This is a genomic window from Sanguibacter keddieii DSM 10542 (assembly GCF_000024925.1).
GTDB classification, from domain to species: Bacteria; Actinomycetota; Actinomycetes; order Actinomycetales; family Cellulomonadaceae; genus Sanguibacter; species Sanguibacter keddieii.
Genome location: NC_013521.1, coordinates 113,437 through 226,660, shown reverse-complemented (window position 1 = coordinate 226,660; position 113,224 = coordinate 113,437). Strand labels below are relative to the sequence as shown.

Annotated in this window: 104 protein-coding genes and 2 tRNA genes (2 of these 106 running past the window's edge); 54 read left to right on the top strand and 52 right to left on the bottom strand. The window is 72.0% G+C overall.

Annotated features, from left to right (window positions below):
* Positions 1 to 1,528, bottom strand: partial view of a glycoside hydrolase family 65 protein gene (locus tag SKED_RS01050; protein ID WP_012865255.1) — the 5' portion only. Its footprint begins 950 nt before the window's first position; only the first 1,528 of its 2,478 coding nucleotides appear in the window; the start codon lies at positions 1,526 to 1,528; its stop codon lies beyond the left edge, outside the window.
* A complete protein-coding gene (locus SKED_RS01045; protein WP_012865254.1) occupies positions 1,525 to 2,265 on the bottom strand; it encodes an HAD family hydrolase in 741 nt (246 codons plus the stop codon). Before SKED_RS01045 ends, SKED_RS01050 begins: the two co-directional genes overlap by 4 nt.
* A 233-nt stretch (positions 2,266 to 2,498) precedes the next feature.
* Here SKED_RS01045 and SKED_RS01040 point away from each other — a divergent pair, with 233 nt between their 5' ends.
* The 9 genes from SKED_RS01040 to SKED_RS00995 all read left to right on the top strand — a co-directional run bounded on the left by SKED_RS01040 (position 2,499) and on the right by SKED_RS00995 (position 12,011).
* Positions 2,499 to 2,927, top strand: a complete 429-nt coding sequence (locus SKED_RS01040; protein ID WP_012865253.1) for a hypothetical protein — start codon at positions 2,499 to 2,501, stop codon at positions 2,925 to 2,927.
* Between the two features lie 651 nt (positions 2,928 to 3,578).
* Positions 3,579 to 4,160: a flavin reductase family protein gene (locus SKED_RS01030; RefSeq protein WP_012865251.1), complete on the top strand. Its 582-nt coding sequence runs from the start codon at positions 3,579 to 3,581 to the stop codon at positions 4,158 to 4,160.
* The gene (locus SKED_RS01025; RefSeq protein ID WP_012865250.1) at positions 4,157 to 5,092 is read left to right on the top strand and encodes an ABC transporter ATP-binding protein; all 936 of its coding nucleotides are present in this window, start codon (positions 4,157 to 4,159) and stop codon (positions 5,090 to 5,092) included. Before SKED_RS01030 ends, SKED_RS01025 begins: the two co-directional genes overlap by 4 nt.
* 9 nt (positions 5,093 to 5,101) lie before the next feature.
* Positions 5,102 to 6,028 carry an ABC transporter permease gene (locus SKED_RS01020; protein ID WP_012865249.1) on the top strand — a complete coding sequence of 309 codons (927 nt, stop codon included), beginning with the start codon at positions 5,102 to 5,104 and terminating at the stop codon, positions 6,026 to 6,028.
* 201 nt (positions 6,029 to 6,229) lie between these two features.
* Complete coding sequence (locus SKED_RS01015) at positions 6,230 to 7,360, top strand: ABC transporter substrate-binding protein (RefSeq protein WP_012865248.1); 1,131 nt, start codon at positions 6,230 to 6,232, stop codon at positions 7,358 to 7,360.
* 112 nt (positions 7,361 to 7,472) lie between these two features.
* Positions 7,473 to 8,567, top strand: coding sequence for an LLM class flavin-dependent oxidoreductase (locus SKED_RS01010; RefSeq protein WP_012865247.1), 1,095 nt, complete (start codon positions 7,473 to 7,475; stop codon positions 8,565 to 8,567).
* Positions 8,564 to 9,340 carry a cysteine hydrolase family protein gene (locus SKED_RS01005; RefSeq protein WP_012865246.1) on the top strand — a complete coding sequence of 259 codons (777 nt, stop codon included), beginning with the start codon at positions 8,564 to 8,566 and terminating at the stop codon, positions 9,338 to 9,340. The genes SKED_RS01010 and SKED_RS01005 overlap by 4 nt, the downstream gene beginning before the upstream one ends.
* Positions 9,340 to 10,674: an NtaA/DmoA family FMN-dependent monooxygenase gene (locus SKED_RS01000; protein WP_012865245.1), complete on the top strand. Its 1,335-nt coding sequence runs from the start codon at positions 9,340 to 9,342 to the stop codon at positions 10,672 to 10,674. The genes SKED_RS01005 and SKED_RS01000 overlap by 1 nt, the downstream gene beginning before the upstream one ends.
* Positions 10,671 to 12,011, top strand: a complete 1,341-nt coding sequence (locus SKED_RS00995; RefSeq protein ID WP_012865244.1) for an MFS transporter — start codon at positions 10,671 to 10,673, stop codon at positions 12,009 to 12,011. Before SKED_RS01000 ends, SKED_RS00995 begins: the two co-directional genes overlap by 4 nt.
* An 8-nt stretch (positions 12,012 to 12,019) precedes the next feature.
* Here the strand turns inward: SKED_RS00995 and SKED_RS00990 are convergent, their stop codons facing one another.
* The 7 genes from SKED_RS00990 to SKED_RS00960 all read right to left on the bottom strand — a co-directional run bounded on the left by SKED_RS00990 (position 12,020) and on the right by SKED_RS00960 (position 18,250).
* A complete protein-coding gene (locus SKED_RS00990) occupies positions 12,020 to 12,583 on the bottom strand; it encodes a hypothetical protein (RefSeq protein WP_143755608.1) in 564 nt (187 codons plus the stop codon).
* Positions 12,584 to 12,591: 8 nt separating this feature from the next.
* Positions 12,592 to 13,089 carry a hypothetical protein gene (locus SKED_RS00985; RefSeq protein ID WP_012865242.1) on the bottom strand — a complete coding sequence of 166 codons (498 nt, stop codon included), beginning with the start codon at positions 13,087 to 13,089 and terminating at the stop codon, positions 12,592 to 12,594.
* A gap of 102 nt (positions 13,090 to 13,191) precedes the next feature.
* Positions 13,192 to 13,686 (bottom strand): hypothetical protein, encoded by a 495-nt coding sequence (locus SKED_RS00980; RefSeq protein WP_012865241.1) that lies wholly within the window; start codon positions 13,684 to 13,686, stop codon positions 13,192 to 13,194.
* Between the two features lie 377 nt (positions 13,687 to 14,063).
* Positions 14,064 to 14,152: transfer RNA gene (locus SKED_RS00975), tRNA-Ser, on the bottom strand.
* A gap of 128 nt (positions 14,153 to 14,280) precedes the next feature.
* Positions 14,281 to 15,543 carry a threonine/serine exporter family protein gene (locus SKED_RS00970; protein ID WP_012865240.1) on the bottom strand — a complete coding sequence of 421 codons (1,263 nt, stop codon included), beginning with the start codon at positions 15,541 to 15,543 and terminating at the stop codon, positions 14,281 to 14,283.
* 103 nt (positions 15,544 to 15,646) lie between these two features.
* On the bottom strand, positions 15,647 to 16,267 hold the full coding sequence (locus tag SKED_RS00965) for a hypothetical protein (protein WP_012865239.1): 621 nt from the start codon (positions 16,265 to 16,267) through the stop codon (positions 15,647 to 15,649).
* A gap of 246 nt (positions 16,268 to 16,513) precedes the next feature.
* Positions 16,514 to 18,250 (bottom strand): DUF4832 domain-containing protein, encoded by a 1,737-nt coding sequence (locus tag SKED_RS00960; RefSeq protein ID WP_012865238.1) that lies wholly within the window; start codon positions 18,248 to 18,250, stop codon positions 16,514 to 16,516.
* A gap of 308 nt (positions 18,251 to 18,558) precedes the next feature.
* Here SKED_RS00960 and SKED_RS00955 point away from each other — a divergent pair, with 308 nt between their 5' ends.
* The 6 genes from SKED_RS00955 (at position 18,559) to SKED_RS00930 (ending at position 24,316) form a co-directional block, all read left to right on the top strand.
* Positions 18,559 to 19,434 carry an SIS domain-containing protein gene (locus SKED_RS00955; RefSeq protein WP_012865237.1) on the top strand — a complete coding sequence of 292 codons (876 nt, stop codon included), beginning with the start codon at positions 18,559 to 18,561 and terminating at the stop codon, positions 19,432 to 19,434.
* A 9-nt stretch (positions 19,435 to 19,443) separates the two neighbouring features.
* Positions 19,444 to 20,412: an ROK family protein gene (locus tag SKED_RS00950; RefSeq protein WP_012865236.1), complete on the top strand. Its 969-nt coding sequence runs from the start codon at positions 19,444 to 19,446 to the stop codon at positions 20,410 to 20,412.
* Positions 20,409 to 21,377, top strand: coding sequence for a 1-phosphofructokinase family hexose kinase (locus SKED_RS00945; RefSeq protein ID WP_012865235.1), 969 nt, complete (start codon positions 20,409 to 20,411; stop codon positions 21,375 to 21,377). Before SKED_RS00950 ends, SKED_RS00945 begins: the two co-directional genes overlap by 4 nt.
* 77 nt (positions 21,378 to 21,454) lie before the next feature.
* Entirely contained in the window at positions 21,455 to 22,321 is an 867-nt protein-coding gene (locus SKED_RS00940) for a class II fructose-bisphosphate aldolase (protein WP_012865234.1), read from the top strand.
* Entirely contained in the window at positions 22,318 to 23,529 is a 1,212-nt protein-coding gene (locus SKED_RS00935; protein WP_012865233.1) for an N-acetylglucosamine-6-phosphate deacetylase, read from the top strand. The genes SKED_RS00940 and SKED_RS00935 overlap by 4 nt, the downstream gene beginning before the upstream one ends.
* A gap of 1 nt (position 23,530) precedes the next feature.
* Positions 23,531 to 24,316, top strand: a complete 786-nt coding sequence (locus tag SKED_RS00930; RefSeq protein ID WP_012865232.1) for a DeoR/GlpR family DNA-binding transcription regulator — start codon at positions 23,531 to 23,533, stop codon at positions 24,314 to 24,316.
* A gap of 156 nt (positions 24,317 to 24,472) precedes the next feature.
* Here the strand turns inward: SKED_RS00930 and SKED_RS00925 are convergent, their stop codons facing one another.
* The 4 genes from SKED_RS00925 to SKED_RS00910 form a co-directional block, all read right to left on the bottom strand.
* Entirely contained in the window at positions 24,473 to 25,990 is a 1,518-nt protein-coding gene (locus tag SKED_RS00925; protein ID WP_012865231.1) for a glycoside hydrolase family 36 protein, read from the bottom strand.
* A gap of 162 nt (positions 25,991 to 26,152) precedes the next feature.
* On the bottom strand, positions 26,153 to 27,481 hold the full coding sequence (locus SKED_RS00920; RefSeq protein WP_012865230.1) for an ABC transporter substrate-binding protein: 1,329 nt from the start codon (positions 27,479 to 27,481) through the stop codon (positions 26,153 to 26,155).
* A gap of 54 nt (positions 27,482 to 27,535) precedes the next feature.
* Positions 27,536 to 28,480, bottom strand: a complete 945-nt coding sequence (locus tag SKED_RS00915) for a carbohydrate ABC transporter permease (protein ID WP_012865229.1) — start codon at positions 28,478 to 28,480, stop codon at positions 27,536 to 27,538.
* Entirely contained in the window at positions 28,477 to 29,433 is a 957-nt protein-coding gene (locus SKED_RS00910; protein WP_012865228.1) for a carbohydrate ABC transporter permease, read from the bottom strand. The genes SKED_RS00915 and SKED_RS00910 overlap by 4 nt, the downstream gene beginning before the upstream one ends.
* A gap of 156 nt (positions 29,434 to 29,589) precedes the next feature.
* Between SKED_RS00910 and SKED_RS00905 the strand changes: the two genes are divergently transcribed.
* Positions 29,590 to 30,771, top strand: a complete 1,182-nt coding sequence (locus tag SKED_RS00905) for an ROK family transcriptional regulator (protein ID WP_012865227.1) — start codon at positions 29,590 to 29,592, stop codon at positions 30,769 to 30,771.
* Positions 30,772 to 30,830: 59 nt separating this feature from the next.
* On the opposite strand, the gene SKED_RS00900 is transcribed toward SKED_RS00905, so the two are convergent.
* Positions 30,831 to 31,922 (bottom strand): amidohydrolase family protein, encoded by a 1,092-nt coding sequence (locus SKED_RS00900; protein WP_012865226.1) that lies wholly within the window; start codon positions 31,920 to 31,922, stop codon positions 30,831 to 30,833.
* A 91-nt stretch (positions 31,923 to 32,013) separates the two neighbouring features.
* Between SKED_RS00900 and melA the strand changes: the two genes are divergently transcribed.
* Positions 32,014 to 33,321 (top strand): alpha-glucosidase/alpha-galactosidase, encoded by a 1,308-nt coding sequence (gene melA / locus SKED_RS00895; protein WP_012865225.1) that lies wholly within the window; start codon positions 32,014 to 32,016, stop codon positions 33,319 to 33,321.
* A 75-nt stretch (positions 33,322 to 33,396) separates the two neighbouring features.
* Here the strand turns inward: melA and SKED_RS00890 are convergent.
* From SKED_RS00890 to SKED_RS00870, 5 genes are all read right to left on the bottom strand, one after another.
* Positions 33,397 to 33,483: transfer RNA gene (locus tag SKED_RS00890), tRNA-Ser, on the bottom strand.
* A 204-nt stretch (positions 33,484 to 33,687) separates the two neighbouring features.
* Positions 33,688 to 34,299: a GTP-binding protein gene (locus SKED_RS00885; protein ID WP_042437655.1), complete on the bottom strand. Its 612-nt coding sequence runs from the start codon at positions 34,297 to 34,299 to the stop codon at positions 33,688 to 33,690.
* A complete protein-coding gene (locus tag SKED_RS00880; protein ID WP_012865223.1) occupies positions 34,280 to 34,690 on the bottom strand; it encodes a DUF742 domain-containing protein in 411 nt (136 codons plus the stop codon). The genes SKED_RS00885 and SKED_RS00880 overlap by 20 nt, the downstream gene beginning before the upstream one ends.
* Positions 34,691 to 34,697: 7 nt before the next feature.
* Positions 34,698 to 35,147: a roadblock/LC7 domain-containing protein gene (locus SKED_RS00875; RefSeq protein ID WP_012865222.1), complete on the bottom strand. Its 450-nt coding sequence runs from the start codon at positions 35,145 to 35,147 to the stop codon at positions 34,698 to 34,700.
* Between the two features lie 37 nt (positions 35,148 to 35,184).
* Positions 35,185 to 39,129, bottom strand: a complete 3,945-nt coding sequence (locus tag SKED_RS00870) for an ATP-binding protein (RefSeq protein WP_169310122.1) — start codon at positions 39,127 to 39,129, stop codon at positions 35,185 to 35,187.
* Positions 39,130 to 39,321: 192 nt separating this feature from the next.
* Here SKED_RS00870 and SKED_RS00865 point away from each other — a divergent pair, with 192 nt between their 5' ends.
* Together SKED_RS00865 and SKED_RS00860 are read left to right on the top strand one after the other, a co-directional pair.
* On the top strand, positions 39,322 to 40,320 hold the full coding sequence (locus SKED_RS00865; protein ID WP_012865220.1) for an NAD(P)H-quinone oxidoreductase: 999 nt from the start codon (positions 39,322 to 39,324) through the stop codon (positions 40,318 to 40,320).
* Between the two features lie 107 nt (positions 40,321 to 40,427).
* Positions 40,428 to 40,925, top strand: a complete 498-nt coding sequence (locus tag SKED_RS00860; protein ID WP_012865219.1) for a proteasome activator — start codon at positions 40,428 to 40,430, stop codon at positions 40,923 to 40,925.
* 63 nt (positions 40,926 to 40,988) lie between these two features.
* Here SKED_RS00860 and SKED_RS00855 read toward each other — a convergent pair whose 3' ends face one another.
* From SKED_RS00855 to serS, 6 genes are all read right to left on the bottom strand, one after another.
* On the bottom strand, positions 40,989 to 41,936 hold the full coding sequence (locus tag SKED_RS00855; RefSeq protein WP_012865218.1) for a carbohydrate ABC transporter permease: 948 nt from the start codon (positions 41,934 to 41,936) through the stop codon (positions 40,989 to 40,991).
* Positions 41,933 to 42,922, bottom strand: a complete 990-nt coding sequence (locus tag SKED_RS00850) for a carbohydrate ABC transporter permease (protein WP_012865217.1) — start codon at positions 42,920 to 42,922, stop codon at positions 41,933 to 41,935. The genes SKED_RS00855 and SKED_RS00850 overlap by 4 nt, the downstream gene beginning before the upstream one ends.
* Positions 42,923 to 43,032: 110 nt before the next feature.
* Positions 43,033 to 44,406 (bottom strand): ABC transporter substrate-binding protein, encoded by a 1,374-nt coding sequence (locus SKED_RS00845; RefSeq protein ID WP_012865216.1) that lies wholly within the window; start codon positions 44,404 to 44,406, stop codon positions 43,033 to 43,035.
* A gap of 153 nt (positions 44,407 to 44,559) precedes the next feature.
* Positions 44,560 to 45,627: a LacI family DNA-binding transcriptional regulator gene (locus SKED_RS00840; RefSeq protein WP_012865215.1), complete on the bottom strand. Its 1,068-nt coding sequence runs from the start codon at positions 45,625 to 45,627 to the stop codon at positions 44,560 to 44,562.
* On the bottom strand, positions 45,624 to 46,559 hold the full coding sequence (locus tag SKED_RS00835; protein ID WP_012865214.1) for an HAD family hydrolase: 936 nt from the start codon (positions 46,557 to 46,559) through the stop codon (positions 45,624 to 45,626). The genes SKED_RS00840 and SKED_RS00835 overlap by 4 nt, the downstream gene beginning before the upstream one ends.
* On the bottom strand, positions 46,556 to 47,839 hold the full coding sequence (gene serS, locus SKED_RS00830) for a serine--tRNA ligase (RefSeq protein WP_042437649.1): 1,284 nt from the start codon (positions 47,837 to 47,839) through the stop codon (positions 46,556 to 46,558). The genes SKED_RS00835 and serS overlap by 4 nt, the downstream gene beginning before the upstream one ends.
* A 208-nt stretch (positions 47,840 to 48,047) precedes the next feature.
* On the opposite strand from serS, the gene SKED_RS00825 reads away from it, so the two are divergent.
* Complete coding sequence (locus SKED_RS00825) at positions 48,048 to 48,401, top strand: DUF2200 domain-containing protein (RefSeq protein ID WP_012865212.1); 354 nt, start codon at positions 48,048 to 48,050, stop codon at positions 48,399 to 48,401.
* A gap of 163 nt (positions 48,402 to 48,564) precedes the next feature.
* Here the strand turns inward: SKED_RS00825 and SKED_RS00820 are convergent, their stop codons facing one another.
* Together SKED_RS00820 and SKED_RS00815 are read right to left on the bottom strand one after the other, a co-directional pair.
* Positions 48,565 to 50,100, bottom strand: a complete 1,536-nt coding sequence (locus SKED_RS00820; RefSeq protein WP_143755607.1) for a sensor histidine kinase — start codon at positions 50,098 to 50,100, stop codon at positions 48,565 to 48,567.
* 8 nt (positions 50,101 to 50,108) lie between these two features.
* Positions 50,109 to 50,762 carry a response regulator transcription factor gene (locus tag SKED_RS00815; protein WP_012865210.1) on the bottom strand — a complete coding sequence of 218 codons (654 nt, stop codon included), beginning with the start codon at positions 50,760 to 50,762 and terminating at the stop codon, positions 50,109 to 50,111.
* A gap of 94 nt (positions 50,763 to 50,856) precedes the next feature.
* Between SKED_RS00815 and SKED_RS00810 the strand changes: the two genes are divergently transcribed.
* From SKED_RS00810 to SKED_RS00790, 5 genes are all read left to right on the top strand, one after another.
* Positions 50,857 to 52,095: a LolA family protein gene (locus tag SKED_RS00810; RefSeq protein ID WP_042437647.1), complete on the top strand. Its 1,239-nt coding sequence runs from the start codon at positions 50,857 to 50,859 to the stop codon at positions 52,093 to 52,095.
* Between the two features lie 74 nt (positions 52,096 to 52,169).
* Positions 52,170 to 53,159, top strand: coding sequence for an ABC transporter ATP-binding protein (locus tag SKED_RS00805; protein WP_012865208.1), 990 nt, complete (start codon positions 52,170 to 52,172; stop codon positions 53,157 to 53,159).
* On the top strand, positions 53,146 to 54,051 hold the full coding sequence (locus SKED_RS00800) for an ABC transporter permease (RefSeq protein ID WP_012865207.1): 906 nt from the start codon (positions 53,146 to 53,148) through the stop codon (positions 54,049 to 54,051). Before SKED_RS00805 ends, SKED_RS00800 begins: the two co-directional genes overlap by 14 nt.
* Positions 54,052 to 54,133: 82 nt before the next feature.
* On the top strand, positions 54,134 to 55,279 hold the full coding sequence (locus tag SKED_RS00795) for a diacylglycerol/lipid kinase family protein (protein WP_012865206.1): 1,146 nt from the start codon (positions 54,134 to 54,136) through the stop codon (positions 55,277 to 55,279).
* 83 nt (positions 55,280 to 55,362) lie between these two features.
* Complete coding sequence (locus tag SKED_RS00790; protein WP_012865205.1) at positions 55,363 to 57,765, top strand: hypothetical protein; 2,403 nt, start codon at positions 55,363 to 55,365, stop codon at positions 57,763 to 57,765.
* A gap of 15 nt (positions 57,766 to 57,780) precedes the next feature.
* Here SKED_RS00790 and SKED_RS00785 read toward each other — a convergent pair whose 3' ends face one another.
* The 3 genes from SKED_RS00785 to SKED_RS20205 form a co-directional block, all read right to left on the bottom strand.
* Complete coding sequence (locus SKED_RS00785; RefSeq protein ID WP_012865204.1) at positions 57,781 to 58,638, bottom strand: glycosyltransferase family 2 protein; 858 nt, start codon at positions 58,636 to 58,638, stop codon at positions 57,781 to 57,783.
* Positions 58,639 to 58,693: 55 nt separating this feature from the next.
* Positions 58,694 to 59,521 carry a DUF5926 family protein gene (locus SKED_RS00780; protein ID WP_012865203.1) on the bottom strand — a complete coding sequence of 276 codons (828 nt, stop codon included), beginning with the start codon at positions 59,519 to 59,521 and terminating at the stop codon, positions 58,694 to 58,696.
* A 78-nt stretch (positions 59,522 to 59,599) separates the two neighbouring features.
* Positions 59,600 to 60,370, bottom strand: coding sequence for a sensor domain-containing protein (locus SKED_RS20205; RefSeq protein WP_012865202.1), 771 nt, complete (start codon positions 60,368 to 60,370; stop codon positions 59,600 to 59,602).
* Between the two features lie 184 nt (positions 60,371 to 60,554).
* Here SKED_RS20205 and SKED_RS00765 point away from each other — a divergent pair, with 184 nt between their 5' ends.
* The 11 genes from SKED_RS00765 to SKED_RS00715 all read left to right on the top strand — a co-directional run bounded on the left by SKED_RS00765 (position 60,555) and on the right by SKED_RS00715 (position 71,603).
* Positions 60,555 to 60,812 (top strand): hypothetical protein, encoded by a 258-nt coding sequence (locus SKED_RS00765; protein ID WP_217167926.1) that lies wholly within the window; start codon positions 60,555 to 60,557, stop codon positions 60,810 to 60,812.
* On the top strand, positions 60,809 to 61,096 hold the full coding sequence (locus SKED_RS00760; protein ID WP_012865200.1) for a cation:proton antiporter: 288 nt from the start codon (positions 60,809 to 60,811) through the stop codon (positions 61,094 to 61,096). The genes SKED_RS00765 and SKED_RS00760 overlap by 4 nt, the downstream gene beginning before the upstream one ends.
* Positions 61,093 to 62,097, top strand: a complete 1,005-nt coding sequence (locus SKED_RS00755) for a Na(+)/H(+) antiporter subunit B (protein WP_012865199.1) — start codon at positions 61,093 to 61,095, stop codon at positions 62,095 to 62,097. Before SKED_RS00760 ends, SKED_RS00755 begins: the two co-directional genes overlap by 4 nt.
* On the top strand, positions 62,094 to 62,375 hold the full coding sequence (locus SKED_RS00750) for an NADH-quinone oxidoreductase subunit K (protein WP_012865198.1): 282 nt from the start codon (positions 62,094 to 62,096) through the stop codon (positions 62,373 to 62,375). The genes SKED_RS00755 and SKED_RS00750 overlap by 4 nt, the downstream gene beginning before the upstream one ends.
* Positions 62,368 to 63,849: a complex I subunit 5 family protein gene (locus tag SKED_RS00745; protein ID WP_012865197.1), complete on the top strand. Its 1,482-nt coding sequence runs from the start codon at positions 62,368 to 62,370 to the stop codon at positions 63,847 to 63,849. Before SKED_RS00750 ends, SKED_RS00745 begins: the two co-directional genes overlap by 8 nt.
* Entirely contained in the window at positions 63,846 to 65,363 is a 1,518-nt protein-coding gene (locus tag SKED_RS00740; protein ID WP_012865196.1) for a proton-conducting transporter transmembrane domain-containing protein, read from the top strand. Before SKED_RS00745 ends, SKED_RS00740 begins: the two co-directional genes overlap by 4 nt.
* A complete protein-coding gene (locus SKED_RS00735) occupies positions 65,360 to 67,123 on the top strand; it encodes a complex I subunit 5 family protein (RefSeq protein ID WP_012865195.1) in 1,764 nt (587 codons plus the stop codon). Before SKED_RS00740 ends, SKED_RS00735 begins: the two co-directional genes overlap by 4 nt.
* 23 nt (positions 67,124 to 67,146) lie before the next feature.
* Complete coding sequence (locus SKED_RS00730) at positions 67,147 to 67,629, top strand: Na+/H+ antiporter subunit E (RefSeq protein WP_012865194.1); 483 nt, start codon at positions 67,147 to 67,149, stop codon at positions 67,627 to 67,629.
* A 205-nt stretch (positions 67,630 to 67,834) separates the two neighbouring features.
* A complete protein-coding gene (pgm, locus tag SKED_RS00725) occupies positions 67,835 to 69,505 on the top strand; it encodes a phosphoglucomutase (alpha-D-glucose-1,6-bisphosphate-dependent) (protein ID WP_012865193.1) in 1,671 nt (556 codons plus the stop codon).
* Between the two features lie 214 nt (positions 69,506 to 69,719).
* Positions 69,720 to 70,493: a hypothetical protein gene (locus SKED_RS00720; RefSeq protein WP_012865192.1), complete on the top strand. Its 774-nt coding sequence runs from the start codon at positions 69,720 to 69,722 to the stop codon at positions 70,491 to 70,493.
* Positions 70,494 to 70,820: 327 nt separating this feature from the next.
* On the top strand, positions 70,821 to 71,603 hold the full coding sequence (locus SKED_RS00715; protein WP_012865191.1) for a hypothetical protein: 783 nt from the start codon (positions 70,821 to 70,823) through the stop codon (positions 71,601 to 71,603).
* A gap of 112 nt (positions 71,604 to 71,715) precedes the next feature.
* Here SKED_RS00715 and SKED_RS00710 read toward each other — a convergent pair whose 3' ends face one another.
* Both SKED_RS00710 and SKED_RS00705 read right to left on the bottom strand, forming a co-directional pair.
* A complete protein-coding gene (locus tag SKED_RS00710) occupies positions 71,716 to 72,036 on the bottom strand; it encodes a GNAT family N-acetyltransferase (RefSeq protein WP_042438273.1) in 321 nt (106 codons plus the stop codon).
* Between the two features lie 112 nt (positions 72,037 to 72,148).
* Positions 72,149 to 72,925 carry a hypothetical protein gene (locus SKED_RS00705; RefSeq protein ID WP_012865189.1) on the bottom strand — a complete coding sequence of 259 codons (777 nt, stop codon included), beginning with the start codon at positions 72,923 to 72,925 and terminating at the stop codon, positions 72,149 to 72,151.
* A gap of 211 nt (positions 72,926 to 73,136) precedes the next feature.
* Here SKED_RS00705 and SKED_RS00700 point away from each other — a divergent pair, with 211 nt between their 5' ends.
* Both SKED_RS00700 and SKED_RS00695 read left to right on the top strand, forming a co-directional pair.
* Complete coding sequence (locus tag SKED_RS00700) at positions 73,137 to 74,582, top strand: glycosyltransferase family 2 protein (protein WP_012865188.1); 1,446 nt, start codon at positions 73,137 to 73,139, stop codon at positions 74,580 to 74,582.
* A complete protein-coding gene (locus SKED_RS00695; RefSeq protein WP_012865187.1) occupies positions 74,579 to 74,995 on the top strand; it encodes a hypothetical protein in 417 nt (138 codons plus the stop codon). Before SKED_RS00700 ends, SKED_RS00695 begins: the two co-directional genes overlap by 4 nt.
* Before the next feature lie 49 nt (positions 74,996 to 75,044).
* On the opposite strand, the gene SKED_RS00690 is transcribed toward SKED_RS00695, so the two are convergent.
* Both SKED_RS00690 and SKED_RS00685 read right to left on the bottom strand, forming a co-directional pair.
* Positions 75,045 to 76,007, bottom strand: a complete 963-nt coding sequence (locus SKED_RS00690) for a response regulator transcription factor (RefSeq protein WP_012865186.1) — start codon at positions 76,005 to 76,007, stop codon at positions 75,045 to 75,047.
* 72 nt (positions 76,008 to 76,079) lie between these two features.
* Positions 76,080 to 77,399 (bottom strand): glycoside hydrolase family 6 protein, encoded by a 1,320-nt coding sequence (locus SKED_RS00685; RefSeq protein ID WP_012865185.1) that lies wholly within the window; start codon positions 77,397 to 77,399, stop codon positions 76,080 to 76,082.
* A 178-nt stretch (positions 77,400 to 77,577) separates the two neighbouring features.
* On the opposite strand from SKED_RS00685, the gene SKED_RS00680 reads away from it, so the two are divergent.
* Positions 77,578 to 78,840, top strand: coding sequence for an MFS transporter (locus SKED_RS00680; RefSeq protein ID WP_012865184.1), 1,263 nt, complete (start codon positions 77,578 to 77,580; stop codon positions 78,838 to 78,840).
* Positions 78,841 to 78,915: 75 nt separating this feature from the next.
* Here the strand turns inward: SKED_RS00680 and SKED_RS00675 are convergent, their stop codons facing one another.
* On the bottom strand, positions 78,916 to 79,743 hold the full coding sequence (locus SKED_RS00675) for a putative protein N(5)-glutamine methyltransferase (protein ID WP_012865183.1): 828 nt from the start codon (positions 79,741 to 79,743) through the stop codon (positions 78,916 to 78,918).
* Between the two features lie 168 nt (positions 79,744 to 79,911).
* Here SKED_RS00675 and SKED_RS00670 point away from each other — a divergent pair, with 168 nt between their 5' ends.
* Positions 79,912 to 81,687, top strand: coding sequence for a pyruvate dehydrogenase (locus SKED_RS00670; RefSeq protein WP_012865182.1), 1,776 nt, complete (start codon positions 79,912 to 79,914; stop codon positions 81,685 to 81,687).
* A 136-nt stretch (positions 81,688 to 81,823) separates the two neighbouring features.
* Positions 81,824 to 82,891: a phosphotransferase family protein gene (locus SKED_RS00665; RefSeq protein WP_012865181.1), complete on the top strand. Its 1,068-nt coding sequence runs from the start codon at positions 81,824 to 81,826 to the stop codon at positions 82,889 to 82,891.
* A 17-nt stretch (positions 82,892 to 82,908) separates the two neighbouring features.
* On the opposite strand, the gene SKED_RS00660 is transcribed toward SKED_RS00665, so the two are convergent.
* Positions 82,909 to 83,355 (bottom strand): DoxX family protein, encoded by a 447-nt coding sequence (locus SKED_RS00660; RefSeq protein ID WP_012865180.1) that lies wholly within the window; start codon positions 83,353 to 83,355, stop codon positions 82,909 to 82,911.
* Between the two features lie 201 nt (positions 83,356 to 83,556).
* Here SKED_RS00660 and SKED_RS00655 point away from each other — a divergent pair, with 201 nt between their 5' ends.
* The gene (locus SKED_RS00655; protein WP_012865179.1) at positions 83,557 to 84,057 is read left to right on the top strand and encodes an NfeD family protein; all 501 of its coding nucleotides are present in this window, start codon (positions 83,557 to 83,559) and stop codon (positions 84,055 to 84,057) included.
* Positions 84,058 to 84,180: 123 nt separating this feature from the next.
* Positions 84,181 to 85,653, top strand: coding sequence for a flotillin family protein (locus tag SKED_RS00650; protein ID WP_012865178.1), 1,473 nt, complete (start codon positions 84,181 to 84,183; stop codon positions 85,651 to 85,653).
* Positions 85,654 to 85,766: 113 nt separating this feature from the next.
* Here the strand turns inward: SKED_RS00650 and SKED_RS00645 are convergent, their stop codons facing one another.
* Positions 85,767 to 86,672, bottom strand: a complete 906-nt coding sequence (locus SKED_RS00645; RefSeq protein WP_012865177.1) for an EamA family transporter — start codon at positions 86,670 to 86,672, stop codon at positions 85,767 to 85,769.
* Positions 86,673 to 86,903: 231 nt separating this feature from the next.
* Here SKED_RS00645 and SKED_RS00640 point away from each other — a divergent pair, with 231 nt between their 5' ends.
* Positions 86,904 to 87,230 (top strand): DivIVA domain-containing protein, encoded by a 327-nt coding sequence (locus tag SKED_RS00640; RefSeq protein WP_169310121.1) that lies wholly within the window; start codon positions 86,904 to 86,906, stop codon positions 87,228 to 87,230.
* Positions 87,231 to 87,311: 81 nt separating this feature from the next.
* Here SKED_RS00640 and SKED_RS00635 read toward each other — a convergent pair whose 3' ends face one another.
* On the bottom strand, positions 87,312 to 87,935 hold the full coding sequence (locus SKED_RS00635; RefSeq protein WP_012865175.1) for a superoxide dismutase: 624 nt from the start codon (positions 87,933 to 87,935) through the stop codon (positions 87,312 to 87,314).
* 150 nt (positions 87,936 to 88,085) lie between these two features.
* Here SKED_RS00635 and SKED_RS00630 point away from each other — a divergent pair, with 150 nt between their 5' ends.
* Positions 88,086 to 89,561: an FAD-dependent oxidoreductase gene (locus tag SKED_RS00630; RefSeq protein WP_012865174.1), complete on the top strand. Its 1,476-nt coding sequence runs from the start codon at positions 88,086 to 88,088 to the stop codon at positions 89,559 to 89,561.
* On the opposite strand, the gene SKED_RS00625 is transcribed toward SKED_RS00630, so the two are convergent.
* Complete coding sequence (locus SKED_RS00625; RefSeq protein ID WP_012865173.1) at positions 89,522 to 90,619, bottom strand: VIT1/CCC1 transporter family protein; 1,098 nt, start codon at positions 90,617 to 90,619, stop codon at positions 89,522 to 89,524. The genes SKED_RS00630 and SKED_RS00625 overlap by 40 nt on opposite strands.
* A gap of 250 nt (positions 90,620 to 90,869) precedes the next feature.
* Between SKED_RS00625 and SKED_RS00620 the strand changes: the two genes are divergently transcribed.
* Entirely contained in the window at positions 90,870 to 91,475 is a 606-nt protein-coding gene (locus SKED_RS00620) for a class I SAM-dependent methyltransferase (RefSeq protein ID WP_012865172.1), read from the top strand.
* 77 nt (positions 91,476 to 91,552) lie between these two features.
* Here the strand turns inward: SKED_RS00620 and SKED_RS20200 are convergent, their stop codons facing one another.
* The 6 genes from SKED_RS20200 to SKED_RS00595 all read right to left on the bottom strand — a co-directional run bounded on the left by SKED_RS20200 (position 91,553) and on the right by SKED_RS00595 (position 98,894).
* Complete coding sequence (locus tag SKED_RS20200) at positions 91,553 to 91,705, bottom strand: methionine/alanine import family NSS transporter small subunit (RefSeq protein ID WP_012865171.1); 153 nt, start codon at positions 91,703 to 91,705, stop codon at positions 91,553 to 91,555.
* The gene (locus SKED_RS00615) at positions 91,702 to 93,264 is read right to left on the bottom strand and encodes a sodium-dependent transporter (protein ID WP_012865170.1); all 1,563 of its coding nucleotides are present in this window, start codon (positions 93,262 to 93,264) and stop codon (positions 91,702 to 91,704) included. Before SKED_RS00615 ends, SKED_RS20200 begins: the two co-directional genes overlap by 4 nt.
* Before the next feature lie 172 nt (positions 93,265 to 93,436).
* Positions 93,437 to 94,024, bottom strand: a complete 588-nt coding sequence (locus SKED_RS00610; protein WP_012865169.1) for a CG0192-related protein — start codon at positions 94,022 to 94,024, stop codon at positions 93,437 to 93,439.
* A gap of 54 nt (positions 94,025 to 94,078) precedes the next feature.
* Positions 94,079 to 97,222, bottom strand: coding sequence for an AAA family ATPase (locus SKED_RS00605; protein WP_012865168.1), 3,144 nt, complete (start codon positions 97,220 to 97,222; stop codon positions 94,079 to 94,081).
* Between the two features lies 1 nt (position 97,223).
* Complete coding sequence (locus SKED_RS00600) at positions 97,224 to 98,408, bottom strand: exonuclease SbcCD subunit D (protein ID WP_012865167.1); 1,185 nt, start codon at positions 98,406 to 98,408, stop codon at positions 97,224 to 97,226.
* 111 nt (positions 98,409 to 98,519) lie between these two features.
* The gene (locus SKED_RS00595) at positions 98,520 to 98,894 is read right to left on the bottom strand and encodes an STAS domain-containing protein (RefSeq protein ID WP_012865166.1); all 375 of its coding nucleotides are present in this window, start codon (positions 98,892 to 98,894) and stop codon (positions 98,520 to 98,522) included.
* A gap of 272 nt (positions 98,895 to 99,166) precedes the next feature.
* Between SKED_RS00595 and SKED_RS00590 the strand changes: the two genes are divergently transcribed.
* The gene (locus tag SKED_RS00590) at positions 99,167 to 99,643 is read left to right on the top strand and encodes a hypothetical protein (protein ID WP_042437640.1); all 477 of its coding nucleotides are present in this window, start codon (positions 99,167 to 99,169) and stop codon (positions 99,641 to 99,643) included.
* Here SKED_RS00590 and SKED_RS18760 read toward each other — a convergent pair.
* Both SKED_RS18760 and SKED_RS00580 read right to left on the bottom strand, forming a co-directional pair.
* The gene (locus tag SKED_RS18760) at positions 99,632 to 100,180 is read right to left on the bottom strand and encodes a barstar family protein (RefSeq protein ID WP_012865164.1); all 549 of its coding nucleotides are present in this window, start codon (positions 100,178 to 100,180) and stop codon (positions 99,632 to 99,634) included. The two genes, SKED_RS00590 and SKED_RS18760, sit on opposite strands and share 12 nt — an antisense overlap.
* A gap of 46 nt (positions 100,181 to 100,226) precedes the next feature.
* Positions 100,227 to 101,249 (bottom strand): acetylxylan esterase, encoded by a 1,023-nt coding sequence (locus tag SKED_RS00580; protein ID WP_012865163.1) that lies wholly within the window; start codon positions 101,247 to 101,249, stop codon positions 100,227 to 100,229.
* Positions 101,250 to 101,495: 246 nt separating this feature from the next.
* On the opposite strand from SKED_RS00580, the gene SKED_RS20195 reads away from it, so the two are divergent.
* Positions 101,496 to 101,645: a hypothetical protein gene (locus SKED_RS20195; RefSeq protein ID WP_012865162.1), complete on the top strand. Its 150-nt coding sequence runs from the start codon at positions 101,496 to 101,498 to the stop codon at positions 101,643 to 101,645.
* A 142-nt stretch (positions 101,646 to 101,787) separates the two neighbouring features.
* Here SKED_RS20195 and SKED_RS00575 read toward each other — a convergent pair whose 3' ends face one another.
* Positions 101,788 to 102,498 carry an NUDIX domain-containing protein gene (locus tag SKED_RS00575; RefSeq protein ID WP_012865161.1) on the bottom strand — a complete coding sequence of 237 codons (711 nt, stop codon included), beginning with the start codon at positions 102,496 to 102,498 and terminating at the stop codon, positions 101,788 to 101,790.
* Between the two features lie 48 nt (positions 102,499 to 102,546).
* Here SKED_RS00575 and SKED_RS00570 point away from each other — a divergent pair, with 48 nt between their 5' ends.
* Positions 102,547 to 103,305, top strand: coding sequence for a DeoR/GlpR family DNA-binding transcription regulator (locus SKED_RS00570; protein ID WP_012865160.1), 759 nt, complete (start codon positions 102,547 to 102,549; stop codon positions 103,303 to 103,305).
* Positions 103,306 to 103,341: 36 nt separating this feature from the next.
* Here the strand turns inward: SKED_RS00570 and SKED_RS00565 are convergent, their stop codons facing one another.
* The gene (locus tag SKED_RS00565; RefSeq protein WP_012865159.1) at positions 103,342 to 105,093 is read right to left on the bottom strand and encodes an ABC-F family ATP-binding cassette domain-containing protein; all 1,752 of its coding nucleotides are present in this window, start codon (positions 105,091 to 105,093) and stop codon (positions 103,342 to 103,344) included.
* 281 nt (positions 105,094 to 105,374) lie between these two features.
* Here SKED_RS00565 and SKED_RS00560 point away from each other — a divergent pair, with 281 nt between their 5' ends.
* From SKED_RS00560 to SKED_RS00545, 4 genes are all read left to right on the top strand, one after another.
* Positions 105,375 to 105,740, top strand: a complete 366-nt coding sequence (locus SKED_RS00560) for a hypothetical protein (RefSeq protein WP_012865158.1) — start codon at positions 105,375 to 105,377, stop codon at positions 105,738 to 105,740.
* Positions 105,741 to 105,817: 77 nt separating this feature from the next.
* Positions 105,818 to 106,393, top strand: a complete 576-nt coding sequence (locus SKED_RS00555; protein WP_012865157.1) for a GTP-binding protein — start codon at positions 105,818 to 105,820, stop codon at positions 106,391 to 106,393.
* Positions 106,390 to 106,776: a roadblock/LC7 domain-containing protein gene (locus tag SKED_RS00550; protein WP_012865156.1), complete on the top strand. Its 387-nt coding sequence runs from the start codon at positions 106,390 to 106,392 to the stop codon at positions 106,774 to 106,776. The genes SKED_RS00555 and SKED_RS00550 overlap by 4 nt, the downstream gene beginning before the upstream one ends.
* Before the next feature lie 114 nt (positions 106,777 to 106,890).
* Positions 106,891 to 107,370, top strand: a complete 480-nt coding sequence (locus tag SKED_RS00545) for a hypothetical protein (RefSeq protein ID WP_143755605.1) — start codon at positions 106,891 to 106,893, stop codon at positions 107,368 to 107,370.
* 58 nt (positions 107,371 to 107,428) lie between these two features.
* On the opposite strand, the gene SKED_RS00540 is transcribed toward SKED_RS00545, so the two are convergent.
* Positions 107,429 to 107,890 carry an aminoacyl-tRNA deacylase gene (locus SKED_RS00540; RefSeq protein WP_012865154.1) on the bottom strand — a complete coding sequence of 154 codons (462 nt, stop codon included), beginning with the start codon at positions 107,888 to 107,890 and terminating at the stop codon, positions 107,429 to 107,431.
* A gap of 492 nt (positions 107,891 to 108,382) precedes the next feature.
* Here SKED_RS00540 and SKED_RS00535 point away from each other — a divergent pair, with 492 nt between their 5' ends.
* On the top strand, positions 108,383 to 111,538 hold the full coding sequence (locus tag SKED_RS00535) for an RHS repeat-associated core domain-containing protein (RefSeq protein WP_245534626.1): 3,156 nt from the start codon (positions 108,383 to 108,385) through the stop codon (positions 111,536 to 111,538).
* Between the two features lie 481 nt (positions 111,539 to 112,019).
* On the opposite strand, the gene SKED_RS18750 is transcribed toward SKED_RS00535, so the two are convergent.
* Both SKED_RS18750 and SKED_RS18745 read right to left on the bottom strand, forming a co-directional pair.
* On the bottom strand, positions 112,020 to 112,637 hold the full coding sequence (locus tag SKED_RS18750; protein ID WP_052293853.1) for a hypothetical protein: 618 nt from the start codon (positions 112,635 to 112,637) through the stop codon (positions 112,020 to 112,022).
* Between the two features lie 487 nt (positions 112,638 to 113,124).
* On the bottom strand, positions 113,125 to 113,224 hold the 3' end of the coding sequence (locus SKED_RS18745; protein ID WP_052293852.1) for a hypothetical protein. 194 nt of this gene lie beyond the right edge of the window; 100 of the gene's 294 nt are visible here — the last part of the coding sequence; its start codon lies beyond the right edge, outside the window; its stop codon occupies positions 113,125 to 113,127.

Below are 113,224 nucleotides of genomic sequence, written 5' to 3'. Positions count from 1 at the left end.
CCGGGCCGGTGACGCCGTGGATGTGGAACTCGTCGTCGCCGTTGACCCGCCAGAACCCGAGGTCGGCCCACATGCGCGCGGTCTCGACGAGGATGTCGACGCCCTCGCGCTCCAAGAACTCGCGGTCCCCGGTGGCCAGCACGTACTGCACCAGCGCATAGCTGATGTCGGCGTCGATGTGGTACTGCGCGGTCCCGGCCGCGTAGTACGCCGAGGCCTCCTCGCCGTTGATGGTGCGCCACGGGAAGAGCGCGCCCAGCTGCGACACCTGGCCCGCACGCTTCCGTGCGGCGTCGAGCATCTGGTAGCGGAAGCGCAGGGCGTTCCGCGCGTACCGGGGGCTCGTGTAGGTGAGGAACGGCAGGACGTAGATCTCGGTGTCCCAGAAGTAGTGGCCACCGTAGCCGGAGCCGGTGAGTCCCTTGGCGGGGACCCCGCTGCCCTCGGCGCGGGCGCTCGCCTGCGCCAGCTGGAACAGGTTCCAGCGCACGGCCTGCTGGATCTCCGGCTGGCCGGGGATCTCGACGTCGGACCGCGCCCAGAAGTCGTCGAGCCAGGCGCGCTGGGCCCGGAAGGTGCCCTCGAGCCCGTCGCGCCCGGCGCGGTCGAGGGTGCGGCGGCACCGGTCGACGAGCTCGCGCGCGGGGACGCCGCGGGACGTGTGGTACGCCACGGTCTTGGTGAGGTGGATCGGCTGGCCGGGCTGCGCGTCGACGCGGAACACGTGCTTGGCCACGTCACCCTCGACGAGGGTGCGCAGCTCGACGGGGTTGTCGGTGACCATCTGGTGGTCGGCGGCGACGGCGAGCGTCATGCCCGAGTTGGTCACCGAGTACGAGAGCACGAGGCGCTCGTCGTCGGCCCACTGCGTCTGCGGCTGGAGCACGCGGCCGGTGAACTGGTTGGCCTTGCGCGGGTCGAAGCCCTCACCCATCGCGGCGGCACGCACGTGGTACTCGTCCTCGCCGTCCTGCCGGTTGAGGATCTGCGAGGAGATCGCGACGGGCGCGGCCTCGTCGAGCATCGTGACCTCGAAGGTCATCACGGCGAGGTGGCGCTCCGCGAAGGACACCATGCGCTGCGAGCGGATCTGCACCCGCTTGCCGCCGGGCGTGGTCCACACGATGTCGCGGCGCAGCACGCCGTCGCGCATGTCGAGGGACCGCTCGTAGTCGACGAGCTCGGCGACGGGCAGCAGCAGCGGCTCGTCGTCCACGTAGAGGCGGATCACCTTGGCGTCGGGGGCGTTGACGATCGTCTGGCCGACCTGCGCGAGACCGAAGGCCTCCTCCGCGTGCCGGATCGGCCACGTCTCGTGGAAGCCGTTGACGAAGGTCCCGTGCGTGTGGGACTCGCGCCCCTCCTCGACGTTGCCGCGCAGGCCGAGGTAGCCGTTGGCGACCGAGAACAGCGTCTCGGTGACGCCGAGGTCCTCGGTCGAGAAGCGCTTCTCGACGAGGCGCCACTCGTCGGCCGGGAACCGGCTGCGGTCGACGTGCTGCTTCTCGTCGGTGGTGCGGTGGCTCACCGGTCTCCCCCGTCCGCGGGCAGGGTGGTGGTCAGGACGGACGCGTCGAGCTCACCGAGGTCGGCGACCACGAGGTCGGCACCGGCGGCGAGGAGCGCGTCGCGGCCCACGCCGCGGTCGACGCCGAGCACCAGCCCGAAGTCTCCGGCGCGCCCGGAGCGCACGCCCGAGAGCGCGTCCTCGACGACGACGGCCTCGGCGGCGGTCACGCCGAGCAGCTCGGCGGCGCGCAGGTACGTGTCAGGGGCCGGCTTGCCCGGCAGCCCGTCGCGCTCGGCGACGGCTCCGTCGACGACCACCTCGAAGCGGTGCGCCAGGCCGGCGGCCTCGAGCACCGACGGGGCGTTGCGCGACGACGAGACGACGGCGACGTGCGCCCCGGCCGCGGTGACGGCGTCGAGGAAGCGGACAGAGCCCGGGTACGGCTCGATGCCCTCCTCCACGAACATGGCGTTGACGATGTCGTTCTTCTCGTTGCCGAGGGCGCAGACGGTCGACTCGCCAGGGGCGTCGTCGGTCGAGCCCCAGGGGAGCTCGACGCCGCGGGAGGCCAGCATCGTCTGGACCCCGTCGAAGCGCGGCTTGCCGTCGATGTGCGCGAAGTAGTCGGCGTCGGTGTACGGCTCGAGCCCACGGGCGGTGCAGAACGGCGCGAACAGCCGTTCCCACGCGCGCATGTGGAGCTCGGCGGTCGGTGTCAGGACACCGTCGAGGTCGAAGAGCACAGCACGGAGCATGGAGGCGGATCCTTCGGGTCGGACCGGGCGGGGCAGGGGTGCGCCAGGGGAGACGCAGGCAGGTCGTGCGGGAGGTACGGGTTCAGGGGGTGAGGCAGGAGGGCAGGGGCGTCGGTGGTACCGCCCCCGGCGCGTCCAGCCTACCGACCGCGAGGCCTGCGAAGCGCGGTCGGAGGCCACGACTTCGCGCGGCGCGTAACGCCGCCGGAACACACGGGTCGTAGGCTCGCGCCATGCCGACGACCGCCCTCCCGCCCCACGACGCCGCGCTCCTCGACGCGCTGGCCACCCACCTCGGGGTACGTCTCGCACCGCGCGACTTCACGCTCCCCGCCGGTGTCCGCGTGGGCGTCGACGGGGCCGGTGTCGGGAGCGCCGACAGCCACGGCGTGGCGGGCGCGGTCCTCGTCCAGGTGACCTATGCCGCAGGGCCGGTCAAGTCGGCCCAGCGCAACAAGGTCCTCGCCGACGCCTTCAAGCTCGCCTGGCTGCGCACCCAGGTCCCGACGGCCCGCACGGTGGTCGTCGTCAACGAGCCCTTCGAACGGCTCTTCGTCACCGGCGCCTGGCTGCCGGCCGCCCTCGCCCAGCAGGGCGTCGAGGTCGCCCTGGTGCGCACCGACCCGACGGCAGGGGCGCAGGTCGCCCGCATGCTCGCCTGAGGGCCGACGGACCTCGACCTTGTCGCACGGTCGTAACAATCGGCGTCTGATCCGGAAACACACGGCCCGTAGCGTCGCTCCTGTCAACGATCCCCGCGGGCCGTCGACCATCACGCTTCCGCCCGCTCTCCGACGCTCCTCACCACGACCGGTGAGGTACCGACAAGGAGGGCCCATGGGCCAGTCTTCTGCCTACGCACTCGTAGGGAACCCCCAGCAGGGCTCGCGCACCGCGAGCGCCCGGACGAGACTCACGGCCGCGACGGCCCTGCCGGAGCAGCACCCCGTGCACGTCGCCTCGTCCGCGACACAGGACCCCTCGGTGCGGGACCCCATAGCCCGGTGGTGCCAGCGGCACCAGTGGCTCGCGCTCCCGACGCTCGCCGGCTCGCCCGCCGGAGTCTCCGGCTGAGCCCACCCGCCGGACCGCGCTGGGCACGCACGCCCAGCAGCGCCGAGCGCAGACCGCCACCTGCGGTCGTCTCATGACGGCACCCGCCGTCCGCACCAGAGCACCGTCGCCCTCACCGACCGCGTCGTCCCCGCAGCCGCCCGCATCCCGGGCACCTGCAGGCACACGTGCCGTCGACCTCCGCGACGGCGCTCCCCTCGTCGTCCCCGCACGCACCCCTCGTCGAAGGAGCCCCGCGCATGACCGCCTCGCCCGTCACCCTCACCTCTGTCGGCACGACCGCCACCTCGGTCGGCACCGCCTCAGCTGACACTCCCTCTGCCCCGCCCGTCACCGACATCGCCGCGAACCCCGCCGCCTTCCGCGAGGGCCTCGCGCAGATGGTCACCTCCGTGAGCGTCGTGACCGCGGAGGTCGACGGGGCCCGCTACGGCTTCACGGCCAACTCGGTCACCTCGGTGTCGATGAGCCCCGCCCTGGTGCTCGTCTGCCTCGCGGACACCGCCGAGTGCCACGACGCGTTCCTCGTGGCGGAGACCGCGTCGATCAACATCCTGGCGACCGACCAGGCGCACCTGTCCAAGGTGTTCGCCACCCGGGGCGCCGACAAGTTCGCGGCCGCGGACTTCCCCGCAGGCCCGACCGGCGCCCCGGTGCTGGCCGGCGCGACGGTCGCCCTCGAGGGCCGGGTGCACGAGCGCTGGACGGCGGGCGACCACACGGTGATCCTGCTCGAGGTCGAGCACGTGCACCTCGGTGAGCGCGAGCCGCTCACGTACCAGGGCCGGATGTTCCGCGAGCTCGCCCAGGTGGCGTCGTGAGCGCCGAGGCGGTCTCGTCCGACGCCCTCGCCGGTGCGGCGCTCGCGCCGCACGTCGTCGCCGACCCGGACCACATCGTCGTCCGCGGGCTGCACAAGACCTACCCGGGGACGAGCGTCGCCGCCCTCTCGGACGTCGAGCTGGTCGTGCCGCGCGGCACCTTCGTGAGCCTCATCGGGCCGAGCGGCTGCGGCAAGTCGACGCTGCTGCGGGCCGTCGCGGGGCTCGAGGGCTTCGACGACGGGTCGATCACGATCTTCGGCGCGACACCGGAGGAGGCCTGCGCGGCCAAGTCGGTCGGCCTCGTGCCGCAGGCTCCCGCCCTCCTGCCGTGGCTCACGGTCCGGCAGAACGTGGAGCTCCCGCACAAGGTGAACCGCCGTGCGGACCGCCGCCGTGCTGAGCGGGAACGCAAGCACCCCGCCCTGTCTGCAGTGTCGGCACCGGGCGCCTCGTCCGGGCTCGACGCCTTCGCGGACGTCGACTCGCTGCTCGACATGGTCAACCTCACCGACGCGGCCGACAAGCACCCGGGTGCGCTGTCGGGCGGCATGCAGCAGCGCGTCGCGATCGCCCGCGCCTTCGGGCTGCGGCCGGAGATCCTGCTCATGGACGAGCCCTTCTCGGCGCTCGACGAGTTCACCCGCGAGGCCCTGCGCCTCCAGCTGCTCACGCTGTGGCAGCGGATGCGCACGACGGTCCTGTTCGTCACCCACTCGGTCCGCGAGGCCGTGACGCTGTCCGACCAGGTCGTCGTGATGTCGGCCCGCCCCGGGCAGGTGCACGAGGTCATCGACGTCGACCTCCCGCGGCCCCGCGGCGCCGACGTCCTGCTCAGCCCGCAGCTGCACACCATCGAGGACCGCGTCCGCGCGAGCCTCCAGAGCGCGTGGGAGGCCGGGGCCGCCCCGGTCGACCTCGTGGCGGGCTGAGGAGCACCCATGACGACGATCCCGACCCGGAGGCCCACCATGGCTGTCCCCAGCACCACGAGCACGGCCCCGACGGACACGACGGAGACAGCCGCCTCGGCCTCCTCCGCCCCGGCGCCGTCCACGGCCGCGCCGACGACCTCGGCACGACGCCGGTCGCGCCTCCCCCGCGGACTGCGTCCGTCGACCTGGCTCCCCACGACGGTCTCGGTCGTCGTCGTGGCGCTCGCGTGGTCGTGGGTCGCGGCGGAGAACAAGTACCTGCTGCCGCCGCTGTCCGCGGTCGGCGAGCTGCTCGTCGAGGACTCCGCGCTGTTCGCCTCGAACGCGTGGGCGACGCTGCAGATCGCGATCGTCGGCCTGGGCATCGGTTTTGGCGCCGCCTTCGTCCTCGCGGTCGTCATGAGCGAGATCGGGGTGCTGCGGCGGGCCATCATGCCGCTGGCGATCGTGCTCAACGTGACGCCCGTCGTCGCGCTCGCCCCGGCGCTCGTCGTCGCCTTCGGCTTCGGCATGACACCGAAGGTGATCGTCACCGCGATCATCACGTTCTTCCCGGTGCTCATCAACGTGACGACGGGCCTGCGGTCGGTGCCTGTGCCGGTGCTGCACGTCTTCTCGACGCTGCACGCCTCGCGCCTCGAGGTGCTGCTGCGGCTGCGGATGCCGAGCGCCCTGCCCTTCACGCTCGCCGCGCTGCGCGTCGTGCTCCCGCTGTCGATCGTCGGGGCCGTGGTCGCCGAGTTCGTCGCCCCGGGATCGTCGTCCGGCCTCGGCACGATGATCAAGACCTCGGCCGCCAACTCCCAGCTCGCCCAGCTGTACGCGGCGATCGCCTGGCTGGCCGCGATGGGCGTCGTGATGCTCCTGCTCATCACCGTGGTCGAGAAGCGCCTGCTCTTCTGGCACGAGTCTCAGCAGGGCGCGACCAGCTGAGGAGCGCAGCGGCGCTCTCCACCGTCGCCCCGCTCCTGCCTCGTGCTCTCCCCTCCCGCTGCACCTGCACCTGCAGCCCCCAGCCCTCGGGTCCGTCCCTGACCCCGAGCCCGTAGTCCCCGCTGTCTGCAGTCCCGCTGTCCGCAGTCCCCGCAGTACGTGCACCCCCCTCTCCTCGGCTCTTCTGCGAAAGGCACCACCATGGCTCCCCGATACCGCCGTCAGCTCCGCACCCTCCGGCCCGCGCTCGCCGCGACCGTGGGCGCAACCCTGCTGCTCTCCCTCGCCGCCTGCTCGGGCGACGCCGAGGGCTCCGACGACACCGCCCCGTCCGGCTCGGCCGCCGCCGAGGGCAGCGCGATCTCCGCCGAGCGCTGCGCCGAGAACGAGGCCGCAGGGACCATCACCTACATCACCGGCTACCAGTACCAGTCGTCCGCAGGCATCCTCGAGGCGCTCGCCGCCGACTCCCTCGGCTACTTCGACGCCCTGTGCCTCGACGTCGAGATCCAGCCGGGCACCGGCGACACGGCCGCGAACGCCCAGCTCGTGGCAGCCGGCACCGCGCAGGTGACCTCCCTCGGCAACGACGCGGAGGCCCTCAAGGCCGTCGCGGGCGGCATCGACGTCACCGGCATCGCGACCTGGGGTCACGTGCCGATCGCGACCCTCATGACCGGCACCGACATCACCGACCTCACCCAGCTCGAGGGCACGATCCTCGGCCACAAGGGCTCCCTGCCCGCACCGCTGCGCGCCATGCTCGTCGAGGAGGGCGTGGACCTCGACGCGATCGAGCAGGTCGAGGTCGGCTACGACCCGACGGTCCTGCCGCGCGGCCAGGTGCAGTCCCTCACCGGCTACAAGTCGAACGAGCCGCTGCTGCTCGCCGCCATGGGCGAGGAGGTCACCGAGTGGAACCCCGAGGACTACGGCATCTCCGGGTCCTTCGGCACCATCGTCGCCAACCCCGCCTTCGCCGCCGAGCACCCGACCGCGGTCGAGGACTACCTGCGGGCGACCTCCAAGGCCTTCGAGTACTGCGAGACCAACGGCGCCGAGTGCGTCGGCTTCGCCGCCGACGTCGCGGAGTCCGGCTACGACGAGGAGCACAACCTCAAGATCTGGGAGACGGAGTCGGCGCTCGTCACGGAGTCCACGCCCGAGGGCAGCCCGCTCGGCTTCCACGACGACGCGCTCACCACCTCCGAGGGCGAGGCGCTCGTCGCCTCGGGCGAGCTCGACGAGCTCCCGACCGTGAGCGACGTCTTCGACCCGTCCTTCCTCACGGCGATCTACGACGGCACCGAGCTCGTCTGGCCCGCTCCCTGACCGAGCGCCTCTGACACAACGCGCCTCACCACTCCCGGGGCGTCCGGCCCCCGCACGGGCGCCCCGGGTCCCGCACCTGCCGCACGACCACACCGCACCACGAAGGACCATCATGACGACGACCGACGCCACCACCAGCACCTCGGGCCCCGAGCTCGGCATCTTCCTGCCGATCGGCAACGGCGGCTGGATCATGTCCGAGACCGCACCCCACCCGCAGGCCACCTACGAGTACAACCGGAAGGCCGCGATCCTCGCGGAGGAGGCCGGCCTCGACTTCATCATGTCGATGGGCAAGTGGCGCGGCTACGGCGGCACCACAGACCACTGGGGCCGCACCCTCGAGTCCGTGTCGATGATGTCGGGCCTCGCGGAGGCCACGAGCCGCGTGAAGATCTGGGCGACCATCCACACCAACCTGTTCAACCCCGCGATCGCCGCGAAGATGTACACGACCATGCAGCAGATCAGCGGCGGTCGCGCCGGCATGAACATCGTGGTCGGTGCGTACGCGCAGGAGTTCTCGCAGATGGGCCTGTGGGACGAGTCCCTCGACCACGCCGCCCGCTACCGGTACACCGAGGAGTGGACGAGCGTCCTCGAGCGTCTGTGGTCCGAGGACTCCGTGACCCACCACGGGGAGTTCTTCGACCTCGAGGACTGCCAGTCCCGCCCGCACCCCGTGGTGCGCCCGACGCTCATCAGCGCGGGCCGCTCCCCGGCCGGCGTCGACTTCCAGGCCCGGCACTGCGACGGGTCCTTCCTCACCGCCGACGACCTGCCCGGCCTGCGCAAGGTCTCCGACCAGGTCAAGGAGGCGGCTGCCGCGAACGGCCGCTCGATCAAGACGTACTCGATGTGCACGGTGGTGCTCGGCGAGACGGACGCCGAGGCGGAGGCGAAGCGCCGCGAGTACGGGCGCGGCGCCGACATCGACGCCATCGTCAACATGAAGACGTCGTGGGGCCTGCCGCTCGACAAGGCGATGTCCATGACGGCCGCAGCCCCCGAGGACGAGGCCTTCCAGACCGCCGTGGTGCACGGCTCCCCCGAGACCGTGTCCGAGCGCATCTCCGAGCTCGTCGAGGAGACCGGCATCGACGGGCTCATGATGATCTTCCCCGACTACCACGCCGACCTCCCCGTCTTCGGCGAGACCGTCCTGCCCCTGCTGCGCCCGGCAGCCGTGCTCGAGGGCGTCGCGTGACGACCCTGACGGGCGTCGACGGCACCGTCCGCCCGCTGCCCGGTCCGCTCGCCGAGGCCGCGCTGGTCGTCGTCGACGTCCAGCGGTCCTTCGCCGACCCCGCCTACCTTCCGTGGCTCGACGAGGCCGGTCTCGCCGCGGTCGACGCCGCGGTGACCCGCACCGCGTGGCTCGTGGACCAGGCCCGCGCGACCGGGGTGCCGGTCGTGTGGGTCGCTCTCGAGCAGCTCCCCGACGAGCCGTGGGGTACCTCGCTGTGGCTGCGCGGGCTCGACGCGGCGGCCTGGCCCGAGGCCGAGGAACCCTGCGTCGTCGGCACGCCGGGCGCCGAGTGGTTCGGGGTCGCCCCGCTCCCCGGCGAGACGGTCGTGCCCAAGCGCCGCTACTCCGGGTTCCTCGGGACAGGCCTCGAGGCCCACCTCCGCGGGTCCGGAGTGACCTGGGTGGTCGCCGCCGGCCTCACCAGCGAGTGCTGCGTCGACGGGACCGTCCGCGACGCATTCCAGCTGGGCTTCCGCGCCGTCATGACCTCCGACGCGACCGCCGCCTACGACGCCCAGACCCACGCCCACGCGCTCACCGTCCTCGCCGAGAACGCCGCGGTCGTCGCGACGTCCGCAGCCGTCGCGGCCGCCTGGGCCCACGCCGCAGCAGCCCCCGCACCACAGCCCGTCGCACCGTCCACCGCTCAGCCCACCGCACCGCCGTCCGCCACAGCACCGTCGCCCTCGACAGTGGCCGTCGCCGAGCCGATCCCCGCCGGGAGGCCCTGATGACCACCATGAAGCTCGCCTTCGACATCTCGTTCACGCACACCGAGGGCAAGTGGGCCGCGCCCGGCTCCTGGGTCGGCGCCGACTACCCGGACGTCGGCCTGTTCACCGAGCTGGCCGTCGCGGCTGAGCGCGGCGGCATCGACATGCTGTTCTTCGGCGACGGCACCGGGATCCCGGACACCTGGGAACAGTCGATGGACGCCGCGATCCGCTACGGCATCCAGTGGCCCCGCCAGGACATGAGCCCCTTCATCGCGGCGATGGCCCAGGCCACGCAGCACATCGGCTTCGGCCTGACCTACTCCTCGACGTACATGCACCCCTTCTACACGGCCCGGCTGCTCAACTCCCTGGACCACGTGACGAAGGGCCGGCTGGCCTTCAACGTCGTCGCCTCGGGGCGTGTGGCCGACGCCGCGAACTACGGCTTCGACGGGCTCATGGACCACGACCAGCGCTACGAGCGCATGGAGGAGTTCGTGTCCGTCTGCAAGGCGCTGTGGGACTCCGTCGAGCCCGACGCGATCCTCCGCGACCGCAGCACCGGGCAGTTCGCCGACCCGTCCAAGGTGCACCGCGTGGACCACCACGGCGAGTTCTTCGACGTCGCCGGCCCGCTGCCCTCCGTGCCGAGCCCGCAGGGCCACCCCGTGCTCGTGCAGGCCGGCGCGTCCCCGCGCGGCATCGCCGCGAGCGCATCCTTCGCCGACGTCGTCTTCGGCCTCGGCGGGCACCTGCCCTCGCAGGTGAAGCACAGGGCCGCTCTCGACGACGCCCTGACGGCTGCCGGGCGCCGGCCCGAGGACGTCGGCATCCTCTGGGCCACGCAGGTGGTGCTCGGGCGGACGGCCGCCGAGGCTGCCGCCCGCAAGGAGGAGATGGCGTCGATGCTCATGGACGACGACGCCGTCGGGGCATACCTGTCGTACAACTCGGGCTTCGACTTCTCCGTGCTGCCCGAGAAGTTCACGCTCGCGGAGGTCGCCGAGCAGATCGCGGCCGCGCAGGCCACCCAGTCCGGGTTCGTGCAGCGGCTCATCGCGCGCCGCGGCGACGACGGCGTGCTCACGCGGACCGAGTTCTTCGAGGAGGGCTGGAAGTACGCGACCGGCTACGAGCAGACCATCGCCGGGACCGCCGAGCAGGTGGCCGACGAGCTCGAGGAGCAGTTCCTCGCGACCGGCTCCAACGGCGGGTTCATGATCTGCAACCCGCAGTCCATGCCGTCGTCGCTCTACGAGGTCACCGACCTGCTCGTCCCGGAGCTGCGCCGCCGCGGGCTCGTCAGCGAAAGGTACGCGGGCACGACGCTGCGCGAGAACCTGCTGTGAGCGGCCGGGGTGCGGCAGCGGTCGCCGAGGAGGCGCGACCCGCGCGGCCTGCGCGGAAGCCGCTGCCGGCCCGGCTGCGGCGGCAGATCGTCATCGCGTGCTGCCTCGTGGCCAGCGCGCAGATCACCTGGGGTGCGATCGTCCCCGCCCTCCCCCGCTACGGCGACATGTTCTCGGTGTCGTCGTTCCTGCTCGGCGCGATCGTCGCGGCCTTCGGCGTCGGGCGGCTGCTCGTCAACATCCCCGCCGGGCTGCTGGCCGACAGGTTCGGGCCGCGGCGCCTGCTGCTGGGAGCGCTCGTCGGCCTGGTGGTCGTGACCGTGCTGACGGCCTTCGCACCGACGCTGCCCGTGCTGCTCGTGGCGCGGTTCTTCGCGGGGGTGCTCGGCGGGTCGGTGGTCACCATCGGTCTGGCCGTCGTGACCGCGCGGGCTCCCGCCGACGCCCGCGGGACGGTGCTCGCCACGGCGCAGGCCGTGCAGCTGGCGGGCGGGGCCATGGGGCCGGTGGTCGGCGGGCTGGTGCTGGACAGGTGGGGGCTGCACGCCGTGTTCTTCGCGGCGGCGGTGCCGGCGGTGGCCTGCCTCGTGTGGACGCTGCTGCAGCCCGACCAGGAGTTCTGGGGGAAGGCGGCGCCGGCTCCGGGTCTGGCTCCGGTGGAGGCCGACGCCGAGTTCGTGACTTCAGAGCGAGTTCGTGCCTCCCACGTACCGAACTCGCTCGAAACTCACGAACTCGACGGCTCGGCTGCCGGAGCAGGTGCGCGGCGGCGGGTCGCGACGGACCTGGCGGCGTTCGTGGGGCTCAACGTCGTCGGCTTCGCGGTGTTCGTCATCCGGTTCGGGGGCGAGCAGTCCCTCGTGCCGATCCTCGGCGACCGCGTCGGCATGAGCTCGACCCAGCTGGGCCTGTCGATCGGCGTCATCACCCTCGTCTCGCTCGGGCTGCTGCCCCTGCTCGCGCGTCTGCTCGACGCGGGCTGGCGACGACGGCTCCTCGTCCCCGGCATGCTCGTCGCCGCGGTGGCGATCGCCCTGTACCCCGTGGCCGACACCCCGCTGCTCTTCGGCGCGGTCGTCGTGACCGCCGGCGTCGGGGCAGCGGTCGGCGGCATCGTCCCCGGCGTCGTCCTCGCCGACGTCGCCGCACCGGGCCGCCAGGGCGCCGCGATGGGCATCTTCCGCTCGACCGGCGACCTCGGTGCCGTCGTCGGCCCGCTCGCCCTCGGCCTGGCCCTGGACCACTGGGGGGCGGGAGCCGCGAGCCTCACGCTGGCCGCGGTCGCCGCGGTGTCGGCGGTCGCCTACCTGGTGCTGGTGCGAAGGACGAGGCCGTAGACCGGGGCTCAGCCGGGCACGACGGTGTAGAGCAACCGGACGGTCGCCCCCTGGCAGGCGTCCTGGTTCTCCGCTGTCGAGCGGAAGCCGATCGACGCGCCCTCGAAGGTGGCCGACGCGCCACCCTGGAGCGTCTGGTCGACACGCATGCGGGGGTCGAGGACGGTGTAGTCCTCGGCGTCGCACGCCCCGGCCCCGGTCGGGACCACCGAGAGGATCTCGACGTCGACCGCGGCGACCACCGTCGCGTCGGTGCTCACGTTCACGAGCAGCCCCGCGATCGCGGCAGGTGCGACGCCCGGCGCCAACCCGTCCATCGTCGAGGTCTGCGTGACGGTCAGGCGACCGTCGGCGCCCTCCTGCACGCACCCCGCGTCAGCGGCCTGGGCGGGTGCCGCGGCGAGCCCGGGTCCGACGGTCACCACGAGGGCGAGCACCAGCACGAGGGCGCCGAGCGCACCCCGACGGTGCCGCGAGCGGGCGGCCGTCCCGAGGACACCGAGGAGCACGCAGCACAGCGCCACACCGAGGACCACCGCGAGCGGGGTGTCCAGGCCGGTGGCAGGCAGCATGTCGCACCTCATGGGGTCTCCTCGACGATCGGGCTGGTGACCACGACGGCGGGGCTCGCCGTGCTGGAGGAGGTCCACGTGGCGCGGACCGCGACGACCACGTAGGTGTAGGTCCCGTCGGTCGGGACGGAGTCGGTGCAGCTCGTGCCTGCGACGAGGGCACCCGGGCCCGAGCCGCAGGCGGCCTCGACCGAGACACCGTCGTCCCGCAGCACGAGGAAGCCGTCGGCGGTAGCCCCGTCCGCACCGGGCTCCCAGGTGACGGCGACGTCAGGGCCGCTCGTCGTGGGGACCGAGGCGCCCGTCGGGGTCGCGAGGACCGCCGTCGTGGCTGCGGCGGAACCGGTGGTCGAGGCTGTCCAGAAGGCCGCAGCCGGCCCGGCGGCAGCGGCCGGGAGGAGCGCGACGCCGACGAGCGCCGCAGCCGCGACGGCCACGGCAGGACGGACCCGGCGCCGCGACCCGTGGACCGGGGCTCGGAGCGTCGTCGATGTGGGGCTGTGCACGAGGTGTGCCGTCCTGTCAGGTCGGGAGCGGGGCGTCGTCGGCCGACGCGTGCCGTACCCGGGACCCGAGGGATGTGAGCCGCCTCGGGGCCCGGGAGCCGATCACGGGATCGGGGCGGCGCTCACCTCGAAGTAGAGCGGCACGGCCTGGCCCTGGCAGTCGTCCTGGTTCACGCCGGTGTTCGCCAGCGTGATCGTCGCGACGCCCTCGACGGAGCCCCCCGCAGGGACCTCGCCCGCAGGGACCGGGGTGGAGATGGTCGCCGTGTAGTCGGCGGCCTCGCAGGCACCTGCCGGCACCCACGCCACCCCGTCGGCGTCGGCGGTGGTCACCGTGACGGCCTCGAGCAGCTGAGAGCCGGTCCCGGGGTTGGTCACCGTGAAGTCGACGGTCTGACCGGCGCTCCCGGGGGAGATCTCGCCGACCGCCGGGTCGCTGGCGATGGTGAAGGCCACGGCGGTCCCGGTCGTCGCCTCCCCGGTGCCCGAGCCGGACGCGGTCCAGTAGGCGTACGCGACGCCTCCACCGGCGGCGACGAGCACCGCCGTCAGGACCAGTGCTGTGCGCTTCTTCGCAGGACGTCGGATCTCGGCCACGAGGGCCTCCCCTGATTGGACGTGCAGTCGGCGTGCGGCCACGGGACCGGTCGAGAGCTGGTGACCGGCGGGGCCGACCTCAGTCGAGGCCGCCTCTGCGAAAGTAGCACCGACCGTGAGCCTCTGGGCGAATCGAGCAGATCGGCTTCTCCGGACGAACGGAACGATCATCCTGGGGCGGGCACCTCGGGTCGATCGGGACGCGTCGCGGCGCTGGTCACGGGCCTGGAGCTCTCTCGGAGCCCTGTGCACCACACCTCGAGATCTCACCCGGTCCCACGGCGGCGCAGACGACAGAACCCCCGTCGAGCGGTGCTCGCGGGGGTTCTCCTCGGCGCTTCTGCGAAGCTCACGACTGTGGGACTCAAGATCTGGGGCGGAGACGGAGGGATTCGAACCCTCGAACGGGTTGCCCCGTTACCACCTTAGCAGGGTGGCGCACTAGACCTGGCTATGCGACGTCTCCTCACCGAGTCACCTCGGCGCAGTGCCCGCTGAGCACGTGATCCTCTGCGGGCTGTGCCAGGCTACCTGGCCGAGGCGCCCGGGAGCAAAACGTCGGCGGGTGAGCCAGGTACCCTCTCCGCGGCGCCCTCACCGTGGTGCCCTCCCCCAGCTCGTGTCCGTGACCGTCCGTGCCACGGTCAGCCCGATCGCGAGGGCGATCACCACGAAGGACGCCTGGACCCCGAAGGCCAGCGCGTCGACCGTCTGCCCGGCGTTGAGGAAGTACACGGCCCGGTAGGCCGACGCCCCCGGCACCATGATGACGACCGCCGGCACGCAGAGCGTGAGCCGCGGGACGCGCATCCGCGGGGCCACGACGTTCGCGGCGACGCCGACCACCAGTCCTGCGGCCGCGGCTGCTCCCTGGGCGATGACGCCGGCGTCGAGGAGCTCGAGCCGGATGACGTTCGCGACCATCCCGATGCCGGCGGCCGCGAGGACCACCCGCCACGGACTGTTGAACAGGACGGCGAAGCCGAGCACCCCGAGGGCGCTCGCGACCAGGCGCAGCGCGAGCATCTGGCCGTCGCCGAGGTCGAGCGGGCCGGTGGGGTTCGGCGTGAGACCCATGACCGCCGAGACACCCCACACGCTCAGGGCGGCCGACATCATGATGGTCAGCGCGTAGGTGAGCCGCGAGACGCCCGCCGTGAAGTCCAGGCGCGAGAGGTCGAGCGCCGCCGTGATGAGCGGGAAGCCCGGCACGAGGAACAGCACCGCCGAGACGTACCCGCTCTCGTGGATCGAGTCGACGGCTCCCGCGACGAACAGCAGGTTGACGATCCCCAGGTACACGACGCTCGCCACGGCCGCGGCGACCATCGTCACGCCCAGCTGGTTGAAGCCGCGGTGGATCATGAGACGCCGCGTGAGCTGCCCGAGCGCCGCCCCGACCAGGACCACGAGGACCTCGACCAGACCGCCGTTGTTGAGGAACGCGAAGGCTGCGCAGGCGACGCCGGTGAAGAAGGCGTTCGCGGCCGCCCCGTAGCGCAGGGGGGTCTGCTCGATCTCGTCGAGCCGTGCGTCGACGTCCTCCGCGCTCACCCCCGGCTCGAGGGAGGAGCACAGCCGCTCGAGCTGGACCATGCGGTTCGCGTTCACCCCGATGGTCGGGCTGCGCGTCACCTCGGTCCGGAAGATCGGACCACGCCGCGACGTCGCGACGATCTCGTTGACCGTCACCTGCGCCTCGACGCCGTCGAGCCCGAGCGCCCGGCCCACCTGAGCCATCGCGATGCGCACCCGGTAGCTGCCCCCGCCCGACGCGAGCAGCATCCGGCCGACACGCAGCACGACACCGGACTGCCGGATGAGTCCGACAGGTTCGAGCTCGTCTTCTAGGGGCACCGGAGGAGTCACGGTGTCATCATCCCGCGTCAGCCGCCGACGGTGCGGGACGTGGGTCCCGTCTCGACCGGTGGGTGGCGGGGGTCACGCCACCGCGCGGGGGTCAGCCCGCCCCACCAACCGGCTGTGCGTCTTCGTGCACCCGGACCACCTCGGCGGCAAGCCCCTCGACGACGACCGGGCCTGGCGTCAGCGTGCGCACCGTGGCCAGGCTCAGGCTGCGGCACCCCGTCGCCTCGACCCTGCTGCGCGAGACGACGTAGAACTCCCACTGCCTCGTGTCGAGCACGTCGAAGACGTCGTGCGAGGTGGCTGTCTGCACGGCGAAGACGTACACGTCGGCGTTGTACCCACGCTCCCCGACGTACGTCCCGACGGACTCGTCCAGCATCCGAGCACTGAGCCCGCTGAAGACGATCCGGGAGAGCCGCTGCTGCGACCACGACTGCAGGTACGCGCCGCACTTGACCTCGAGCCGCACCCCATCGGGTGTGACGACGTCGTACGGGTCCCACTCGACCCGCCCAAGAGCCGTCGCGCCGACCGCCTTGCTCACGATGAACTCGGCCATGACCCCTCGCAGCGTGTTCGTCCGCAGCTCGGACATGCCCCAGCGCCAGAAGTCGAGGACCGTCGTCTCGTCGAGACCGACCACCGGCTCGTCCCCGACCAGAGGCCGCGCTGGCGGGACCGGCCCGATCGGACCGCGTGGAAGTTCCGTCACAGCCCGAGCCTACGGGCATGCTCGATACCGGCTAGGCGCTACTCGAAGGTCCACTCTTAAGAGTTCCGGACCAGGCCCATCCACTTAAGAGTAGGTTCGGAGTGAGCAGGTCAGAAGTGCAGGACATCGCCCAGCTCCGAGGTGGGCAGAGCAAGAGCAGAGCCTGCGACTCGCCACCACCTAACGAAACTCTGCTCCGGGCGGGTGACCCAGAGGTGGGCTACCCCTGGGTCACCCACCTCTGGCTCATCGGCCGGACAGCGTCCGGCGTCGCAGCACGAGCACAGCGCCGCCGAGCGCGACAGCACCTGCCGCGGCCAGACCGAGGCTCGTCGAGGACGCCCCGGTGGCGGCGAGGTCACCGCTCTGCGACGCGCGCGGTCCGGCAGCCGCCGGGACGACCGCAGCACCCGACACCACCGGGACCTGGGCCTGCGGTGCGGGGTCGGCCGGCACGACAGGCTCCGGCGCGACGGGCGCCGCGACCGCGGGCACGGCGCCGAGCGAGAGGTAGCCCTCGGCGTCCGCGTCCTGGGTCTCGTTCGCGAAGCGCAGCGGCAGGCCGCCGTCCATGACGTTCGGGACGGCGAAGGCGACCGTCGCCCCGGTGAGGTCGACGTCACCGGCGGTGAGCGTCGCGGAGACGGTCGAGGTCTGCCCCGGCTGGAGGCCCGGCAGGTTCGCCGCGACGGGCGCCTCGGCGAGCACGGCCCCCTGGGCGTCGAGGACGACCATGGAGGCGGGCCAGTCGTAGTAGAACGGTGCGACACCGCGGTTCGTGAGGTCGAGCGCCACGTCGACGGTGGTCCCGTCGCTCGTCACCGTGGCCTGCGTCGCCGTCAGGTCGTACCCGAGCGAGGCGGCCGCTGCGACCGCACTCTCGCGGGTCGCCCCGGTGTACCCGGTCGACCAGGCCTGGTGGTTCATCATCCAGCTGATGTGCGTCTGGGTGACCGAGTCGGCGAAGTTGTAGTCGCGGCCCTGGGGGATCTCGGCGGCTGCGTCCGGGCAGGAGAGCGGGTCGTCGAAGAGGCAGTTCTGCAGCGGCGGGTAGAGCTCGCCGCCGATCGGCGCCTGCTGCCAGGCGTCCTGCATACCCTCCTCGATCACCTTGGTGAGGAAGTGCCAGTCGGTCGTGGGGAGGGTGGCGTAGGCGAAGGAGTCGTCGTGCAGCCCGAAGCCGTGGCCCTTGACCGCCTGCGACGGGTAGCGGGCCAGCAGCCAGGTGTCGTCGAGCGCGGCGTCCCAGGCCTCCCAGATCGTCTCGCGGGTCGCCTGGCTCGGCATCCAGTCCTCGCCGGTGGGGTTCTCGTCGGAGACGACGCCGTCGACCGGGTAGGTGTGGTCCTCGCCCCAGAACCCGATGAGCCCGGCGGTGACGTAGCCGACGCGCGGGTCGCCGTCGTACTCCTGACCGAAGGCGGTGACGAAGTCGACGATCATGTCGACGACGCGCGGGTCGTCGTAGTCGGGCGAGAAGCTGCGGCCGTCGTTGTCGAAGAAGTCGTACGCGCGGTCCTGGCTGATGCCGTCGGGGCCGAGCAGGTAGTCCGGGACACCGGAGTCCTGGCCGGGGTAGTCGAGGTAGAACCGGAAGACCGACTGGTGACCACGCTCGGCGATCGCGTCGAGTCGTGACTCGACGGCGGTCCAGTCGTAGGTGCCGTCCCCGGTCACGACGGAGTCGACGGGCAGGTAGAACCACTCCATCGAGTGCGGGAAGTCAGGGTCCGCGAACCCGGAGGACTGCCCCGGCTCGGGCGCGAAGGGCAGGAACCCCTTGAGCGGGTTGGTGGCGAGGGCGGGGGTCGCCGCGAGCTCGTAGGTCGCCGTCGCCGTGCCCGTCGCACCCGCTGTGCCGGGCGCGGGCGCCGGGCCCGTGGCGGCGACGGCCGAGGTGCCGAGCAGGCCGAGGGCGACGGTCAGAGCGGCTGCTGCCGCGCCTCGTGCCCGGTGTCGTGTCGCTGGTCTGTCGATGGTCATCTGCACTGTCCTCCAGGGTCGGCCGGCCCGTTCGACCGTGCTGCGACGCGCCTGTGCGTCGCAGTCTGACAGGTGCGCGGGCCGACGGTGCTCCAGACGGCTGTCGGTGCTGCCGTCGCGTCCATCACAGCAGCAGGAGCATGGTTATGCAAGACCCTTCACATAAATGCATGTGTTCGCTGTCACATCTGTGCAGCATCCCGATGTCGCGAGCAGGAGTGATTGATTCTGACGCGTTGACGGGTATCGTGATCACTAACGCGCACCGACGAGGGTGCACCCGCTCTGACAGAACAGTGAGGCGCCCCATGACGGCGACGTACGTGCACGACGAGATCGCTTCGCAGCCAGAGAACTGGCGACGGGCCGCCGGGCTGCTGCCCGAGGTCGCCGACCGCCTCCCGCAGCGCGGTGAGCGCATCGCCGTCGTCGGCTGCGGCACCAGCTGGTTCGTCGCCCAGGCCTACGCGGTCCTGCGCGAAGAGGCCGGGCACGGCACCACCGACGCCTTCGCCGGGTCGGAGTACCCGGTGCTGCGGACCTACGACCGCGTGCTCGCGATCTCCCGCTCCGGCACCACGACCGAGATCCGTGAGCTCCTCGGACAGGTCACGCACGTCCCGACCGTGCTCGTGACAGCCGTCGAGGACTCGCCCTGCGCCGAGGCCGCCGACGTGACCGTCGGCCTGGCCTTCGCCGACGAGCAGTCCGTCGTGCAGACCCGCTTCGCCACGACCGCGCTCGCCCTCCTGCGAGCGCACCTCGGCCAGGACGTCGAGGCCGCAGCGGTCGACGCCGAGAAGGCCCTCGAGGTCGACGTCGAGCAGCTCGTCGACCTCGAGCAGGTCACCTTCCTCGGGCGCGGCTGGACCGTCGGCCTGGCCAACGAGGCCGCCCTCAAGACGCGCGAGGCCGGCCAGTTCTGGGCCGAGAGCTACCCCGCCATGGACTACCGGCACGGCCCCATCGCGATCGCCGAGCCCGGACGCGCCGTCTGGACCTTCGGCGAGGTGCCGGAGGGGCTGCCCGACGACATCGCCGCCACCGGCGCGCTCCACGTGCACCACGACCTCGACCCGCTGGCCGCGCTCGTCGTCGCCCAGCGCTTCGCGGTCGCCGTGGCCGAGCACCGTGGCCTCGACCCCGACCGGCCGCGCTCCCTCACGCGCGCCGTGATCCTGTAAGGAGCAGCCATGACCCAGCGAGACGCTCTCCCCAGCCTCGGCGACGGCCTCCCCGTCGTCGCCATCGACGTCGGCGGCACGACCATGAAGGTCTCCGGCGTCGGCCCGACGGGCGCCATGACCGCCCCGCGCCGTGTCCCCAGCCCGCCGCCGGGCCCCGGCAGCGCCGACGAGGTCGTGCGCATCGCCACCGACCTCGTCCGCGAGGAGTCGGAGCGGCTCGGCGTCAGCCCGGCCGGTCTCGGCATCGCGCTGCCCGGTGTCGTCGTCGAGGACCAGGCGCTCGGGGTGTACTCCGAGAACCTCGAGTGGCACGACGTCGACTTCCGGGCGGCCTTCGCCCAGACTCTCGACATCCCGGTCGCCGTCGCCCACGACGTCCGGGCTGCCGGCGCCGCAGAGACGCGCCTCGGTGCGGCTCAGGGTGCCTCGACGGCCCTGGTGCTCGCGATCGGCACCGGCATCGCCACCTCGGTCCAGGTCGACGGCCGGCTGCACGTCGGCCGCGGCTACGCCGGCGAGATCGGTCACGCCGTCGTCGAGCCCGGCGGCGAGCCCTGCGTCTGCGGGAACCGGGGGTGCCTGGAGGCGACGGCCTCGGCCGGTGCCATCCGCCGCCGCTACGAGCGTGACGCCGGGACGCAGGTCGACGGCGCGAAGGAGGTCCTCGCGCTCGCCGCAGCCGGCGACCCCGTCGCGGTCGCCGTGCGCGACTCGGCCTTCGACGCGCTCGCCCTCGGGCTCTCGCACGCGGTCACCCTGCTCGTCCCGGACGTGGTGGTCATCGCCGGCGGTCTCTCGGAGGCCGGCGACGCGCTGCTCGTCCCGCTCGCCGAGCGGCTCGAGCGCCTGGTGCGGTACGGACCCGTCCCGCCGCTCGTGCGGGCCCACCTCGGCGAGGACGCCGGGCTGGTCGGCGCGGCCCTCGCGGCCCGCGACGCCCTCGCCCCGACGGGCGCTGCGCAGACCTCGCGATGATCCTCACCCTCACGCCGAACCCCGCGGTCGACGTCACGCTCGTCACCGAGCACGTCGACCGCGGGGCGAGCCGGTCCATTGAGACCGCGCTGCGCCGGGCCGGGGGCAAGGGCGTGAACGTCTCCCGGGTCCTGGCCCAGCAGGGCGTACCGACCCACGCGGTGCTGCCCGTCGGGCGCGACGACGAGGCCTGGTTCCGTGCCGACCTCGCCACCGTCCCGCACACGCTCGTCGTGTGCGAGGCCCCCACCCGGCACTCGTACGCGATCGTCGAGACCGGTGAGGACACCACCTCGATGCTCAACGAGTCCGGCTCCGCCCGCGGCGCCCGCGAGTGGGACGACCTGCTCACCGCGCTCCACGGTCCGGTGCGCCGGGCCGACGTCCTCGTCGCGTCCGGGTCGCTGCCGCCCGGGGCGCCGACCGGCACGCTCCAGGCGCTGACCGTCCTCGGCCGCGCCGCCGGGGTCCCGGTGGTGCTCGACGTCGCCGGCGCCCACCTGCTCGCAGCCGCCGACGCCGGAGCGGACGTCCTCAAGCCGAACCGGGACGAGCTCGTCGCCGCGCTCGGCGAGGTCGACCCGCTCGACGGCGCCCGCGCGCTGCAGCGTCGAGGGGCCCGGCTCGTCGTCGTCTCGCTCGGCGCAGACGGGATGCTGCTCGTCCCGGTGCACGGCGACCCCGTCCACGCGCGCCTCCCCGCCCCGCTGCACGGCAACCCGACGGGTGCTGGCGACGCAGCCGTGGCCGCCGTCGCGAGCCTGGTCCGAGGGAGGGACGTGGCCTCCCTCGACCACGAGGACCTCACCGCCGTCGCGCGACGCGCTGTCGCCTGGTCCGCCGCGGCGGTCCTCAGCCCGTGGGCCGGCTCGCTCGGCGGCGACCCTGCCGCGCTCGAGCACGACGTCGTGCTCGGCGCGCGACCGGCGACCAGCGGTCCGCCGGACGCACGCCCGGTCCCCTGACCCCTCTCCTCCTCTGCTCTCTGCTCTTCTCCTGCCTGCTCATCGCTCCCCGTCCATCCTTCGACGAACGGATCCCCATGCCTCTCGTGACCACCCGGTACCTCGTGAGCGAGGCCGCCCGCCTCGGGCACGGCGTCGGTGCCCTCAACGTGCTCCACCTCGAGACCGCCGAGGCGCTGGTGCGCGCCGCGGAGCGCGCCGGCCGACCCGTGATCCTCCAGGTCTCGCAGAACTGCGTCTCCTTCCACGGCGGTCACCTCGAGCCGCTGACCCGCGCCGCGGCCACGCTCGCCGAGAGCTCCGACGTCCCCGTCTCGCTGCACCTGGACCACGCCGAGGACGAGGCGCTCGCCCTCGCCGCCGTCGACCTCGGGTACTCCTCGGTCATGTACGACGGCGCAGCCCTCCCGTGGGAGGACAACATCGCCGCCACGCGCCGCGTCGTCGCGCACGCCCGGACCAGAGACGTGTTCGTCGAGGCAGAGCTCGGGGAGATCGGCGGCAAGGACGGCGCGCACGCCCCGGGTGTCCGGACCGACCCGGCCGAGGCCGCCGAGTTCGTGGCGACCACCGGAGTCGACGCGCTCGCCGTCGCCGTCGGGTCGTCGCACGCCATGACGACCCGAGAGGCGGTGCTCGACCTCGACCTCGTCGCGCGGCTCCGGGACGCCGTGCCCGTGCCCCTCGTGCTGCACGGCTCGTCGGGGGTCGACGACCGCACCATGCAGGAGGCCATCCGCGCCGGCATCGTCAAGGTCAACGTCTCGACGCACCTCAACAGCACGTTCACCGCGGCGGTCCGAGAGTTCCTCGGCGCCAACCCGGCCGTCGTGGACTCTCGCAAGTACATCGGCCCGGGGCGCGAGGCGATGATCGCCGAGGCCGCCCGGCTCCTGCGCCTCTTCTCGCTCGAGCTCGACGAGGGCGCACCCGTCGGCCGATGACCACCACGCTCGTGCACTCCGTGCTCCTCGTCAGCCACGGCACCGAGACACCCGACGCGTGGGTCCTGCTCGACGGTCCGCAGGTCGCGGCCGTCGGTCAGGGGACCACCTGGAGAGCACGGGTCGACGTCGACGGGAGCGCCGACGGTCCGACCCCGGCACCTCCCGGCACCACCGTCGTCGACGGGACCGGGAAGGTCCTGGTGCCCGGGTTCGTCGACGTGCACGGTCACGGAGCCCTCGGCGTGGGGTACGAGCAGCCCGCCGGTCCGACGGAGGTGCTCCGCGCGGTCGAGCACCACCGGTCGCACGGCAGCACGCACCAGGTGCTGTCCCTCGCCACGGCACCGCTCGACGCGCTGGCCGACCGCCTGGCGCTCGTCGCCGAGCTCACCCGGACCCCCGGCAGCGGTGTGCTGGGCTCTCACCTCGAGGGCCCCTGGCTCGCGCTGTCGCACTGCGGCGCCCACGACACCCGCCTGCTGCGGACGCCGTCGGCGGCCGACGTGGCCCGTCTCCTCGCGGTCGCGGACGGCACGCTCGTCCAGGTGACCCTCGCCCCCGAGCTCCCCGGGGCCACCGAGGCCATCAGGGCCCTCGTCGACGCACGGGTCGTGCCCGCGGTGGGTCACACCGGCGCAGACCTCGAGACGACGCAGCGCGCCTTCGACGCGGGCGCGCGGGTCCTCACCCACGCCCTCAACGGGATGCCTGGGCTGCACCACCGCGCGCCGGGCCCGGTGGCGGCCGCGCTGGCCGACGACCGGGTGACGCTCGAGGTGGTGAACGACGGCGTCCACGTCCACCCGGCGATGGTGGCGCTCCTCGCCGCTCAAGCCCCGGGCCGCGTCGCGCTGGTGACGGACGCCGGAGCGGCCACCGGGCAGGGCGACGGCACGTACCGTCTGGGGTCGATGGACGTCCGCGTCGCCGGCGGCGTGGCACGGCTCGTGGAGGGCGGCTCGCTGGCCGGTTCGACGCTCACGCTCGACGCCGCGCTCCGCCGGGCGGTGCAGGACGTCGGGCTCCCCCTCGGGCAGGCCGTCGGTGCCGTGACCGACGTCCCGGCCCGCGCCGTCGGACGGCCTGACCTGGGGGTCCTCCGGGTCGGCTCGCGGTCCGACGCCGTGCTGCTCGACGCGCGGCTGCGCGTCGACACCGTGTGGTTCAATGGGCGATCCCTGCCCGGTGCCCCGAACGAGGAGTGAGATGGAGCGCGAGGAACGTCTGTCCCGGCTCGTCGACCACATCGTCGCCAACGGCTCGGTCCACGTGGAGGAGGTCGTCGAGACCTTCCAGGTCTCCCCCGCCACCGCCCGGCGCGACCTCGACACCCTGGCGGAGCAGCAGCTGGTCAGCCGCACGCGTGGCGGGGCGACGGTCAACAGCATCTCCGGCGACCTGCCCATGCGGTACCGCACGGTGCGCCGCTCGCAGGAGAAGAACTCCATCGGCGCAGCGGTCGCCGCGATGGTCACGCCGGGTGAGGTCATCGCCTTCAACGGTGGGACCACCACCACCGTCGCCGCCTACGAGGTCGGTGTCGCGACCTCGGGCGACGAGCGGTTCTCCGGCTCGGTCACGACCGTGGTGACGAACGCCGTGAACATCGCGAACGACCTCATCGTCCGCCAGAACCTGCGCATCGTCGTGACGGGCGGCGTCGCCCGCGCACGGTCGTACGAGCTCGTCGGTCCCCTCGCGTCGCTCATGCTGCCGGAGATCAACATCGACACGTTGTTCCTCGGGGTGAGCGCGGTCGACCTGGAGCACGGCCTCTTCACGCACCACGAGGGCGAGGCGGCCGTGAACGCGGCCCTCGTGTCGCTCGCACGGCGCACCTACGTCGTCGCGGACTCGGACAAGTTCTCGGCGACGGCCTTCGCCCGCATCTGCGGGCTGGACGACGTCCAGGGCGTCATCACCGACTCCGGCACCGACGAGAGCACCCTCGACGTGCTCCGCGGCCGTGGCCTGGACGTCGTCGTCGGCTGACACGACCGTGCCTGAGCACGCGGCGTGGACGGCCCGGTCGTCGGGCCTGCCACCTGGTGTCGTCCGACCTCTACGTGGTGTCGTCGGACCTACCTCGTGGCGGGCCGGGAGAGGCGCGTGCACCCCACCCGGCCGCCGGTCACCGCGAGGCAGGGCTCACAGCGGGTAGAAGCTGTCCGAGTCGTCGAACACCGGGCCGAAGTCGACCTCGCGGTCCTCGATGCGGAACCTGTACCGTCCTACCTGCTCGGTCGCCGGCGACGTGGTGAGGAACGTGCGCAGCTCGTCGTGGTCCTCGGCGTCGATCCACGCGGGCGGGTCGGACACCGCGGGGAAGCCCGAGAGCGTCGCGCAGTCCTTGAGCCACTGCATCTGCTGGTCGCTCAGCAGGTTCCTGCGGTGCCGGAAGTACACGACGTCCGGGTCCAGGCCGACGAGGCCGCGCATCCACAGGCGGCTCACCGCGTTGGAGAGGGCGTTGTGGGCGGTGGCGTCCGACGGGTCGTCCGTCGCGTAGTTGTCCCACATGGGCGCGACGTCCGGGCCGGTCCGCACGGCGTTGAGCACGCCCAACGACGAGAAGATGGGCGCCCCGGAGCCCAGGAGGTAGGTGTCGGGACCGACCGCGGCGCGGATCGTCTCGATCGCCGTGCGGTACGCCTGCTCGCGGTCGACGTCCTGGGACCGCACGCCATCGACGGTCCCGGCGTTGATGAAGTCGAGCTTGAGGTAGCTGAAGCCCCAGTCGTGGACCGCGCGGCTCACGGTGTCGACGAGGAAGCCCTGGGCGTCGGGACGCGTGAAGTCGAAGGTGTAGTAGTGGCTGCCCCAGTTGGTGCCGGCGTGGACCAGGGAGCCCGACGCGTCCCGCAGCAGCATCTGCGGGTTCTTCTGCACCACCTCGGCGTCCGGGAGCGTGATGAACGGCGCGATCCACAGCCCTGCCCGCATGCCGTGGTCGCTGATGAGGCTGACGGTGTCCTTCATGCCGGCGGAGAACTTGTCGTTCGGGTGCCAGTCGCCGACCAGGCGCTCCCAGCCGTCGTCCACCTGCACGGTGTCGAAGCCGAGGCCCGGGAGCTGGGGCACGACCTCGTCGAGGTCCGCGCGCGAGATGGTCTCGTAGTAGGAGTACCAGGAGGACCAGACGGCGCCGGGTGCCTGCGAGAGGCTGCCGTGGCGCTCGACGAGGAGGTCGCGGTACCGCGCGAAGACGGCGAGCTCGTCGCCCTCGAGGAGCACCCAGGACGCCGACCTGCCGGTCTCGGTCCAGGCGCTGACGAGGTCGGTGTCGGCGTGCAGGCGCGGGGTCTCGCCGTCGAGGCAGCCGAGCAGCAGGGTGCCCTGCTCGGACGCCACGGCGATCATCCAGGACGAGTGGTGCCGGGCGGGGTCGTCCCAGCGGGTGTCGTCGGCTGTCTGGCGGCGGACGGGGTTGGCGACGCGCAGGGGCGCGTCGGCGATCGCGCGCCACCCGGACGGAGACCAGGAGTTGTGCCCGTTGCGGTACACGTCGCCCTCGGTGCGGCCGTGCAGGAACGCCGCCCGGGAGGCGGTGAAGAAGGTCTCGGTCGGGGCGTCCGCACCGGTCGGTGCGCTCGCCCAGGTCGGGCTGCCGCCCACCTCACCCCCGTGGAGGGTGAGAGGGAGACGGGGAGGGCTCTGGATCGACATGGCAAGGTCCTTCGCACGACGACGGGAGCGGTGGGGTGCACCGCTCCCGTCGCCTGGGTCGGGACGAGGCTGGGCTCGTCCTGCTGGGTGGTGGTCGTTCTGCTGGTCAGCTGCTGACCGGCGGCCGGTCAGCGGCCCGGTCGTCGCCGGACGGGGACGGCGTCACTCGTAGTAGGACTCGACCGTGGCGGCCGCGGTGTCGAGCGCGGTCTGGGCGTCGGTCCCCTGAGCGATCGACTGCATGGCGTCCTGCACGGCCGTGTTGACCTCGGCGGAGCGCTCGATGACGGGCACGAGGAAGGTGTCGCCGGCGTCGGCGACCGACACGAAGGCGGTCGAGTCGTAGCCGAGGGCCTCGCGAGCCTCGAGGGCGACCTGGGTCGCCGAGGACAGTGCCGGGAAGATCAGGCCGGCCTCGCCGACGCTGTCCTGGCACTCGGCCGAGGCGAGGTACTCGACGAACTGGTAGGCCTCGTCGGGGTGGGACGTCCCGGCCCAGACGGAGTCCGCGAGCCCGTTGGTCGACGCGAAGCGTCCCGCCGGTCCGGTGGGGACCGCCGCGAACGCGAACTCCGTCGGGGCAGCCTCACCCAGGTAGGAGGACGCCATCCACGAGCCCTGGATCGTCGAGGCGGCGTTCTCGTTCTCCATCACGGCCTGGGTGCCGAGCGTCGACGTCGAGTCGAAGCTCGGGGCGTAGCCGTCCTCGATGAGGGACTGCAGCCAGGTGGCGGTCTCGACGAGGGACGCGTCGGCGTAGTCGGGTGCCGAGGTGCCGTCCCCGAAGGTGAAGCCGTTGGCGTGGGCGAAGACTCCCCACCCGTTCTGGCCGATGGCTCCGTCGGCCCACTCCGGGTAGTACCCGTAGCGGACGACGTCGCTGCTGTCGAAGGCCGGGTCGCGACCGTCGCGGCCGGCGGAGTCGACGCTCGTCGCGGCCACGAACTCGCCGAAGGTGCCGCCGTCGGTCGGGTTCCAGGTGAGCGCGGCCATGTCCTCCGGCGTGAAGCCGGCCTCCTCGGCCGCCGCCACGTTGTAGAGCAGGCCCACGGTGTCCCAGTCCTTGGGGAGCCCGTAGCGGGCGTCGCCCTCGGCCCAGCGGTCGGCGAGGTCCGGGGTGTAGTCCGCGAAGTCGATGTCGGAGGCGTCGACGTACTCGGAGAGGTCGAGCAGCTGCTGGTTGTCCACGAACTCCTTGTAGTAGGAGATCTGGTTGACGAAGATGTCGGGCGCGGTGCCGGCCGTGATCTGCGTGTTGAGGTTCTGCCAGTACTGCGCCCAGCCCGTCTGGGTGATCTCGACGGTGATGTTCGGGTTCTCCTCGGTGAACGCCGCGGCGCAGGCCTGGTAGAGCGGTGCCTGCTGGTCGTCCCACATCCAGTACTGGAGGGTGACGTCACCCCCGTCGGCAGAGCTGCCGCCGGAAGAGCAGGCGCTGAGGGTCAGCGCCGATGCTGCCCCGATCGCCACGAGTGCTGCGAGCTTCTTCATGGTCGTGCCTTTCTGTCTGACTGCCGTGGGGCAGGGAGGAACGGCTCGGGCGGGCTACTTGCCGCCGGAGAAGTTGAGGGACTGCACGAGCTGCCGTCCGAGGAAGATGAGGATGAGGAGCACCGGGATGACCGACAGGGTCGAGCCGGCCATGAGGCCGGTCCAGTCGGGCCGGGTGTTCGGCGACTGCTGCTGGAACACGCTGAGCCCGACGGTGAGCACCCGGGTGCTCTCGGAGTTCCCGGCGACCAGCGGCCACAGGTACTCCTTCCACATCCCGACGAAGGTGATGAGGATCATCGTGGCGATGGGGCCTCGGCTCATGGGGAGCGCGAAGCGCCAGAACCTGCCGAGCGGTCCGACGCCGTCGAGCATCGCGGCCTCCTCGACGGAGCGCGGCAGCGAGAGGAAGAACTGCCGCAGGAAGAAGATCGCGAAGGGTGTGACGAGCAGCGACGGGGCCACGAGGGCGAGCATCGTGTTGAGCAGGCCGAGCTCGCGCATGAGGGCGAAGTTCGGCAGCAGGGTGAAGATCCCCGGGATCATGAGCCCGGCGATGATCAGGACGAAGAGTCCGTCGCGCCCACGGAAGGTGAGGCGGGCGAAGGCGTAGGCCGCCGCGGCGCAGGACAGCGTCTGGGTGAGGGCCACCGACCCGGCGAAGATGAACGAGTTCATCGTGTAGCGCAGGAAGTTGATGCTGGCGCCGGTGCCGCCTGCGGCGATCGCCTCCTCGGTGGTGGTCAGGCCGAGCACACGCCGGAAGTTGACCAGCGTCGGGTCGGTCGGGAACAGCCTGTCCGAGTCGGCGATGAGGTCCGCCGTCGGGGTGAGCGACGTCCGCACCATCCAGTAGAACGGGAACACGGTCGCCACGACGACGAGCCCGAGGACCAGCCAGGCGCCGAGCCTGCCGGGCGCGAGACGGCGGGGGACGAACCGGGACCGCTGGCGGACGGGTGTGCTGACGGCGGCGGGGGCCGCGGTGGTGGTGGTCATGCGAGGTCCGATCGGTTGGCGCGCATGATGCGCAGCTGCACGTAGGTCAGGGCGCCCAGGAGCACCACGAGCAGGATCGACACCGCGGAGGCATAGCCCATGCGGTGGAACGAGAAGGCCAACTGGTAGATGTAGTAGTAGATGACCCGGACCTCGGGGATCGGGTTGTTGCCGTACCCGACCTGGACGAGGTCGAACACCTGGAACGACCCGATGAACGAGACCACGAGCACGAGGGCGATCACCGGTCGGATGAGCGGCAGCGTGATCCCGAAGAACATCCGGGTCTCGGACGCACCGTCGATCGAGCCGGCCTCGTAGAGCTCGGCGGGGACCTGGAGCATCCCGGCGTACAGCAGGAGCGCGGTGTACCCGAGGCCGGACCAGACCGAGATCATGACGATGATCCACAGCGCGGCCTTCGGGTTGTAGAAGGTCACGCCCCCGATGCCGACGGAGTCGAGCAGGTTCTTGAGGTAGCCGACGTTGGCGTCGAGCAGCCAGCCCCAGATGAGCGCGATGGCCACGTTGGGCACCAGCCACGGCAGCAGCAGGACCGACCGCAGCCAGGTCTTGAGGTTGAGCCGCTGCATGAGCGCGGCGAGCACGAGGGCCAGCACCATCACGAGGACGATGTTCGCGATCGCGAAGACGGCGGTGATGCGCAGCGAGCTCCACACCTGGGGGTCGGAGGCGATCTGCCGGAAGTTCTCCAGGCCGATGAACTCGGGCTCCCGGAGGAGGTTGAAGTCCGTCATGGAGTAGTAGGTGCCGCGGATCGTCGGGTAGATCCAGAACACCGCGAACCCGAAGAGCGCCGGGAGGAGGAGGATGGCCGCCGCCCAGGCCTCCTTGCGGTCCCGGATCGGCTTCTTCACGGCGCGGCCTGACGGCCCGTCGTCGCTGTCTCTGCGTCGACCGGGATCGGCCGACGTCTCGAGCAGTCTCGTCACTGAGAACCTCCTGGGCTGTGTGGTGCCCCTGCACTGGTCTGATGGTTAGGCTAGGAACTTGCTAGAACCCTGTCAAGGGCTTTACGTAACCTGGGTCACGTGTGCCACTTCCGTTTGTGGTACTGGTAGTCCACGAGTCGAAGGAGCGGTACACACATGGCGACGATCCAGGTCAGGGAGTACAACCTCGAGCGCACGCTGGGTGCGATCAGGTCGAGCGGTCCGTCGACCACGTCCGAGCTCACCCGCGCCACGGGCCTCTCGCGCCCGAGCATCAACTCCCTCGTCTCCGAGCTCGTCAGGCTCGGCTGGGTCGACGTGGTCGAGCCCGTGCTCGACGGGCAGGGTGGCCGTCCGCCCCAGCGCTTCGCCTTCAGGAGCAGGGCAGGGCTGCTGGTGGGTCTGGACATCGGCGTGCACAGGATCTCCGTGCTGCTGGCCGACCTCGACGGGGGCGTGCTCGTCGAGCACCAGGTCGCCGTCGACCCGGCGCTCGCCCCGCCCGAGCGGCTCGAGGCGATCGACCGGACCCTCGGCGAGGCCCTCGCCGAGCACGGCGCGAGCCCGCACGACGTGTGGGCCGTCGGCGCGGCGGTGACCGGGCCGGTCGACGCGACAGGGCGCACCTCGCTCTTCAGCCCGCTGCCAGGCTGGACCGACGTCGACCTGGTCGGCCACCTGGCCACGACCTTCCCGTGCCCGGTGCGCGTCGAGAACGACGTCAAGCTGGCCCTGCTCGCCGAGCACGCGTGGGGAGCGGCCCAGGGCGCCGACGACGTCGTCTACATCCTCGCGGGCCTGCGGACCGGGGCCGCGGCCTTCGTCAACGGCGTGCTGGTCAAGGGCCACGCCGGTGCCGCCGGAGAGATCGGCCGGCTCCCGGTGGTCCGCTGGAAGAAGGCGATCGGGATCCTGCGCGGGGACCACGCCGGAGACGACGACCTCGACGTCGACGCCACGGCGGCCGCGACCACCTTCGAGACCGCGCGCCGCGGCGACCCCGGCGCGCGACGGCTCGTCCGTGAGTACGCCCGAGCGGTCGCGACGGGTGCGTCCGCCCTCGTGCTGACCCTCGACCCCGAGGTCGTCGTGCTCGGCGGCGGCAGCACACCCTGGGCCGAGCTGTGGGTGCCGGAGTTCTCGGCCATGGTCGGCCGCAGCGTCATCCGCATGCCCGACGTGCGCGTGTCGACCCTGGGTGGCGACCACGTGGCGCGGGGTGCGGTCCGGCTGGCGATGAGCGAGGTCGAGTCCTCCCACCTGACGGGCGAGATCCGACCGGCGAGAGCGCGGGCGTCCGACGCCGACGAGAGCCTCGCGCAGCCTGTCACGACCTGACGCGACCCCGACCGCGGAGAGCGGTGCCGCCGAGACGGCGCGCGCACCCCCGGGGCCGGTCACTCGCCGAGACCCAGTATGCGACGCGCGTTGGTGCTGTAGAGCGAGGTCAGCAGGTCGACCGGGAGGTCGGCGCCGGAGACCGTCCACCGCCCCTGCGGAGGGATGCTCGCGCCGGGTGCGTAGGGGAAGCTCTCGTCGTCGCTCTCGAGGAACCTGAAGTACGTCTCGAGACCGGCGCGCTCGAGGGGGAAGATGTCCGTGCCGAAGAGCACCCTGTCGGGGAACTCCTCGAGCAGGCGACGGAACCGCCGCGGCTGGCGCCCCAGCTCGGCGACGCGGCCCGCGGTGTCGACGAAGAAGTTCGGCAGCTCGCGCAGCAGCCTCGACACGTGGTCCAGGTCTTCCGCGACGCAGCCCACGTGGGCGCCGATGTACGTGGTGCCCGGCGTCGCGCGCACGAGCGCCTCGAGAGCTCCGAGGAGACCGTGGAACGAGGGGTACACCGCCCGGTCCGCGAAGGACCAGTCAGGCTGGCCGGCGAGCTCGTCGAACCTCTCGTTGTGCGCGTCGAGAGGATCGAAGAAGGCGACCGGGTCGGCCACGTGGATGAGCACCGGGAGGCCGAGCTCGCCGGCGACCGTGAGCACCTCCACCACCCGCGGGTCGTCAGGCTGCACGAGCGCGCCCGAGGCGTCGCGGACCGACAGCCCGAGGCTCTTCCACACCTTGACCCCGCGAGCCCCCCGCGCGGCCGAGTCACGCAGCTGCGCGACGAGCCGCTCGACCCCGTCGGGCTCGCTGAGCAGCGGCCACTCCACCTGGCAGAAGGTGACGAACCTGCCGGGGTGGGCACGGTCGTAGCGCGCGAGGTTGGCGTCGAGGGCCTCGCCCCACAACCCGTCGAGGTTGACCACGGTCGTGAGGTTCACCTCGTCCATGAGGGAGAGCAGGGCGTCCACGTCGGGGGTGCACCAGTCGTCGGTGAGCCAGCGACCCAGGTGGTTGTGGATGTCGACCGCCGGGACGGCCGCGCGGGCCACGTGGGTCTCGGGCACCCGCAGCTGTTGTCGGGGCGTCCACTCGGCGAGGCGCAGGTCTGGCACGGGTGGTGTGCTCGGGTTCACGCCCAGGGCGTCGTGAAGCGGCATCGTCGAGGCCTCCGGTGGCTGAAGTTGATCGATTGGGTCGGGTTCCAATCAGATTCTTGCACGCCATCGGATGTTGCGCCATGATCGACCCATGGTTCACATCGCGTTCGTCGGCGCTGGCAGCGTCGTGTTCACCCGTCAGCTCGTGAGCGACATCCTCCGGTTCCCCGAGCTCTCCGGCGCCCACCTGTCCCTCCACGACATCGACCCCGACCGGCTCGCCGTCGCCGAGGCGTCGACGCGGCGCGTCGCAGCCCAGCTCGGTGCTGACGCCCAGGTCACCGCGTCGACCGACCGCCGCACGGCGATCGCCGGCGCTGACTTCGTCGTCAACATGATCCAGGTGGGTGGGGTCGACGCGACCCTGCGCGACCTCGAGATCCCGGCCCGGCACGGGCTGCTCCAGACCATCGGCGACACCACCGGCGTCGGCGGGATCTTCCGCGCGCTGCGCACCTTCCCTGTCATCGAGGCGCTCACCACCGACATGCGCGAGCTGTGCCCCGAGGCCTGGCTGCTCAACTACACCAACCCGATGGCCATGAACGTCTGGTGGGCCTCCGTCGTGGCCCCGGACATCAAGACCGTCGGTCTGTGCCACAGCGTCTACTGGACCGCGCACGACCTCGCCGCCCTCGTCGGGGTCCCCGTCGAGGAGACCCGGTTCCGTGCCGCCGGCATCAACCACCAGGCCTGGCTGCTCGAGTGGGAGCACGAGGGCCAGAGCCTCTACCCGCGGCTCGCCGAGAAGATCGCAGGCGACCCCGAGCTGCAGCGCCGCGTCCGCGTCGAGATGTTCCGCCGGATCGGCTACTACCCCACCGAGACCAGCGAGCACTCCTCGGAGTACCTCCCGTGGTTCCTGCGCTCCCCCGAGCAGATCGAGCAGTACCGCCTCACCCCGCTCGAGTACGCCGACATCAGCCGCGCCAACCTCGCCCAGCTCGACGAGACCCGTCGCATCCTCGCCGCCGACGAGGACTTCCCCCTCGAGGAGGGCGCCAGCGAGTACGCGCCCGTCATCATCCACTCGATCGTCACGGGCACGCCGCGCGAGGTGCACGTCAACGTGCCGAACGCCGGGCTGATCGACAACCTGCCCCAGGGCGCGGTCGTCGAGGTCCCCGCCACCGTCGACGCCTCGGGGGTGCACCCCGTCCCGATGGGTGCGCTCCCGGTGCAGTGCGCGGCGATCAACCAGCCGTACGCCTCCGTCGGCGCCCTGACCGTCGAGGCAGCGCGGCGAGGCGACCCTGTGCTGGTGCGGCAGGCAGCGCTGGTCGACCCGAACACGTCGTCGGTGCTCACACCTGCGCAGATCTGGGCCCTCTGCGACGAGCTCGTCGCCGCCCACGGCGACCTCCTGCCCCCCGCGCTGCGCGTGCAGGTCGGCAGCTGACCCCGCTCCACCCCCGGCACGACGACGGCCCCCGGCCCAGGAGCGAGTCCTGGACCGGGGGCCATCGTCGTGCTGCGGAGGCGGAGGGATTTGAACCCACGGTCGACTCGCGCCGACTCCAGTTTTCAAGACTGGTGCATTAGGCCGCTCTGCCACACCTCCTCGCGTCCTGGCTCGACCTCCCCGGAGGGTGGCAGGCCGTGCGACGCAGGGCACATTCTGTCACGAGACCCGCCCGAGGCCGAACTCCTGCGCCGGCCCAGCGCCCCGGACGCACCGCCGCCCGGCCTCGCGGACGTGGGGGGGACGTCGGGCGAGGCCGGGCGGTCAAGGAGCCTGACGAGGCTCCCTGGTCTGGGTGTCAGCTCACGCAGCCCGGATCTGCTGCATGGCGTGCTGCACGAGCGCGATGAGCGACTGCTTGGTCGCCGCACGCGAACGGGCGTCCGTGTAGAGCATCGGCACGTGCGCGGGGATCTGCAGGGCCTCGCGGACGTCCTCGAGGCGGTGCTTGGCCACACCGTCGAAGCAGTTGACTCCGACCACGAACGGGATCCCGCGGGACTCGAAGTAGTCGACGGCCGGGAAGCACTGCTCCAGGCGGTCGGTGTCGACGAGCACCACGGCGCCGATCGCACCACGGACCAGGTCGTCCCACATGAACAGGAAGCGGTCCTGGCCCGGCGTGCCGAACAGGTACAGCCATAGCGAGCCCGGGAGCTCGATGCGCCCGAAGTCCATCGCGACGGTCGTGGTGGTCTTGCGGTCGGTCTGACCGCCCGCGTCGTCCACGCCGACCGAGTGCTCGGTCATCGCGGCCTCGGTGTTGAGCGGCTCGATGTCCGAGATCGACCCGATGAACGTCGTCTTGCCGACCGCGAACCCGCCGGCCACCACGATCTTGACGACCGTGGGGGCACCGACGGGCTTGCTCACAGCGGTGGCCTCGGTCGGTCCGCTAGAGGGCTGAAATACCATTGAGAACACTCTCCAACACACTCAGGGACAGGGCGGGGTTCTGGCCGTGGCCGGTGTGAACATTGACTGGCGTAGACGTGTGGATGGTCAGGTAGCCGTCCTCTGCGAGGTCGGCGATGAGGATCCGGACCACGCCGAGCGGCATGCGCAGGAGCGCAGACACCTCGGCGATCGACACGTAGTTGCTGGCTGCGTGGCTGAGGATCGCTCGCTTCTCAGGAGGCAGGCCACGGCTGTCGACCGCACCCGGGAGCACCTCGATGAGGGTCTCCAGGGGGAGGTTCGACGTCGCGGACCGCACTCGCCCGCCGGTCACCGCGTACGGGCGCACCGTCGCGGCCTCGAAGTGCTCGCCGTCCATGGAGTGCGAGCCGGAGCGTCTGGTCATCATGGCTACCTCATCCGATGGGGGCTCGGACGGCTCCGTCGACAGGCAGGCTGCTGCGCATCTCGGTGATGAGCTGCGGCGTCAGCGTCGCCTCAGTCCGAGAGACCAGCATCGCCATCTCGTAGCCGATCAGACCGACGTCGCACGTCGAGTCCGCGACAGCCGCGAGGACAGAGCCGTTGGACACGTTCATGAGGAACAGGAAGCCGTTGTCCATCTCGATGATGGACTGGCGGACCGCGCCTCCGTTGAGCTGGCGGGATGCCCCGCGGGTCAGGCTCGACATGCCGGACACGATCGCGGCGAGCTGGTCGCCGCTGGTCCGGTCGAGGTTGTCGGACATGGCCATGAGCAGGCCGTCGGCCGACACGACCAGGGTGTGACGGGTGCCAGGGACAGTCCTGACGAAGTTGTCCAGCAACCAACCGAAGTTCGTCGCCTCGGTGCTGAGAGCGCTCACGCTTCCTCCTTCTCGATGCCTCAGTGGCGATAGACCATCAACGCGGCTGGGGCGCCGAGTCTGGGACGTACTGCGTGCTGAGGTCCACGGCGGGTGCCGCGGCCTCCTCGGTGTGACCTTCGCCCTCGGGTGCCTGACGTCCACGCGAGGTGGCCGACTGGAACGCCGAGAGCCGGGAGCGAAGCTCGGCCGCGTCGCGGCTGATCTTCTGGGACGCGAGGTCGTCGGTGGATTCCGCGACCTCGCCACGGGTACGGCGGGTCAGCCCGCCGCCCTGTGAGGTTTCGACCGCCGCAGGGCGGTAGGAGGACAGCTGGCTCAGCTCGGCCAGCGCCTGCTCCTGGATGTTCGACCGCATGGCGAGCATCGAGGACATGTCCGAGCTGATCTGCCCCGGGGGCGTCCAGCTGTCGGTGGTGCCCGCGATCTTGCCGAGCTCGGCGAGCGCGGTGTCGGGCACGGGGGCAGGGTTCCAGGAGCCGCTCGCCAGGTCTGGCAGCGTGTTGCGCGACGGCGCCGGAGCCCACGCCGACTGGTCCGTCGCGGCTGGGACCGCGAGGACCGGCTCGGGGCTGAAGGCGACCGGCGCGGGCGCCGGGCTCCCTGCACCCGGGCTGAAGACCGCGGGGGTGCGCGGGGTCAGCGCCACGGGCTCTGCGGCGCGCTGCGGCGCAGCGGGCAGGGCCTCGTCGGTCTCGTCGTCGCGCTTCTTCTTGCGGCCGAAGAGGCCGCGTCGCACAGGCGCCTCACGCTGACGGGTCGACCGGCGGGTCGGCGCGTCGGAGAGCACGTCGGCGAAGCTCGGCAGCGGCGCCTCGAAGGCACCCGGGACCGAGGCCTGAGCCACGGGCGCGGGAGCGGCGGGCTGGGCCGCCACGGGCTCGGGCGCCGTCTCGACCGGCGTCGGAGCCGGCGCGGTGGCGTCGACCCGGTCCGACAGAGACCCGACGGGCTCGAAGGACTCCTCGGGGACGAAGGCCGGCTCGGGCGCGAACGCCTGCTCCGGTGCGAACGTCGGCTCCGGTGCGAACGTCGGCTCGGGCTCGAAGACCGGCTGCGGCTCGGCGAGCGCACGCCGCGCCCCGCGGGTCGCGAGCGGCGGGGCCGCCTCGGGCTCCGGCTCGGGCTCGGGCACACCTGCCGCGGACTGCGCCTCGTAGGCGCCCAGGGGCTCGTAGGCGGTCACGGGGGCCCAGGTCGACGACGCGTCGTCGTCCACGGCCTGGGGGCGGACCGGCTCCGGCGCCGAGGCGAACCTGGCCGCCGGCGCGGGCTCGGGCAGCGCAGAGGACTCGGCCCACTGCTGGTCGTCCTGGAGCTGCGGCGCCGCCCACTGCGGCTGAGGCGCCTGCTCCGCGGGCTGCGGCTCGACGACGGGCTGCTCGACGGGGGCGGGGTAGAGGTCGGCCGAGGCCGGCGCCCACTCCTCCTCGTCGGGCTCGAGCGAGGGGACCACGACGGTGCCGCGCGAGGGCAGCTCCGGCTCGGCCGGCTTCGCCACCCCGAGGCTCTCGAGGGCGGAGGTGGCCCACGACTGCGGCTGCTCGTCGTCGGCGAGCCCGGGGACGGCCAGCGGGGCGCCACGCTCGGCGGCGACCGCGTCGAGGGCGGAGGCCCCGTCCTCGAGGGCGTTGAGGGTGCGGAAGCGCGAGAACATCGCGCTGCGACGACCGCCGTCGAGCAGCGGTGCGTCCTGGACGGGCTCGAGGGACGGAGCGCCGGCGGCACCGGCAGACTCCCCACGGGCACGGCTGGGCAAGCTCGGCGGCAGGGCCTCGGCGAGGGTCTGCTCGGGCGCCCAGTCGACGTCCGTCACCGCGGTCAGCTCGACCTCCGGGTCGGCGGCCTCGAGCGCCGGGAGCACGATGGAGTCGTCGGCGGGCGGCAGGTTGGCCGGCGCGGCGGCGACCGGGGCGTCCGGGAGCGCGGCCGAGGCAGGGATCGACGCGCGGCGACGGGGCATGCCCATGCTCGTCGCGCCGTCGGTCAGCGCCTCGAGGTCCACGGGCTCGGCCGTCACGGCCTCGGGTGCCGTCCAGTCCTGGGTGGCCTGCTGCGTCGCGGGGACCAGCGGGTCGGTCGGCAGCTGGAGCGGGACGTCGGACTCGTCCACGAACAGGGAGAGCGGCAGCGACACCGTCACCACGGTGCCGGCGCTGCCGTCGACGGGCAGACCGAACACCACGTGCGCACCGAGCTTGTCGGCGAGACGACCGACCACGAACAGACCGAGGCGCTGGACGCCGATGACGTCGGAGGGCGAGCGCGAGGCGACCTTCTCGTTGGCGCTCGCGATGTCGTCGGCGCTCATCCCGAGCCCGTGGTCGCGCACCTCGATGGTGACGTAGTGGCTCGTGCGGGTCGTGGTGACCTCGACCGCGGTGTTGGGCTCCGAGAACATCGTCGCGTTCTCGAGGAGCTCGGCGACGAGGTGCGCCGCGTTGAGCGCCGTGTGCCCGAGCATGAGCGGGTCGGACTGGAGGTTGAGGTGGATGCGGTCGTACAGCTCGATCTCGGACGACGCGGTGCGGACCACGTCGGATACGGGCATCGGCTGGCGCACGCGGCGGCCCGAGTCGATCCCGGCGAGCACCAGGAGCGACTCGGAGTTGCGGCGCATCCGGGTCGCGAGGTGGTCGAGCCGGAACAGGTTCGCGAGGATGTTCGGGTCTTCCTCGGACCGCTCGAGGTCGTCGAGGAACGCGAGCTGGCGGTTGAGCAGCACGTGGTCGCGGCGGGCCACGTTGACGAACATCTCGGCGATGGACCCGCGCAGCGCGGCCTGCTCGCGGGCGACCTCGACGGTCGTGTGGTTGACGTCGTTGAAGGCCGCGGCCAGCTGGCCGACCTCGTCGTCGGACTCGACGACGATCTCGGGGAGCTCGAAGTCCGGCATCGCACCGGGCACGGCGGTCTGCTCGACGAGCCGCGGCAGCTGGTCGCGGACCTCGCCGGCGGTCTTGGTGAGGTGCTTGAGCGGCCCGGTGATGCGTCGGGCGATGAGCAGCGCGACCACGACGGAGGCGAGGACGGTGAGCATCGCGATGATCACGGTCGCGATCGCGGTGCTGCGGGCGGAGGCCGTCGAGTCCGACGCTGCTTCGGCCATCCGCACGCTCAAGGTCTCGTTGAGCGGCGCGATGCGGTTGACCTCGGTCTCGACCGCACCGGGCCAGCGGGCCGCGAGGTCCGGCCGGACCGAGGAGAAGTCACCGGTCGCGAGCAGACGGCGCAGACCGGTGTACTCCACGTTGGCGCGAGGGAGGATGAGGTCGGTGTCGTCGAGGAACGCCACGGCCTCGGTCGCCCGGGCTCGTGCGGCGTTGGTGTCCGCGACGATCGTGGTGAGCGCGTACACGCGGTTGATGGCCAGCTTGTCGCGCGAGGCGTCGATGAGCGCCTGCTGCATGAGCGGCAGCTCGGCACCGAGCTGGTCGAGGGCGTCGAGCGAGGTGACGTAGGCGTCGACGTCCGCGGCGAGCTGTCGGTCGGTGAGGCCTGCGGAGAGGGCGGACAGGCCGGCGGGCAGGCGCTTGATGAGCGCGGTGTACCGCGTCGAGAGGTCGTCCGGCCCGACGGTGCCGCGCTTCTGCTCGTCGCGGATGACCACCAGGTCGAGGTTGTTCGAGGCGAGCGCACCGTCGAGCGCGGTCCGGACCCGGGGGTCGATCGCGCTGACGTCGACGGCCCGGAAGGCCGTGGCGAGAGAGGCGAGCGCCTCGTCGGTGACCTTGCGGACGGCGACGATCTCGGCCGTCGTCTGACCCCGCGCGGTGGTGACCGACACGGTGCGCTCCTCGGAGAGCGCTGCGCTGGCGGCCTCGATCGCGGGACCGAGGTCGACCGCGTCCTCCGCCTGGCTGGCGACCTTCGCGTCGTCGAAGGCGGCCACGGAGAACAGACCGGCGGCGAAGAACAGCACGATCACAGGCACGGCAAGGGTGGCGAGGATCTTCCCTCGGACGCTCAACCTACGGAGCATCTGTACCCCTCCTCTTCCTTCTCTCGTGCGGTCTTCGGCTCGGTCGGTGCAGACCGAGCACCGCCGGGGCGACACTGACCGCAACCAGACCATCGGCTGCACCCCGCGACACCTTGAGGAGAACCGCGGACTTTAACCCGAGCGGTCCCCCGCCCCCGGGCCGGGAGCCCCGCGCGGTCGTACGCTGGACCGATGCACGCGGTCACGATCACAGCGCCAGGCGGTCCCGAGCAGCTCACCTGGCAGGAGGTCCCGACGCCCGTCCCCGCACCCGACGAGGTGCTCGTCCGGGTCGCCGCGGCCGGGGTGAACCGTGCCGACCTCATGCAGCGCCAGGGGCACTACCCGCCGCCGCCGGGCGCGCCGGAGTGGCCCGGGCTCGAGGTGTCGGGCGTCATCGAGGCCCTCGGGTCCGAGGTCGCCGGGTGGCAGGTCGGCCAGCGCGTCGCGGCGCTCGTCGACGGCGGCGGCTACGCGACCCACGCGGCCGTGCCCGCGACCCAGCTCTTCACGGTGCCCTCCGGCATGGGCCTGGTCGAGGCGGCAGCACTCCCCGAGGCGGTCTGCACCGTGTGGAGCAACCTCGTGGGCGCCGCGCACCTCACCGCAGGCCAGACGGTCCTGGTGCACGGCGGCGCCGGCGGCGTCGGGACCGTCGCCGTCCAGGTGGCCGTGGCCCTCGGCGCCCGGGTGCTGGTCACGGCCGGCAGCCAGGAGCGGGTCGACGCGTGCGTCGCCCTCGGTGCGGCGGCCGGCTTCGTCTACCGGACCACCGACGGCTCGTCCTTCACCGAGGCGCTGCCCGGACTCGTCCAGGAGCAGACCGACGGTCGCGGGGCCGACGTCATCCTCGACGTGGTGGGCGCCGCCTACCTCGACGCGAACCTGCGCTCGCTCGCCACCGGCGGACGCCTGGTGGTCATCGGCATGCAGAAGGGCACCCGCGCCGAGCTCGACCTGGGCCGCCTGCTCACCCAGCGTGCCTCCGTGGTCGGCACGACGCTCCGTGCCCGGCCGCGCTCGGAGAAGGCAGCGATCGTGGCCGCGGTCCGCGAGCACGTGTGGCCGATGCTCGAGGACGGCCGGCTGCGCCCCGTGGTGCACGCCGAGGTCCCGATGCGCGACGCGTCGCGCGCACACGAGCTCATGGACTCCGGAGCGGTGCTCGGCAAGGTCCTGCTCGTCACCTGAGCGTCGCCATCGCCACCAGGACTGCACACCGCTACCTCCGGTCCACGGCGGGAAGCCGGTCCGCCGTCCCCCTGTGCGGGTGCGGTGTTCTGCGTGAGACTGGAGGCATGGCACCGACAGAGCACGCACCCGACGACGAGCGCTCCCGGACCACGGTCATCCACGAGCCGGCCAAGATCCTGCGGATCGGCGAGATGGTCAAGCGTCTGCTCGAGGAGGTGCGCAGCGCGCCGCTCGACGAGGCGGCCCGGGCCCGGCTCGCCGAGGTGCACGAGCGGTCCCTCGCCGAGCTCGAGGACGGGCTCTCCCCCGACCTCGTCGCCGAGCTGCACCGCGTGACCCTGCCGTTCACGGACGACGTCGTGCCGTCGGAGTCGGAGCTGCGCATCGCGCAGGCCCAGCTCGTCGGCTGGCTCGAGGGCCTCTTCCACGGGCTGCAGACCGCGATGGTGGCGCAGCAGATGGCTGCCCAGGCACAGCTGCAGGGCGGGCAGCGTGCGCTGCCGGCCGGGCTGTCGGCCGACGGGTCCCGGACAGCCGACGGGTCTAGGACAGCAGAGAGCCCGGGGGCGGACGGACGTCCGACCCCGGGCCAGTACCTCTGAGACACCACTGGAGTGTCCGAGCCATCGGACCCGCCGCCCCTCCCCGGTGCAGCGGGTCCGCGCTCAGCCTTTGACGGACCCCGCGAGGAGTCCCCTCACAAAGTACCGCTGAAGTGCCAAGAACACGATCAGCGGGACGATCATCGACACGAATGCACCCGCTGACAGCAGGTGCCACTGCGAGCCACGGGTTCCCGCGAGCTCCGCGATGCGCACCGTGAGCGGGAACGTGTCGGTGCTGCCGAAGGTCAGCGACACCAGCAGGTCGTTCCACACCCACAGGAACTGGAAGATCGCGAAGGACGCGATCGCCGGCGTCAGCAGCGGCAGGAGCACCTGGAAGAAGATCTTCACGTGCCCCGCGCCGTCGACCCGTGCGGCCTCGACCAGGGACGGCGGGATGTCCTTCATGAAGTTGTGCAGCAGGAAGATCGCGAGCGGCAGCGCGAAGATCGAGTGCGACAGCCAGATGGCCCAGAACGACCCGTTGACGCCCCACTGGACGTACTGGGAGAGCAGCGGGATCAGGGTGACCTGGATCGGCACCACCTGCAGGGCGAAGACCGCCACGAACAGCAGGTCGCGTCCGCGGAACTCGATCCACGCGAAGGCGTAGGACGCGAGCAGCGCGAGCGAGATCGGGATGACCACAGCGGGCAGCGTGACCACCACGGAGTTGATGAACACCGTGGCGAAGCTCGTCGACGACCCGAAGAGCACCTCGGAGTAGTTCTCGAGGGTGAGGGTCGGGTCCTTCCAGAGCGTCCACCAGCCCGAGGACCGGATGTCGGCCCGGGGCCGGAACGAGGTGACGAGCAGCCCGAAGGTCGGGATGGTCCAGAGGATCGCGAGCACGATCGCGACGAAGGACGCCCACGGCGAGCTGAGCCGTCCCTTCGCGGCGATCGCACGCTTCTCCGTCCGGCTGAGCCTCTTCGTCGAGACGTTGGGCGTCGACTCGTCGCCGTCGGACTTCACGAGGGGGCCGACGGGGTTCACGGGGGCGCTCATCGGATCTCCTCGGTCATGCGGAGCTGGCGGACGTTGTAGATGACCAGGGGCACCACGAGGATGAACAGGATCACCGCGAGGGCGGCACCGAGACCCTGGTTACGGATGACGAAGCTCTGGTTGTAGAACTCGTTCGCGACCACCGAGGTGTCGAAGTTGCCGCCGGTCATGGTCCGGACGATGTCGAAGACCTTGAGCGTGCCCATGGCGATCGTCGTGACGACGACGATGAGCGCGGGACGGATGCTCGGGACGGTGATGTACCGGAACATCTTCAGCCCCTGGAGCCCGTCGAGGCGGGCCGCCTCGACGATGTCGTCGGGGATGGCCTTGATGGCCGCGGAGAGCACGGTCATGGAGAAACCGGCCTGGATCCAGATCATGACGACGATGAGGAAGAAGGTGTTGGCGGGCGCCCCGAGCAAGAACTGCTGAGGTTCGAGCCCGATCCAGACGAGCACCTGGTTGAGCACACCGGTCTGGTTCACACCAGGCTGGTCCGGCTTGTACTCGTAGACGAACTTCCAGATGATGCTCGCCCCGACCATGGAGATGGCCATCGGCAGGAAGATCAGCGTCTTCGCGAGGTACTCCATGCGGGTGCGGTCCACGAGGACCGCGTAGACGAGGCCGACGAGCGTCGCGACGAGCGGGACCAGGACCACCCACAGGACGGTGTTCCTCAGCACCACCTGGAACTGCTCTTCGGTGAACGCGGTGATGTAGTTGTCGATCCCCACGAAGTCGGCGCCGTTGCGGTTGAACAGCGACGACCAGATGGTCCGGATCCCGGGGTACAGCAGCCCGAAGCCGAGCCCGAGGATGGCGGGGCCGAGGAACCCCGCGGTCACGACCCAGCGGGGGATCTTCTTGGGGCGGTCGACCGCGAAGAGGATCGCGCCCATGATGACGACGAAGAGGACGATGGCGATGACCATCAGCGCCAGCTTGTGCGGCGTCGACTCCGCGTTGATGAACCAGTCCATGCTCTACCTCCACGGCCGCGGGGACTGCGTGGGCAGCACTGCCCAGGCAGGTCCGACGCCGTGCGAGCCCCGGTGGGGTCGCACGGCGTCGGACGACGTTCAGTGCTGCGTCAGCTGGTGGGCCACGCCGCGTCGATGTTGGAGAGCACCTGCTCGTCAGAGATGTCGGTGACGAACCAGTCGACCATCTGCTTCCAGAAGGCACCGGTGCCGACCTCGCCGGGCATCATGTCCGAGCCGTCGAAGCGGAACTCGTAGCTCTCGTCCGTGAGGAGGTCGTAGGAGAGCTGGTCGATCGGCGACTGCAGGAGCGAGCCGTCGAAGCCGGTGTTGGCGGAGAGCCAGCCCTGGCCGGTGACCTGGGCCTTGGCGTCAGCCCACTGCGGGCTGGACAGGTAGGCGTGGAAGGCCTGGACCTCGGGACGGTCGGCGAAGGCCGTCACGAACTCACCGCCGCCGAGCAGCGGCTTGTCGTCAGCGGTCTCGCCCGGGAGGTAGAAGGCGAAGACGTCGCCGTCCTCGGCGACCGTGAGCGACTCGTCCCAGTTGGCCTGGTAGAAGTTCGCGGCACGGTGCAGCGAGCAGGTGCCGTCGGGGATGCCGTTGCCGGCCTCGTTCCACGGAGCTGCCGCGATCGAGCGCACGTCGCCCAGTCCGCCGTTGACGTAGTCCGGGTTCTTGAGGATGTCGCCGACCGCACCGAGCGACTCGACGATGGCCGGGTCGTCGAAGGGGATCTCGTGGGTGACCCACTGGTCGTAGACGTCCGGTCCGGCGACGCGCAGGACCATGTCCTCGAGGAAGTCGGTCGCGGGCCAGCCGGTCGCGTCACCGGACTCGACACCGGCGCACCACGGGATCTTGCCCTCGTCGGCGATCTGCTGGGTGAGGGCCATGAGCTCGTCGAGCGTGGTCGGGACCTCGTAGCCGCTGTCCGCGAACTCCTGCGGGGAGTACCAGACGAAGGACTTCACGTTGGCGCCGAGCGGCGTCGCGTAGAGCGTGCCGTCGACGGAGCCGTAGTCGACCCAGGAGTCGGTGTAGAACTCCTCGGCGTTGTCGATGACGGCCTGCGGGGCCGGCACGACGGCGTCGGGGAAGTCCGCGACGAGCGACTTGAGGAACCCGGGCTGCGGGATGTAGGCGATGTCCGGTGCGTTGCCGGCCGTGATGCGGACGGGGAGCTGCGCCTCGAACTCGCGCGAGCCCTCGTAGGCGATCTCGACGCCGGTGCACTCGGTGAAGGGCTTGTAGGAGTCGATCTGCTCCTGCGACTCCGGGTCGACGATGGAGGTGTAGACCGAGACGGTCTTGCCCTCGAGGTCGCCGAACTCGTCGGTGTACTGCGTGTAGTCGGCGCAGTCGACGTCGGCCGTGGCCTCGTCGCTGCCCCCGCCGTCGCTGTCCGAGCAACCAGCCAGCACGAGCGCGACGCTCGCCCCAGCGGCGACAGCCGCGAACCCGCGGCGCTTCAGTGTTCTCATCGTTGCGCTTCCTCACATCGTCGTGACGGATGGTCCCCTCCGGGGGGAGCGCAGGACGCCGAGGTCGCTGCTGCGGGACCGCTCAGAAGCCATGCAAGCGCTTGCATGGGCTGAGCGCAACCGTGCAGAGGCCCAGTTCAGGTCACAGTTCTGTCACGTCTGCCGAGGTGGGGCGGTCGACGAGCGCACCACGAGGTGCGTCGGGTGCAGCACCTGCAACGCCCCGGAGACCTTCTCGGACCCCGGCACCGCCCACAGCGCGATGTCCGACAGCAGCAGCTGTGCCGCCTCGCCGCCCTGCCGGGCCGGGTCCTGGGCCACCGTCGTCAACCCGACGAGCTCACCGAGGTCGTGCCCGTCGATGCCGATCACCGAGAGCTCGCCGGGGACGTCGATCCCCCGCTCGCGCGCCGCGAGGATCGCGCCCATGGCCATCTCGTCGGAGGCCGCGAACAGCGCCGTGATCTCCGGGTGGGTCTCGAGGAGCCGGTGCGCGGCCTCGCGCCCGCCGTTGACGTCGAAGGCACCGTCGACGGCCCAGCCGGGCTCGGCGGCCACGCTCGCCTCCTCGAGGGCGACCCGCCACGCGGCGTGCCGCGCGACCGGGGGCGACCACGAGTGCTCGACCCCCGCGGGTCCGGTGATGTGACCGATCCTGCGGTGCCCGAGCCCCAGCAGGTGCTCGGTCGCGCACCGGCCCGCGGCGTCGTCGTCCAGGCGCACCGTGACGTGCTCGTGCCGCCCGGTGCCGACGAAGGCGAGGGGCAGGTCGAGCGCCTCGAGCGAGGCGACCTCCTCGCGGCTCAGCGGCATGCCCACCACGAGGACGCCGTCCACCCGGCGCCGCAGCACGCTCGGGTCCACCCGCGGGCGCGACTGGTCGCTCGAGAGGTCGAAGGTGTAGAGCAGGGCGTCGAAGCCGACCTCCCGCAGGGCGCGCTCCGCGCCGTCGATCGCGCGGGCGTAGAACCACCGGTCCACCCACGGCGTGAGCAGCCCGATGCTGCGCGTCCGGCCCGAGGCCAGGCTCGCGGCCGAGGGCGACGCGACGTACCCGAGGTCCCGCGCCACACCCTGGATCCGGTCCCGCGTGGCGGCCGACACGCTGCTGAGCCCCCGCAGCGCCCGCGACACCGTCGCGGTCGAGACTCCCGCTGCTCGTGCGACGTCGTCCATGCTCGCCGCAGCGCTGGGGCGAGGGACCGTCGGGAAGCTGGTCACGGCACGGACTGTCCCCGTCCTGGGTCGAGGATGCTGCGCAGCACCGGGACGGCACCGTCGTCGACGATCGACAGCGTGACCTCGTCGGCCGCGGCGATGACCTTGGCCTCGGCGTGCCCCATCGCGACGCCGCGACCGGCCCACCCGAGCATCTCGAGGTCGTTCTCGCCGTCGCCGATCGCCACGGTCCGCTCCGCCGGGACCGAGCAGAGCGCACGGAGCCGCTCGAGGGCGGAGGCCTTGGTGACCCCGCGCGGGGCCACGTCCATCCAACGCGTCGCGGAGATGAAGAACGACGTGGCCACCAGGCCGAGCTCTTCCACCCGTCGCTCGAGCTCGCGCGTCGGCGTCGACGCCTCGGAGACCACCACGCGGATCGCGTCGCGCCCGCCGAGGTCCTCGAGGGACACCACCTGGCTCGGGCCGTGGGTCCCGTGTGCCGGGAAGCCGTCGGTCACCCAGAAGCCGACCCCGACCTCCTCCATCGCGATGTGCGCCGAGGGCATGTGCTCGGCCATGACGGCGAGGGCGGCGCGCGGGTCGAACCGCACGACGTCCTCGACCACGTAGCCGTCCGGGAGGGTCGGGTCGAGGCGCGCGGTCACGGACCCGTTCGACGACACCACCCAGCCGGAGTCGATGCCGAGCTCCCGCGCGACGGGGAGCGCGCCGACCAGCGGGCGCCCGGTCGCGATGACCACCTCGTGGCCGGCCTCGCGCAGCGCGGTGATCGACTCGCGGACCTCGTCCGAGATGAACTCGTCGAAGGACATGAGGGTGCCGTCGACGTCGAGGGCCACGAGGCACGCGCCGTCGGCCGCACGTCCGGCGACCTCGGCGGCCGCACGGGCGGTGAGCGCCTCGGTGGCGGGGGACCCGGGCGAGAGCGTGGGCCCGCCGCCGGAGGGCGCACCACCGAGGTCGAGCGTCATGCCGAGACCGGCTCGAGGACCTCGAGGCCGCCCAGGTACGGGCGCAGGCCCTCAGGCACGCGGACCGAGCCGTCGGCCTGCTGGTGGTTCTCGAGGATCGCGACGATCCAGCGCGTGGTGCCGAGCGTCCCGTTGAGCGTCGCGACCGGACGGGTGTCGCCGGCCGCGGTGCGCTCCCGGATGCCCAGGCGACGCGCCTGGAAGGTGGTGCAGTTGGACGTCGAGGTGAGCTCGAGGAACCGGTTCTGGGTGGGCAGCCACGCCTCGCAGTCGAACTTGCGGGCGGCGCTCGAGCCGAGGTCACCGGCGGCCGTGTCGATCACGCGGTAGGGCAGCTCGGCCTTGGCGAGCATCTGCTCCTCCCAGGCGAGCAGGCGCTCGTGCTCGGCGTCGGCCTCCTCGACGGGGACGTAGCTGAACATCTCGACCTTGTGGAACTGGTGCACTCGGATGATCCCGCGGGTGTCCTTGCCGTACGAGCCGGCCTCGCGGCGGTAGCAGGCGCTCCACCCGGCGTAGCGCTGCGGCCCGTCGGACAGGTCGAGGATCTCGTTCGAGTGGTAGCCCGCGAGCGCGACCTCGCTCGTCCCGGTGAGGTAGAGGTCGTCTGCCTCGAGGCGGTAGATCTCGTCGGCGTGCGCGCCGAGGAACCCGGTGCCCGCCATGATCTCGGGCTTGACGAGGGTCGGGGTGATCATCGGCGTGAAGCCGGCCGCGTAGGCCTGGTCCATCGCGGCGTTGAGCAGCGCGAGCTCGAGGCGGGCCCCGATGCCGGTGAGGTAGTAGAAGCGCGAGCCCGAGACCTTGGCACCGCGCTCGGTGTCGATGGCCTTGAGGCGCTCGCCGAGGTCGAGGTGGTCGCGCGGCACGAAGTCGGCGCCGTACTCGGCCTGGAAGTCGCGGATCGTGCCCTCGGTGCGGAGCACGACGTAGTCGTCCTCGCCGCCGGCGGGCGCGCCCTCCACGATGTTGGCGATCTGCCGGCTGAGCTCGGTGAGGGTCGTGTCGGCGTCGTCGGCGTCGGCCTGCAGGGCCTTGACCTGCTCGGCGATGGTCTTGGTGCGGGCGAGCAGCGCCGCGCGCTCGTCGCCCTGAGCCTTGGCGACCTCCTTGCCGAGGGACTTCTGCTCGGCGCGCAGCTGCTCGAACTCCGTCAGCGCGCTGCGGCGCCGGGAGTCGGCGTCGAGCACCTGGTCGACGAGGGCCGGGTCGTCGCCTCGGGCGACCTGGCTTGCACGGACGAGGTCAGGGTTGTCGCGAACCACTCGCAGATCGATCACCCGGACAGCCTAGCGACCCCAGCCACCTCTCGCGTCCGCCGTACCTGGGGTGCCCCCCGCACCCGCCCACCCTCATGTCCGTGGCGCGTCGCCGTGGCCCTCCGCGGAGGGCGGTGCCGGCGCGTACCGGGCATGAGGACGTGGGTGAGGTGGGAGGATCGGCGGGTCGGGACACCGGGCGCGGCGCGCCCACCACGAGAGGGCGACGATGGCAGGCCACCGGATCTTCACCACGAGCTTCGCGAGCATCTACCCGCACTACGTGGCCAAGGCCGAGCGCAAGGGGCACACCCGCGCCGAGGTGCACCAGGTCATCACGTGGCTCACGGGGTACGACGACGCAGGCCTCGAGCGCGTGCTGGCCGACGAGACCGACCTGGAGACCTTCTTCGCACAGGCACCGGCCATGAACCCGGACGCCTCCCTCATCACCGGCGTGATCTGCGGTCTCCGCGTCGAGGAGGTCGAGGACCCCCTGATGCAGCAGATCCGCTGGATGGACAAGCTCGTCGACGAGGTCGCCCGCGGCAAGAAGATGACCTCCATCCTCCGCACCCCCTGACCCCGACTCCCGCCCCCTGACCCCTGACCTCACCCCTCTCCCACACCCCACCCGCACGCTCCTCTCATGCCCCGGGCGCGACCGCGGGGTGCTCCGGGGAGGGCTGCGGCGTCGCGCCCCGAGCATGACTGTGGGGTGGGCGGTGCGGGGTGGGTCTTGGTGATCAGAGCGGGGGTGCGGGCGGGAGGGTGAGGGTGGCTCGGGTTCCTCGGGGCTCGGCTGCGGTGAGGCAGACGTCGCCGCCGAGGTCGCGGGCTACCTCGCGGGCGATCGAGAGGCCGAGACCTGAGCCGCCGGCGTCGCGCTGGCGGCCGTCCTCGAGGCGGGTGAACCGCTCGAAGACCCGCTCACGGTCCGCCGCCGCGATGCCCGGCCCGTCGTCCTCGACCACCACGCGCCCGTCGCGCACCTCGACCAGGACCCGTGAGGCACTGTGCCGCAGGGCGTTGTCGACGAGGTTGCGGACCACCCGGCCGGCCGCGGTCCGGTCCGTGGCCGCCGTGCCCGCGCCGCGGACCTCGACCCGGGGCAGCCCGGTCCCCGCAGGCCGGGACGCGGCCGACGCCTGGGCCGCGACGACGCTCCCGGCGACGACGTCCTCGGCGAGGTCGCGCAGGTCGACGGTCTCCCGCGCCGTGGTCGTCGCGCCGAGCCGCGCGAGCACGAGGAGGTCGTCGACCAGCCGGTCGAGCCGCTGCACCTCGCCCCCTAGGTCGGCGGCGAGCTCGGCCGAGGTGTACGCGTCCGGGTGCTGCTGGGCGATGTCGACGCTGACCCGCAGGGCGGCGACGGGTGACCTCAGCTCGTGCGCGGCGTCGGCCACGAAGGCGCGCTGGCGCTCGGCGGATGCCTCGAGCCGGTCGAGCATGGCGTTGAGGGTGCGGGCGAGGTCGCCGAGCTCCGCACCCGCGGCAGGGACCGGGAGCGAGCCGGGCCCGCCGCGCGCCGTGACGGCCTCGGCACCCCGCCGCAGCTCCTCGACGGGCCGCAGCGCACGGCCGAGCAGCGCCCAGACGAGGGCTCCGAGCGTGAGGGACAGCAACGGCACGACGGCCCCGAGGGAGACGCGCAGCGCAGACACCACGCCCTCGACCTCGCGCAGCGGCAGCACGCTCACGGCCCAGGCCTGCCGCCCCTGCCACTCGACGGGCACGACGGCGGTGCGCACCAGCCCGCCGGCGTACGCGGATCGGTCCGTGGTGAGGACCACGGGCTCGACCTCTCCTGGGCTGCCCGGGTCGCCGGCGGCGGCACCGTCCTCACCACGACCCGCGACCTCCCTCTCGGCCTCGGCCTCGGCGAGCACCGAGGCGGGGACGACGGCGAGCGTCCGGCTGCCGCTCGCGGACGTGGCGAGCACGAGCCCGTCGGCGTCGAGGAGCTGGGCGACCTCCCCCGGCTCGGTGGCCGGGAGGACGTCGGGCAGCTGGTCGCTCTCCGCCAGGCGGGCGACGGTCGTCGCGCTCCCCCGCAGCACCTCGTCGAGCGCGGCGACGCGACCGTCCGAGACCACCATGGACAGCACCGTCGCACCGAGCGCGAGCGCGACCGCGAACAGCCCGGCGGCCACGAGCGTCAGACGCAGCCGCAACGACCACCGGGACCACAGGCGCGGCCTGGCGCCCTCCCGGCGCTCCCGCACCTCTGTGCTCGACGGCTGCGACGGCTGACCCGTCCGGTGCCTCTCCGTCCGGCTCATCCGCCTGCTCACCCGTCCACGCGGTACCCGGCGCCGCGGACCGTCGCGACGACGTCACGCCCGAGCTTGCGGCGCAGGTACCCGACGTACACCTCGACGACGTTGAGGTCCTCGCCGTCCCCGTCCCACACGTGGTCGCGCAGCTCGACCTTGCCGACCACCTGCCCGGGGCGTCGCAGCAGGTACTCGAGGAGCGCGAACTCCCGGGCGGTGGTCGCCACCGGCTCCCCACGGAGCGTCACGACGTGGCTCGCGGGGTCGAGGGCCACGTCCCCGACGGTGAGCACCACCGGGCGGGGCACGGCTCCGCGCCGCAGCAGCGCCCGCAGGCGTGCCACGAGCACCACGAAGGCGAAGGGCTTGGTGAGGTAGTCGTCGGCGCCGACGTCGAGCCCGTCGGCGACGTCGTGGTCGCCGTCCTTGGCGCTGAGCAGCAGGACGGGGGTCCACACCTCCTCGGCGCGCAGCGTCTGCAGGACGTCGTAGCCGGAGAGCCCGGGCAGCATGATGTCGAGGACGATCGCGTCGTACGCGCCGTCGCGGGCCAGGTCGAGCCCGGTCCGGCCGTCGTGCGCGACGTCGACGGCGAAGCCCTCGGCCCCCAACCCGCGCCGCAGCGCGCGGGTCATCACCACCTCGTCGTCGACCACCAGGATGCGCATGCGCCCAGCATGGCAGCCAGCCCACGGGCACGCCGTGCGCGGCCGGTCCCTGTCTCTCAGTGTCCTCACAGCAGCACCACGGCACAGTGGTCTCATGGCAACTCGACGAGCACTCTCGAACCGCGCCCGGTGGGGCGTCCCCGTGGTGACGGCGGCCGTGGTGGCCGGCGCGTTCACCCTCCCCTCGGCGCTCGCGTCGACCGACACCCCTGACCTCGCCGACATCACGGCGTCCGAGCTCGCCGAGAAGGTCGCGTCGGCCACGCCGGTGCCCGTCTCCGGGACCGTGGTCATGACCACGCGCCTCGGACTGCCGGACCTCAACCTCGCGCAGGTGCAGGGCGCCGGACCGCTCGACCTCCTCGGCGGCAGCTCGACCGTCCGCGTGTGGAGCGACGGCGACGGCAAGGCCCGGTCGTCCCTCCTCGGCGACCTGTCGGAGTACACCGTCGTCACCGACGGCGGGTCCGCCTGGACCTACTCGAGCAGCGACGACGAGGCCGTCCACTACGCGGTGGCCCCCGAGGACCAGGCGGCCCTCGACGAGCTCAAGGCCTCTGCCGAAGAGCTCGACCCGGCAGTCGTGGGCGACCTGCCCACCCCGCAGGCCGTGGCCGAGCAGGCCCTCGCCTACGCCGACGAGACCTCCGAGGTGACCGTCCTCCCCGCGACCCAGGTCGCCGGCCGCGACGCCTACCAGCTCGAGCTGAGCCCCGACTCCGACGCGACCCTCGTGGACCGCGTGCTCGTCGCGGTCGACGCCGAGACCTCTGTCCCGCTGCGCGCCCAGGTGTGGAGCACCCAGGATCCGGTCACCCCGGCCGTCGAGATCGCCTTCACCGACATCTCCTACGACACCGTCGACCCGACGGTCTTCGACTTCACGCCGCCTCCCGGGGCGACCACCCGTGACGTCGTGGTCCCGCTGCCCGAGACCACCACGCTCCCCGAGCCCGGATCCACCACGAAGCCCGAGGGCGCTCCCGGCACCCGCGTGATCGGCACCGGCTGGGAGTCCGTGGTCGAGCTCACCGACGTCGACCTCCAGGCGCTGATCTCCGGCGGTGCCGCCGAGGAAGACCTCCGCACCGGGCTCGAGGGCACCTTCGGCTCCGAGAGCACCGACCAGCTGATGACCGACCTGCTGGGCGACTCGAGCGACCGCGCCGACATGACGACGCTCGACCCGCAGGCGCTGCTCGACCAGCTGACGACCGACGTCCCCGAGGGCCAGCTCATCACGTCCTCGCTGCTCACGGTCCTGCTGACCGACGACGGCCGCGTCTACGCCGGCGCCGTCCCGGCCGAGACCCTCCAGGCCCTGGCCCGGTGACCGTCCCCTCCACCGGCGAGACGGCGACGCCGGCACCGACGACCTCCCCTGAGGCGTCGGTGCCGGCGTCTGCCGTGCCCAGCCGGACCGCCGGGCCCGGCCTCGCGCGCGCCGCCAGCACCTCGACCGACGCCGCGATCCGCACGCACGGCCTCACCAAGCGCTTCCGCTCGGGCCAGGTGGCCGTGGACGGGATCGACATCGAGGTCCCGCGCGGGGCGGTCTACGGGTTCCTCGGGCCCAACGGCTCCGGGAAGACCACGACCATCCGCATGCTCCTCGGGCTGGTCGGCCCGACCGACGGCTACGCCGAGCTCCTCGGCGAGCGCATGCCGGACGCGAGCGCCTCGGTGCTGCCCCGCGTCGGGGCCCTGGTCGAGGGCCCTGCCTTCCACCCGTACCTCAGCGGCCGCGCCAACCTCGAGCGCCTCGACGCGGCCGACGGCACCACCCGCCGGTCGACGCGCGCTGCACGGATCGACGCGTCTCTCGCGCGTCTGGGTCTGGGCGCCGCGGCCTCCAAGCCCTACCGCCAGTACTCGTTGGGCATGAAGCAGCGGCTCGGCCTCGCGGCCGCCCTGCTGCGCCCCCGCGACCTGCTGATCCTCGACGAGCCGACCAACGGCCTCGACCCGCAGGGCACCCGCGAGGTCCGGCACCTCGTCCGCGAGCTCGCCGACGCCGGCACCACGGTCCTGGTCTCGTCGCACCTGCTCACCGAGATCGAGCAGGTGTGCACGCACATCGGCATCATGAGCAAGGGCCACCTGGTGCTCCAGGGGCCGCGCGAGACCGTGACCGAGGCGCACGAGACCGTCGTCGTGGTCACCACCTCGCCGGACCACCGCGGCTCGGCGGTCGAGGTGCTCACCGGTCTGGGGCTCACCGCCCCCGAGGTCGCCGGCACCACCGTCACCGCGGCGCTCGGCGACGTCCCGCCCGAGCGGGTCTCGGTCGCGCTCGTGCACGCCGGCGTCGACCTCCTGGGCCTCGAGGTCCACCGCCCCAGCCTCGAGAGCGTCTTCGTGCGCCTCACCGGAGAGGGATTCGATGTCGCCCGCTGACACGCTCACGACAGACCGCCCCTCCCCCGCTGCCGGGAGGGAAGACGACGACGCGTCGACCGCCCAGCGCCGCGGCGCGACCGGACGGCTGCTGCGCAGCGAGCTGCGGCTCGTCTTCGGGCGCAAGCGCAACCTCGTGCTGCTCGCCGGGCTCGCGCTCATCCCCGTCATCATCGGCGTGGTCGTCCTCATCACCCAGGACACCGCGGTCGCCGGGCAGGGACCGCCGTTCCTGCAGAAGATCACCAGCAACGGCCTGTTCCTGGTGCTCACCTCGATCTTCAGCTGCCTGCCCCTGCTGCTGCCGCTGACCGTCGCGATCGTCTCGGGCGACGCGATCGCCGGCGAGGCCCAGGCCGGGACGCTCCGGTACCTGCTGGTCACCCCGGTGCCGCGGACCCGCATGCTGCTCGTCAAGGCGGCCGGCGGCCTCGCCTTCGCCGCTGCCGCCGTCCTGACCATCGCGGTCGTCGGGCTCGTGGTCGGCGGGGTCTTCTTCGGCTTCGGCGAGGTCACCCTGCTCTCGGGCGACCAGGTCTCGACGGCCGACGGCATGCTGCGGACCCTCGGGATCACCGCCTACGTGATCCTCTCGCTCACCGGGCTGGTGGCCGTCGGGCTCTTCTTCTCGACCCTGACCGAGGTGCCCGTGGCCGCCATGGCCGCCACCATCGTCGTCCCGGTCGTCAGCACGGTGCTCGGCGCCCTCCCCCAGCTGTCTGCGATCCACGGCGGGCTGCTGACCTTCCACTGGTTCGACTTCGGCGAGTTCATGCGGCTCGACGTCGACTACTCGACCCTCGGGCAGGGCCTGGCGGTGCAGGCCGCGTGGGTCGCGATCTTCGGCACGCTCGCCTGGAGCCGCTTCACGACGGCCGACGTCACGTCCTGAGGTCGGCGCTCTGCGGGCTCGCGTGGCGAGGACCACCCCGCCCCGCAGCGCCGAGACACCCGTCAGGGCCTAGTTTGGTCCCATGACACTCGAAGCGTGGCTGCTGATCGCAGCGATCGTCGTCTCCCTGACGGCCATCACCCTCGCGGTCCTCGTCCTCCGGTCGCAGCGCACGCTCGGGAGCGCCGTCGCGGCCCCGCAGGCGCCTGCCGCCGAGCCGACCGAGGACGACGCACCACGCGGCCCCCAGCTGGCCTTCGTGGCGAACCCCTCGAAGAACGGCGCGGAGCAGCTCAAGGCCGCGCTCATGTCGCGCTGCACCGCCGAGGGGCTCCCCGACCCGATGTGGCTCGAGACCACCGTCGAGGACCCGGGTCTCGGCCAGACGCGCGAGGCTCTCGCGAAGGGCGCTGACGTCGTGGTCGCCGTCGGCGGCGACGGCACCGTCCGTGCGGTCGCGCAGGGCATGGCCGACTCCGGCAAGCCCATGGCGCTGCTCCCCCTCGGCACGGGCAACCTGCTCGCGCGCAACCTCGACATCTCCGTGACGGACCGCGACGACGCCTTCGATATCGTGCTGCACGGCATCGACCGCAAGATCGACGTCGGCTGGCTGCGTGTCGACGAGCCCGCCGCGCCCCGCGACAAGGACCGCGAGGGCAACGGCCCCGCCGACACCGGCACGCACATCTTCCTGGTCATCGCCGGCCTCGGCTTCGACGCCGCGATGGTGGCCGACGCCGACGACACCCTCAAGTCGAAGGTCGGGTGGATCGCGTACTTCGTGGCCGGCGTGAAGCACCTGCACGGCCGCCGGACCGAGATGACCATCACCCTCGACGACCGCCCGCCGATCACCACGCGCCTGCGCAGCCTCATGGTCGGGAACTGCGGCCGCCTGCCCGGCGGCATCACGCTGATCCCCGACGCGATCATCGACGACGGGATCCACGACATCGCGGCGATCGACACGCGCGGTGGCCTGATGGGCTGGGTCCAGCTGTTCGGCGAGGTCGTCATGCAGGGCTTCGGCGTCTCCAACGACCTGCCCAACAAGATCGGCCGCATCGACCACACCCGCGCCAAGGACGTGCACCTCGAGGTCCCCGAGGGCGAGCAGGTCCAGGTCGACGGCGATGTCCTGGGCCGTGCCCGGGCGGTCACCACCTGGGTCGACCCGAGCGCCCTCGTGGTGCGCGCCCCCGCGCCGCGCCTCAGCCCGCGGTAGGGGCCCACCCAGCAGAGCGGCGACTCGTCACCTCTGCACACCGCCCTCACGCCACGCTCCAGGTCACCACCTACGCTGGACCGGTGCCCCACACCACCGAGAGCCTGCGCGCCGCGTCCCCGGTCCGGACGGTGACCGTCGCGTCGGTCGTCGCCCTGCTCGCGGGGCTCCTGGTGTCCCTGGTGCCCGGGGCGGCGCACGCCTCGACCACCTCGGGCACCGACGACCACCGTGTGGTGGTCGTCGGGACCGGCGGCGTCACCTGGGACGACGTCACGCCCGAGAGCACGCCGGGACTCTGGCGTGCCGCCGAGGCCGGCGGCGTCGGGAACCTCGTGGTGCGCAGCGTGCACGAGACCACCTGCCCGGCCGACGGCTGGCTCGCGCTGTCCTCGGGCAAGCGTGCGGCCGACTACCGCGGCGAGGGCTCCGAACCCTGCCGGGTGCTCACCAACCCGTCCGAGGACGAGCCGACCGTCGTCCCCGGGTGGCCCGAGTACCGCAGCGCCGTCTCGGCGCAGTCCTACTCCGCCGTCCTCGGCGGCCTCGGCGACGCCGCGGTGGCCGCCGACCTGCCGACCACGGCGATCGGCCCGGGCGCCATGATCGCCCTCGCGACCTCGGACGGCACCGTCGCGGGCGACGCGGTGCCGCTCCCGCCCGGGACCGTGCCCGTCCAGCCCGCCGGGTCGCTGCGCACCGACGTCGCAGCCGCCCTCGAGACGTCACGTCTCGTGGTCGTCGACGCCGGGTCCGTCCGCGACGTCGACACCGGGTCCCGTACCGACCTCGGCGCCGTCGCCGACGTCTCGGGGACGGCCGAGAGCACCGACCTCAGCACCGCCGCGCAGCACGCGGCCGACGTGGCCACCGTCGACGGGCACGTCGCCGACGTGCTCGACGCCGTGCTCGCCGACGACCCCGACCTGGAGCGGACCACCGTGGTGGTGGCATCGCTCGCCGACCCCGGGCTCACCTCCCGGATGGGTGTCCTCGCGGTCCTCGACGGCGAGGACGCACCCGGCACGCTCACCTCCCGCTCGACCCGTCAGCCCGGGTACGTGCAGACCACCGACCTGCTGCCGACGATCGCCGAGCCGCTCGGCCTGGACGCCGCGCTGCCGCGCGCCTCGCTCATCGGGACCGCACCCACGACCGACGGATCAGGCGACCCCGCCGCAGACCGTACCGGGGCGCTCGTCGACGCCGAGGACCACGCGCGCGACGCCGAGCCGCTCGTCGCCCCGTTCTACGTGGTCTACCTCGCGCTCAACCTCGTCCTCTTCAGCGCGGTCGCGCTCACCTTCAGCCGTCGCGTCGGCACGGTCGCGGTCCGGTCCCACCCGTCAGCCGCGTCCCGTCGGGGCCCGCTCGCTGCCCTCGACGCCCTCGTCGCCCGGTCCCCGGCGCGCACGCTGACCGGTCTGCGCCTCGCGGGCGTCGCGGTCGCGTCGGTGCCGGTCGCGACGGTCCTGGCGAACCTCCTGCCGTGGTGGCGCGCAGGTGTCCCGGGCCTCGCCCTCGCCGGCCTCGTCGTCGCGTGGGTCGCCCTCGTGACCGCTGCAGCCGTCGCCGGTCCGTGGCGTCGTCCGGTGCTCGGCCCGGCGGCGGTGGTCTCGGCGGTGACCGCGGCGGTCCTGGCGGTCGACGTGGCCACCGGGGCCAGGCTCCAGGTGTCGGGGGTCATGGGGATCCAGCCGATGCTGGCGGGTCGGTTCTACGGCTTCAGCAACATCGCCTTCGCCGTGTTCGCGACCGCGACCCTCGTCCTCGCCGCCGCGGTCGCCGACTCCCTCGTGCGGCGCGGACGGCGCCGGTGGGCGGTCGTCTCGGTCGTGCTGGTCGGTACGGTCGCGGTGGTCGTCAACGGCTCGCCGAGCGTCGGCGCCGACTTCGGCGGGCCGCCCGCCACCGTGCCCGCCTTCTGCCTCCTGGCACTGCTCACCGCCGGGGTCCGCGTCACCTGGCGCAAGGTGCTGGCCGTCCTGGCCGCCGCAGCCGCAGTGGTCGCGGTGTTCGCGGTCGTCGACTGGCTCCGGCCGGCAGCCCAGCGCACGCACCTCGGGGCCTTCGTCGACGACGCGCTCGACGGCGAGCTGTGGGGGATCCTGCTCCGCAAGCTCGGTGCGAACCTCGAGACCCTCGTCAACCCCCTGACGGTGGTCGCGGTCGTGGGGATCGGGCTGCTCGTGGTGGTCGTCGGACGCCCGATCCTCGACGCCGCACGCTCGAGCAGCCCGGGCACCTACGGGTGGCTGACCCACGGGGTGCCGATGCGCCAGGTCACCGTGGCGGCGCCCCTGCTGGTCCCTGCGGTCGTGTCGGTCGCGGTCGCGATGGTCATCGGCACCCTCGTCAACGACTCGGGGATCGTCATCCTGGCGGTCGGCCTGTCGTCGCTCGCCCCGCTCGTCACGGCGAGCTCCACCACGTGGATGCTCGGCCTCGAGCGCGAGCGCGACGAGCGGGCGCCCCAGACAGCCTGACGAGGGGTCTGCTGCTCAGCGCTCTCGACGGCTGCCGACGCCGCGGACGGCGTCGCCGACGGCTCGCACCTTGCGCGCGTTGACCGCGAGCAGCACGTCCCGGTACTGCGACGCCCGGTGCAGCTGGCCGCGCAGGTCCGTGCCCGACGGGCGGTGGCGGAGGTCGCAGGGCACCTCGACGGCGACGTAGCCGAGCCGTACGAGGTCGATGGTCAGGCCGGTCTCGACGCCCCAGCCGCGGGCGAGGGGCGTCGCGGCCTCGAAGGCCTCGCGGGTCAGGCAGCGCATGCCCGACAGCGGCTGGACCGGGGTCCACCCGGTCATCGACGCGATGGCGCGGCGGGCCGCACCGACGACGATGCCGCGGCCGCCCGCCCCCGGCTGCGGCGGCAGGAGGGCGATGGCCATGTCGGCCTCTCCCTCCCGGACGGGTGCGACGAGCGGCGCCGTGTTGACGGCGGACTCCGCGAGGTCACCGTCGATGAACAGGAGGAGGCGTGCCGGGCGACCGGGCGCGTCGCGCATCGCGACGATCGCCGCACCGGTCTCCATCGCCGCGGCCTTGCCGCGGTTGTGCGAGTGGCGCACGACGACGGCCCCGGCGTCGCGGGCGACGTCCTGGGTCCCGTCCTCGCTGCCGTCGTCGACCACGAGGACCAGGTCGACGTGCGGGATGGCCCGGGCGGCGCGGACCGTCGCCGCGATCCGCCGGACCTCGTCCTTGGCCGGGATGATCACGGCCACGCGCTGGCGTGCCCGCTCGCGCGGCGTGAGATGGTGCACGGCCGAGCGCGCCCGGCGGACCGGCGCCGCGGTGCCGCCCTCGGGGGCACCGTCCGTCGCACGGCCGTCGTCCGGTCCTGACTCACCCATCACGTCGCCAACCCTAGTCTTCCGAGCCTGCCCTGACCTCCCCGCGCACCAGTCGTCAGCGCAGGGTGACCTGCCGCGACACGATCCCGGCGCGGGCACGACGCGCGTTCGCGTCGAGCGGGGTGGTGCTCTTCAGCTCTGCCTCGAAGGTCGGCCAGAACTCGGCCGCCGCAGCCTCGATGTCCTCGGCCTCTGATCCCTTCGGCAGCTCCCACACGGGGATGACGATTCCGGAGGAACGGAACGCGCCGAGGAACTTGGTGCCGCCGAACCCCGACTCGCGGCGGGCGTGCAGACGGGCCACCGCGTCGATGACGGTGTCCTCGTCGTAGGCCATGGCCCAGCGCAGGTACTCGCGGGCGCCCATGCGGCACCAGTAGCCGTGCTCGACGGAGCCCAGCTTCACGGTCTCGATGATGGTCTCGTTGGCCTCGGCGAGGGACTCGCGCACGTCGGCGGTGATCTCGGCGGACGGGTCGAGCCAGTAGTCGAAGCCCTCGTGGACCGTCACCTCGAAGGGCGCGGTCGGGTCGAGGATGTCCTGCAGGCGCGGGCCCGGGCCGGGGAGCACCGTGCTGGTGAGCGAGGTGCCGGGCTCGAGCGCGATGGTGTCGAGGATGGTCTGCGCGAGGTCGCGGCTCGCGTCGCCCGACCCGGCGTGGGTCTGGAGCGCGACGAGGATCGCGCCGTCCGCACGGTGCAGCGAGGGCCACGCCCCCGGCAGGACGGTGGTGAAGGTGATGTCGCGCGCGCCGTGCTCCGCGGTGGTCCGCGCGGTCGCCGTGGCGGCCGGGACGACCTCTCGCATCGCGACGAGGTCAGCCTCGCCGACGAGGCCCTCGAAGGGACGCAGCACGAATTCCGGGGACGTGTTCTTTGCCATGGGACGAGCCTACCGGCACCGTCCCATGGCAGGGACCCGACCTCGCGCCCGACGGGTAGAGATCGTGCGAGAGGGTCGTCAGCAGCCTGCGGAGTCGAAGTCGCAGAGCAGGTCCCACGCGGCGCCGAGCTCGCCGACCACGCGCTCGCGCGACGCCCCGACGCTGCTCTCGCCACCCTCGGAGGACACGAGCGTGACCGCGTTGCCCCGGCGGGTCACCGCGGTGACGTAGCCGAGGGTGCCCTCGTCGCCGTTCGCCTCGAGGACGCCGTAGTAGTCGACCACCAGTGCCACGCCCTGCGCACCGACGTCGACGGGCTCGGTGACGAGCCTCGACTGCCCGTCGTCCCCCGGCCCGGCGCAGGCCTCGAGGGCCGCCGTGACGCGGTCTGCCTCTGCGACGGCGGCGTCCGCGTCGGCGAACACGGCCACCTGGTGGTGCCCGACCGGCACCTCGAAGGTGCCGTCACCCTGGGAGACCGACTGCATCACGAGCGCGGTCTCGGGACCGCCGACGCCGCAGGAGACCGGGAAGACCCAGTCCACGAGCCCCTCGAACTCCGTGCGCGGCCCCTCTTCGGGGAACAGCTCGGCCTGGGGCAGCAGGACCGTGGCGGGGAGGGCGGTGACCGGGCCGTCGGGCTCTGTCGGGTCCTCTGTCGGCTCGGCGCTCTCGCTCGGCTCCTCGGAGGGTTCCTGCGTCGGCTCGGCGCTCTCGGTCGCCGACGGGCTCGCCGTCGGCTCGGCGCTCTGCGACGTCGCCTCGGGGTCCGGCGAGCTGCTGTCGGAGCACCCGGCGAGGACGAGCGCGGCGGCGACGGCGATGACTGCGGTCCGTGAGGTTCTCATCACAGAAGACTCCCAGAGAAGCCCTCTCGACGCGCGAGACGCGCCAAGATCTTGCAGGATCGTGACCCTCACCGTGCGCAGGCCGAGGACCCCGGACGACGAGGCACCACGCAGCCGCCCGCAGATGTGAGGATTGTCCGACTGATATCCTGTCTGACCGTTTGTCATGAAGAGAGGGGTGGCCGTGCACGTCTTCCTCCTGGTCGCAGCCGCCGTGCTCGCCCTCAACATCGTCGCGTCCTCCGTCCGGATCCTCCGGGGCCCGACCACCCGGGACCGCACCACCGCGATGCTCCTGCTCTCGACCACCGGCGCTGCCGTCCTCGTGCTGCTCGCCGAGGTCGCCTCGAGCCCTGCGCTGCGCGACACCGCTCTCGCGCTCGTGGCCCTCTCGGCCGTGATCGTCGCCGCGCGGATCAGCGCCGAGCGGGCACCGCGATGATCCTCGACGTGCTGACCGTGGTCCTCGTGACGGCCGGCTGTCTCTTCGTCACCGCCGGGACCGTCGGTCTGCTGCGCTTCGGCGACCTGCTGCAGCGCCTGCACGCCCTCACCAAGGCGGACAACCTGGGCCTCGGGCTCATCGTGCTCGGCCTCGTGCTGCAGACCTCGAACCCCGCCGTCGCCGTCAAGCTCGTGCTGCTGTGGGTCCTCGCGCTCCTCGCCGCCGCGACCAACAGCGCGCTCCTCGCCCGCGACGCCGAGCTCACGGGAGAGCACCGGTGAGCTGGGAGACCGCCCTCGACGTCCTGCTCGCGACGAGCGTGCTGGGTGTCGCCGTCGCGACCCTCTTCGCCCCGAGGCGCACCTCCTCGGTCATGCTCTTCCTCGTGCTGGGCCTGCTGCTCGTCCTCGTGTGGACGCGGCTCGGTGCCCCCGACGTGGCCCTCGCCGAGGCGGCGATCGCGTCGGGCGTCACCGGGGCGCTCCTCGTCTCGGCGCTCACCCGCCGCTCGGCCGCCGGGTCTGCCGAGGCGCCCCGCGGCGGCTGGCGCTCGGCCGCCGCCGAGCTCGCCGTCGCGGGTACCGGCGGGGTGCTGCTGGGCGGCGTCCTCGTGGGCGCCGCACGCGACGGGCTGCGCCCGGACCGGCTCGGCGACCTCGCGCTCGACGTCGACGGGGTGGTCGACCAACCGGTCACCACCGTGCTCCTCGACCTGCGCGCCCTCGACACGCTCCTCGAGGTCGCCGTCCTCGCCGCGGCCGTGCTCGCCGCTCTCGCCGTCCACCGCGAAGGAGAGTCCTCGATCGGGATCCGGTCCGACACGCGTCCCGTGCTCGTGAGCTTCGTGCGTCTCACCACCCCCGTGGTGCTGCTGCTGACCGGGTGGTTCCTCGTCGCCGGCTCGTCCCGCCCGGGGGGCGCCTTCCAGGCCGGCGCGGTGCTCGCGGGCGCGGCCCTGCTGCTGCTCCTCACCGGACGCAAGGACCTCGTCCCCACCGGGCGGTGGCTGCGACCGGCCGTCGTGCTGGGGCTCGCGGTGTTCCTCGCCGCCGCGGTGCTCACGCGCCTGGTCGAGGGTGGCTGGCTCGACCTGCCCGCGTCGTGGGGCGTCACCGTCGTCCTGGTCGTCGAGACCGCTCTCGTGGTGAGCATCGCCGCCGGCCTCACCGTCCTCGTGGTGCTCTCTCGACCCCGCTACGTCGACGCGGCCGCGTCCACCGAGAGCCTCGGGGGCACCGAGCCCGCCGACGCACCCGCGCGACAGACGGAGGAGCTCACGTGACCGGGCCGGAGCTGTTCCTCGCCCTCGGTGCCGTCGTCACGCTGCTCGGCGCCGTCCGGCTGCTCACCACCCCCGACAGCATGCGCCGGGTCGTGGCGCTCAACGTCACCGGCGCGGGCACCCTGCTGATCCTCGTCGCCCTCTCCGCGACGGGCCCCGGTGAGCCCGACCCCGTCCTCCAGGCGCTCGCCCTCACCGGCATCGTCATCACCATCTCGGTCACCGGGCTCGCCCTGGTGCTCGTCCGACGCATCGAGGACGGAGACGACGATGACTGACCTCCCCGTCCTGCTCGTCCTGCTGCCGCTGGTCGGTGCCGTGGTGACCGCGCTCGCGCCCGCCCGGCGGACCGTGGCGATCACGGTCGCCGTCGCCCAGCTGGGCCTCGCGGTCACGGCTGCGGTCACCGTCCTGCGCGACGGCCCTGTCGAGACCGCCCCGGGCGGCTGGGACCCGCCGCTCGGCATCGCGCTCCGGCTCGACGGGCTCGCCGCCGGCGTCGGGCTGCTCGTCGGGGTGGTCGTGCTCGCCGTCTTCGTGCACGCGGCCATCACCCCGTCGGCGGCCGGGAGCCGCTCGTACTGGCCGCTCGCCCTCGTCACCGTCGCGGGCCTGCAGGCCGTCCTCGTCGCGGCGGACCTCTTCACCGTCTACGTCGCGCTCGAGCTCATGACCGTCGGCGCGGTCGCCCTCGTGGCGCTCGGTGGCCAGAAGGCGCTGGCCCCCGCGCTGCGCTACCTGCTCGTCGCCGTGCTCGGGTCCTTCGCGTTCCTCGTCGCGGTCGCGCTCGTCTACGGCCAGACCGGGGTCCTGACCCTCGACATCGCCGCCGCCGACCTGCCGCAGGGTGCGGCCCTCGCGACGACCCTCGCCCTGGTGACCGTCGGGCTCGGCATCAAGACCGCGCTCTTCCCCCTGCACGCGTGGCTGCCCGGCGCCCACGCCGCTGCCCCGACCGCCGTCAGCCCTCTGCTCTCCGCCCTCGTCGTCAAGGGGGCCTTCGTGGTCCTGCTGCGCGTCTGGGCGGCGCTCGGCGGCGACGCCGGCCTCGCGACGGTGGTCGGGGTGCTCGCGACCGCGGCTGTCGTGTGGGGCGGGGTCGCGGCGCTGCGCCAGACGCAGCTCAAGCGCCTCGTCGCCTACTCGACCGTGGCGCAGGTCGGCTACTTCTTCCTCCTGATCCCCCTCGCCACCGCTGGCCTCGCCGCCGGTGCCTCCGCGGCCGAGGTGGAGGTCGCGCGTCTCGCCTGGCAGGGCGCGATCCTCATGCTGCTGTCGCACGGCCTCGCCAAGGCCGCGATGTTCCTCACCGCCGGGACCCTGTCGGCAGCGGCCGGCAGCGGTGACGTCGACGGGCTGCGCGGCGTCGCCGCGAAGGCCCCCACCACCGTCCTCACCTTCGCAGTAGCGGGGGTGTGCCTGGCCGGCCTGCCCCCGTCCCTCGCCTTCGTCGGCAAGTGGCAGCTCATGGACGCCGCCCTGACCACCGGGGCGTGGTGGGTCGTCGTGACCCTCCTCGTCGGCGGGCTGCTCACCGCGGCCGCGACGGCGCGGGTCGTCATGGTCGCGATGCGACCCGCCGACGAGGAGGAGGCGGTGGAGGCGGACGCGACCGCCGCGACCCCGGGTCGGCCGGTCGGAGCGTGGGAGACCTGGCCGGCGATCTCCCTGACGATCGTCGCCGTCGCGACCGGCGTCGGGTCGGCCTGGCTGGCCGAGCTCGTGACCGTGGGGTCGGTGGTGGCCTCGTGATCCCCGCAGCCCTCGCCCCCTGGGTCCCCGTCGTCATCCTGCTGACCTCGCTCGTCCCCGCGCTCGCGATCTTCGCCCTGCCCGAGCGCACGGAGCGCACCCGGACCGTCCTCAACCTCTCGGGCGCCGTCGCGAAGGTCGCCCTCGTGGCGGTCCTCGTCCCGCCGGTGCTCGCCGGGAACCGGTACGAGTGGCGAGTGCCGTTCCTGCCCTCGGTCGACCTCGTGCTGCGGGTCGAGCCGTTCTCGCTGTTCTTCCTCGGGCTGTCGGCCTTCCTGTGGCTGCTGACGACCGTCTACGCGATCGGGTACCTCAAGAAGGGCGGCCAGCACCGGTCGCGCTTCTTCGCGTTCTTCTCGCTGTGCGTGGTGGCGTCGTCCGGCATCGCGCTGTCCGGCAACCTCGTGACCTTCGTGATCTTCTACGAGCTGCTGACCCTGGCCACGTACCCGCTGGTGATCCACGAGCAGACCAAGGCCGCGCTGCGGGGCGGTCGGGTCTACCTCACGTACACGCTCACCGGTGGTGCCGCGCTGCTGCTCGGCGCGGTGTGGCTGACGTCGCTCGTGGGGCCGGTCGAGTTCGCCGACCGCGGCAACCCCGCGGTCGCGCAGCTCGCCGCCGACGACCCGGGCGCGGCCCGGGCGGTGTTCGTGCTGATCCTCGCCGGGCTCGCGGTCAAGGCGGCGCTCGTCCCGCTGCACGGGTGGCTGCCGCGCTCGATGGTGGCCCCGGCCCCGGTCAGCGCGCTCCTGCACGCGGTGGCGGTCGTCAAGGCCGGGGTGTTCGGCATCGTGCTGCTCGTCGACCTCGTGTACGGCGCCGAGGTGGCCGAGGGGCTGGGCCTGCTGACGCCGCTCATGGTGCTCGCCTGCGTGACCATCCTGTGGGGCTCGGTCCGGGCGCTGCGCCAGGACGGCCTCAAGGCGCGGCTCGCGTACTCGACCGTCAGCCAGGTCGCCTACGTGACGCTCGGGATCTCGATGGTCAACGCCGCCGGGATGACCGGCGGCCTGGTGCACATCGTCCACCAGGGCCTCATGAAGATCACGCTGTTCTTCTGCGCCGGGCTGATCGCCCACACGCTGGGCCTCACCAAGGTGTCCCAGCTGTCCGGGATCGGGCGCCGCATGCCGCTGACCTGCGCGGCGTTCACGGTCGGCGCGCTCGGCATGGTCGGCATCCCGCCCGTCGCCGGGTACATGTCCAAGTGGTACCTCGGCCTCGGGGCCGTCGAGGCCGACGCCCCGTGGGTGGTCGTGGTGCTGGTCGCCTCGAGCCTGCTCAACGCCGCGTACTTCCTGCCCGTGGTCGCCCGCATGTGGTGGGGCACCCCGGACCCGGCGCTCGAGCTGGAGCACCGCGTCAAGGTCGGCGCCGAGGCCCCCTGGGCGATGCTCGGCCCCACGATCATCACGGCGGTCTGCTCGGTGGGCGTCACGGTCTTCGCGGGGCTGCAGTACTCCCCGCTGTCCGTGGCCCGCCTCATCGTCGAAGAAAGCTGGCTGCCATGACGTGGCTCTGGATCGTCTCGGTGCTGACCCCGCTCGCCACGGCGCTCGCCCTCCTGCTGCTCGCGGCCGACCCGGTGCGCGGCGAGGCCGCCCGGCTGCGGCTGGTGCGCTTCGCGCCGGCCGCGCTGGTCCCCGTGCTCGTCCTCACCGTGCTGGGCCCGTCGTCGGTCGGGGCGCTCGACGTCCCGTGGGCGTTCTTCGGGACGACCGCGTCTCTCGACAGCGTCGGGCGCCCGCTGCTCCTCGTCGCGACCGTCCTGTACGCCGCCGCGCTCTCCGCGACGAGCGCGCGCGGCACGGACCGTCCGGCGGTGATGAGCGCGCTGCTGCTCGTGTGCTTCGTGGGCAACGCGACGGTGTTCGTCGCCGCCGACGCCGCGACCTTCTACCTGGGCTACGCCGTGATGAGCGTCTGCGCCTATGCGCTCGTCGTCCACAGCGGCACGGCGCCCGCGCGCCGTGCCGGGCGCGTGTACCTCGCCCTGACCATGGTGAGCGAGATGGCCGTGCTGGTGGCCGTCCTGCTCGTCGTCGACGCGGGCGGCAGCAGGCTCGTGGACGCCCCGGCCGCCGTCGCCGCCTCGCCGCACACCTCCGCCATCGTCGCCCTGCTGATCCTCGGCTTCGGCATCAAGTGCGGGCTCTTCCCGCTCCACGAGTGGCTGCCCCTCGCGCACCCCGCCGCGCCGCCACCCGGCAGCGCGGTGCTCAGCGGCGCGATGATCAAGGCGGGGCTCGTCGGCTGGCTGCGGTTCCTGCCCCTCGGCGAGGTCGCCCTGCCGGTGTGGAGCAGCATCCTCGTCGTGCTCGCGCTGGTCAGCGCCTTCGCGGCGCTCGTGCCCGGGGCGCTCACCCGCGACCCCAAGGTGGCCCTGGCCTACAGCTCGATCTCCCAGATGGGGTTCCTCGGGGTACTCGTCGGGGTGGCCCTCGGTGCCCCCGAGCTCGCCGACGCCTGCGCGCTGGCCGCTGTCCTCTACGCGGTGCACCACGGCATGGCCAAGGGCGGTCTGTTCCTGTCCGTCACGGTCTGGCGCCTGCACGGCAGCGGGCCGTGGCGCGGCTTCGTGCTGGCCGGGATGGCGCTGCTCGCGCTCGCCGTGGCAGGAGCACCGCTCGGCAGCGGCGCCGTCGCCAAGTACGCCGGGAAGAGCGCGGTCGCCTCCGCCGAGCCCGGGCTGGTCGACGTGACCACGGTGCTGCCCCTCGTCGGGACCGTGTCGACGCTGCTGCTCGTCCGGGCCGCCTTCTGCCTGCTCCGCAGCACCGAGCCCGAGCCGCGGGGCGTCGACCAGGCCCTCGTGTCGTGGACCGTCCTGGTCCTCGGGGGGACCGTCGCCACCTGGTACCTCGCCGGCATCTGGTCGCCGGTGGTCAGCGTGCCGCAGCTGGACGCCGTGACGGTGTGGGACGCCACCTGGCCGATCCTCCTGGGGCTGGCGGTCGCCGGCGCCGTCTGGGCGGTGGCCCGCGCCGGGCGCCTGCCCCGCCAGGTGTCTGACGAGCTGGTCCCCGCGGGCGACCTCATCGTGCCGGTCGAGCGCCTCGTCGGTGCGACCGTGCGCGCCGCGGACCGCGGTGCCACCCGCGTCGGCACGTGGCGCGACGCCGTCCAGACGAGGACGGTGGCCGCCGCGAAGCGCGTCCCGGTGTCCGTGCTCGACCGCGCCGAGGACCGCCTCACCGGGTGGGTGCCGTCCGGGGTCGCGGTGCTCGTGGTCGCGTCCGTGGTCGGCGTCGTCCTGGCGGCGACCCGATGAGCACGACGAGAGGAGGTCAGGCGATGAGGATCGTCCGCGCAGCCCTCGGGCGCGCCCTGCTGCTCGCCGTGCTCTGGTGGGCGCTCACCGAGGGCGACAGCTCCACCTGGACGTACGGCGCCGTGATCGTGCCGCTGGTCACCGCGTCGACGTTCTTCCTGCTGCCCCTGCGCACGACGCCGCTGCGCGTGGTGCCCCGCGCCCTGCCTGCGGTGCGGCTCACCGGGTGGTTCCTCTGGCGCTCCGTGCTCGGCGGCGTCGACGTCGCCGTGCGGTCGCTGCGGCGCCCGGTCGACACCGACCCCGTGATCGTCGAGCACCGGCTCGTGCTGCCCACCAGCGGTTCCCGCGTGCTCTGCGCCAACCTCAGCAGCCTCATGCCCGGCGCCCTGTCCGTCGACCTCCACGACGACGTCCTCGTGATGCACGTCCTGCACCGCGAGATGCCAGCCACCGACCAGCTCGACGAGCTCCAGCGCCGGATCCTGGCAGTCCTCGAGGCGTAGCCTGCCGCCGAGGTCGCACGTGCACCGCCGAGGTCGCACCCCTGCCACCCAGGTCGCACAGACACGCCAGACCAGCTCCTCGGCGAGCACGAGCTGGCGTGTCCGTGCGACCTCGCGGCTGGCGGTGCGACCTGGGCGGGGACGGGGTCGGTGCTGGGACCTGGATCCTGCTGCCGGAGGGTCTCACGAGTGGCAAGATCGACTCATGGACCCTCGCGCTGGCACGCTCGCCCTCCCGGAAGACCTCATCGACGTCGACGCTGTCGTCGGCGCGTACTACGACCTCGCCCCTGACGTCGACGACCCCGCGCAGAAGGTCGTGTTCGGCACCTCCGGGCACCGCGGGTCCAGCCTGGACCACGCCTTCAACGAGGCGCACATCATCGCGACGACCGCGGCCATCGTCGAGTACCGGCGCGCGCAGGGCACGGACGGGCCGCTGTTCATCGGCCGCGACACGCACGCCCTGTCGCTCCCGGCGTGGCAGACCGCCCTCGAGGTGCTCACCGCGGCTGGCGTCGAGGTCTACGTCGACGCCCGCGACTCGTACACCCCGACCCCCGCGGTCTCGCACGCGATCCTGCTGCACAACGGCGCGTCGACCGCGCAGGGCGTCCGGACCACCGGGCCCGGCCTCGCGGACGGCATCGTCGTGACGCCGTCGCACAACCCGCCGCGCGACGGCGGCTTCAAGTACAACCCGCCGCACGGTGGCCCCGCCGGGTCGGAGGCCACGTCGTGGATCGCGGACCGCGCGAACGAGATCCTGCGCAGCGGCGTCGGCGCCGTGCGCCGCGTCTCCCTCGAGGACGCCCTCTCCGCGGACACCACGCACCGCCACGACTACCTCGTCGCCTACGTCGACGACCTCGCGACGGTCATCGACGTCGACGCGATCCGTGACGCCGGCGTGCGGATCGGCGCCGACCCGCTCGGCGGTGCAGCGGTCGAGTACTGGGGCGCGATCGGCGAGCGCTACGGCCTCGACCTCACGGTCGTGAACCCGCAGGTCGACCCGCGCTGGGCCTTCATGACGGTCGACTGGGACGCGAAGATCCGCATGGACTGCTCCTCGCCCTACGCGATGGCCTCCCTGGTCAAGACCATGGAGGGCGACGCCCCCTACGACATCGCGACCGGCAACGACGCGGACTCGGACCGCCACGGCATCGTCACTCCCGACGCCGGCCTCATGAACCCGAACCACTACCTCGCGGTCGCCATCAGCTACCTGTACGGCGGGGCCCGCCCGGGCTGGCCGCAGGACGCCGCGATCGGCAAGACCCTCGTGTCCTCCGCCCTCATCGACCGGGTCGCCGGCAGCCTCGGCCGCCGACTCGACGAGGTTCCGGTCGGCTTCAAGTGGTTCGTCCCCGGCCTGCTCGACGGCTCGGTCGGCTTCGGCGGCGAGGAGTCCGCCGGGGCGTCGTTCCTGCGCAAGGACGGCTCGGTGTGGACCACCGACAAGGACGGCATCATCCTCGCGCTGCTCGCCTCGGAGATCCAGGCGACCACGGGGAGGTCCCCCTCGCAGCACCACGCCGCCCTCGTCGAGCAGCACGGCCAGTCCTGGTACGCCCGCGTCGACGCGCCCGCCACCCTCGAGGAGAAGGCCACGCTGTCGAGGCTGTCCCCCGAGCAGGTCACCGCGACGACGCTCGCCGGCGAGGAGATCACCGCGAAGCTCACCGAGGCGCCCAGCAACGGCGCCGCGATCGGCGGCCTCAAGGTGACCACGGAGAACGCGTGGTTCGCCGCGCGCCCGTCGGGTACCGAGAACGTGTACAAGATCTACGCCGAGTCCTTCACCTCCCCCGAGCACCTCGCCCAGGTGCAGGAGGCCGCGAAGACCCTGGTCGGCGAGGCGCTCGCCTGACGCGCTGACCTGGCTGGACTCTCACCGACGCCGGCGCTCGCGGACATCCGCGAGCGCCGGCGTCGTGCGTCTGGACGATGCCGGGCCCACGACGACGCACCCGCGGAGAACTCACCCGCCCTCGCCGCGCGAGGCCCGAGCACCGTAGATAGTGTCGACCCGACCCTGATCGTGACCTCCCCGCAGGGTCCCCCCGACACGAGACGAGAACAGCATGCGCATCACCCGTGGGATCGCCTCCCTCACCGTGGCCGGCCTGGCCCTCACCGGTCTGGCAGCCTGCTCGAGCGACGACGCCGACACCGAGACCACCGCCACGGCCACGACCGACGCCGCCGAGGAGACCACCGAGGCGACGGACGAGCCCTCCGAGGAGCCGACCGAGACCGAGGACGCGACCGACGAGCCCACCGACGACGCGTCCGAGGACTCCGACGACTCCGCCTCCGGGTCGGGAGACTCCCCCGCGTGGGCGGTCCCGACGACCACGCCGGGCGACCAGATCGCCACGATCGACGGCGACACCTTCACGGTCGACGTCTACCAGGTCGGGACCGCGCCCGCCTCGAAGACCGGTCAGTGGGTGGACCCGGACTCGAACGAGCCGCTCATCGCCGAGGGCGACGAGATCGTCTACGTCAACTACGTCTTCACCAACACCGGCTCCGAGCCGATCCCGCTCACCTACAGCCTGGTGACCGTGACGCCCACGTACGCCGACTGGGAGTACCTGCAGGGCATGGACTCGATCGTCGACTCCGAGCAGTTCACAGAGATGGACGTGACGAGCTTCGCCATCGACCCGATGAGCGGCGAGGAGGCCCCGTTCGAGTGGGCACCGGGGCAGACCTTCTCCTACGGCCAGAACTTCAAGTACCAGGCCGGCTCGCCCATCACCTTCGAGGCTCGCCTGTCCCCGGCCGACGACGCCGGAGAGCCCCTCAGCGACGAGCGCACCGAGGTCAGCGTGGACGCCACGATCAGCTGATCAGCTCTCTGCGCCACCGGGCTGCACCTGCTCGACCCCTCGCTGGGCACCGACCGCACGGTCGGTGCCCAGCGGTGTCTCCCGAGGTCACCGGCGCTCTCCAGGGCGTCTCGCAGCGGCGCGCCGCGCCCTCGTGGGCCGTCGTCGCGCAGGGTCCCCATCGACTCCACGGGCACTACTACCCACCGCCGAGATCCGCAGGATCCTGCCGTTCATGGGCAGCACTACCCATGCCGGAGGCCATCTGCGCAGGACGTCCGCGGTTAGTGTCGAAGAGAACCCGATCCCGACCTCCGGGTCGACACCACGACACGAATCGAGACCACCATGCGTATCACCCGCGGTATCGCCACCCTCTCCGTCGCAGGCCTCGCCCTCGCCGGCCTGACCGCCTGCTCGAGCGACGACGCCGACAAGGACACGTCGGCCGTCACGACCACCGAGGCCGCGGAGGAGACCACCGAGGCGTCGGACGAGCCGACCGAGGAGCCCACGGAGGAGGAGTCCGAGGAGGCCACCGACGAGCCGACCGAGGACTCCGACGACGCGACCGAGGACTCTGGCGCCGCCGCGTCGGGCGACTCCCCCGAGTGGGCCGTCCCGACCACCACGCCCGGTGACAAGATCGCGACGATCGAGGGCACCGACTTCACCGTCGACGTCTACCAGGTCGGCACCGCGACCGCGTCCAAGACCGGCCAGTTCGTCGACCCCGAGACGAACCTGCCGCTCATCGCCGAGGGCGACGAGATCGTCTACATCAACTACGTCATGACGAACACGGGCTCCGAGGAGATCCCGCTGTCGTACAACCTCGTGAGCGTCACGGCCGAGTACGCCGACTGGCCCTACCTGCAGGGCATGGACTCGATCGTCGACTCCGCCCAGTTCGAGGAGATGGACGTGACGAGCTTTGCTCTCGCACCGGGCAGCGGCATCGAGGCACCCTTCGCCTGGGCGCCCGGCCAGACCTTCTCGTACGGCCAGAACTTCAAGTACCAGGCGGGCTCGCCCATCACCTTCGACGCGACGCTCACCCCGTCCGACGACGCCGGCGACCTCGTGCACGACGAGCGCGAAGAGGTCTCCGTGGACGCGACGATCAGCTGATCACCGCTCCCTGAGCCCACGACGGAGGGCACCGACCACGCGGTCGGTGCCCTCCGTCGTCCCTGCCGACCACCTGCGACCTGCGACCGGCGCCGGGCCGGTCGGTCGGCTGTCAGGGCAGCAGCGCCTTGTACTCCGGGTGCTGGTCGATGTACGCCCGCACGAAGGAGCACTCCGGGATCACCGTCAGCCGGTGCTCCTGCGCGTGGTCGAGGACGGCGCGCGCGAGGCTCGAGCCGATGCCCTGCCGTTCGTGGTGGGGCTGGACGATCGTGTGGGTCGCGATGAGCGACCCGCGCCCGCCCGGGGCCTTGGACTCCACGAGGTCGTAGGTGAGGAACCCCGCCACCTCGCCGTCGGGGGTGGTGGCCTCGAGGCGGTGGGCCTCCTCGTCATGGGTGACCCGGGTGCCCGGGGTGCTCTCGTCGCTCATCTCCTCATGATGCACCCGGCGGCCGCGGCCGTCTCGGCGACGGTTGACGCCCACCACGACGGTCAGGACCACCACGACCGGGATGGCCGCCGTGGCCGGCACGCGCGCTGCGTCAGGACGTCGCCGTCACCTCGGTCGCGGGCTCGCTCGTCGCGGTGTCTGCTCCATCAGTGCCGTCTGTGCCCGCAGCGCCCTCAGTGCCCTGGGTCGCGCTCGAGGTGTCCGCCGGCGGCTGCGCGACCGCGACGGTCAGGGTGTCGACGGCCGTCTGCTTCGCGTACTCCTCGGAGGTCGGCGTCGTCTGGATGAGCACCTCGTAGGTGATCGTGAAGGTCACCGACACCGCGCGCTCGTCGACCGCCGGGACCACGAAGGTCTGGTTGTAGCTGTACGGGTCGGTGATCGCGTAGCCGGGCTCGACGCTCGCCTCGTCGGTGACGACGGCCGGGCTGGGCAGCGTCTCGCCGTCCTCCCCCTTGACGTCGGCCGAGAGGCTGACGCGCGAGAGGTACAGGCCCTGGCCGTCGTCGGGGACGAGCGCCCCCGAGATCGACAGGCTCAGCGGCTTGCTGGCGCCGGCCACCCACTGGTCCATGCTGAGCGTCGACCAGTAGGTCACGCCGAGCGACGCCGCTCCGGCGGTGAGCGTGCGGACGGCGTTCCCGGCCGCGAGGTCGTTCTGCACGACCTTGATGGTCTCGGTGGGGGTCGGCTCCGGCTCCGCCACGGGGGTCTCGGAGGCGGTGGGGGTCGGCGACGCGTCGTCCGAGGCAGTGGTCGTGCCGGTCGTCGCAGGGTCGTCCCACGGCGCGGTGCCGCACGCGGTCAGCGCGAAGAGCATCCCGGCGGCGAGCAGCGCGGCTGGTCGGAAGGGTCGGCGAGCAGTCATGGGTTCCCCCTGGGTCGTGGTGATGACACCGACACTAGGGCCCGGATCCGCCAGACGAAGCCGATCTTGAGCCATCGGCGAGATCCTGAGCGAATCTTGAGGTGATGCTCAGCCACTGCTGCGCTCGCCCTGCGGAAGGCCCGCAAGACTCCTCTCAGACGCAGACGACGTCGGGCCCCCAGCCCGGCCGGCACCTTCCAGGAGGAACACCGTGGCACAGTTCGAGGACGACATCATCATCGATCACGACACCTTCGGTGAGATCGAGAAGTACGCGAACGAGTTCATCGAGAGCGTCGAGGCGCTCACGACGGCCCGCCCGACGATCGGCTGCATCATCCCCGCGTACAACGAGGAGGAGTCGATCGGCTCGGTCATCGAGTCGCTCCTCGCCCAGACCCGCCTGCCCGACGTCATCCACGTGATCGTCAACAACACGACCGACAAGACCGTCGAGATCGCCGCGGGGTACGCCGGCGCGCACTCCTCCGAGGTCGACGGCGTCGAGCAGTTCACCGAGGTGTACGTCCACGACATCGGCAAGAACCCCGACAAGAAGGTCGGTGCCCTCAACTACGGCTTCACGCTCATCGAGGGCATGGACTACCTGCTCGGCGTCGACGGCGACACGGTCGCGAGCGAGAAGGCCGTCGAGCAGCTCGAGGAGGAGATCGTCTCGGACAGCCGCATCGGCGGCATCTCCGCGATCTACACGATCGACCCCGACCCCATCCAGGGCACGGTCGCCAAGTTCCTCATCTCCGGCCAGCGCGCGCAGTTCGCGGCCTTCAACATGCAGAACATGCTCCGCGGCCGGAACATGGCGGTGCTCGGCGGCCAGTACTCGATCTTCGCCACCAAGGCCCTGCGCGACGCCATGACGCAGAACCACCAGACCACGCCGTGGGTCAAGGACTCCGAGGTCGAGGACTCGCTGCTCTCGCTGCAGATCAAGAGCGCCGGCTACCTCACCAAGATCAGCGCCCGTGCCCGCGCCGACGTCGGCGGCATGACCACCCTGCGCGGCCTCGACGCCCAGCAGGTCAAGTGGAACTACGGCGCCATCGAGCTCATGTGGCCCGGGCAGCGCGGCGACACCAAGGGCCAGCCCTTCCACCCGAACCTGCGCCTGCGCTGGCTCGAGAACCTGTCGATGGCCGTCAACGCCTTCGCGCGAGTGATGTTCATCCTGCTGGTCGTCGCGGCCGTGTCGATCGACGCCTTCGTCTTCTCGCCCGTGTGGCTGGTCCCGCCCGTCGTCGCCGCAGCGCTCAACGTCCGCATCGCGATGTCGATGGAGGGCCGCACCAGGCGGGACATCCTCTTCGCCGCCCTGATCTTCCCCGCCGAGATGTACATGTGGGTGCGTATCGGCCACTTCCTGCGGGCCTGGACCAAGTTCGCGAGCAAGAAGCAGGTCGACAACTGGGCCGCGCAGGCCAAGGCAGAGCGTGGCGCGGGCAACGCGTACCTCACGCCGCTGCTCATCACCGTGGCCGTGATGATCGCCCTCGCGGCCGTGTGGGTCCAGCTGTCCGTGCTCATCCAGTCGACGGTCCTCTGGGTCGCCTGGCCCGTCCTCGGCACCATCGCCGTCGCCCAGACCCTCGGCATGTTCGGCAAGCTCGTGCGTCGCCACCACGGCTACAAGGCGTGACGACCGGCAGGGGGCCGGAGCTCACCGTGGACGCCGTCGACCAGAGGGTCCTGGAGGAGCTGCTCCACGACCTCATGGACGACGTCCGCACCTTCGAGCGTTTCGTGGCCGACTACGTCGCCCTCTGGTCGGGGCGCATGAGCACGCTCGACGCGGCGCTCGACCGCTCCGACCTGGGAGCCGCCGACACGGGGGTCCTGAGCATCCGGTCGAGCAGCATCATGCTCGGCGCCGAGCAGGTGGCCGCGATCTCCGACCGGGTGCTCGCAGCGGTCCGCCGGTCTGACTGCCTCTCGGCCCGGGCGTGGCTGCCAGACCTCGACGAGGCCGGCACCACGGCGTGCCACGAGCTCTCGCTGCTGCTCGTGCAGGAGACGCACCGGGGCTGGGTCCAGCCCGGGCAGCGCCCCTGACGTCCCTCCCCGGCGTCAGGCGTGCTGCCCGGGCGGTCCTGCGCCCCGGTCAGGTCTCGTCGACCGAGGTGAGCCTGTACCCGACCCCGCGCACCGTCTCGATCCAGCGCGGGGACGTCGCCGTGTCGGAGAGCTTGCGGCGCAGGTTGGCCATGTGGACCTCGATCGCGCGCTTGTCCGCCTCGCTCACGTAGTACGACGTCACGTAGCTCTCGCCGCGGAGCAGCAGCGCGAGGTCGGCCTTGCCGCGCACGCGGCGGCCGGTCTCCATGAGCGCGCTCAGCAGGTCGAACTCGCTGCGGGTGAGGACGATCTCCTCCTGGCCGTAGCGGACCAGCCGCATGTCGGGGTTGAGGCGGAGGCCCCGGTGCACGAGCCACCCCTCGCCCTCGTCGACCAGCACGACGCCCTCGCCCTGCTGCTGCTCGGACGCCGTGCTGTCCGTGCCATCAGTGCCAGCGGTGACGTCGGCGCCAGGGGTGCCGGACATGGCGGTGGGAGCGGCGTGCGCGCCGACCGGGTGCGCCTCAGGAGCACCGGTCGGAACCTCCGGGGCTGCCTGCGGGACCTGCGCCGCGGGAGCCGCGGTCGCGGCCTCCGCCGCCGCGGCGATCGCGGGCTCCCCGCCGGTGACCCGGGGGCGTCGGAGCATGGCGTCGATGCGGGCACGCAGCTCGCGCGGGCGGAACGGCTTGGTGAGGTAGTCGTCGGCCCCGGCGTCGAGGGCCTGGAGGGTGTCGATCTCCTCGCTGCGCGCGCTGACGATCACCAGGTAGGTCTGGCTGAACTGGCGGATGCGACGGGCCGTCTCGAGCCCGTCGATGCCGGGCATGCCCATGTCGAGCGTCGTGACGATCGGCTCGTAGGCCTTGACCGCCTGGACGCCGTCGATGCCGTTGCCCGTGGCGATGGTGTGGAAGCCGGCGTCCGAGAGGACGGCCTCGAGGAGGTGCCGGATGTCTGCGTCGTCTTCGATGATGACTGCGGTGCGGCGTTCTTCGTCCGGTGCCACAGTGCCCTCCTCTGGTCAGCCGTTCTGTGTCCACACCTGCCAGGGCGGCGTCGGTGCCTCACCGGTCGCGCGTCAGCGGGCCCCGGCGACGAGGCTGAGTGCCCGGTCAGGCCACCATTGTCCGGCAACGGGCCCGCCCTCGCACGTCCCGTCGCTCTCCCCCGGAGGTTTCACCCACAGGTTGGCGTCGAGGCCCTCGGCCTCGAGCGTGAGCGGCGGTGCACCGAGGGCTGCGCCCGGGGGGTTGCACCAGGTGCCGTCGGACCCGTTGCCGTTGCGACCGGTGTCCACGACGAACGGCGCACCGTCGAGCTGGGCGCTCAGGCGCTCGGCGTAGGCGAGCTCGGAGGCGTCGTCGTTGTAGTTGGACACGTTGGTCGCGAAGCCGTGCACGTCGGCCACGCCGGCGCGGCGCAGCAGGTCGGCGGACTCCTGGACGGAGTGCCAGTTGGAGTGTCCCCCGTCGAGGTAGACGGTCGCCCCGGCCCCGGTGAGCACCGAGCCTGCCGTGGAGACCAGGCCGAGGCGACGCTCGACGTCCCCGCACTCCTCGGCGAGCTGGAGCGCGTCGGGCTCGAGGACCACAGGGGTCTCGGTGCCCTCGAGCGCGGTGGCGATCTCGCGGACCCACGTCTCGTAGCCGTCGACGGTGGTACCTCCCGCGGAGAACTGCCCGCAGTCGCGGTCCGGGATGCCGTAGACCACGAAGACCGGCAGGGTGTCGCCCGCCTCGGCGTCCGCCACGACCTGCGCGACGTAGGGCCCGACCTCACCCGCCGGGTACTCCTCGGGCGTCAGCCAGATGGCGGTCGGCTGGTCGGCGATGGTGAGGAAGGCGTCGCGCGTGGCCGCGTCGGTCGCGGCGTCGACGGCCTTGATCGCCTCGGACTCGGGGTCGACGTAGAGGTCCCGCCCGGCGAAGGGGTTGGGGTCGTCGAGCAGGCCGGTGCGCACGACGACGAGCGCCGCGACGCCTGCGAGGAGGACGACGGAGCCCAGGACGAGCGCCCAGCGGACGGGGCGCGACAGCCGCCGTCGGGGGATGCGGGGAGGGCGGTCCGCCGGGTGCCGTCGACGGCTCTTCCGCAGACGCACGGACGCCGGAGCCGCCGAGGCCGCCTCGTCTCCGAGGCCGGTCTCGTCCTGCGGGACGACGGGTGCGGGCTGCCGCGGAGGCTCGGTGCGGGCAGGCTGCTGCGGAGGCTCGGCCGCCCGGATCACGTAGTCGCTCGCCGGGCGCTGCTCGGGGGCCTCGGTGCGACCGCCGCGGACGGGCACGACCTCGGGCTCCTCGGGCGTCTCCTCGAGCGGGACGCGGATCACGTAGCGGGGGTCGCGCGGGTCCCGGGGCCCCTGCGGGGCGTCGGGCTCGTCGCTGCTCCTGCGTGCCATGCGAAGTCCTCCCGGGCTGGTCCGCCAGACTCGGCACAGCCTACGCGTGGACCCGTCCGTCGGCCCTGCGACGCGGCCTCGGGGCCGGGAGCTGGTCGGGGCCGGACCGGCACCAGGCCTGCACCGGGCCGGCACCAGGGGCGGCCGGGCGTCGGCGTTCGGTGAGACACTGAGAGACGTGCCAGACGAACCCGAGAAGAGCGGCGCCCCAGCCGTCAGCAAGACCTCCAGGAACCCCTACCGCGAGCTCCTCGCGATGCCGGGGACCAAGCAGTTCTCGGGTGCCGGGGCCCTCGCCCGGCTGCCCATGTCGATGGTGGGCATCGGCATCGTCCTCATGATCCAGCAGACGACGGGCTCCTACGGGCTCGCCGGCCGGGTCAGCGCCGCGTACATCGTCGCGCAGGCGATCTGCTCGCCGCAGATCGCGAAGCTCGTCGACCGCAAGGGGCAGTCACGGGTCATGCGGCCGATGTTCGCCGTGACGTCGGTGGCGATGCTCGGGCTGATCCTCAGCACGGCGCTCGAGGCCCCCGAGGTCTGGCTCTACGTGTTCGCCGTCCTCACCGGGGCGACCATCGGCTCCGTCGGGTCGATGGTCCGCGCCCGCTGGTCCAACCTGCTGCCCGACCCGCGCCGGCTGCACAGCGCGTACTCCTTCGAGTCGGCCGTCGACGAGCTGTGCTTCGTGGTGGGCCCGATGCTCGCGACGATCCTCGCGACCTCCGTCGCGCCGACGGCCGGTCTCGTCGTGCCGCTCCTCGCGGTGGTCGTCGGCGGCTTCTGGTTCCTGTCGCTGCGCTCGACCGAGCCGCCCGTGTCGCGGCCGGTCGAGGGCGTCAAGCACCGGTCGGTCCTGCTCAACCCGGGGATGCTCGCGGTGATCGCGGTGTTCATCGGGATGGGGGCGGTGTTCGGCGCGACCGACGTGGCGACCATCGCCTTCGCCAAGGAGGCCGGGCACGAGGCGATGGCCGGTGTGATCCTCGGCGTCTTCGCGGCCGGCTCGCTGGTCTCGGGACTGCTGTACGGCGCCAAGCACTGGGTCTCGCCGCTGTGGGTGCGCTTCGCGCTCGGGATGCTCGCCCTCGCCGTCGGCGTCTCCCTGTTCTTCTTCGTCACGTCGCTGCCGGTCCTCGCCGCGGTGATGTTCGTGGCGGGCTTCGCGATCTCGCCGACGCTCATCAACGGCAACAACCTGGTGCAGCTCCTCGTCCCGCCGTCTCAGCTCACCGAGGGCCTCACGTGGGTCGGCACGGCGCTCGGTGTCGGGGTCTCGGTCGGCACCTCCGTCGCCGGGGTGCGCATCGACGCGGACGGCGCGCACGCGGGCTTCACGGTCGTGATGATCGCGGCCGGCATCGGCGTGCTCGTGACGGTCGCCGCGCTCGGCACGCTGCGCCGCCGCACCGCCGGGACGACGAACGTCGAGAGCCGCTGACAGGGCTCGCGTCTCGCAGGCCTCGCACGGGCGACCGCGGGCACGCACGGGGCAGGCGAGGGCAGGCGCGAGACGTCAGGCCGCGAGCCCGCGCGACGCGACCACGACCGTCGCGTCGAGGTCCTCGGAGCGGACCACCCGCGCGGCGAGGCCGGCGTCCGCCAGCAGAGCCACGGTCGCCGGGCCCTGCCTCTCGCTGGTCTCGATCACCAGGTAGCCCCTGCGGGCCAGCCACTCCCCCGCCCGCTGCGCCACGCGCCGCTGCACCTCGAGGCCGTCGCTGCCCCCGTCGAGGGCGAGGAGGTGCTCGTGCACCCGCGCCTCGGCGGGCATGAGGGGCACGGCGGCCGTCGGGACGTAGGGGGCGTTGACGACGAGCACGTCGACCCGGCCGCGCAGGCTGTCGGGCAGCGCGTCGAAGAGGTCTCCCTCGTAGACGGTGCCCTGCGGGTGTCTGGGAGCGACGCTGGAAGTGTCTTCGACGTTGAGCCGCGCGCAGGCGACGGCGTCCGGGTCGAGGTCGCTCGCGTGCAGCTCGACGCCGGGGACCGCGAGCGCCACGGCGAGGCCGACCGCCCCGGTGCCGCAGCACAGGTCGAGCACCACGCTGCCGGGCCGCGCACGGGCGGCGGCCTGCTCGACCAGCAGCCGGGTGCGCTGTCGCGGGACGAACACGCCCGGCGCGAGGGCGACCCGCACGCCGGCGAGCTCGGCCCACCCGAGGACGAGCTCGAGGGGCTCGCCCGCGACCCGGCGTGCGAGCAGCGTCGAGAGCTCGTCGGCGGAGCGGGCAGCGGCGAGCAGCAGGTGCGCCTCGTCCTCGGCGTACACGCAGCCGGCGGCACGGAGCGTCGCGGTGACGCGCTGCAGGGAGGAGGCGGGGTCGATCGGCGGGTATGACATGTCGTACCAGTGTGCGCCCGCGGGCCCCGGTGTGGTGCACCAGACATCACGAATGCCCGGTCCTGCCGTGCGGTCTGTCCGGATCCGGAGCAGGGTGGAGGGAGCGGGACGCTTCCGCCAGACCCCTGCGGAGCTCCCGGACACCGTCGCCCACCGGAGGTACCCATCGTGGCCAAGTCGAAGACCCGCGGCACGACCGTCGCAGACCTGCTCGTCGCCCAGATCGTCGAGGCAGGAGCCAAGCGCATCTACGGGATCGTGGGCGACAGCCTCAACCCCGTGGTCGACGCGGTACGCCGGGCTGCGAAGGAGGGCGTCGACATCGAGTGGGTGCACGTGCGCCACGAGGAGGCTGCCGCCTTCGCCGCGGCGGCCGAGGCCGAGGTGACGGGCAACCTCGCGGTGTGCGCCGGCTCCTGCGGCCCGGGGAACCTGCACCTCATCAACGGTCTCTACGACGCCAACCGCTCGAAGGTCCCGGTCCTGGCCATCGCGAGCCACATCCCGAGCAAGCAGATCGGGACGAGCTTCTTCCAGGAGACGCACCCGGACCGGCTGTTCAACGAGTGCTCGGTGTACTCCGAGATGATCTCGTCGGCCGAGCAGGCACCGCGCGTCATCAACTCCGCGATCCACCACGCCTACGGCGCACCCGGCGTCGCGGTCCTCACCATCCCGGGCGACGTCGCAGACTTCGACGCCCCGGCTCCGGTCGCGGACGTCTCGACCCGCCCGCCCAAGCCGCGCGTCATCCCGGCCGACGAGTCGCTGCGCGAGCTCGCCGAGGCGATCGACGAGGCCAAGAAGGTCACGATCTTCGCCGGCGTCGGTGTCCGCGGGGCGCACGACGACGTCATCGCGCTGGCCGACAAGATCGCGGCGCCGATCGGCCACTCGCTGCGCGGCAAGGAGTGGATCCAGTACGACAACCCCTTCGACGTGGGGATGTCCGGGCTGCTCGGCTACGGCTCCTGCTACGACGCGACGCAGGAGGCGGACCTGCTGATCCTGCTGGGGACGGACTTCCCGTACGACCAGTTCCTGCCGGAGTCGGTCCGCACTGTCCAGGTGGACATCGACCCCAAGAACCTCGGGCGGCGCACCCGTCTCGACCTCGCGGTGGTCGGCGACGTGGGCGAGACGGTGCGGGCGCTGCTGCCGATGGTGAAGCCTGCGAGGTCGCGGCGGTTCCTCGACTCGATGGTCAAGAAGCACGAGAAGGCGATGAACGGTGTGGTCGGCGCGTACTCGGGCGGCAAGAAGGCCGAGTCCATGACCCCCATCCACCCCGAGTACGTCGCGGACGTCCTCGACCAGGAGGCGTCGGACGACGCCGTGTTCACGGTCGACACCGGCATGTGCAACGTGTGGGCGGCCCGGTACATCAGCCCGAACGGCAGGCGGCGCGTCATCGGGTCGTTCCTGCACGGGTCGATGGCCAACGCCATGCCGCACGCGATCGGCGTCGCGGCGGCCCAGCCCGGGCGCCAGGTGATCTCGATGTCGGGCGACGGGGGCCTGGCGATGCTGCTCGGCGAGCTCGTGACCATCAAGCACTACGACCTCCCGGTGAAGATCGTGCTGTTCGACAACGCGACGCTCGGCATGGTCCGGCTCGAGATGCTCGTCGACGGGCTGCCGGCCTTCGGGACCGACTCCCCCTCCGTCGACTACGCGGCGGTCGCCCGGGCCATCGGCATCCCCGCGGTGCGGGTCGAGGACCCCAAGGACCTGCGCAAGGCCCTGCGGGGTGCGCTGGACCGTCCGGGGCCGGCGCTGATCGACGTGGTGACCGACCCGCACGCGCTGTCGATCCCGCCGACCATCACCGCCGGGCAGGTGCGCGGCTTCGCGGCAGCCATGAGCAAGGAGGTGCTCGGCGGCGGTCTCGGCGAGGTCGTCTCGATGGCGCGCTCCAACCTGCGCAACGTGCCGCGGCCCTGACGCTCGACGGGCCCGGCTCGCCGCGGCCCCGCTCGCCACAGCCCAGCCGTAGCGTCCTGTGCGCGACCCGACGACCGGGTCGCGCACGGGACCTCTGGCGCTGGTCCCCAGGTCAGCGCGGTGCCAGGATGATGCAGTGCCTCTCGATCCCACACCCCTGACAGCGACCACGACGACCGGTGCGACCGCTCCGGTCGACCCCGCCGACGCAGACCGCGTCCCCGCCGCGCTCGCCGCGGTGGTGGCCCCGCTCACCGCCGAGCGCGGTGCGGTGGTCGCGACCGAGAAGCTCGACGGCGGGATGTTCGCGACCACCTACCGCGTGACCTTCGCGGGCGGCGAGCGCGTGGTCGCGAAGATGGCGCCGACGGCCACCGACCGGCTCATGACGTACGAGCAGGGCATCCTCGCGACGGAGGCGTCCGTCTACCGGCTCGCCGAGGACCGCCCGGACCTGCTCATGCCGCGGCCGCTGCTCTTCGACACCACGCGCGAGCACGTCGCGACCGACGTCCTCGTGGCCTCGCACCTCGACGGCGTCCCGTGGCACACGCTCACCGACGTCACGCCCGACCAGCGTGCCGTGATCGACGCCCGGCTCGGGGGGTACATGACCCGGCTGCACTCCGTGACCGGGGAGGTGTTCGGGTACCCGGCCTCTCCCTCGCTGCAGGCGGCGACGTGGCGCGAGGCCTTCGGCCGCATGGTCTCGGCGATCGTCGAGGACGCCGCGGCCTGGGGTGTCGAGCTCCCGACGGGCCGGGTCGTCGAGGCGCTCGAGCGCCACGGGCACGAGCTCGACGTCGTCACCAGGCCCGCCCTGGTCCACACCGACCTGTGGGAGGGGAACATCTTCCTCGACCCCCAGAGCCACGAGATCGTCGGGGTCATCGACACCGAACGGGCGCTCTTCGGCGACCCGCTCTACGAGCTGGTCGGCGCGAGCCAGTTCGGCGACGGTGGTGCGCCCCCGTCGATCGCAGCCGGGTACGTCGCGGCCGGCGGGGTGCTCGAGCCGTCGGCTTCCCTCGCCGCAGGCAACCTCACCTCGGCAGACGTCCGCATCCTGCTGTACCGGTGCTACATGTACTCGATCCTGCTCGTCGAGCCCTCCCCGCGCGGCTACGAGGGCGGCTGGGTCGAGACCAACCACGTCGCACTCCTCGCGAAGCTCGAGACGACGCTGGACCTGCTGCTCGGCTGAGACGCCCCGACCAGGGTTCAGCGACGACCCATGCGGCGCCACGCCCTCCACGCGCCGGTCGACCAGAGCGCCCAGAGCACGAGGAGCGGCTGGAACACGAGGCGGACGGCGCGCTTCTGGTCGGTGTCGAGGCCGAAGGCGTCGGTGTGCGTGACGTACTGCGAGATGTTCCCCGGGAAGATCGCGACGAAGAACGCCGCCACGACCCAGCCCACGGGGACCTTCTTGTGCGGCAGGACCAGGAGGGCACCGCCGAGGGAGATCTCGACGACCCCGGACACGAGCACCACGGTGTCGGCGTCGATCGGGACCCACGCGGGCACCTGCGCCTGGAACTCGTCGCGGGCGACGGTGAGGTGGGTGATCCCGGCGAAGAGCAGGAACGCTCCGAGCGCCAGGCGCCCGACGGTGCGCGGGGCCGAGGTCGGCTGGTCGGCGAGGCGGTGTGCGAGGTCGGTGGGCATGGACCCATCCTCGCCCCGCCGGGCCGTCGTGCAAGCGGGCCACCGCGGCAGCGGTGCGCGAGCCGCACCTAGGAGATGTCACGCGCTCTCACGAGGGATATGTCACGCTGTGAATATCCCCCGAGATTTCTGCGAATAAGGTAGTCTTCAGGCAAAGAATTGGCCTCGAAGAGTAATCTTCGGTCGAGACGAGAGGGAACAATGCTGACATTCATCATCATCGGAGCCGTCGGGCTCGCCCTGCTCGTCCTGTCGATGTCCCTCGGCGAGCTCTTCGACGTCGGCGACGGGCTCGTGTCGGGCACCTCCCTCGGCGTCGGAGGCACGGTCTTCGGCGCCCTCGGGGCGATCGCGACCGTCAACGACCTCCCCGTCTGGACCACCTACGCCGGGTCCGCCGTCGTCGCGATCGCGGTGATGCTGCTCGTCCGTCGCCTGATCCGTGGGCTCGCGAGCTCCGAGGACGGCGTCGCCCGTGACCTCGTGGGGCAGCAGGGCGCTGTGACCTCGACGATCACCGGTGGCCACGGAGAGGTCTCGCTCGACGCCGAGCTCGAGCGCCGCCTCGCGTGGGCCGACCAGATCATCACCGAGGGCACCCGCGTGGTCGTCCTCGAGGAGGCAGCCGGCCGCGTCCGCGTCACCCCGTACTGGCCGACAGCAGGCACGACCGACGCGCAGCGCTGGCCCCAGGCCACCTGACCCGTCGGCGGCGGCCGCACCCCGCGTCTCGGCCGCGCCCCAGGACCATCTCCAGCTCGACCGCACGACCACCACGCAGCCCACCTCACGGAAGGAGCAACCCCTCCCCGGGGGTGCACCCACATGTCAGACCAGACGATCACCGTCATCGCCGTCGTGGCACTGGTCATCGCGTTCTTCGCGGTGCTCATCTTCATCGCCAACCGCATCCGCCGCGTCCCGCCGAACGAGGCTCTCATCATCGTGGGTCGCGGCGCCGGCAAGAAGGCCTCCGTCGAGGAAGGCGGGCAGCGCGTCATCGTCGGCGGACGCGTGTTCGTCTGGCCGATCCTGCAGCAGGGCTTCTCGATCTCGCTCGAGCAGCGCCAGATCGGCATCACCGTCGAGGGCGTCGACAAGAACCGCATCAAGATCGCCATCAAGGCGTCGATCAACTTCAAGGTCCGCGGCGACGAGGAGGGCGTGCGTCGAGCAGGCCAGCGCTTCCTGTCCCAGCAGGGCACGCTCACCGAGATCATCAAGGAGTCCCTCGAGGGCTCGCTCCGCTCCATCGTCGGAGACATGACGATCGAGCAGATCATCTCCGACCGCAAGGGCCTGTCCGACCGCGTCGTCGACTCGACCAAGCTCGACCTCGCCGAGCAGGGCCTCCAGGTCGACCTGCTCAACATCTCCGACATCTCGACCCCGGGCTCCGACTACCTCGGGAACCTCGGCCGCGCCGAGAACGCCCGTGCCCGCCAGGTCGCCGAGATCTCCGAGGCCGAGGCGCAGCGCGCGTCCGACTTCGCCGCGATCGAGGCCCAGGAGCAGGTCGCCGAGCGTCGCAAGGCCTTCGAGCTCAAGCAGGCCGCCATCAAGGCGCAGACCGACAAGGCCAACGCCGAGGCGAACGCGGCCGGCCAGCTGGCCCGCGCCGAGCAGGACCGTCTCGTCGCGACGCAGCAGCGCGACGCGCTCTCCGAGCAGGCGAAGGTCACCGAGGAAGAGCTCGACATCTCGGTCCGCAAGCCCGCCGAGGCCGACGCCTACGCGTCCGTCCAGCGAGCCAACGCCGAGCGTGACGCCGCCAACGCGGCCACCGAGGCCGACGCCTACAAGCGCACCACCATCGCGCAGGCCAACAAGACCGCCGCGATCCAGGACGCCGAGGCCAACGCCGAGGCCGTCCGCCGCACCGGTGAGGCCGAGCGCGACCGCCAGGTCGCCCTCGCCGCCGGTATCCGTGCCGAGGGTGAGGCGCGGGCAGCCGCGGCCGAGGCCGAGGGACGCGCAGAGGCCGCAGCGCTCGACGCCAAGGCCGAGGCGCTCAAGAAGTACGGCGAGGCAGCCCTCGTGCAGGAGCTCATCGAGCGCCTCCCCGAGATCGTCCGCGCCGCCGCCGAGCCCATCGGCAACATCCAGGGCATGACCGTCATCTCGACCGACGGCGCGTCCGCCATCACCAAGAACGTCACCTCGGTCCTCAGCGAGGGCCAGGGCGTCATCAAGCAGCTCACCGGCGTGGACCTCAACCAGATCCTCGCCAACCTCACGGGCACCGGCGGCTCGACACCCGACGCGCCAGCAGCAGCCAAGGCGCCCTCGGCGTCCTGACACCCGCAGCACACCGGCACGAGCCGGCCACCCGACGCTCGTCGGGTGGCCGGCTCGTCTCGTCTGAGGTGCCTCCGAGGTGCCTCTGAGGTTCCCCGTCGGAGACCTCTCGGTCAGTCCTGCGGGACGGGGACGGGCACCTGCCCGGACGCGGCCCGCCGGCCGGCGAGCCAGATGACCGTCGCACCCGACCCGACGACCAGCACGATCCCGGTGACCACTCCCGCGGTGAGGGTCTCTCCGAGCGCGACAGCGCCGACCAGCGCGCCCATGACCGGGTCGACGGCGAAGAGCGTGCCGACCACCCGGACCGAGGTGAGCCGGACGGCGAGGAAGTCGAGGCTGAAGGCGACGACCACCCCGAGGACCGCCGAGACGGCGAGCACGCCCCAGCCGCCGCCGTCGACCCGCGGTGCGGCCTGCACGGAGAACGGTGCGAGCAGCACGGCGCCGACCACCACCGACAGGGCGAGCCCGTCGAGGCCGTCGGTGTCGCCGCCCACCCGACCGGCGAGGACCGTGTACCCGCCGAAGGCCACGGCCGCGCCGAGGCCGAAGACCAGACCGATCAGTGTGAGACCGCCACCCGGGCTGCTCACCAGGACGACGCCGACGAGGGTCACCGCCGGCAGCAGCAGCTCGCGGCGCCGCGTCGTGGCGACCGCCGCGACCGCGAGCGGCCCGAGGAACTCGAGGGTCACCGCGATGCCGAGCGGCAGGTGGGCGACGGCGTTGTAGAAGAGGACGTTCATCGCGGCCATGGCCACGCCGTAGAGGACGATGCCGGTCCAGGCGCGGCGCGACCGGCCGCGGACCGACGGACGGACGAGGACGACGAGCACCAGTGCGGCGACGGCCATCCGGAGACCGCTGACGCCGAGCGTGCCGACGGTCTCGAAGAGGTCGGAGGCGATCGCCGCCGAGGTCTGGATGCTGAGCGACCCGACGAGCACGAACAGGCCGCCGAGGAGAGGCGCGAGGTGCGGGTGGGCAGCACGAAGAGGACGAGCGTGTGTCATGGAAGTTCCCAGGGGAGCGTGCCGGCGTCGCCGGCTCAGGAGCGGGGGTCAGCGGAGACGTCGCGCGACCCGGCGTGGTGCCAGGTCAGGCAGACGTGCGACGACGCTCGACGGACGGCCCTCTGCGAGGTGCGCACCCGTAGCTGCTCATGGGATCCATGCGGTGATGATAGCCCTCGGACGGGCCTGGTTCCGCGCGCGTCTGCGCACCGGGATCGTTACCGTATGGCCATGACGACGTCCCACGAGGTGCTCGAGTCGAGGTTCCGGTCCACCCGGCTGCGCCCCGGGTACTCGGTGGCGGAGGTCGACGACTACCTCGACCGGTGCCGCGCGACACTCGCCCACTACGAGGGCGGAGGTCGCGCCGGCACCTGGTCGTCCCCGACGACGCTGTCCAAGGACAGCCGCGACGCAGCCCTCCTCACCGCGGCCGAGGTCCGCTCGGTGCGGCTGCCGACCACCCGGTGGCGGGAGGGCTACGTCATGGAGGAGGTCGACGACCTGCTCGACGGCGTCGTCAACGAGCTCGTCCGGTGGGAGACCGTGGCCCGCTGAGGTCAGGCACGGTCAGCAGGGGCATCAAGATCAGCAAGGCCGGCCGCGCCAGGTTCTTCGACACCTCGGCTCCTCGGTCACTCAGGGGAACGTGACGAGGTTCCCGACCGCGCGCGCACGCTCGAGCCGCGCCGCGACGTCGTCCCAGTCGACGATCGTCCAGAACGCCTTGACGTAGTCGGCCCGGACGTTCTGGTAGTCGAGGTAGTAGGCGTGCTCCCACACGTCGAGCATGAGCAGCGGGACGATCCCGGCGGGCAGGTTCCCCTGCTGGTCGTAGAGCTGGACGATGATCGGCCGCGCGCCGAGGGTGTCCCACGCGAGGACGGCCCAGCCCGAGCCCTGGACCCCGAGCGCGACAGCGGTGAAGTGCGCCGTGAAGGCGTCGAAGGAGCCGAAGCCCTCGTCGATCGCGGCGGCCAGCTCGCCCTCGGGCCCGCCGTCGGCCGCGGGGCGCAGGTTCGCCCAGAAGATCGAGTGGTTGACGTGGCCGCCGAGGTTGAAGGCGAGGTCCTTCTCGAGCTTGTTGACGCCCGTGAGGTCACCGGTGCTGCGGGCCTCGGCCAGCTGCTCGAGGGCGGTGTTCGCGCCGTTGACGTAGGCCTGGTGGTGCTTGCTGTGGTGGAGCTCCATGATGCGGCCGCTCACGGCGGGCTCGAGCGCGGAGTAGTCGTAGGCGAGGTCGGGGAGCGTGTACAGGGGCATGCGGGGTCCTCTCGTCGGTGGTCCCGCCACGCTAGGACCTCAAGCAGGGTTGAGGTCAAGGTGCGGTCGCGGGCGTCGGGCACGTCTTGACCTCGAGCGCGCTTGAGGTCCTAGCGTCGCCAGGACCTCACCACCACACCTGGAGGCCCCGTGCCCGTCGCCGCACCGCCCGTCCCGCAGTCCCGGCCTCGTCCGACGTCGCAGCCGCAGCCGCAGCCGCAGACGCCACAGGGTCGGCGGCTGCACGTCGCGGTCGTCGGCGCCGGCCCCGCCGGGATCTACGCCGCCGACATCCTGCGGACCCAGGCGCCCGGGACCGCGGTCGACCTCTTCGAGCGGCTGCCCGCGCCCTTCGGCCTGGTCCGCTACGGCGTCGCCCCGGACCACCCGCGGATCAAGAAGATCGTCGACGCGCTCCACGCCGTGCTCGACCAGCCGGGCGTCCGTCTCTTCGCCGGCGTCGAGATCGGTGCGGACCTCACGGTCGACGAGCTCGCGGCACGCTACGACGCCGTCGTCGTGGCGACGGGAGCCAGCACGGATGCCGCGCTGGACGTCCCGGGGGTCGACCTCCCCGGCTCCTTCGGGGCGGCCGACTTCGTGTCCTGGTACGACGGGCACCCCGACGCGCCGGCCGGCTGGCCGCTCGACGCGCGCGACGTGGCCGTGGTCGGCGCGGGGAACGTCGCGCTCGACATCACCCGCATGCTCGTCAAGGACCCCGAGGCGCTCGCCACCACCGACGTCCACGACGAGGTCTGGTCGGCGCTGCGCGCGAACCAGGTGCAGACCGTCCACCTGTTCGCCCGCCGTGGTCCGGCCGAGACCCGGTTCTCGGCCAAGGAGCTCCGCGAGTTCGGCGACCTGGCCGGCGTCGAGGTGGTCGTCGACCCCGCCGACGTCGTCCTCGACGACCACGCCCGACGGGTCGCAGCCCAGAGCGCGCAGCGACGGCTCACCGCCGAGACCTTCGCCGAGTGGTCTGCGCGCCCTCCGGCCACGCCACCAGCAGCGCGCCGGCTCCACGTGCACTTCTACGAGGCGCCCGCGGAGATCCTCGGCACCACCGCGGTGACAGGGATCCGCACCGAGCGCACCGTCCCGGACGGGTTCGGGCACGTCTCCGGGTCGGGGACCTTCCAGACGTACCCGGTCCAGGCGGTGTACCGGGCCGTCGGCTACCGCAGCGCCCCGGTCCCTGGCCTGCCCTTCGACCCGGTGCGGGCGGTCGTGCCGAGCCGGGCGGGTCGCGTGCTCGACGCGGACGGCGCTGCGGTCCCCGGCCGGTACGTGACCGGCTGGGCCCGGCGGGGCCCTGTCGGGCTCATCGGGTCGACGAAGTCCGACGCCGCCGAGACCGTCGCCTCGGTCCTCGCCGACTGCGCGGCCAGCACCCGCTGCACGCACCCGGGGCCGACGGCGGTCGAGGACCTGCTGCGCGACCGCGGCATCACGCCGGTGGGCTGGTCGGGCTGGCTGCACGTCGACGCGGCCGAGCGCGCCCTGGGGGAGCCACAGGGACGGGACCGCGTGAAGATCTCCCGGTGGACCGACCTCGTCGAGGCGGCGAGCGGAGGACGGACCGGTCAGCCGACGGTCGCGCCGAAGAGCAGCCCGAGCAGGTAGGTCGCGGCCGCGGCACCGAAGCCGATAGCGAGCTGGCGCAGGGCGCGCCGGACCGGCGACGCCCCGGACAGCACCCCGACGATCGCGCCCGTGACGCACAGCGACAGCCCGACGAGCACGGCGCTGGTCGCCACCGCCGCAAAGCCCTCGACACCGAAGAGGTACGGCAGCACCGGGACCAGGGCGCCCGACGCGAAGAAGCAGAAGCTCGAGGCCGCGGCCCCGAGCGCCGTGCCGATCTCCTCGTGCGCGTCCGGGACGCTCGACGGGGCGATCTCGGTCGACGCCGACGAGGCGGCGAGGGCCGCGTCCGCGCGGGCCTGCGCCTCGTCGGGGGCGAGCCCGCGCGCCCGGTAGACGAGGGCGAGCTCGTTGGCGTCGACGTCGAGGTGCCCGATGGCCGCCGACGCGTCCGGGCTCGGGTCGGAGGCCGCGAGCAGCTCGCGCTGCGATCGCACGGAGACGTATTCGCCGGCCGCCATCGACAGCGCCCCCGAGAACAGCCCGGCGAGGCCGGTGAGCAGGATGGTCCCGGGCGCGACACCCGACGCACCGACACCGAGGATGAGGGCGAGGTTGGACACCAGCCCGTCGTTCGCCCCGAACACCGCAGCCCGGAAGGTCCCGGAGATGCGGGTGCGCCCTCGGGTCGCCAGCCCGCGCACCACCTCGCCGTGGATGCGCTCGTCGGCCGCCATCGCCGCGGTCGCGTCGACGTCCACGTCGTAGGTGGAGCGCGACTCCGCCTGCTGGGCGAGGGCCAGCACGAACACCCCGCCGAAGCGTCGTGCCAGGACCGCGAGGACGCGGGTGCGCCACTGGCCGCGCAGCGGTCGGCCGACGTCGTCGCCGAGGAGGTCGAGCCAGTGCTGCTCGTGACGCTGCTCGGCGGTGGCGAGAGCCACGAGGATCTCGCGTTCCTCCCCCGACCGACGCGCCGCGAGCTCGCGGTACACGGCTCCCTCGGCCCGCTCGTCGGCGAGGTTGCGGCGCCATCGGCGGACGTCGCGCGGCGTGCGGGCGCGGGGCGCGGCGGCGGGTGGCTGGTCGGTCGTCATGGTGACAGTCTGCCGGGATCTCGCCGATCCGGACTTCGGACGGGCGCAGCCGCGCAGGACGGGTCCCCGCACGGCCGGCGACGGGCTCCCGCACGGGGGGGTGCACGGTCGTCCGGACCGGTGCGCTCGGCCACCCACCGACGTCTGGGTCGTCCGTCCCGACCTGGCGACCGTCGGCACCGATAGGGTCGACTGGTCCTGCACCCGGCGCGCGCTGCGTGCTGCTCGCCCCGAAGAAAGGTCGTCGCCCATGCGTACTCCGTCCCTGTGGGAGGACATGGTCGCCCAGCGCCCGGAGCACTCCGTCTGGTACGCGACCCGGATGCGCACGATGGCCGCCGAGGGCGCCGACCTCGCGGGCGAGGCACGGTTCGTCGACGCGATGGTGCCTCGCGGGTCCCGCATCCTCGACGCCGGCTGCGGACCGGGCCGGGTCGCGGCGGCGCTGACGGCCGTCGGCCACACCACGGTGGGTGTCGACGTCGACCCGGTGCTGATCGATGCGGCGAGAGAGGACCACCCGGACGGCACGTGGGTGGTGGGCGACCTCGCCGAGCTCGACCTGGCGGCCCACGGGATCGACGACCCCTTCGACGTGATCGTCTGCGCGGGCAACGTGATGACCTTCCTCGGCCACGCCACGCATGCTCCGGCGCTCAGCCGCATGCGTGCGCACCTGGCTCCGCAGGGCCGGGTCGCCGTCGGCTTCGGGACCGCCCGCGGCTACCTGCCGGAGGCCTTCTTCGCCGACGTCGAGACCGCAGGGCTGCAGGTGGACGCGACCTTCTCCACCTGGGACCTGCGGCCGTACGCAGCAGACTCCGACTTCCTGGTCGCGATCCTCAGCGCTGCTTGACCAGATCTCCCGCTACCCCGTGATCCCGCCGGTCGTCGAGAGACGCCCAGCAGGAGAGCACGGGGTGGTGCGGGGTGTCAGGCGCCGGGACCAGGGTCGTCGGTGTCGGCCGGGACGTCGGGGTCGGTCGAGTCCTGGGGGGCTCGGCGGAGGTTGAGGATGCTCAGCACGAGACCACCCCAGACGACCACGAGGGACAGCACGAGGACGACGATCGCGGTGGTGGTCACGAGCGGACCTCCTTCGTGGTGAGGCCGCCCTCGGGCAGCGGGGGCCAGGGGACGAAGTCGTCCGGGTCCTTGGCCCAGCGGACCTTCGTCATGATGACCGCGAAGACGACCATGAACGCGATCGCGCCCCAGCCGAACACGAGGCGGAACCACAGCGGGTAGCCGTCGTAGCCCTCGGTGATGAGCATCCACACCCCGGAGACGAGCATGTAGCCGATGACGAGGGGCACGACGACACCGACGACGTAGACCCACCAGACGCCGATGCGCGTGGAGGACACCGCGTTGAGGTGCCACCGGAGCTGGGGCAGCAGTCGCAGCCGCCACGCCACGAGGGCGGTCATGACGACGGCCGAGGTGATGACCCCGACCTCGTTGGCCCACTTGTCGAGGACGTCGAGGACGTGCAGCGCGGTGGTCGTCGAGAAGAGCAGGATCGAGATCACGGCGGCGATCCCTCCGACGCGCAGCGCGGCCTGGCGGGGGTCCCAGCCGAACTTCTCCTGGAACGCGGCCGAGACCACCTGCAGCAGGGAGAGCAGCGAGGTGAGGCCCGCGACGGCCAGGGACAGGAAGAACAGCACGCCGAAGAACGACCCGCCGGGCATCGCGGAGATGATCTGCGGGAAGGTGCTGAACGAGAGCGTCGGCCCGGTGAGGCCCTCGAGGTCGTCGACGCCCACGCCCTGCTGGTGCGCCATGAAGCCGAGGGTCGCGAAGACCCCGACGCCCGCGAGGATCTCGAAGGACGAGTTGGAGAACGCGACGACGAGACCCGACGAGGTGAGGTTGGAGCGTCGCTTGAGGTACGACGAGTACGTCACCATGATGCCGAAGGCGATCGACAGCGAGAAGAAGATGTGCGCGACGGCGGCGATCCACACGCCCGGGTGCAGCAGGGCCGACCAGTCGGGCGTGAAGAAGGCGTTGAGCCCGTCGGTGGCGCCGTCGAGGAACAGCGCGCGGACCACGAGCGCCGCGAAGAGCACCACGAGCAGCGGCAGGAAGATGACGTTCGAGCGCTCGAGGCCCTTCTGCACGCCGAGGGCGAGGATGCCGAGGGTGACGACCCAGGTCCCGACGAGGGGCCAGAAGACTCCGGGGACGACGTCGAGGCCGATGCCCGGCTCGGCGGAGGTCCGCAGGAAGTCGTTGGTGAAGAACCCTGCGGCGTCGTCGCCCCAGGTCTGCTCGACGGAGAACCAGACGAAGCTCAGCGCCCACGCGATGATCACCGTGTAGTACAGGATGATGACGATCGAGATGCCGACCTGGAACCAGCCGAGCGCCTCGGCGCGACGGGTGAGGCGTCGGAAGACGGTGGGGGCCGACCCGCGGAACCGGTGGCCCAGCGCGTAGTCGAAGAACAGCACCGGGATGCCGATGACCAGCAGCGCGATGACGTACGGGACGAGGAACGCTCCCCCGCCGTTCTCGTACGCGACGCCGGGGAAGCGCCAGATGTTGCCGAGGCCGACGGCTGAGCCGATCGCCGCGAGGATGAAGCCGGTCTGGCCGGACCACTGCTCGCGTTCCGTCGAGGTCTTCGCGCGCGCCATGTCGCGTCTCCGATCCGGTGGGGTGTGCTGAGGACCCGGCAACCCTAGGGGTCACCGGTCGGCCTCGCACCTCGGTACCAGCATGTGGAGAAGTCGGACTTGTCCGGCTCTGGTAGGCGCTCGCATCCGCAGGCTGCCGTCTCGACCGCCTGCCCTCCGAGCCGCCTGTCCGTCAGACCAGATAGGCGAGCAGCAGCTCGTCGTCCTGCCCCACGAGGGTCCCGACGAGCGTCCCTGCGGTCGGCACCTCGACGTCGGGCGAGGGGAAGCGCACGACGGCGACGTCCTCGGGCCCGCGGGCACCGTCGGGCCGGGTGGCGGCGGGGCCGTCGCTCCCGCTGCCGCGGACGTGGATGCTCGGCTCGCGCTCGACGGGGCCGTCGGGGGTCTCGACCATCATGGGCACCTGGGTGTCGCCCTCCTGGACCGCGCGCGTGAGCTCGGCACGGTAGACCGGGTCGCCCTGGGCGTCGTACACCCAGCGGGTGCCGAGCACGGAGTGCTCGAGGGTGCCCAGCAGCCACTGCTCTGCTCCGGGGAGCGCTGCGGCGCGGTAGGTCAGGGGCACGTGGACGAGCCGGCCGTGGACGTCGAGGAGGAGCGACTCGACGCCGACCTCGCCCTCGGGGTCGTCGAACCGGTACGCGGCGACGGGGGTCGCGACGTCTGCCGGCCCGTCGAACCACGGCTGGGTGGGGAGCCAGGACGCGACGATCTCGGCCTTGCTGGGTACGAGGGTCGCCTGGTAGATGATCGCCATGGGGCTCAATGTAGCGCCGGACGGACGCTCGCGGACCTGTGTCCGGTCGTCGGTCTAGCCCGCGCGGACCGTGAGGGTGCTGGACCCGTCGGGCAGCCGTCGGACGCTGATGCCGTCAGCGACGGTCTGCTTGAGCGCCTCGACGTGGGAGACCACGCCGACGACGCGTCCCCCGGCGCGCAGGCCTCCGAGGACGGCGAGCACCGCGTCGAGGGTCTCGGGGTCGAGCGACCCGAAGCCTTCGTCGACGAACAGCGTCCCGAGGTCGATGCCCCCGGCCTCTGCGGTGACGACGTCGGCCATGCCGAGGGCGAGGCACAGCGAGACGTAGAAGGTCTCGCCGCCGGAGAGCGTGCGCGGGTCGCGGGCCGTCTCGGTGCTGTGGTCGAGGACGCGCATGGCGAGCCCGGTCTTGCGGGTGCCGACGTCCTCCTTGTCGTCGCTGCGCAGCAGCTCGTAGCGACCGTCGGACATCGTGACGAGGCGTTCGTTCGCGGCGGCGACCACGTCCTCGAAGCGGCGCATGAGCACGAAGGTCGTGAGGGTCAGCGACCGCGCGTTGTCCGAGGACGCACCGGTCGCCAGGTCAGCCATGCGGATGACGGACTCGGTCGTGTCGCGCACCGTGTCGAGGGCGACCACGGCGTCGGCGAGCTGGCGGGCGCCGCGCTCCATGTCGGCGGCGCGCTGCGCGGCGAGCACCGCTCGCGCGCTGACCTGCTGGGCCGCCTCCTCGGCCTCGGCGGCGGCGGTCCGGAGCGCCTCGAGGTCGACGTCGACGACGTCGGGGAGCGCGGTGACCGCGGGGTCGTCGAGGCCTCGGGCGACGCGGTCCTGGGCCGACCGGTGCTCCGACACCCGCGCCTCGACGGCGACGAGCTCGCGGCGGTCGAGCCAGGCGTCCCGGACGGCCTGGGGAGAGTCGAGGTCGTGCTGCTCGAGGGCGTCGGCACGCTCGCCCTCGCGCTGGGCGAGGGACCGGACCGCGGCGTCGACCGCGTCGCAGGCGTGGAGGACCGCTCGGGCGGCCTCGACCCGGCGCTCGAGGACCGTGACCACCTGCGCGACGGTCACGTCGTCGTCGGTGCCGACGACGTCCTGGTGCTCGGTGCGCGCGAGGTCGACCTCCTTCTCGTCCGCCGCGATCGCCGTGCCGTCGTGCTCGAGGCGCGCCTGGTCGGCGGCGACCTGCTCGGCGAGGCGGGTCCGGGCGGCCTCGCGGCGCGCGGTCTCGGCGTCGTAGGCCGACAGGGCGCCCTCCGCGGCGACAGCCGACGCCGCAGCGGTCTCGGCCTCGCGGAGACCGGTGCGTGCTGCGACGAGGTCGGCCGCGACAGCCTCGGGGTCTGCGCCGTCGAGCAGGGTGTCCTGCGCCGCGACCCGCTCGACGAGGCCGGTCACGGTCTCTGCGGCTGCGGCGAGGGCCTTCTCGGCGGTCTGGCGCGCGGCCTCGGCTGCCTCGACGACCTCCCGACCGACGTGGTCGTCTCCGCGCTCTGCGGGGGCCGGGTGCTCGGTCGCCCCGCACACCGCGCAGGGGGCTCCGTCGACAAGGTCGGCGGCCAGCTCGCCGGCGATCCCCTCGATCCACCGCCGACGCTGCTCGCGCTCGTGCTCCACGGCGCGCGTCGCCAGCGCGGCGGCCTCGGTACGCTCTGCGGTCGCCTCCTCGAGCTGCCGGGCCAAGGCGTCGCGACGGGCGAAGGTCTCGGTCGTCGCGAGCGCGCGTCGCTCGCGGTCCCGGAAGATGTCCGCCTGGGCCGCCAGCGCGCGGGCCTCGTCGCGCTGGGACTCGAGGGCTGCGCGGCCTGCGGGCCGCTCGGTGATCTCGGCGGCCGACGCCTCGAGCGCCGTCCGTGCCTCGTCGAGGGCGACGACAGCCTGCTCACGTCGTTCCCGACGAGCGGGCAGGCCGTCCTCGAGCCGGGCGACCCGGGCGAGGAGGACCACCTGCGCGGCATCGGCCGCGCGGCGTCCTTCGAGCGCGGAGCGGTCTGCGGCGGCGGCGTCCTGTGCGGCGGTGAGCGCCTCGTCGGGCTGCGCTGCGGAGCGCTCGGACCAGTCGAGCAGTGCCAGCCCGGCGAGCGACGGGAGCTCTCCGAGGGCTCCGGTCGCCGCGTCGAGCGCGGTGCCGAGGGTGCGCGACGCCTCGCCGACCCCGCGACGCGCGGCAGCCTCGGCGTCGAGGGTGGGCATGACGACGCTGGCCCGGCGCGCGGCGTCGAGCCTCACCCCGAGGGCGGCGACCTCGTCGGCGGACGCGGCGAGCTGCTGGGCCTCGAGGCGCAGGGCATCCCGTCGAGCGGCGACCTCGAGCGTCTGTCGCCCGGTGTCGACGGCCTGCCGCCGGGCCTCGTGCACCTGCCGGACGGCGGTCGCGTCGACCTCGAGGTGCCGCGCGGTCTCGGTGAGCTCGTGGGCGTGCTCGGCGGCGAGCTTGCCGACGTGCTCGGGCGGTGCGGTCCGCAGCGCCTCGGCGTCATCGGGGTCGAGGGACGAGGTGGCGAGGAAGGTCTCGAGGGACACCTGTACCGCTGACCGGGCAGCCTTGAGCTGCTGGTCGGCGGTCTTGCGCATGGTGACGAGCGCGGCCTCGGCGCGGTCGTAGAGCTCGGTGCCGAAGACCTTCTGCAGGAGGCCCTTGCGGTCCTCGGGCTTGGACCGGAGGAAGCTGGCGAACTCGCCCTGCGGCAGCACGATCGTCTGGACGAACTGGGCGCGGTCGAGGCCGACGGCGCGCTGGATCTCGAGCCCGACCTCGTCGAGGCGGGTCGAGCGGAGCTCGCCGACGTCGCCGGGCTCGCCCAGCCCCGCGCCCGCGACGACAGCGTCGCTCGGCAGGCGCCAGAGCTTGACGCTCGCCTGCTGCTTGGTCGTGCCCTCGCCCCGTTTCTTGGCGCGCTGGCGCTCGGGGGTCCGCAGCACCCGGAACACCCCTGCTGCGGTCTCGAAGGTGAGGTCGACGAAGGAGTCGGTCGAGTCGTCGGCGTAGGCCGACCGGAGCCTGTCGTCGCTCGTCGCGGCGGAGGCCACCTTGCCGTAGAGGGCGAAGACCACGGCGTCGATGAGGGTGGACTTGCCCGCGCCGGTCGGGCCCTCGAGCAGAAAGATCCCGGAGGCGGCCAGCGCGGAGAAGTCGACGGTGTGACGGCCGGCGAAGGGGCCGATCGCCTGGAGGGTCATGGAGTGCAGCTGCATGTCAGGCGCTCCGCTCTGCCGCGGCGGCCGTCTCGAAGGCGTGCCGGAGTGCCGCCGACTCGCGGACGTCGGGCTGCGCCCCGGTCACGTGCGCGACGAAGTCTGCGGCGACGACCAGCGGGTCGCTCGCTGTCGTGACGGCGAGGGTGAGCGACTCGCGGGCGGACCGCTCAGGGGGTCGGTGCGCCATGGCCAGGACGTGCGGGAAGCGCGCCTTGAGCCGTGCGTTCATTTCACGCGGTCGCGCGGGGTCGGTGACGGTGACGCGGACCCAGTCGTCGACGTGCGCCTCGCCAGCTGCGCCGAGCAGGTCGTCGAGCGACCCGCTCACCTCGCTGAGGCGGCGGGGTACGGGAGCGGGGACGAGCTGAGGCTCACCGACGACACCGTCCGGCCCGAGGTCGACGAGGGCGGTCGACTTGCGCTGCCGCATCTCGGAGAACGAGTACGCGAGGGGCGAGCCGGAGTACCGGCCTACGGTCCCGCCGCCCGTCGCGACGCGCTGCGCGCCGTGCAGGTGGCCGAGGGCGACGTAGTCGACACCCTCGAGGACGGCTGCCGGCACGGTGTCGACGCCGCCGACGCGGATGTCCCGCTCGGACTCGGAGGCCTCGCCGCCGACGACGAAGGCGTGCGCCACCACGAGCGAGCGCGGACGGGCCGACACCGTCGCACCACGAGCGGCGAGGTCGGCGCGCACCCGGCGCATCGCGGCTCCGGTGACGGCCTCGTGCGACCGGGCGAGCGGCGGCTCGTCCTCCTCGCGGAGCACAGTGCGAGCCGCGTCAGGGTCGAGGTACGGCAGGGCGTAGACGAGGGCAGGGGCGCCGTCGGTCGTCTCGAGCTCGACCGGTCGGCCGATGTCGGCGACCCGCGCCCGGACGTGGACTCCCTCGCGCCACAGCTCGGCGCCGAAGCCCAGGCGGGTCGCCGAGTCGTGGTTCCCGGGGGTCACCACCACCTGGGTGATCTCGGCGAGGCGCGCGAGCGCGGTCGAGAGCAAGGTGACGGCCTCGACCGGGGGGATGGCGCGGTCGTACACGTCGCCGGCCACCACCACGGCGTCGACGGACTCGCTGCGCACGAGCTCGACGAGGTGGTCGAGGTAGGCGGCCTGGTGGTCGAGGAGGTCGACGCCGTGCAGGGTCCTGCCCAGGTGCCAGTCAGAGGTGTGCAGGATCCGCATGCCACGACGGTATCGGCTACCTCCGACAGGTCAGGTGCGCCACGTCGAGGTGGGGACGAGCTCGACGTGGCGCCCCCTGTGGACGGCTCGCGTCGGGGAGGACCGGCGGGCTCAGGCCCCGGCCGCGAGGTCGGACGACGCCGACCGGCGGACCTGGAACTCGTCACCCATGCCGAGCACGCCGATGAGCTCGAGCAGGTTGTCCGAGGGGTCGAGCAGCTCGAGGGGCAGGTCGCTCTCCGAGCAGAGGCGGTGCAGCTGGACCAGGAAGGCGAGGCCGGAGGAGTCGATGAAGGACACCGCACCGACGTCGATGACGACCGGTGCGTTGTGGAGGACGACGGCGACCATGGCCTCGCCGGCCTGGTCGCGGAGCGCGGCGTCGATCTCGCCCGCGAGGGTGACGACGGTGGCCCCGTCGTCGGTGGTGCTCGTGATGCTGGAGGTCGCCCGGTCGAAGGGCGTGCCTGTGGGAGTGTCGATCATGGTCTTCCTGCCTCGTCCTGCTGTGCCGGGCACGCCGCAGCACTGGGGGTCAGCGCCGTCGGAATCCCCGAGCAAGGGTGTCACACGAAGATAACGACGACCACCGACGCCCGCACGCGGATCTGGCCCTACGAGGCCGATCTCTCACGTGACCTGCACCTTCTCGCCCGAGATGGCTCGACGACCCCCGACGACGCCGGATCACCCGGCGAGATGGTGAATCTTCGGTGTGGTCCCAGGCGGCACTCAGCAAGATGATGCAGAATCGTGACATGACGTCGAAGACGACGCGGATCGCAGCCGCCAGCCTCCTTGCGCTCACCCTGCCTCTGGTGCAGGGCACCGCCGCGCACGCCGAGGTGCGACCGGCCACCATCGTCCCGGTCCGCTCCCAGACCGAGGTCGTCACCCGTGACATCACGCTCGCCGCCGTCGTGAGCCTGTCGCTCCCCGCCACGGTCCGTGTGCAGGTCGACAGCGCGATCATGTCCGCGCAGGCCGCCACCTCTGCGGCGCAGTCGGCCATCACGGCCGTCGACACCGCCGACGCCTTCTCGTTGTGGACGGCCCAGGCCTCGCTCCAGGACGCCCGCACCGCTCTCGACGCCGCGTCGGCCGAGCTCCGGCACGTGACCTCGACCGTAGCCGGCGTCGACCCCGACGTCAGCGCCGCCCTCGGTGCCCTGCAGACCGACATCGACGTGCTCCGCGGTGTGCGCTCTGGCGACGCGGTCGCCTCAGCCGTCTAGCTGTTGCCGATCCGGCTCAGGGTCGGGCTGGAGGCGCTCGAACTCCGCGCCGAGCGTCGCCCAGAGCTGCTCGACCGAATCGAGCACACCGGTCGGCGCCGCGATCACCACGTGGAACGGGACAGGTGGTCGGTCCCACCACTGCCCCTCCTCGACCGGGCTGTTCCAGACGACGCAGGCATCGCGCATCTCCTCGATGAACCAGCGGAGGACCTTGCGCTCGCTGTCGCAGAGCACCTTGTCCGGCTCGCTGACGATGATGACGATCCCGTCGCGCACCGGGCCCAGGTCCAGGTCCTGGATCACGTCGTGGAAGGCGTCCCTGTTCTTGCCGAAGTAGAGCGGGAACTGCAACGCAGCGGCCGTCTCCCGGAAGAGGTCGGGCTCGGTCCGCATCTCGCCCCCTCGAAGCACCCTCGGGACCATCCCGCGGCGCCCGAGGCGAGCGGCCAGGTCGTCGATCCTCCGGTTCGTCGTGTCGTAGGACAAGAACTTCTGAGAAAGGTCGACCTCTCGCAGGTCGTCGATCGTGGTCATCCGGAAAGGCCTCTCAGCATGAGGAGGGAGCTGTGGTCGCTGGCCGTCAGATCTGCGGACCGGTGCGCAGCCACTCCGCGTACGCGGCGCGCATCAGGCGTTCTTCGCGCTCCTGCTCCGGGTACTCGGAGTGTCCTGCCGTGAGCAGGAGCAGGGACCTCGGGCCGCCGAGGGCGTAGTACACCGAGAGCTGTCCGACGGGCGGCACCACCGGGTCGACCCGGGCTGCCGAGACGAGCACGGGCTGCCGGACCCGGGCAGCGGCGGTCGCCGCGTCGAAGTACGCGACGACGTCGCGCACCGACGGGTCGTCGAGGACCGCGAGCCGCACCGACTCCCCGCTCCCGGCGCACGGGGTCTCGAGGCGTGCCGGGTGGTTGCCGAAGCTCGGGACGTCGAGGCAGGCCGCGGTGACGCGGTCCTCGAGCGGGAGGGCGAGCGCGCCGATGCCCCCGCCGAAGCTCGACCCGGTGAGGTCGACGCGCTGCGCGCCGGGGACCAGCCGGAGCGCGGCGGTCAGGGAGACCCAGGCGTCCTGGACGCACCCGCGGTGGACGTAGGTGTCGCGGTGCGCGATGCCGTGGAGGACGTGCAGGTCACCGGTGGTGGGGATGCCGTCGACGAGCCCCAGGGTCGGCAGCCCGCGCAGCACCGGCGTGAGCTCGGCGGTCTCGGCGAGGTCGAGGGGGTCGTGCGGTCCCTCGGCGCCGCCGTAGCCGTGCAGCCGGACGACCACGCGGCGCACCGGACCCTCGGCGGGCTCGCTGAGCCAGCCGCCGAGCTCGATGCCGTCGGTCGTGCGGAACCGGACGCGCGTCACCACCCGACCGTCCTCGCGGGAGAGCACCTCCACCCGCTCGGCCTGCGGGTCGACGACGAGCGCCTCGTCGCGGGCGACCTGCCAGAACGCGTCGAAGCCGTCCGGGCCGCGCAGGACCGCTTCGCCGAGGGGCGGGAAGTCGTCGGCGTCGAAGGCGCCGAGACCCGCCGAGCTCGTCACCGGGACGGGCGTCGGGCTGCTCTCGGTGCTGGTGGTGGGGCTGTGGACGGCGGGCTGTGCAGAGGACACGGACGGGCTCCGGGGGTCGGGTGCTGGTCGTCTCCATGCTGCCACCCTTGTTCCCCGGGCTCCCCACGATCCCGGTCTTGAGCGCCGACCAGCAGATGAGCACGCTCGGAAGGCGCTCCTATCTCTGGTTGCATGGCGTCACGCAAGAAGCACACGAGCCACACCGCAGTCTGACACTGGCCTTCTCGGCCTGCGGTCCCGGCATTGTCGGCAGCCTTGGCTGCCTCGTCCCAGAATGAGGTGAAGATGTACACCCTCGGATACACCTTGATGGTGGTGAGCCTGCTTGCGCTGCTGGTCAGCCTGTTCGCGAGCCGGTCGTGGTCTCGCCCAGTCATCAAGGTGGGTGCGGTGGTCTTCGGCATCGGAGCCGTAGTGCTCCTGACCGGCGGCTGACCAGGCCCGGCCACGGCGGCGCGCGTCTGACGTACCGGACGCACCGGTGCTCACCTCGACAGGATCACGGCGTCGAGCTCGGTGGTGGTAGCGGTGGTGGTTCACTGTCGTCCAGAGGTCCGGCTCCGCCACACCCGGCACTTCACACCCCGAACACGTTCAGCCGGGCCCACTGCAGCAGGATGACGGTCTTGCCGTCGACGATCTCGCCGGTCTCGATCATGGTGAGCGCCTGGTCGAAGGGCAGGGCGAGCACCTCGATGTCCTCGCCCTCCTCGACGACGCCGCCGCCGGGTCCGGTGCGGGTGGCCGCGGTGAACGGTGCGACGTAGAAGTGCAGGCGCTCGGTGACGGACCCCGGGCTCATGTAGAGGTCGAACACGTGGGTGAGGTCACCGACCTCGACGCCGAGCTCTTCGGCGGCCTCACGGCGGATGGCGACCTCGGGCTCGTCGTCGTCGAGTAGGCCTGCCGCGGTCTCGACGAGCATGCCGTCGGGGTGGTCGTTGACGTAGGCGGGGTAGCGCAGCTGGCGGGTGAGCAGGACGGTCCCGGCGGCGAGGTCGTAGAGCAGGATGGTCGCGCCGTTCCCGCGGTCGTAGGTCTCGCGCTGCTGGGTCTCCCAGGTGCCGTCGGAGCGGCGGTGGTCGAAGGTGGTGCGCCGCAGGACGTGCCAGCCGTCGGAGGTGACCTCGACGTCGCGGACCACGACGTCGGGGTTGCGGTCGAGGTCGCGGCCGACCTGGTCGAGGCCGGTGCGGCCGCGTGAGTCGGGGACGTCGACTCCGAGGCGCGACGTTGCGGGCTGTGGCTGCGAACCGAGGAGGGCGGTGTCCTGCTGGTGTGTCGTCATACCGCTAGACTATGGCAGAAACGTGCAACAGTCGGAAGGAACGTGCACATGCTGGTTGCCGAGAGACATGCTCTGCTGCTCGACCGCCTCGCCCGCGACGGTCGGGTGGTCGCGCGCACCGTCGCGCAGGAGCTCGGCCTCTCCGAGGACACCGTCCGCCGCGACCTGCGCGAGCTCGCCGCCGCCGGCCGGTGCCAGCGCGTGTACGGCGGCGCGGTCGCGTCGTCGCCCGCGGTCGCCGACTACACGGCGCGCACGACGCTCGCGACGGAGAGCAAGGAGCGGGTCGGGGCACGGGCTGCCCGGCTCGTCGAGCCCGGGATGACCGTGCTGCTCGACGGCGGCACGACCTGTCTCGCGGTGGTCCGCGCGCTGCCCCGCGACCTGCGGTGCACGGTCGTCACGCACAGCCCGACGGTCGCCGTCGCCCTGCTCCCCTACGAGGACATCGAGGTGCTCGTCCTCGGCGGGCGCCTGTTCCGGCACTCCGCGGTCACCAGCGGCGCCGCAGCCGTCGAGGCCGCGGCAGCCGTGTCCTGCGACCTCTTCCTGCTCGGCGTCACCGGCGTGCACCCCGAGGAGGGGCTCACCACGGGCGACGCCGACGAGGCCGCGATGAAGCGCGCCCTCGCCCGACGCAGCGCCGAGACCGTCGCCCTCGCGAGCGAGGAGAAGGTCGGGGCCGTCTCACGCTTCCGCGTGCTGCCCCTCGAGGAGGTCACCGCGGTGGTCGCGGACACCCAGGACGAGACGACGACCACCCGGCTGCGCGAGCGCGGCGTCACGGTGATCCCCGTCGGCTCCTGACCTCAGGCGCCGACGCACCTCAGCAGCCGACAAGCCTCAGCCGAGCGTCAGCGTCGAGCCCTTCCACGTCCGCCGGAACCACCGGTCGTGCGAGGCCACGACCACGGTCCCGAGCGCCTTCTCCACGGCCTCGCCGAGCTCTTCCGCGAGGGTGAGCGAGATGTGGTTGGTGGGCTCGTCGAGCAGCAGCACCTCGGGCGCCTGCGCCACGAGCATCCCGAGCACCACGCGACGGCGCTGGCCGGTGCTCAGCTCGCGCAGCGGACGGTCGAGGTCCTTGCGGCCCACCAGCCCGAAGGCCGCGAGCGCGTCGGCGGCACCGAGCAGCGTGAACAGCTCGCGCGGGGAGCGCACGTCGTCCTGCAGGTACACGTCCTGCTCGAGGAGCCCGACGCCGACGCCCGGCGCCTGCGTGACTGTCCCCTGCTCGGGGACGAGGTCGCCGGCCAGGACCTGCAGCAGCGTGGACTTGCCGGAGCCGTTGGGCCCGGTGACCAGCAGCTTGGTGCCCGCGGTGAGGTCGAGGGCTGCCAGCTCGAGGCGTCCGGGGACGACGACGTCGCGCAGGGAGAGCACCACGCCGCTGCCGCCGCCGGCCGCCATGCCGTAGCTGCTCGGGCTGAACACGAGCGGGCGGGGAGGGCGCCGCACCTGCGACGCGGTCAGCGTGTCGATGCGCTGCTGCACGTTGCGGACGCGCCGCGAGACCTGCGACTGCACGCGGTCGCCGCGCCTGCCGTAGGCCATCTTGTTGTTGTCGGTGGCATCCCGGGAGTGCGAGACCTTGCGGGCCGTCGTGCCGATGGAGTCCCGGAGGTCGGCGAGCTCGTCCTGCTCCTGCTCGTAGCGGCGCTCCCAGGCCGCGCGCTCGTCGCGCTTGGCCTTGCGGTACTCGCTGTACGCACCGCCGTAGAGCGTCCCGGACACCCCGGCCGCCGTCGGGTCGAGGTCGAAGATCTCGGTGCACACCTCGTCGAGGAAGTCGCGGTCGTGGCTGGCGAGCACCACCGCGCCCGGCATCGCGGCGATCGCTGCGGCGAGGAACCGTGCGGCGTCGTCGTCGAGGTGGTTGGTGGGCTCGTCGAGCAGCAGGGCCGCGGGCTGGCGGATGAGCAGGGCCGCGAGCCCGAGACGGGTGCGCTCGCCGCCGGACATCTGCGCGACGGTCCGCCCGCGGACGTGCTCGATGCCCAGGCCTGCCAGGGTGATCTCGGCGCGGCGGTCGGCGTCCCACACCTCGGCGGCGTCGCTGCGCGCGAGGGCCGTGGCGTAGGCGGCCTCGGCCTCCTCGCGGGCAGCGCGGGCGACCTCCGGGTCGGCACCTGGGGTGTGGTCGCCGGCCGGGGCGTCGTCGTCTGCCGCGGTGAGACTGGCGAGCGCTGCCGCCGCGGCGGCGAGGTCGGTCTCGACCGCACGGACCTCCGCGAGGGCGTCGGCGACCACCTGCTCGACGGTCGCGCTCAGCGGGTACGGGGTCTCCTGGTGCAGGAACCCGAGGTCGTCCGGGCGCACGACCGTGCCGCGGTCGGGCTCCTCCTGGCCGGCGAGGAGGCGCAGCAGCGTCGACTTGCCTACGCCGTTCTCGCCGACGAGGCCTACCCGGTGGCCGGGGGGCACGTCGAGGTCGATGCCGTCGAGGACCGTGCGGTCCCCGTAGGCCAGGGTGACGTCGGCGGCGTGCAGGGTGACGACGCCGGGCTCTCCGTCCGCGAGCGCGGCGAGGTCTGCGGCGTCGGGCGTGGAGGCGCTGCTCGAAGGGGCGCTGGATGGGGGGTGCTGGTGGGTCATGGAGCTCCTGCCCGCAGCGCCGGGCACTCTCGGTGCGGCGCTCGGGTTCGTCGGTCGGTCAGGTCCGGGGCGGCTCAGATCCACATGCCGACAAGTCTGCCCTGCCTGGCGAGCCCTGAGCGACGACTTTTCTGCCCGGTCGGCCGGAGCGGCGGAGACACAGATCACCCGTAAAACTATCTTCTTCAACTAATGCGGCGTCCTCGGCGTCCCGATGAACCTGGTGGACCGGCGCCCGCACCGTGGCGCCCGCTCGACTCCCTCCCCCCCAAGGACATCTCGTGACCACCGTTGACCAGACCCTCACCTCCGCCCTGACGATCGACGGCGCCATGGCCGCAGCGCTCGTCGACTACGAGAGTGGGATGTCCCTCGGCCAGGCCGGGTCCGGTCTCGACCTCGACATCGCCGCCGCGGGCAACACCGACGTGGTGCGCGCCAAGATCCGCACCATGCAGCACCTCGGGCTGAGCGGCCGCATCGAGGACATGCTCATCACGCTCGACACCCAGATCCACATCATCCGCCTGCTCCAGAGCCAGAGCGGCACCGGGCTGTTCCTCTACCTGGTGCTCGACAAGTCGCGCTCGAACCTCGCGATGGCCCGGCGCCAGCTCCTCAACCTCGAGCGCGACCTCGACATCTGACGCCCCCGACCGCCCGACCTGAGGCAGGGCGTCCAGAACCGGCGTCGGCCTCGCCTCTCACGGACCGAGGAGCTCACGTGCTCGCGAGCGCACCCACCAAGATCGTCGTCACCGGACCCTTCGGCGCCGGCAAGACGACCTTCGTCTCGACCCTGTCGCAGGACCCTGTGGTCTCGACCGAGCGGGCGGTGAGCGACGCGACGGCGACGGTGAAGACCTCGACGACCGTCGCGATGGACCACGGCGGTGTGCACGTCGAGCCGCCCGCAGGCGCGCCCTGGCCTGCTCGACGGGTGGGGCTCTTCGGCACGCCGGGGCAGCAGCGCTTCGCCTTCATGTGGGAGATGCTCGCCCGCGACATGGACGGCTACGTGGTGCTGGTCGACGCGAGCCGCGGCGAGAGCGTCACCCAGGCCCGCGGCATCGTGTCGGCCTTCGCGGGTCTCGCGCCGTACGTCCCGCGCCTGGTGCTGGTGAGCCGCTGGTCCGACCCGGCGGGCTCCCGCGCCGACCTCGCCGCCGCGCTCGGCACCCCGGTCCAGTCCCTCATGCGGTGCGACCCCCGGGACCGCGGCGACGCGACCGCGGCCCTCCACGTGCTCCTCGACGGCATGTGGGCCCTCTCCGAACGAAGGAAGCACGAGACCCCATGATCGTCAGACAGCACGCACTCGGCGTCGCGGCCTCGCTGCGCAACGAGATCCCCGGGATCCGGCGGGTCCTCATCGCCCGCACCGACGGGCTGCCCTTCTACGACGACGGCGACGCGTCCCAGCACGACAGCTCGGCGGCCGTGGTCGCGACGGTCCTGGGCATCGCGCAGCAGTCGGGCATGGCCTTCGGTCTCGACGGCCTGGAGATGACCACGGTCCGCGGCCCGGCGGGCTCGATGGTGGTCTACGCGATCGACGACCACCACCTGCTCGCCGTGGTCACCGAGCCCAAGGTGAACCTCGTGCTGCTCGACCGCGTGGTCCTGCGGCTCATCGCCGGGATGCGCGGCGCGAGCACGCAGACGGCGGCGCACGCGTACTGACGCCAGCCGGTCCGCGCCCTGTCCGCCCCGTTCGCGCGGGACGTTCGCGGAACCCTCACCTGCTGCGAACCGGTCGTCCTGCACCGGGGGTCGCGCGTCGGCCACACTATGGTCATGTTCCGCTTCAAGCGCCCCACACGTGCCGCCGTCGCCGCCCTCGGCCTGACCACCGCGCTCACGCTGTCTGCGTGCTCCGACCTGCCCGAGGTGAACATCACCTCCGAGCAGCTGTCGCAGTTCGTCGAGGACGCCAAGTCGCAGGTGCAGACCATCGCCGCCGACGCGCAGACCCTCGGCTCGAGCATCGGAAACCTCCCGGAGAACGTCCGGTCGACCGCGCAGGACGCCATCACCTCGGCGCAGGCCGCCGCCGGGAAGGCGACGGGCGCGCTCGAGGACGCCCAGGCCGAGGGCAGCGACGCACGCCAGAGCCTCGACGACGCGAAGACGGCCCTCGACGACGCGACCACCAAGCTGACCGACCTCAAGGACGCCGCGGGCGAGAACGTCACGCCCGAGGTCCAGAAGGCCATCGACGGCCTGCAGACGCAGATCGACAGCCTCAAGGAGAAGGTCGCCGACGCGACGTCGTAGCCGACGCCGTTGCTGGCAGCTGCTGGGCCGAAGCTGGCGAGCGGCGGTCGCCTGCTGCTCAGGCCGGTTCGGTGACGTCCGCGACGGTGGCGCCGAGCGCCTCGACGGCGGCAAGCCCGTCGACCGTGATGCCGACGCCGTGCGTCCCCGAGCCGAGGGACACCGGGCCGACGACGCGCTCGTCGGCGACCACGGGCCAGGCGTGGGTCGAGCCGAAGGGCGTGATGGTGCCGCGCTCGTAGCCCGTGGCCTCCTTGGCCACGGAAGCGTCCGGCATCGACATCCGCTGGACGCCGAGCAGAGCCCGGAGCTTGGGCCACGAGATGGTGCGGTCCCCGGGGACCAGGACGAACAGGTAGTCGTCCTCGGCGCGGCGCACCACGAGAGTCTTCACGATCCCCGCCGGCGGGACGCCGAGCGCTGCGGCAGCCTCCGCGAGGGACGAGACCTTCCCGATGGTGCGGACGGTGTGCTCGAGGCCCGCAGCCTCGAGCGCGGCTATGGCGCGCTCTCCAGTCATGGGGCCAGCCTATGACTAGCCCCAGGGCTCGTCGTCGTAGTCGGTCGTCCCAACACTCGTCAGCGCGTCACACCTGAACTTGCTCTGGCTCGGCGGTGTGTCGCAACTTGCTGCACAGTTCCATCAGCCAGGACCGCAACCCATGGGTTACGAGACGTCTCGTCCACCGCTTGACCGCCGATCACGCTTCGGCCGCGCCAGGCTCCTCAGAGAGACATCGAACGCGCCGTCTGTGCAATTTCTGGCGGCATGTCAGGCCTCGCGGCAAGCAGGGGCTCCCGGCGAGTGGGAAAGCGCTCTCGCTCGTGGTTCCATGGCACGAACGAACAGCATGCAGAGTCGCAAGTTCAACGTTCAATAAACAGGGGGCAGTAGGTGCGTTCATTTTCAATTACAGCGAGTATTTTGGCCGCGGCGTTGGTGGCGGTGGGCGCGGTGTCGCCAGCTTCGGCTCACCAGGCGACAGCGGGATCCTTTGGACCGGGTGTGGTGATGCAGCCTGAGACCTGGGAGCCGAGCACGGAAGACACAGAGAGCTTCGGTGCGGTTCCCCCGGGTGGTGAGGCGCCTGAAGAGCCGTGGTCGCCTGAGCTCGAAGAGGTTTCTGACCCACAGGCCAGATCAGTACCTACTCCAGGAGCGAACCAGGCGCTGGGCGACACTGGCGCCTACACGTTCCACGAGTTTTTCCTGGATGGCGATGAGGGTGAGCAGGCTATCAAGGTCAACGTCGGGACCGGCAACCTCTTCATCCGGTCGAAGATGGCTGAGCTCGACGGGCCAGGGGTCCCAGCGGTTGCGTACCGGGTCTACAACTCACAGAACGACATCAGCAAGGGATGGATCGGTCCGTGGCGCGAGGATTACGCGATCACGGGCCTGTCTGTCGCCAGTGAGAGAGTGATCTACTTTGATGGCACGGGCGCTCGGTGGGTTTTCGAAGCTGATGGCGATTTGTGGGTCTCGCCGGATGGCGTGAACGCGAGTCTTACGAAGAGCTCCGATGGTTCGTGGGAGCTGTCCTACCACCGCACTGGCGAGATCGTGCGGTTCAACGCGTCGGGCTGGGTCACACACCGTACGGATCGCAACGGAGTTGGACTGACCTATGGGTACGAGCAGGATCGCGTCGTTTCGGTCACTGACGCAGTGGGCAAGAAGATCCGGATGGACTACTTGCCGCTTGGCGGTTCTGGCCGATACGTGCTGGACGGGGTCGAGTCTGCCGGGAGGTTCGTGACTTTCGGACTGGGACTGAACGAACGTGTGGAGTCCGTCAACGAGCAGGGCCTAGACCGCCCGCTCTGGAGGATGACCTACGACAGCAACAACCGCCTGGCGACTCTGACCGACGGTGACAGGTCCATCGGATTCGAATACGACTCGAGCAGCCGCGTGGTGAACGCGACTCAGTCCCGTTCTGGTGAGACGCCCGTGGTCACTGGCTTCGAGTACACCGAGAGTGGGACGACGATCACCGACCCACGGGGGAACCGGTCGAGCTTCGAGGTGGACGATCAGTGGCGTGTCACCAATACGACTGACCAGCTCGACAGGTCCCGCCCCCAGTCGTGGACTCCAAACGGTGACGTCGAGACCGCAACTGACGGGTTCTCGAGCAGCGGTGAGGGCAACGTCACCACGGCCACCTACGACGAGCTGAACAACCAGACCGGTATCACCTTGCCTACTGGGGCCGCCACGCAGGCGCTCTATGCCCAGGGTCCGGGGTGCGAAGATGCACAGTCGGGTAATCCTTACCAGGCGAAATGCTCCGTCGACGCGGCAGGCAACAGCCAGTCGATGATTTACGACCCTGCGGGCAACCTCACGGCTCAGACCGACACCACGCCTGATGGTGTGGCAGCCACGAAGTCGTTCGTCTACGAAGAAGCAGACGGCACGATCTGCGGTGGGGAGGCGGGGCAGATCTGCTCGGCGACCGACGGCAACGGCGGTGTCACGAGCTACTCCTATGCCTCAGGGAATCTCATCGAGGTCGCCCCGCCAGCGCCGCTGGGGTCGACGACGTATACCTACGACGCCATCGGTCGAGTCACCACGGTCGTCGACGGCAACGGGGCAACGACGACCTACGCCTACGACCGTGCGAACCGAGTCGTCTTGACAACATTCGACAACGGTCAGACCCACTCCCAGTCCTGGTCACGATCTGGGTTGCTGCAGTCGGAGTCCGACTCCGCGTCCGGCTCGTCGATCTCGTACGAGTACGACCTGTTGGGCAAGCAGACCCAGCGTTCAATCGACGTGCCGACTGGGGCAGGGATCAACGCCACGGTGAACAACACGTTCGACGCTAACGGCAACCTGCTCTCATCTGACGAGACCGGGGCTGAGGTGGCTTACGTCTACGACGCAGCGAACCAGCTGATCGCTCTGCACCCCGCAGGCGAGAGCTGTTCGACAGACGCGCACCCGGCGGCTGGTTCGGGATGCGTGCGGTACGAGTACGACGAGAACGGCCAGGAGACGTCACGGCTCTTCCCCGGTGGTGCCCGGCAGGACACCGCCCGTGACGCCTCTGGACGCCCCACGCGGATCACGGGACTGACCGCATCCGGCGAAGCCGTTGTCGATGTCGGCTTGAGCTACGCCCAGGATGGTGCCGATCGCGCCTCCGTCCAGGCACGGACGAGCCACCGCGAGCAGGGAATTGCAGACGGTGCAGTCACGACTTACACGTACGACTCTCTGAGCCGCCTGACAGGCGCGGAAGAGATCGTCGACGGCACCGCCTCCGCAGCGTGGTCGTACGCCTACGACCAGGCGGGCAACAGGGTGAGCCAGACGCGTTCGGGCTCCACAGGAGCGAACGAGGGGACGGTCGACTACACCTACAACGCGGCGAACCAGCTGGTCTCTTCCTCGGCCGACACCACGACGTGGACCTATGACGGCGCGGGCAACCAGACCCGCAATGGCATCACTGGTCAGGCCACCACGTACGGAGACCGGCTGCAGGTGACGAAGATCGGAACTAAGACCTACTCGACCTTCGGCCCCGGGAACGATCAACAGCTCAAGGGTGGTTCATCGGACTATCTGACCACCGACACCGGCCTCGTACGCGAGACCAGGGCTGCTGTCATGAAGACCTGGACGCGGTCGGGCGACGGTGATCTCGTCTCGTACACGGGTCCAGAGGCGCACTACTACGTCACCGATCACTTGGGTTCGGTCCTGGGATCCTTCTCGGCGGACGGCGCCTGGGAGGGCGGCTACTCGTACTCGCCCTATGGTGAGCGTCGGTCCACAGCGACAGGCTCGGTGATCACGTCCAACAACCTGCGCTATGTCGGAGGGCTCGAGGACAGCACGAATCTCTACAAGTTCGGGGCTCGCTACTACGATGCGACCTTGGGGCGTTTCACTCAGTTCGATCCGGCAGGGCAGGAAGCGAACCCGTACGGTTACGCCGAGTCGAATCCCATCAACCTGATCGACCCGACTGGAACTGAGGCGCGCTGCTCGAAAACTGGTAGCGCAGTGCTCTGGACCATGGGCGCTATCGGTACTGCGGCCGGATTCGTTGCGGGCGGAGTGCTGGGATCCGCCCCAGGGGCGCTCGCCTTCTCAACTACCATCGCATCGACCATTGGTGGCGCCGGCTGCCTCGTTGACAAATGAGGTGAACATGTACTACCTCGGGTACATTCTGATGATCGCGAGCTTGATCGCTCTGCTTTCTAGCTTGATCGCTTCTGGTCGAACTTGGTCTCGCCCGATCATGAAAGGCGCCGCCGTTGTCTTCGTCCTCGGCGGAGCCGCCTTGCTGACGCACTACTTGACCGGCAGTTGATGCATGCACTCGCCATGATCGAGCACAACCGATTTCCAGAGAACCTGAATTAGCAGTAGGTAGACATTCGACGACACCTGAGCCCCCTTCTCCCGCGCCGCCCTTTTTGGGCACTTCGAAGAAGGGGGCTCAGGCGTGCAAGCGCTCGAGTCAGGTCCTCTACGCAATATTCGACGAATACTTCGTAACCACCGAACACTGAGTCAAGCGCTGTCAATTTGAGCCGCGGCGTGCAGAATGTCACATTTTCTTGTGCCGAGTCGACGACGTCATCTGCGTTCTCCCAAAATGCAACGGAAGGCATTGATGTTACTCGTCGAACTCTGGGTCGTAGAGGTCGCGCTCGGTGATGGCTTCTGCGGTGTCTTGGTCGTGGCGAGCGAGCCAGGCGTGCCAGGTTCGGCGGTGCCTGGCGTAGGTCTTGAGTTGTTGGGCGATGGCTTCGGTGACGCCGATGGCTTCGGCGACGCGGGCGAGCTTGTCGGGGTGGGCGATGAGTCCTTCGGAGGAGCGGTCGAGGAGGCCGTGCGCGCTGACGATATCGACGGCGTCGGAGACGCTCGAGCGTGAGCGACCGAGGACGGCGACGAGGTCGGTGATGGTGTTCGCGCGGTGGAGCTCGAGGGCTTCGAACACCAGGGCTGGGACGTCGCCGAGCTCTCGGAATGCGGGGCGCTTGGCGTGGATGGTGCCGGTGTGCCAGCGCAGGTCTGCAGCTTGGATGTCGGCCGGCAGTGTGAAGGCGTAGGTGTCGGCGTCGCGGCCGTGGGCTGCTTCGATGAGGTCGATCCAGCCGAGGTCGGTGAGGACCTTGAGCTGGGCGGCGACGGTGGTGTGGTCGCTGCCTGTGGCGATGGCGAGGACTCGTACTCCGAAGGAGAAGTAGCGGGTGCCTGTCTTGTGGCCGGCTTCTGCCAGGGCGCGCACGAGCCAACGGATCTTGAGGCCGACTCCCAGGAGCCGGTGGGTCTCGTAGGCAAGGACCGCAGTCGTCCAGGTTCAGATGAACTGGTGCTCGAGGTGAGCGTCTGGAACTTCGCGAGGGGCTGGTGTGGTGCGCCCCGCTAGTGACTTCAGCAGGCTTGTGTTGGATGAGAGGACATGACTGTCGCCTGGTCGTGAGGGGGTTCGTGCCACGAAGGTTTGGGCGTTGTGCCAGTCGGCGCTGATGCGTTGTCGTCGCTTGGCGGCTTCGGGGCGACTGGTGGCGTACATGGCGGCCAGGCCTGGCCAGCGTCCGTCCTCGAGGCGTACGACGACGTCGGCTAGGGCCCAGCCGGCGCGGGTCGCTGCGGTGATGACGGCCATGCGTGCCTCGGAGGGGGACCCGTAGCGGTTAGCGTCGTAGATGCCTTCGCGGGCGATGCGTGTGATGACCGGGCTTAGTGCGCGCACGGTGCCGCTGGGTGCCTGGTCAGGGGTCGCTGGGGTGTCGAGGGGGGAGTGGTTCGCGGGTCTGGGTGGCGTGCCAGGCGGCGATCTGGGGGGCGAGGCGGATGCGCATGGCCTCGACG

Bases quoted from the DNA above. Each gene is read 5' to 3' on its own strand.
- SKED_RS00550 (WP_012865156.1), top strand. From the start codon at position 106,390: ATGATCGTCAGACAGCACGCACTCGGCGTCGCGGCCTCGCTGCGCAAC.
- SKED_RS00710 (WP_042438273.1), bottom strand. From the start codon at position 72,036: ATGAGCGACGAGAGCACCCCGGGCACCCGGGTCACCCATGACGAGGAG.
- SKED_RS00540 (WP_012865154.1), bottom strand. From the start codon at position 107,890: ATGACTGGAGAGCGCGCCATAGCCGCGCTCGAGGCTGCGGGCCTCGAG.
- SKED_RS00845 (WP_012865216.1), bottom strand. From the start codon at position 44,406: ATGAGAACACTGAAGCGCCGCGGGTTCGCGGCTGTCGCCGCTGGGGCG.
- SKED_RS00655 (WP_012865179.1), top strand. From the start codon at position 83,557: ATGCTGACATTCATCATCATCGGAGCCGTCGGGCTCGCCCTGCTCGTC.
- SKED_RS00880 (WP_012865223.1), bottom strand. From the start codon at position 34,690: ATGATGACCAGACGCTCCGGCTCGCACTCCATGGACGGCGAGCACTTC.
- SKED_RS01040 (WP_012865253.1), top strand. From the start codon at position 2,499: ATGCCGACGACCGCCCTCCCGCCCCACGACGCCGCGCTCCTCGACGCG.
- SKED_RS01015 (WP_012865248.1), top strand. From the start codon at position 6,230: ATGGCTCCCCGATACCGCCGTCAGCTCCGCACCCTCCGGCCCGCGCTC.
- SKED_RS01020 (WP_012865249.1), top strand. From the start codon at position 5,102: ATGACGACGATCCCGACCCGGAGGCCCACCATGGCTGTCCCCAGCACC.
- SKED_RS00810 (WP_042437647.1), top strand. From the start codon at position 50,857: ATGGCAACTCGACGAGCACTCTCGAACCGCGCCCGGTGGGGCGTCCCC.
- SKED_RS00605 (WP_012865168.1), bottom strand. From the start codon at position 97,222: ATGCAGCTGCACTCCATGACCCTCCAGGCGATCGGCCCCTTCGCCGGC.
- SKED_RS00660 (WP_012865180.1), bottom strand. From the start codon at position 83,355: ATGCCCACCGACCTCGCACACCGCCTCGCCGACCAGCCGACCTCGGCC.
- SKED_RS00850 (WP_012865217.1), bottom strand. From the start codon at position 42,922: ATGGACTGGTTCATCAACGCGGAGTCGACGCCGCACAAGCTGGCGCTG.
- SKED_RS00595 (WP_012865166.1), bottom strand. From the start codon at position 98,894: ATGATCGACACTCCCACAGGCACGCCCTTCGACCGGGCGACCTCCAGC.
- SKED_RS00640 (WP_169310121.1), top strand. From the start codon at position 86,904: ATGACGACGTCCCACGAGGTGCTCGAGTCGAGGTTCCGGTCCACCCGG.
- SKED_RS00565 (WP_012865159.1), bottom strand. From the start codon at position 105,093: ATGACCCACCAGCACCCCCCATCCAGCGCCCCTTCGAGCAGCGCCTCC.
- SKED_RS00535 (WP_245534626.1), top strand. From the start codon at position 108,383: ATGCAGCCTGAGACCTGGGAGCCGAGCACGGAAGACACAGAGAGCTTC.
- SKED_RS00900 (WP_012865226.1), bottom strand. From the start codon at position 31,922: ATGCCGCTTCACGACGCCCTGGGCGTGAACCCGAGCACACCACCCGTG.
- SKED_RS01030 (WP_012865251.1), top strand. From the start codon at position 3,579: ATGACCGCCTCGCCCGTCACCCTCACCTCTGTCGGCACGACCGCCACC.
- SKED_RS00650 (WP_012865178.1), top strand. From the start codon at position 84,181: ATGTCAGACCAGACGATCACCGTCATCGCCGTCGTGGCACTGGTCATC.
- SKED_RS00925 (WP_012865231.1), bottom strand. From the start codon at position 25,990: ATGTCGATCCAGAGCCCTCCCCGTCTCCCTCTCACCCTCCACGGGGGT.
- SKED_RS01010 (WP_012865247.1), top strand. From the start codon at position 7,473: ATGACGACGACCGACGCCACCACCAGCACCTCGGGCCCCGAGCTCGGC.
- SKED_RS01000 (WP_012865245.1), top strand. From the start codon at position 9,340: ATGACCACCATGAAGCTCGCCTTCGACATCTCGTTCACGCACACCGAG.
- SKED_RS00990 (WP_143755608.1), bottom strand. From the start codon at position 12,583: ATGCTGCCTGCCACCGGCCTGGACACCCCGCTCGCGGTGGTCCTCGGT.
- SKED_RS00590 (WP_042437640.1), top strand. From the start codon at position 99,167: ATGACGTCGAAGACGACGCGGATCGCAGCCGCCAGCCTCCTTGCGCTC.
- SKED_RS00800 (WP_012865207.1), top strand. From the start codon at position 53,146: ATGTCGCCCGCTGACACGCTCACGACAGACCGCCCCTCCCCCGCTGCC.
- SKED_RS00920 (WP_012865230.1), bottom strand. From the start codon at position 27,481: ATGAAGAAGCTCGCAGCACTCGTGGCGATCGGGGCAGCATCGGCGCTG.
- SKED_RS00635 (WP_012865175.1), bottom strand. From the start codon at position 87,935: ATGCCCCTGTACACGCTCCCCGACCTCGCCTACGACTACTCCGCGCTC.
- SKED_RS00945 (WP_012865235.1), top strand. From the start codon at position 20,409: ATGATCCTCACCCTCACGCCGAACCCCGCGGTCGACGTCACGCTCGTC.
- SKED_RS01045 (WP_012865254.1), bottom strand. From the start codon at position 2,265: ATGCTCCGTGCTGTGCTCTTCGACCTCGACGGTGTCCTGACACCGACC.
- SKED_RS00955 (WP_012865237.1), top strand. From the start codon at position 18,559: ATGACGGCGACGTACGTGCACGACGAGATCGCTTCGCAGCCAGAGAAC.
- SKED_RS00940 (WP_012865234.1), top strand. From the start codon at position 21,455: ATGCCTCTCGTGACCACCCGGTACCTCGTGAGCGAGGCCGCCCGCCTC.
- SKED_RS00930 (WP_012865232.1), top strand. From the start codon at position 23,531: ATGGAGCGCGAGGAACGTCTGTCCCGGCTCGTCGACCACATCGTCGCC.
- SKED_RS00795 (WP_012865206.1), top strand. From the start codon at position 54,134: ATGACACTCGAAGCGTGGCTGCTGATCGCAGCGATCGTCGTCTCCCTG.
- SKED_RS00735 (WP_012865195.1), top strand. From the start codon at position 65,360: ATGACGTGGCTCTGGATCGTCTCGGTGCTGACCCCGCTCGCCACGGCG.
- SKED_RS00825 (WP_012865212.1), top strand. From the start codon at position 48,048: ATGGCAGGCCACCGGATCTTCACCACGAGCTTCGCGAGCATCTACCCG.
- SKED_RS00610 (WP_012865169.1), bottom strand. From the start codon at position 94,024: ATGGCGATCATCTACCAGGCGACCCTCGTACCCAGCAAGGCCGAGATC.
- SKED_RS00745 (WP_012865197.1), top strand. From the start codon at position 62,368: ATGACTGACCTCCCCGTCCTGCTCGTCCTGCTGCCGCTGGTCGGTGCC.
- SKED_RS00950 (WP_012865236.1), top strand. From the start codon at position 19,444: ATGACCCAGCGAGACGCTCTCCCCAGCCTCGGCGACGGCCTCCCCGTC.
- SKED_RS00615 (WP_012865170.1), bottom strand. From the start codon at position 93,264: ATGGCGCGCGCGAAGACCTCGACGGAACGCGAGCAGTGGTCCGGCCAG.
- SKED_RS00835 (WP_012865214.1), bottom strand. From the start codon at position 46,559: ATGACGCTCGACCTCGGTGGTGCGCCCTCCGGCGGCGGGCCCACGCTC.
- melA (WP_012865225.1), top strand. From the start codon at position 32,014: ATGGTTCACATCGCGTTCGTCGGCGCTGGCAGCGTCGTGTTCACCCGT.
- SKED_RS00870 (WP_169310122.1), bottom strand. From the start codon at position 39,129: ATGCTCCGTAGGTTGAGCGTCCGAGGGAAGATCCTCGCCACCCTTGCC.
- SKED_RS00885 (WP_042437655.1), bottom strand. From the start codon at position 34,299: ATGGTATTTCAGCCCTCTAGCGGACCGACCGAGGCCACCGCTGTGAGC.
- SKED_RS00865 (WP_012865220.1), top strand. From the start codon at position 39,322: ATGCACGCGGTCACGATCACAGCGCCAGGCGGTCCCGAGCAGCTCACC.
- SKED_RS00720 (WP_012865192.1), top strand. From the start codon at position 69,720: ATGCGCATCACCCGTGGGATCGCCTCCCTCACCGTGGCCGGCCTGGCC.
- pgm (WP_012865193.1), top strand. From the start codon at position 67,835: ATGGACCCTCGCGCTGGCACGCTCGCCCTCCCGGAAGACCTCATCGAC.
- SKED_RS20205 (WP_012865202.1), bottom strand. From the start codon at position 60,370: ATGAGAACCTCACGGACCGCAGTCATCGCCGTCGCCGCCGCGCTCGTC.
- SKED_RS00915 (WP_012865229.1), bottom strand. From the start codon at position 28,480: ATGACCACCACCACCGCGGCCCCCGCCGCCGTCAGCACACCCGTCCGC.
- SKED_RS00905 (WP_012865227.1), top strand. From the start codon at position 29,590: ATGGCGACGATCCAGGTCAGGGAGTACAACCTCGAGCGCACGCTGGGT.
- SKED_RS00760 (WP_012865200.1), top strand. From the start codon at position 60,809: ATGATCCTCGACGTGCTGACCGTGGTCCTCGTGACGGCCGGCTGTCTC.
- SKED_RS00620 (WP_012865172.1), top strand. From the start codon at position 90,870: ATGCGTACTCCGTCCCTGTGGGAGGACATGGTCGCCCAGCGCCCGGAG.
- SKED_RS00715 (WP_012865191.1), top strand. From the start codon at position 70,821: ATGCGTATCACCCGCGGTATCGCCACCCTCTCCGTCGCAGGCCTCGCC.
- SKED_RS00675 (WP_012865183.1), bottom strand. From the start codon at position 79,743: ATGTCATACCCGCCGATCGACCCCGCCTCCTCCCTGCAGCGCGTCACC.
- SKED_RS00780 (WP_012865203.1), bottom strand. From the start codon at position 59,521: ATGGCAAAGAACACGTCCCCGGAATTCGTGCTGCGTCCCTTCGAGGGC.
- SKED_RS18760 (WP_012865164.1), bottom strand. From the start codon at position 100,180: ATGACCACGATCGACGACCTGCGAGAGGTCGACCTTTCTCAGAAGTTC.
- SKED_RS00545 (WP_143755605.1), top strand. From the start codon at position 106,891: ATGTTCCGCTTCAAGCGCCCCACACGTGCCGCCGTCGCCGCCCTCGGC.
- SKED_RS00730 (WP_012865194.1), top strand. From the start codon at position 67,147: ATGAGGATCGTCCGCGCAGCCCTCGGGCGCGCCCTGCTGCTCGCCGTG.
- SKED_RS00960 (WP_012865238.1), bottom strand. From the start codon at position 18,250: ATGACCATCGACAGACCAGCGACACGACACCGGGCACGAGGCGCGGCA.
- SKED_RS20195 (WP_012865162.1), top strand. From the start codon at position 101,496: ATGTACACCCTCGGATACACCTTGATGGTGGTGAGCCTGCTTGCGCTG.
- SKED_RS00935 (WP_012865233.1), top strand. From the start codon at position 22,318: ATGACCACCACGCTCGTGCACTCCGTGCTCCTCGTCAGCCACGGCACC.
- SKED_RS00785 (WP_012865204.1), bottom strand. From the start codon at position 58,638: ATGGGTGAGTCAGGACCGGACGACGGCCGTGCGACGGACGGTGCCCCC.
- SKED_RS00645 (WP_012865177.1), bottom strand. From the start codon at position 86,672: ATGACACACGCTCGTCCTCTTCGTGCTGCCCACCCGCACCTCGCGCCT.
- SKED_RS00625 (WP_012865173.1), bottom strand. From the start codon at position 90,619: ATGACGACCGACCAGCCACCCGCCGCCGCGCCCCGCGCCCGCACGCCG.
- SKED_RS00575 (WP_012865161.1), bottom strand. From the start codon at position 102,498: ATGACGACACACCAGCAGGACACCGCCCTCCTCGGTTCGCAGCCACAG.
- SKED_RS00600 (WP_012865167.1), bottom strand. From the start codon at position 98,408: ATGCGGATCCTGCACACCTCTGACTGGCACCTGGGCAGGACCCTGCAC.
- SKED_RS00815 (WP_012865210.1), bottom strand. From the start codon at position 50,762: ATGCGCATCCTGGTGGTCGACGACGAGGTGGTGATGACCCGCGCGCTG.
- SKED_RS00570 (WP_012865160.1), top strand. From the start codon at position 102,547: ATGCTGGTTGCCGAGAGACATGCTCTGCTGCTCGACCGCCTCGCCCGC.
- SKED_RS00705 (WP_012865189.1), bottom strand. From the start codon at position 72,925: ATGACTGCTCGCCGACCCTTCCGACCAGCCGCGCTGCTCGCCGCCGGG.
- SKED_RS00860 (WP_012865219.1), top strand. From the start codon at position 40,428: ATGGCACCGACAGAGCACGCACCCGACGACGAGCGCTCCCGGACCACG.
- SKED_RS00855 (WP_012865218.1), bottom strand. From the start codon at position 41,936: ATGAGCGCCCCCGTGAACCCCGTCGGCCCCCTCGTGAAGTCCGACGGC.
- SKED_RS00820 (WP_143755607.1), bottom strand. From the start codon at position 50,100: ATGAGCCGGACGGAGAGGCACCGGACGGGTCAGCCGTCGCAGCCGTCG.
- SKED_RS00685 (WP_012865185.1), bottom strand. From the start codon at position 77,399: ATGGCACGCAGGAGCAGCGACGAGCCCGACGCCCCGCAGGGGCCCCGG.